General features: G+C 67.8%; 88 protein-coding genes and 3 pseudogenes (1 of these 91 running past the window's edge). 45 read left to right on the forward strand and 46 right to left on the reverse strand.

The annotated features are described in order from the left end of the window. Window positions 1-540 carry the 5' portion of a hypothetical protein gene (locus ACQPZF_RS10810; RefSeq protein ID WP_433270791.1) on the reverse strand. It extends 69 nt beyond the left edge of the window, so the window shows 540 of its 609 coding nt (coding positions 1-540); the start codon lies at window positions 538-540; its stop codon lies beyond the left edge, outside the window. 313 nt (window positions 541-853) lie between these two features. Then, complete coding sequence (locus tag ACQPZF_RS10815; RefSeq protein ID WP_433270793.1) at window positions 854-1240, reverse strand: hypothetical protein; 387 nt, start codon at window positions 1238-1240, stop codon at window positions 854-856. Window positions 1241-1721: 481 nt separating this feature from the next. Here ACQPZF_RS10815 and ACQPZF_RS10820 point away from each other — a divergent pair, with 481 nt between their 5' ends. Further along, window positions 1722-2828 carry a HesA/MoeB/ThiF family protein gene (locus ACQPZF_RS10820; protein ID WP_433270795.1) on the forward strand — a complete coding sequence of 369 codons (1107 nt, stop codon included), beginning with the start codon at window positions 1722-1724 and terminating at the stop codon, window positions 2826-2828. Here ACQPZF_RS10820 and ACQPZF_RS10825 read toward each other — a convergent pair. From ACQPZF_RS10825 to ACQPZF_RS10835, 3 genes are all read right to left on the reverse strand, one after another. Beyond that, window positions 2771-4969, reverse strand: coding sequence for a hypothetical protein (locus tag ACQPZF_RS10825; RefSeq protein ID WP_433270797.1), 2199 nt, complete (start codon window positions 4967-4969; stop codon window positions 2771-2773). The two genes, ACQPZF_RS10820 and ACQPZF_RS10825, sit on opposite strands and share 58 nt — an antisense overlap. Before the next feature lie 445 nt (window positions 4970-5414). Continuing rightward, entirely contained in the window at window positions 5415-6905 is a 1491-nt protein-coding gene (locus ACQPZF_RS10830; protein WP_433270799.1) for a TRAFAC clade GTPase domain-containing protein, read from the reverse strand. Further along, complete coding sequence (locus ACQPZF_RS10835; protein WP_433270801.1) at window positions 6902-7621, reverse strand: hypothetical protein; 720 nt, start codon at window positions 7619-7621, stop codon at window positions 6902-6904. The genes ACQPZF_RS10830 and ACQPZF_RS10835 overlap by 4 nt, the downstream gene beginning before the upstream one ends. On the opposite strand from ACQPZF_RS10835, the gene ACQPZF_RS10840 reads away from it, so the two are divergent. Next, complete coding sequence (locus ACQPZF_RS10840; RefSeq protein ID WP_433270803.1) at window positions 7608-7862, forward strand: hypothetical protein; 255 nt, start codon at window positions 7608-7610, stop codon at window positions 7860-7862. The two genes, ACQPZF_RS10835 and ACQPZF_RS10840, sit on opposite strands and share 14 nt — an antisense overlap. A 67-nt stretch (window positions 7863-7929) precedes the next feature. Here ACQPZF_RS10840 and ACQPZF_RS10845 read toward each other — a convergent pair whose 3' ends face one another. From ACQPZF_RS10845 to ACQPZF_RS10860, 4 genes are read right to left on the reverse strand one after another with little or no spacing between them, the layout of a single operon-like run. Beyond that, window positions 7930-10479, reverse strand: coding sequence for a hypothetical protein (locus ACQPZF_RS10845; protein ID WP_433270804.1), 2550 nt, complete (start codon window positions 10477-10479; stop codon window positions 7930-7932). A gap of 1 nt (window position 10480) precedes the next feature. Next, window positions 10481-12007 (reverse strand): Hsp70 family protein, encoded by a 1527-nt coding sequence (locus ACQPZF_RS10850; protein WP_433270806.1) that lies wholly within the window; start codon window positions 12005-12007, stop codon window positions 10481-10483. Beyond that, a complete protein-coding gene (locus tag ACQPZF_RS10855; RefSeq protein WP_433270808.1) occupies window positions 11991-13808 on the reverse strand; it encodes an SPFH domain-containing protein in 1818 nt (605 codons plus the stop codon). Before ACQPZF_RS10855 ends, ACQPZF_RS10850 begins: the two co-directional genes overlap by 17 nt. Next, complete coding sequence (locus ACQPZF_RS10860; protein ID WP_433270810.1) at window positions 13801-15435, reverse strand: protein kinase domain-containing protein; 1635 nt, start codon at window positions 15433-15435, stop codon at window positions 13801-13803. The genes ACQPZF_RS10855 and ACQPZF_RS10860 overlap by 8 nt, the downstream gene beginning before the upstream one ends. A gap of 488 nt (window positions 15436-15923) precedes the next feature. On the opposite strand from ACQPZF_RS10860, the pseudogene ACQPZF_RS10865 reads away from it, so the two are divergent. Beyond that, window positions 15924-16382 (forward strand): annotated as a pseudogene (locus ACQPZF_RS10865) (hypothetical protein); the annotation flags it as partial. 389 nt (window positions 16383-16771) lie between these two features. Here ACQPZF_RS10865 and ACQPZF_RS10870 read toward each other — a convergent pair. Then, window positions 16772-20383 carry a BTAD domain-containing putative transcriptional regulator gene (locus ACQPZF_RS10870; RefSeq protein WP_433270812.1) on the reverse strand — a complete coding sequence of 1204 codons (3612 nt, stop codon included), beginning with the start codon at window positions 20381-20383 and terminating at the stop codon, window positions 16772-16774. A 931-nt stretch (window positions 20384-21314) separates the two neighbouring features. Between ACQPZF_RS10870 and ACQPZF_RS10875 the strand changes: the two genes are divergently transcribed. After that, window positions 21315-22268, forward strand: coding sequence for an Imm1 family immunity protein (locus ACQPZF_RS10875; protein ID WP_433270814.1), 954 nt, complete (start codon window positions 21315-21317; stop codon window positions 22266-22268). A 202-nt stretch (window positions 22269-22470) separates the two neighbouring features. Here the strand turns inward: ACQPZF_RS10875 and ACQPZF_RS10880 are convergent. Beyond that, window positions 22471-22659, reverse strand: a pseudogene (locus ACQPZF_RS10880) (ATP-dependent nuclease); the annotation flags it as partial. 435 nt (window positions 22660-23094) lie between these two features. Here ACQPZF_RS10880 and ACQPZF_RS10885 point away from each other — a divergent pair. After that, window positions 23095-23997, forward strand: coding sequence for a tyrosine-type recombinase/integrase (locus ACQPZF_RS10885; protein WP_433270816.1), 903 nt, complete (start codon window positions 23095-23097; stop codon window positions 23995-23997). Between the two features lie 542 nt (window positions 23998-24539). On the opposite strand, the gene ACQPZF_RS10890 is transcribed toward ACQPZF_RS10885, so the two are convergent. Next, window positions 24540-24845, reverse strand: a complete 306-nt coding sequence (locus ACQPZF_RS10890; RefSeq protein WP_433270818.1) for a hypothetical protein — start codon at window positions 24843-24845, stop codon at window positions 24540-24542. A gap of 651 nt (window positions 24846-25496) precedes the next feature. On the opposite strand from ACQPZF_RS10890, the gene ACQPZF_RS10895 reads away from it, so the two are divergent. Next, window positions 25497-25700: a hypothetical protein gene (locus ACQPZF_RS10895; RefSeq protein ID WP_433270820.1), complete on the forward strand. Its 204-nt coding sequence runs from the start codon at window positions 25497-25499 to the stop codon at window positions 25698-25700. 665 nt (window positions 25701-26365) lie between these two features. Here the strand turns inward: ACQPZF_RS10895 and ACQPZF_RS10900 are convergent. Next, complete coding sequence (locus ACQPZF_RS10900) at window positions 26366-27562, reverse strand: IS701 family transposase (protein WP_433264275.1); 1197 nt, start codon at window positions 27560-27562, stop codon at window positions 26366-26368. Window positions 27563-28018: 456 nt separating this feature from the next. On the opposite strand from ACQPZF_RS10900, the gene ACQPZF_RS10905 reads away from it, so the two are divergent. The 3 genes from ACQPZF_RS10905 to ACQPZF_RS10915 all read left to right on the forward strand — a co-directional run bounded on the left by ACQPZF_RS10905 (window position 28019) and on the right by ACQPZF_RS10915 (window position 38483). Continuing rightward, window positions 28019-31408 carry a LamG-like jellyroll fold domain-containing protein gene (locus ACQPZF_RS10905; RefSeq protein WP_433270822.1) on the forward strand — a complete coding sequence of 1130 codons (3390 nt, stop codon included), beginning with the start codon at window positions 28019-28021 and terminating at the stop codon, window positions 31406-31408. 851 nt (window positions 31409-32259) lie between these two features. Next, window positions 32260-38235 carry an RHS repeat-associated core domain-containing protein gene (locus ACQPZF_RS10910; RefSeq protein WP_433270824.1) on the forward strand — a complete coding sequence of 1992 codons (5976 nt, stop codon included), beginning with the start codon at window positions 32260-32262 and terminating at the stop codon, window positions 38233-38235. Between the two features lie 2 nt (window positions 38236-38237). After that, window positions 38238-38483 (forward strand): DUF2283 domain-containing protein, encoded by a 246-nt coding sequence (locus ACQPZF_RS10915; RefSeq protein WP_433270827.1) that lies wholly within the window; start codon window positions 38238-38240, stop codon window positions 38481-38483. Between the two features lie 902 nt (window positions 38484-39385). On the opposite strand, the gene ACQPZF_RS10920 is transcribed toward ACQPZF_RS10915, so the two are convergent. Beyond that, window positions 39386-40081, reverse strand: a complete 696-nt coding sequence (locus tag ACQPZF_RS10920) for a nucleotidyltransferase domain-containing protein (protein WP_433270829.1) — start codon at window positions 40079-40081, stop codon at window positions 39386-39388. Between the two features lie 716 nt (window positions 40082-40797). Here ACQPZF_RS10920 and ACQPZF_RS10925 point away from each other — a divergent pair. From ACQPZF_RS10925 to ACQPZF_RS10945, 5 genes are all read left to right on the forward strand, one after another. After that, window positions 40798-41232 carry a hypothetical protein gene (locus ACQPZF_RS10925; protein ID WP_433270831.1) on the forward strand — a complete coding sequence of 145 codons (435 nt, stop codon included), beginning with the start codon at window positions 40798-40800 and terminating at the stop codon, window positions 41230-41232. Continuing rightward, window positions 41174-41947 (forward strand): hypothetical protein, encoded by a 774-nt coding sequence (locus tag ACQPZF_RS10930; RefSeq protein ID WP_433270834.1) that lies wholly within the window; start codon window positions 41174-41176, stop codon window positions 41945-41947. The genes ACQPZF_RS10925 and ACQPZF_RS10930 overlap by 59 nt, the downstream gene beginning before the upstream one ends. Next, window positions 41920-42246 (forward strand): hypothetical protein, encoded by a 327-nt coding sequence (locus ACQPZF_RS10935; RefSeq protein WP_433270836.1) that lies wholly within the window; start codon window positions 41920-41922, stop codon window positions 42244-42246. Before ACQPZF_RS10930 ends, ACQPZF_RS10935 begins: the two co-directional genes overlap by 28 nt. Window positions 42247-42383: 137 nt before the next feature. Then, complete coding sequence (locus ACQPZF_RS10940) at window positions 42384-45689, forward strand: CHAT domain-containing protein (protein ID WP_433270838.1); 3306 nt, start codon at window positions 42384-42386, stop codon at window positions 45687-45689. 562 nt (window positions 45690-46251) lie between these two features. After that, window positions 46252-47241: a hypothetical protein gene (locus ACQPZF_RS10945; RefSeq protein ID WP_433270841.1), complete on the forward strand. Its 990-nt coding sequence runs from the start codon at window positions 46252-46254 to the stop codon at window positions 47239-47241. Between the two features lie 442 nt (window positions 47242-47683). Here the strand turns inward: ACQPZF_RS10945 and ACQPZF_RS10950 are convergent, their stop codons facing one another. The 11 genes and pseudogenes from ACQPZF_RS10950 to ACQPZF_RS11000 all read right to left on the reverse strand — a co-directional run. Next, a complete protein-coding gene (locus ACQPZF_RS10950; RefSeq protein ID WP_433270844.1) occupies window positions 47684-48430 on the reverse strand; it encodes an integrase core domain-containing protein in 747 nt (248 codons plus the stop codon). A gap of 687 nt (window positions 48431-49117) precedes the next feature. Continuing rightward, window positions 49118-49492, reverse strand: a complete 375-nt coding sequence (locus ACQPZF_RS10955; RefSeq protein WP_433270847.1) for an SCO4402 family protein — start codon at window positions 49490-49492, stop codon at window positions 49118-49120. After that, the gene (locus tag ACQPZF_RS10960; RefSeq protein WP_433270850.1) at window positions 49489-49815 is read right to left on the reverse strand and encodes a hypothetical protein; all 327 of its coding nucleotides are present in this window, start codon (window positions 49813-49815) and stop codon (window positions 49489-49491) included. The genes ACQPZF_RS10955 and ACQPZF_RS10960 overlap by 4 nt, the downstream gene beginning before the upstream one ends. Before the next feature lie 667 nt (window positions 49816-50482). Beyond that, window positions 50483-51634 (reverse strand): Wadjet anti-phage system protein JetD domain-containing protein, encoded by a 1152-nt coding sequence (locus ACQPZF_RS10965; RefSeq protein WP_433270852.1) that lies wholly within the window; start codon window positions 51632-51634, stop codon window positions 50483-50485. Continuing rightward, entirely contained in the window at window positions 51631-53451 is a 1821-nt protein-coding gene (locus ACQPZF_RS10970; RefSeq protein WP_433270854.1) for an SbcC/MukB-like Walker B domain-containing protein, read from the reverse strand. The genes ACQPZF_RS10965 and ACQPZF_RS10970 overlap by 4 nt, the downstream gene beginning before the upstream one ends. Continuing rightward, window positions 53442-55037 (reverse strand): ATP-binding protein, encoded by a 1596-nt coding sequence (locus ACQPZF_RS10975; protein ID WP_433270856.1) that lies wholly within the window; start codon window positions 55035-55037, stop codon window positions 53442-53444. Before ACQPZF_RS10975 ends, ACQPZF_RS10970 begins: the two co-directional genes overlap by 10 nt. Then, window positions 55030-55743 (reverse strand): DUF4194 domain-containing protein, encoded by a 714-nt coding sequence (locus tag ACQPZF_RS10980; RefSeq protein WP_433270859.1) that lies wholly within the window; start codon window positions 55741-55743, stop codon window positions 55030-55032. Before ACQPZF_RS10980 ends, ACQPZF_RS10975 begins: the two co-directional genes overlap by 8 nt. Next, window positions 55736-57244 (reverse strand): DUF3375 domain-containing protein, encoded by a 1509-nt coding sequence (locus ACQPZF_RS10985; protein WP_433270861.1) that lies wholly within the window; start codon window positions 57242-57244, stop codon window positions 55736-55738. Before ACQPZF_RS10985 ends, ACQPZF_RS10980 begins: the two co-directional genes overlap by 8 nt. 602 nt (window positions 57245-57846) lie before the next feature. After that, window positions 57847-58842, reverse strand: a complete 996-nt coding sequence (locus ACQPZF_RS10990) for a site-specific integrase (RefSeq protein ID WP_433270863.1) — start codon at window positions 58840-58842, stop codon at window positions 57847-57849. Between the two features lie 506 nt (window positions 58843-59348). Further along, a complete protein-coding gene (locus tag ACQPZF_RS10995) occupies window positions 59349-59846 on the reverse strand; it encodes an integrase core domain-containing protein (RefSeq protein ID WP_433270865.1) in 498 nt (165 codons plus the stop codon). 534 nt (window positions 59847-60380) lie between these two features. Continuing rightward, a pseudogene (locus tag ACQPZF_RS11000) lies at window positions 60381-60605 on the reverse strand (integrase core domain-containing protein); the annotation flags it as partial. Between the two features lie 105 nt (window positions 60606-60710). Between ACQPZF_RS11000 and ACQPZF_RS11005 the strand changes: the two are divergent. The 3 genes from ACQPZF_RS11005 to ACQPZF_RS11015 all read left to right on the forward strand — a co-directional run bounded on the left by ACQPZF_RS11005 (window position 60711) and on the right by ACQPZF_RS11015 (window position 65198). Beyond that, a complete protein-coding gene (locus ACQPZF_RS11005; RefSeq protein ID WP_433270868.1) occupies window positions 60711-61361 on the forward strand; it encodes a restriction endonuclease in 651 nt (216 codons plus the stop codon). Window positions 61362-61511: 150 nt separating this feature from the next. Next, on the forward strand, window positions 61512-61808 hold the full coding sequence (locus tag ACQPZF_RS11010; RefSeq protein WP_433270870.1) for a hypothetical protein: 297 nt from the start codon (window positions 61512-61514) through the stop codon (window positions 61806-61808). A gap of 717 nt (window positions 61809-62525) precedes the next feature. Further along, the gene (locus ACQPZF_RS11015) at window positions 62526-65198 is read left to right on the forward strand and encodes a tetratricopeptide repeat protein (RefSeq protein WP_433270873.1); all 2673 of its coding nucleotides are present in this window, start codon (window positions 62526-62528) and stop codon (window positions 65196-65198) included. Window positions 65199-65214: 16 nt separating this feature from the next. Here the strand turns inward: ACQPZF_RS11015 and ACQPZF_RS11020 are convergent, their stop codons facing one another. Then, window positions 65215-66135, reverse strand: coding sequence for a serine/threonine-protein kinase (locus ACQPZF_RS11020; RefSeq protein WP_433270876.1), 921 nt, complete (start codon window positions 66133-66135; stop codon window positions 65215-65217). 220 nt (window positions 66136-66355) lie between these two features. Between ACQPZF_RS11020 and ACQPZF_RS11025 the strand changes: the two genes are divergently transcribed. From ACQPZF_RS11025 to ACQPZF_RS11040, 4 genes are all read left to right on the forward strand, one after another. Beyond that, on the forward strand, window positions 66356-67813 hold the full coding sequence (locus tag ACQPZF_RS11025; RefSeq protein ID WP_433270878.1) for a PD-(D/E)XK nuclease family protein: 1458 nt from the start codon (window positions 66356-66358) through the stop codon (window positions 67811-67813). After that, entirely contained in the window at window positions 67810-68865 is a 1056-nt protein-coding gene (locus tag ACQPZF_RS11030; RefSeq protein ID WP_433270881.1) for a hypothetical protein, read from the forward strand. The genes ACQPZF_RS11025 and ACQPZF_RS11030 overlap by 4 nt, the downstream gene beginning before the upstream one ends. A gap of 85 nt (window positions 68866-68950) precedes the next feature. Next, window positions 68951-72343 (forward strand): hypothetical protein, encoded by a 3393-nt coding sequence (locus tag ACQPZF_RS11035; RefSeq protein WP_433274528.1) that lies wholly within the window; start codon window positions 68951-68953, stop codon window positions 72341-72343. Beyond that, window positions 72340-75024, forward strand: coding sequence for a pPIWI_RE module domain-containing protein (locus tag ACQPZF_RS11040; protein ID WP_433270883.1), 2685 nt, complete (start codon window positions 72340-72342; stop codon window positions 75022-75024). Before ACQPZF_RS11035 ends, ACQPZF_RS11040 begins: the two co-directional genes overlap by 4 nt. 175 nt (window positions 75025-75199) lie before the next feature. Here the strand turns inward: ACQPZF_RS11040 and ACQPZF_RS11045 are convergent, their stop codons facing one another. The 3 genes from ACQPZF_RS11045 to ACQPZF_RS11055 form a co-directional block, all read right to left on the reverse strand. Next, window positions 75200-75391, reverse strand: a complete 192-nt coding sequence (locus ACQPZF_RS11045; RefSeq protein WP_433270886.1) for a hypothetical protein — start codon at window positions 75389-75391, stop codon at window positions 75200-75202. Continuing rightward, window positions 75388-75765: a hypothetical protein gene (locus ACQPZF_RS11050; RefSeq protein WP_433270888.1), complete on the reverse strand. Its 378-nt coding sequence runs from the start codon at window positions 75763-75765 to the stop codon at window positions 75388-75390. The genes ACQPZF_RS11045 and ACQPZF_RS11050 overlap by 4 nt, the downstream gene beginning before the upstream one ends. A 647-nt stretch (window positions 75766-76412) precedes the next feature. After that, window positions 76413-76955, reverse strand: a complete 543-nt coding sequence (locus tag ACQPZF_RS11055; RefSeq protein WP_433270890.1) for a tyrosine-type recombinase/integrase — start codon at window positions 76953-76955, stop codon at window positions 76413-76415. On the opposite strand from ACQPZF_RS11055, the gene ACQPZF_RS11060 reads away from it, so the two are divergent. The 3 genes from ACQPZF_RS11060 to ACQPZF_RS11070 all read left to right on the forward strand — a co-directional run bounded on the left by ACQPZF_RS11060 (window position 76923) and on the right by ACQPZF_RS11070 (window position 81318). Beyond that, window positions 76923-78503 carry a hypothetical protein gene (locus ACQPZF_RS11060; RefSeq protein WP_433270893.1) on the forward strand — a complete coding sequence of 527 codons (1581 nt, stop codon included), beginning with the start codon at window positions 76923-76925 and terminating at the stop codon, window positions 78501-78503. The genes ACQPZF_RS11055 and ACQPZF_RS11060 overlap by 33 nt on opposite strands. Window positions 78504-79465: 962 nt before the next feature. Then, window positions 79466-80065 (forward strand): TetR/AcrR family transcriptional regulator, encoded by a 600-nt coding sequence (locus ACQPZF_RS11065; protein ID WP_433270895.1) that lies wholly within the window; start codon window positions 79466-79468, stop codon window positions 80063-80065. Then, on the forward strand, window positions 80062-81318 hold the full coding sequence (locus tag ACQPZF_RS11070) for a glycosyltransferase (RefSeq protein WP_433270897.1): 1257 nt from the start codon (window positions 80062-80064) through the stop codon (window positions 81316-81318). Before ACQPZF_RS11065 ends, ACQPZF_RS11070 begins: the two co-directional genes overlap by 4 nt. A gap of 347 nt (window positions 81319-81665) precedes the next feature. Here the strand turns inward: ACQPZF_RS11070 and ACQPZF_RS11075 are convergent, their stop codons facing one another. Next, the gene (locus ACQPZF_RS11075; RefSeq protein ID WP_433270899.1) at window positions 81666-82676 is read right to left on the reverse strand and encodes an NmrA/HSCARG family protein; all 1011 of its coding nucleotides are present in this window, start codon (window positions 82674-82676) and stop codon (window positions 81666-81668) included. Window positions 82677-82738: 62 nt separating this feature from the next. Here ACQPZF_RS11075 and ACQPZF_RS11080 point away from each other — a divergent pair, with 62 nt between their 5' ends. Further along, on the forward strand, window positions 82739-83296 hold the full coding sequence (locus ACQPZF_RS11080) for a TetR/AcrR family transcriptional regulator (protein ID WP_433270901.1): 558 nt from the start codon (window positions 82739-82741) through the stop codon (window positions 83294-83296). Window positions 83297-83392: 96 nt separating this feature from the next. Here the strand turns inward: ACQPZF_RS11080 and ACQPZF_RS11085 are convergent, their stop codons facing one another. From ACQPZF_RS11085 to ACQPZF_RS11095, 3 genes are all read right to left on the reverse strand, one after another. Next, window positions 83393-84499 (reverse strand): winged helix DNA-binding domain-containing protein, encoded by a 1107-nt coding sequence (locus ACQPZF_RS11085; protein ID WP_433270904.1) that lies wholly within the window; start codon window positions 84497-84499, stop codon window positions 83393-83395. Between the two features lie 2 nt (window positions 84500-84501). After that, window positions 84502-85533 (reverse strand): aldo/keto reductase, encoded by a 1032-nt coding sequence (locus tag ACQPZF_RS11090; RefSeq protein WP_433270907.1) that lies wholly within the window; start codon window positions 85531-85533, stop codon window positions 84502-84504. 229 nt (window positions 85534-85762) lie between these two features. Further along, complete coding sequence (locus ACQPZF_RS11095; RefSeq protein ID WP_433270909.1) at window positions 85763-86761, reverse strand: helix-turn-helix transcriptional regulator; 999 nt, start codon at window positions 86759-86761, stop codon at window positions 85763-85765. A 114-nt stretch (window positions 86762-86875) separates the two neighbouring features. On the opposite strand from ACQPZF_RS11095, the gene ACQPZF_RS11100 reads away from it, so the two are divergent. Then, the gene (locus tag ACQPZF_RS11100) at window positions 86876-87343 is read left to right on the forward strand and encodes a VOC family protein (RefSeq protein WP_433270912.1); all 468 of its coding nucleotides are present in this window, start codon (window positions 86876-86878) and stop codon (window positions 87341-87343) included. A gap of 424 nt (window positions 87344-87767) precedes the next feature. On the opposite strand, the gene ACQPZF_RS11105 is transcribed toward ACQPZF_RS11100, so the two are convergent. Both ACQPZF_RS11105 and ACQPZF_RS11110 read right to left on the reverse strand, forming a co-directional pair. Beyond that, window positions 87768-88682, reverse strand: coding sequence for a YwqG family protein (locus ACQPZF_RS11105; protein WP_433270914.1), 915 nt, complete (start codon window positions 88680-88682; stop codon window positions 87768-87770). A gap of 241 nt (window positions 88683-88923) precedes the next feature. Continuing rightward, entirely contained in the window at window positions 88924-89391 is a 468-nt protein-coding gene (locus ACQPZF_RS11110; protein WP_433270916.1) for a MarR family winged helix-turn-helix transcriptional regulator, read from the reverse strand. A 656-nt stretch (window positions 89392-90047) separates the two neighbouring features. Here ACQPZF_RS11110 and ACQPZF_RS11115 point away from each other — a divergent pair. The 4 genes from ACQPZF_RS11115 to ACQPZF_RS11130 all read left to right on the forward strand — a co-directional run bounded on the left by ACQPZF_RS11115 (window position 90048) and on the right by ACQPZF_RS11130 (window position 93783). Then, window positions 90048-90239, forward strand: a complete 192-nt coding sequence (locus tag ACQPZF_RS11115) for an FAD-dependent monooxygenase (protein WP_433270918.1) — start codon at window positions 90048-90050, stop codon at window positions 90237-90239. 470 nt (window positions 90240-90709) lie between these two features. Then, window positions 90710-91789, forward strand: coding sequence for a lipocalin family protein (locus ACQPZF_RS11120; protein WP_433270920.1), 1080 nt, complete (start codon window positions 90710-90712; stop codon window positions 91787-91789). Window positions 91790-92853: 1064 nt separating this feature from the next. After that, on the forward strand, window positions 92854-93366 hold the full coding sequence (locus tag ACQPZF_RS11125) for a type I-E CRISPR-associated protein Cas7/Cse4/CasC (RefSeq protein ID WP_433270922.1): 513 nt from the start codon (window positions 92854-92856) through the stop codon (window positions 93364-93366). A gap of 9 nt (window positions 93367-93375) precedes the next feature. Next, the gene (locus ACQPZF_RS11130) at window positions 93376-93783 is read left to right on the forward strand and encodes a RidA family protein (RefSeq protein WP_433270924.1); all 408 of its coding nucleotides are present in this window, start codon (window positions 93376-93378) and stop codon (window positions 93781-93783) included. Between the two features lie 6 nt (window positions 93784-93789). Here the strand turns inward: ACQPZF_RS11130 and ACQPZF_RS11135 are convergent, their stop codons facing one another. The 3 genes from ACQPZF_RS11135 to ACQPZF_RS11145 form a co-directional block, all read right to left on the reverse strand. Beyond that, entirely contained in the window at window positions 93790-93975 is a 186-nt protein-coding gene (locus ACQPZF_RS11135) for a hypothetical protein (protein ID WP_433270926.1), read from the reverse strand. Window positions 93976-94084: 109 nt separating this feature from the next. Beyond that, the gene (locus tag ACQPZF_RS11140) at window positions 94085-94774 is read right to left on the reverse strand and encodes an RDD family protein (protein ID WP_433270929.1); all 690 of its coding nucleotides are present in this window, start codon (window positions 94772-94774) and stop codon (window positions 94085-94087) included. 300 nt (window positions 94775-95074) lie between these two features. Continuing rightward, window positions 95075-96688 carry an FAD-binding oxidoreductase gene (locus ACQPZF_RS11145; protein ID WP_433270931.1) on the reverse strand — a complete coding sequence of 538 codons (1614 nt, stop codon included), beginning with the start codon at window positions 96686-96688 and terminating at the stop codon, window positions 95075-95077. A gap of 372 nt (window positions 96689-97060) precedes the next feature. Here ACQPZF_RS11145 and ACQPZF_RS11150 point away from each other — a divergent pair, with 372 nt between their 5' ends. The 4 genes from ACQPZF_RS11150 to ACQPZF_RS11165 all read left to right on the forward strand — a co-directional run bounded on the left by ACQPZF_RS11150 (window position 97061) and on the right by ACQPZF_RS11165 (window position 100055). Then, window positions 97061-97750, forward strand: coding sequence for a response regulator transcription factor (locus ACQPZF_RS11150; protein WP_433270933.1), 690 nt, complete (start codon window positions 97061-97063; stop codon window positions 97748-97750). After that, complete coding sequence (locus ACQPZF_RS11155; RefSeq protein ID WP_433270935.1) at window positions 97747-98538, forward strand: sensor histidine kinase; 792 nt, start codon at window positions 97747-97749, stop codon at window positions 98536-98538. Before ACQPZF_RS11150 ends, ACQPZF_RS11155 begins: the two co-directional genes overlap by 4 nt. A 339-nt stretch (window positions 98539-98877) precedes the next feature. Further along, window positions 98878-99252 (forward strand): hypothetical protein, encoded by a 375-nt coding sequence (locus tag ACQPZF_RS11160; RefSeq protein WP_433270938.1) that lies wholly within the window; start codon window positions 98878-98880, stop codon window positions 99250-99252. 398 nt (window positions 99253-99650) lie between these two features. Further along, entirely contained in the window at window positions 99651-100055 is a 405-nt protein-coding gene (locus tag ACQPZF_RS11165; protein WP_433270941.1) for a hypothetical protein, read from the forward strand. A 1330-nt stretch (window positions 100056-101385) separates the two neighbouring features. Here ACQPZF_RS11165 and ACQPZF_RS11170 read toward each other — a convergent pair. Next, on the reverse strand, window positions 101386-102078 hold the full coding sequence (locus tag ACQPZF_RS11170; RefSeq protein ID WP_433270943.1) for a hypothetical protein: 693 nt from the start codon (window positions 102076-102078) through the stop codon (window positions 101386-101388). Between the two features lie 56 nt (window positions 102079-102134). Between ACQPZF_RS11170 and ACQPZF_RS11175 the strand changes: the two genes are divergently transcribed. After that, the gene (locus ACQPZF_RS11175) at window positions 102135-102869 is read left to right on the forward strand and encodes a MerR family transcriptional regulator (protein ID WP_433270945.1); all 735 of its coding nucleotides are present in this window, start codon (window positions 102135-102137) and stop codon (window positions 102867-102869) included. Window positions 102870-103320: 451 nt separating this feature from the next. Here the strand turns inward: ACQPZF_RS11175 and ACQPZF_RS11180 are convergent, their stop codons facing one another. The 4 genes from ACQPZF_RS11180 to ACQPZF_RS11195 all read right to left on the reverse strand — a co-directional run bounded on the left by ACQPZF_RS11180 (window position 103321) and on the right by ACQPZF_RS11195 (window position 105554). After that, window positions 103321-103944 carry a GOLPH3/VPS74 family protein gene (locus ACQPZF_RS11180; protein WP_433270947.1) on the reverse strand — a complete coding sequence of 208 codons (624 nt, stop codon included), beginning with the start codon at window positions 103942-103944 and terminating at the stop codon, window positions 103321-103323. A gap of 1 nt (window position 103945) precedes the next feature. After that, complete coding sequence (locus ACQPZF_RS11185; RefSeq protein WP_433270949.1) at window positions 103946-104341, reverse strand: GntR family transcriptional regulator; 396 nt, start codon at window positions 104339-104341, stop codon at window positions 103946-103948. A 5-nt stretch (window positions 104342-104346) separates the two neighbouring features. Further along, the gene (locus tag ACQPZF_RS11190) at window positions 104347-105171 is read right to left on the reverse strand and encodes a hypothetical protein (protein WP_433270951.1); all 825 of its coding nucleotides are present in this window, start codon (window positions 105169-105171) and stop codon (window positions 104347-104349) included. Between the two features lie 245 nt (window positions 105172-105416). Further along, entirely contained in the window at window positions 105417-105554 is a 138-nt protein-coding gene (locus ACQPZF_RS11195; RefSeq protein ID WP_433270953.1) for a hypothetical protein, read from the reverse strand. A 146-nt stretch (window positions 105555-105700) separates the two neighbouring features. Between ACQPZF_RS11195 and ACQPZF_RS11200 the strand changes: the two genes are divergently transcribed. The 3 genes from ACQPZF_RS11200 (at window position 105701) to ACQPZF_RS11210 (ending at window position 109017) form a co-directional block, all read left to right on the forward strand. After that, window positions 105701-108112 carry a polymorphic toxin-type HINT domain-containing protein gene (locus tag ACQPZF_RS11200; RefSeq protein WP_433270955.1) on the forward strand — a complete coding sequence of 804 codons (2412 nt, stop codon included), beginning with the start codon at window positions 105701-105703 and terminating at the stop codon, window positions 108110-108112. Beyond that, window positions 108109-108417, forward strand: coding sequence for a hypothetical protein (locus ACQPZF_RS11205; RefSeq protein ID WP_433270957.1), 309 nt, complete (start codon window positions 108109-108111; stop codon window positions 108415-108417). The genes ACQPZF_RS11200 and ACQPZF_RS11205 overlap by 4 nt, the downstream gene beginning before the upstream one ends. 93 nt (window positions 108418-108510) lie before the next feature. After that, window positions 108511-109017: a hypothetical protein gene (locus ACQPZF_RS11210; RefSeq protein ID WP_433270959.1), complete on the forward strand. Its 507-nt coding sequence runs from the start codon at window positions 108511-108513 to the stop codon at window positions 109015-109017. Between the two features lie 166 nt (window positions 109018-109183). On the opposite strand, the gene ACQPZF_RS11215 is transcribed toward ACQPZF_RS11210, so the two are convergent. After that, the gene (locus tag ACQPZF_RS11215; RefSeq protein WP_433270962.1) at window positions 109184-109750 is read right to left on the reverse strand and encodes a TetR family transcriptional regulator; all 567 of its coding nucleotides are present in this window, start codon (window positions 109748-109750) and stop codon (window positions 109184-109186) included. A gap of 92 nt (window positions 109751-109842) precedes the next feature. Between ACQPZF_RS11215 and ACQPZF_RS11220 the strand changes: the two genes are divergently transcribed. Next, complete coding sequence (locus tag ACQPZF_RS11220; protein ID WP_433270965.1) at window positions 109843-110259, forward strand: nitroreductase/quinone reductase family protein; 417 nt, start codon at window positions 109843-109845, stop codon at window positions 110257-110259. Between the two features lie 75 nt (window positions 110260-110334). On the opposite strand, the gene ACQPZF_RS11225 is transcribed toward ACQPZF_RS11220, so the two are convergent. Further along, a complete protein-coding gene (locus ACQPZF_RS11225; RefSeq protein WP_433270967.1) occupies window positions 110335-110472 on the reverse strand; it encodes a hypothetical protein in 138 nt (45 codons plus the stop codon). A 95-nt stretch (window positions 110473-110567) separates the two neighbouring features. Here ACQPZF_RS11225 and ACQPZF_RS11230 point away from each other — a divergent pair, with 95 nt between their 5' ends. The 6 genes from ACQPZF_RS11230 to ACQPZF_RS11255 all read left to right on the forward strand — a co-directional run bounded on the left by ACQPZF_RS11230 (window position 110568) and on the right by ACQPZF_RS11255 (window position 114512). Further along, complete coding sequence (locus tag ACQPZF_RS11230) at window positions 110568-110696, forward strand: hypothetical protein (protein ID WP_433270970.1); 129 nt, start codon at window positions 110568-110570, stop codon at window positions 110694-110696. Between the two features lie 39 nt (window positions 110697-110735). Continuing rightward, a complete protein-coding gene (locus ACQPZF_RS11235; protein ID WP_433270972.1) occupies window positions 110736-111128 on the forward strand; it encodes an antibiotic biosynthesis monooxygenase in 393 nt (130 codons plus the stop codon). Between the two features lie 618 nt (window positions 111129-111746). Further along, a complete protein-coding gene (locus tag ACQPZF_RS11240; protein WP_433270975.1) occupies window positions 111747-112724 on the forward strand; it encodes a phosphotransferase enzyme family protein in 978 nt (325 codons plus the stop codon). Window positions 112725-112910: 186 nt separating this feature from the next. Beyond that, window positions 112911-113129, forward strand: a complete 219-nt coding sequence (locus ACQPZF_RS11245) for a hypothetical protein (protein ID WP_433270978.1) — start codon at window positions 112911-112913, stop codon at window positions 113127-113129. Between the two features lie 175 nt (window positions 113130-113304). Continuing rightward, window positions 113305-113640, forward strand: a complete 336-nt coding sequence (locus ACQPZF_RS11250) for a PadR family transcriptional regulator (protein WP_433270980.1) — start codon at window positions 113305-113307, stop codon at window positions 113638-113640. Continuing rightward, window positions 113637-114512 carry a hypothetical protein gene (locus ACQPZF_RS11255; protein WP_433270982.1) on the forward strand — a complete coding sequence of 292 codons (876 nt, stop codon included), beginning with the start codon at window positions 113637-113639 and terminating at the stop codon, window positions 114510-114512. Before ACQPZF_RS11250 ends, ACQPZF_RS11255 begins: the two co-directional genes overlap by 4 nt. A gap of 391 nt (window positions 114513-114903) precedes the next feature. Here ACQPZF_RS11255 and ACQPZF_RS11260 read toward each other — a convergent pair whose 3' ends face one another. Beyond that, window positions 114904-115266 (reverse strand): MerR family transcriptional regulator, encoded by a 363-nt coding sequence (locus ACQPZF_RS11260; RefSeq protein ID WP_433270984.1) that lies wholly within the window; start codon window positions 115264-115266, stop codon window positions 114904-114906. Window positions 115267-115343: the final 77 nt, after the last annotated feature.

A 115343-nucleotide genomic window follows, 5' to 3' on the forward strand; every position in this document is an offset into this window, starting at 1 on the left:
TCGACGACGCGCCCATGCCGAATCGGTGGTCCAAGTCCTCGGCAAATTGGCGGGCCACCCGGCGCAGGGCATCGACGTAACCGTCATCTGGAACGCGGCCTCCACCCAGCAATGGGGTTGCGGACAGCGCTCGAACCCCTCAAGCACCCTGAAAGTTGCGGTGATCTGCCTGATCCGCCTGTTGTCGACCGCCACGAGGGGACGCATCCCATGCAGTTGCACCTCGAACGGTGCCCGGATCAGCAGCGTCCCGGTTGCCCCCAGGCTGCGCGCATGGGCGGATGCGAAAGCCACCGCGTCCACCGTCAAGGAGTCGACCACGCTGAAGTGAATCCCGATGTCTTTGGTGATGTCGTGGTCGGTCCAACCGGCTACACGGGTGGCCAATGCCATGGCCCCATCATGGTGAAGCTCGACGTGCCGGTGGACCGGATGGTCGACGCGGTCCAACTGCCCGGCCGTCGCGATCACGTGCTTCGTGGCCAACGCCCATGTTTCCTGTGCCATCCGTTCGATCAACGCCACGACGGTGTCGTTCATCGATGGTCGTCCGGTGCGGTGAGGGTAGGTCCACTTCTTCGCGACCAGGCGTCGGTGCCATCGCAGGATGGCTCCCGGTGTCACCAATCGGTGCTCACGCAGCCGACGGGGAGTCGCGCACCAACGCGGCGAGTACCGCGCGATCGGCCCGCCCCAGCCGCGGGCGGAATTTGTTCCGGTGCAGCACGGCGACCTCGTGCCGCAGCACCGACAAGTCCACATCCTTTGCGACGGAGGACCGACCGAGCAGAACCAGCCAGTCGCCGAGTCAGGCGAAGATCAGGTACAGCAGTCGTAACGCCACACCTCACATTCATGGCCTGAAGGCCCAGAGAGCCGGATCGCCGTAGTTCAGCCTCCCAGTGTGGGGTTCTGGCACCCCGCAGGGGTTTTTCCGCACCAAGCTCAGCACCAAGAGCCGGATCGAGCGGACGGTTCGGGGACGGCCGCGGTGCTTTTGCCGGGGCTGGGTCGCGTGGCGGCGGGCGAGAAGATCCCGGTGCCAGCGCACGACCGTCTCCGGACGCACCAGTAGTCGCAGTCGACGAAGCGCGTCGATCGGAAGTCGGTGCAGCAGCGCCGCGAGGAACGCCCGGTCGCCGGGGAAGAACCGCAGACGGGCGTTACCCGGTTGCCGTTCCATGACGGTGATTTGGTGCCGTAGCGCCAGGACCTCCACTTCCTTGTCCCGCTCACTCATGGGCAGCAGGCACAACTCCGTAGGGCGCTGTGGATCCCGACCCCGCCCAATAGTCGGATCTCCACTCCGCGTTCTCCCCTTGACAGCACCCTGGCCGGCGTGCGGTACCCGCTGTGCCGGAGCGGTCCGAAGCTCGGCCGATACAAGACCACCCGTTCGGGTGAGTCATTGTCCCGGTCTTGTCCCGCCGGTTGTCCCCGGTTCTGTTCCTGGGTGCGTCGCATCCTCTTCTCAGCCGGCCACCCGCCGGCCACCACAGGAGAGGAGGGACCAGGGATGAGCCCATCTCGATTCCACGTCCCACTGCCGGACGAGTCGCAGCCGCCGCGCCAGTGCTTGCCTTTCCCCGCTCTGTGCCCCTCGACCGGCAGGGAGGGGGTGAATACATGATCATCACTTTCATCGCGGTCACGGTGGATCGGATCCCGTGTGACTCGAAGAAGACGGACGAGTCGTAACATGATGTGACAGGAGAAGTGTGATGCACCGCCCACGTATCAAGTACGAGCACCTGCCCGTCCGCCACGGCGAAGACCTGGTGCAGATTGGTGGTTCCCTGCCGGGAGTCGCCGCCATGATCCCGGACCCGGACGGCACGGTGTGGACGCTGCTCACACTTCTCGACGGGACGCGCATGGTGGACCAGGTGGTCGCCGACCTGGTCCACCGCCATCCCGACAAACCGCCCCACACGGTCTACACCGCGGTCGACACGCTGGCCGCTGCCGGTTATCTGGAGGACGCCGACGAACCGCCGCCGGAGGTGCTCTCCGAGGCCCAACGAGAGCGGTTCGCGCGTAGCCGGGCATTATGGCGGTGGATGGACACCGCTCCGCGCACCACCGGGTGGCACGCTCAGTTGGCGCTGCGGCAGGCGCGGGTCACGGTCGTCGGCGTCGGCGGGGTCGGCAGCACCGCGGCCCTCGCGCTCGTCCAGTCCGGAGTGGGGCGGTTGCACCTGGTCGACCCGGACCTGGTGGAGCTGTCCAACCTCAACCGGCAGATCCTCTACACCGAGAACGACCTCGGCCGCGCCAAGGTCGACGTCGCGGTCGACGTGCTGCGCCGGCACAACGGCGAGGTCGAGGTCACCGGCGAGCAGACCACCGTCGACGGCGTGGGGACGCTGCGGCGGTTGGCCACGTGGTGCGATGTGCTGCTGATGGCCGCCGACACGCCACACGAGATCCGCTCGTGGACCAACCGGGCGTGCCTGGACACCGGCACCGCCTGGGTCCACGGCGGCTATCACGGGCCAAGGGCGGGAGTAGGGCTGTTCGTGCCCGGCAACGGGCCCTGCTACGACTGCGCACGCACCGCCGCCGCACGCGAACAGCTCGCAGCACCGCCGTCGACCCCGTGGCCGGAGATGAGCGGGACGACCGGGACGCACGCGGCCAACGCCGTGTCAGCCGGGATCGCGGGACACCTGGCCGGTCACGCTGTGATGAGTCTGATCACCGGGATTCCCCGGCTGCGGGCGAACCGCCAGATCGGGTACAACCTCATCACGCTGCAGCACAGCACCTTCTACGAATCGCTGGAACCGGAGCCGGACTGCCCCGCCTGCGGACGATCCGACGCCTGACCGGACCCGTCGGCGCATGCCGAGGCCAGATCCTCCGCACGTCGCTGGACCAGTTCGGCGCGCGGGTCGTCCAGGTCCGTCAGGATCGCGGCGGTCCGCCGCAGGTTGTGCACAGCCTGGTCGTCCCGGCCGGTGGCGGACAGCGAGACGGCCATCGCCTCCAGCGCCGTGGCCAGATGCGATTCCGCGCCGCTGTGCCGCGCGTAGACGTCCACAACCTTCTCCCACAACCCGATCGCAGTGTCGTGCTCACCCAGCCCCTGCCGCGTTAGCGCCAGGTCGTCCTCGGCATAGGCGATGATCAACGGATCACCGGTGCCGCTGCGCAGCTCCCACGCCCGTTGCGCGTAGTCCAACGCCTCTTCGAACCGACCCCGCGCCACGTTCACCAGGCACAGGTTTCCCAACGCGATGGCCTCGGCCGCGGTGTCGCCCTCCTGCCTCGTCGCCTCCCACATCGCCAGGTAGTGTTCCACCGCCTCGTCGTGACGTCCCTGTGCCTCGCGCAGGCTCGCCAACCCGGCCAACGCCCGCCGGCGAAGGACCCGATCGCCGGACCGGGCCGCCGCATCCAACACGTTCTGGAAGTCGGCCTCCGCCGCCGCTTGGTCACCCGAACTCCGGTGACTGTGCCCACGCAGAACCCGCAGAAACGCCTCGGCCGCCCAGTCCTCCGACACCCGAGCCGCCTCGACCCCGCGCGACTTCGCCTCCAGCTCCTCCCGCCACCACGCCCGCGGTCCCAACCCGAGGTGACGCGACGACAACGCCAACGCGATCACCACCGGGTACATGCCGTGATCCACGGCCATGCGCTGTGCCGCCGACAACACCGCCCGCTCCGACCGCAACCACCCCAACGCATCCTCCCGATCCCACTTCGGCACCTGCACGACGGGGAGATCCACGGCTAGCCGGGCCGACACCGGGTACACGAGACGATCTGCCAGGTCCCCCACCGCGGCATACCACCCCAGCAAGCGCGCCACCGCCTCCTCCCTCGCCCCACGTGTTTCGTCCAGCTCTGCGCGGTGGGCGGCATAGTCGTGCAACAGGTCATGCATCCGATACCGATGACGGGCCACCTGCTCGACCAGGTGCTGCTCCGCCAACTCGTCCAGGACACGCATCGTGGAACGAAGGTCCAGCGCGGCCAGGGCGGCGACGGCATGCGTCCCGAACTCCGGCACCGGGTGCAACCCCGCCAACCGGAACACCCGCGCGTGCAACGGGTCGAGCAGGGTGTAGGACCACTCGAACACCGGCCGCACCCCACCCAACCCCCGCCATGACCCGTCCACCCCGATCGAGCCCCGCTGCTCCTCTCGGATGTCCTCCACCACATCGGCCACCGACAGGAACGGACGCGACGCCAACCGCGTCGCCGCCACCCGCACCGCCAACGGCAACCGCGCGCACACCCCTACCAGTTCCCCCACCGCGTCGGGCTCCGCGGCGGTCCGGGCCCCACCCACGACCCGCTCCACCAGACGCACGGCGTCCCGGGTGTCGAACACGTCCACCGTGACCCGCCGGACCGCCTCCAGCACAACCAACTCCGACAGCGCGCCCCGACTGGTCACCAACGCCAGTGACCCCGCCGCACCGGGCAACAACGGACGCACCTGCTCAGCGGACCCGGCGTTGTCCAACACCACCAGCACCGGCCGGGCCGTCACCAGCGACCGGAACAACGCACCCTGCGCCTCCACGCCCTCGGGAACCCGCCGCTCCGCGATACCAAGCGCGGTGAGGAAGTCCGTCAGCACAACCAGTGGGGGCAACGGGGCGCTCGGGCCGTAGCCGCGCAGGTTCACGAACAACGTGCCACCCGGGAAACGATCCTGGACGCGGTGCGCCCACCACACCGCCAACGTCGACTTCCCCGCCCCAGCCGAACCGTTCAACGCCACTACCACCGCCGCGCCACCGGTATTCCACTCCGATTCGGCCAATAGAGCGTCGAGAGCGGCGACATGGGCACCACGCCCGCAGAAATCGTGCACCGCAGCCGGTAGCTGTCGCGGCACCACCATGGTTTCCTGGGTAGGCGGCAGCACCACCTGATCAATTCGGCCCGCCTGCAGCAACACCCCTTGGACCGTGCCGTCCATGTCGTTGCTGACACCACCATCGACCATGGGTATATAGTTTGGCCGCAACACCGACAGGAAAGGCGCTCAGACCGCTAAAATCACTCGCTCGATTCGGTTGCACCCCTCTAACGGTGGATAGACCTGTCAGCGAGTGACTTAATCGCTAATTGAGTGAACGATAAAGTAGGAATACCTCAAGCGACGCCCCGGCGGGGCCTCCAGACATACCTGATCGCATCCTGGCTCGTCGACACCTGGAGTCGACCCGGCCGAGCCGTGGCATGAGCAGCTCGGCCGGAGATCGACACTGGCGCTGGTCGTCCATCACGTGATCAGCGGCAGAGCCGCTCGTTGAACAGACCCAGACTCGGGCGGCGGCCTTGTCGTCAGAAGAAGGCCGTGCCGGCGAGGGCCAGCAAGCCGACCGCAGTGAGGGCGGACAGGAGCAGGAGGACGCGGGCCATAGCGCGGCCGCGGTCGGTCGATGAGGTCATGGGGTGGTTCCTGTCAGCAGCCAGTGGATAGGGGCGGCCGGGTCGTCGTGGGGGGTTGGGGAGGTGGTGAGGTAAGTGACCACGAAGTAGTGGACGTGGGGGAAGTGGTGTTCTGCGGAGTGGACGATGTCGACATGGCCGTGGGCGATGAGCCACGCGCGGACTGCGGCGGGGCGGTCTGGTGGGCGAGTGGCGTAGGGATGGGTGGGACCGGAGAGGGTGTCGCCCTTGGTGACAACGACGGCGATGCGGCGGGGCGTGGCGGTGTGGTGCTCGGTGAGGGTCTCGGTGAGCAGGTCGAGGACGGCCTTGGGGTCGGTGCCGGACGTGCGTGAGGCACCGAGGACGTCAGGGTCTGCGCGGGCGCGGACGGCGGGAAGCGCGAGCGGGTCGACGACGAGGACTACGCCGTCGCTGAGGGCGAGGAAGACTGAGTCGGCGATGTGGTCGGCGTTCTGCACGATCTCCCCGGCTGCGTCGTACAGGTGCAGGAGCCGGTTGCGCACCTGCAGGGTGTACGAGACCGGTCGGCTCACCGGCGTGCGCGGCGGGAACAGGCCGTCGGCGAGGAGAGCGCCGGTTTCGGCCAGCCTGTGGTCGGTGAACGGGTCCGCGGGGGCGGCGTCGTGGCCGGACCTCATGTGGGTGACCGCGGTGTGGAGGAACACCGACTTCCCGGCACCGGTGCCGCCGACCACCGGGACGTGACGCGTGGGCATCATCTGGGTGGGGGAGGGCAGGGAGGCGCCGCAGTCGCCGCACTGCGGGGAGAGACCGCGTTTGCCGGTGATCAGCAGTGTGGGCAGGCTTTGGCCGCAGCGGCAGGTGCGGAGGAACACGCCCTGCGCGCCCGGAACGAGCGCGTGGTGCTCGCGTCCGCAGGGGCAGACGAACACCGGGCGGGTGAGTCGGGTGTGGCAGCGGGGGCACTCCGTCGTGATTTGCCTCAGCGCCAGGGAAAACACTTCGAACAGCCACAACGTGCCGGAGAGGAGTCGGAAACCCGTTACTGCGACGGTGAGCAACACCAACTGCACCAACCAGGTGATGGCCAGCAGGACAAGCGCGAGGATGTAGCCGATGGCGAACCCGGCGCGCGCGCTGAACGTGAGGATGGGCACCGCGGGCGAGCGCGTGATGAGCTCGGACTCCCGGATCGGGCGCACCCGGCGCAGCCCGTTTCCCGCGAAGCTCTCATCGAACTGGGCCAATCCGCGCTGATGCAGCGCCACCAAGCAGGCCACACCGAGGCGCCGGTGGTCGCGCAGGGCCGGACCGGACAGGTACCGCCGGTCGGCGGGATCGGGCAACGTGTCCAGCGCCAGGTGCTCCGTGTCCGCCTGGGCGGCGAGGCAGTCGAGCGCTTCCCGGATGATGGCGACCAGCGCCAACGTCAGGCTGAGCGCGACCGCGGCGGCGAGGACCGGCCCGGTGATCACGAGCGCGAGCACGGCCTGCAGCAGGTAGCGGAAGAGTTGGACGATCATGTGGTCGTCCTCTCCACGCCCCGGAAGATCGGTATCGCGCCAAAGCCGGCGAGCAGCCACAGCAGCGGATCCTCTACCCGGTAGGCCATCGGTTCCCGCCTGCCGTCCACGCGGTCACCGAGCGCGGTCGCGGCGAAGCAGCGGTGGCGGCGGAAGGCGGTGCGGACACCTCGGATGAGGTCCGTCCTGTTCCAGCGGCCGAGCCAGGCGGTGGTTTCGTGGTGGACATCCACACCGTCGGACACCGCGTAGCCGCTCGTCCGGGGCACGGGTCGCAGCAGCGGCGACCCGGGGTCGACCATGTCCCACACGGTGTCCAGTTTGGTCAGAACAACGGCCAGGGGAACGCTGATCCGGTTGTGGGGGCGCAGGCCGCGCGCGGCGCGCACGGCTTCGGCGAGTCGGGCGATCCCCGCGTCGCCGGGGACAGCGCCGGGTTCGACGGCTAGGACGAGGCCATCAGCGTGCGCCAGGTTCGTCGCGGTCGCGTCGGCGCTGTCGTAGAACGCGATCACCTCAGGCCGTGCCCGCGGCCGGACGCGCAGGCTGACCAGCAGCGGCTCGGGCCCCGTGTCGCGGTACAGGACGGTTTCGGCGACCAGCACACGATCTCGCTCGTGCCGGAGCCTGCTTCTTTCGCCGAGCACGTCGAGGGACATGCCGGGGAAGCGGTCATCCAGGTGTCCTTTCGCGACCCGCCGGATGACCGACGCCACCCAGGTGCTCTTACCGGACCCCGCCGTCCCGACTACAACGACCACCCTGGGGCGGCCCTCGATGTACTCGCGCGGCACGGCCTGCCCGCACGCCGGGCAGACCCGGCGGGCTTTCGGAGCACGCCCGTGCGGGCACTTGCCCCTGCGCGCGGCGGAGACCGGAAAGTGGGTCGCGGTCTCGCCGCAACTCGAAGCGCACTGCCTCAGATACGCCTTCCCCGGCGTCCAGGTGTGGCAGTAGGGGCAGGCCGGGGTACGCCGGGTCCGGACGCTCCAGGTCGGTGCGGGCACAGCGGTCTCCTCTCAGGTCACGGCACGACCAGGAGGTGGGGGGCGGGGTGGGCGAGCACGACAGTCTCGTCCAGGGAAAATGCGCGGAGGAAAACCGGCCGCCGCAGTTGGCGCGGCACTCGGAGCCGGACGGGCTCGGGCGGGCCGAGGGCCGGCAGCCGCAGGATCTCGACGCCGTCCTCGGGGGTCAGCGGACGCGACCCGGACTTGGCGACAACCGTGATGTCGGGGGCGGGCTCCGGACCGTGCACGGCCACCAGTAGTTCGCCCCGGCGCCACCAGGCCGCGCGCCGGACGCTGTAGCGCACCTCGCGCAGCCGGGTCGAGCACACCGTGACCATCGGCCCGAACCGGCCGGAGTCCACGACCGACACCCCGAACCAGTGCTCGCCGGGCAGGGTCGCGGTGATCCGCGCGCCGCGGCCCGCGTACGCGGACCTGCTGATCTCGACCACGGTGGCCTGCGGATCCAGCGGCCCGGTGGGCGGCCCGTCCACCCGCCAGACCACCCGCACGTCGGTGGCCCACATCGGCCACTGCCACGACAGCACCACCTGCGGGCCGAATCGCCTGGCGTGCAGGCCGATGACCGGTTCCAGTGGCGGCGTCACCCGCGTCGCCGGGCCGATGGCGGCGAGCGGGCCGGACACCGCGACCGGCACGAGCACCCGCTGCCCTGCCAGGTCCGCCAGCGGGACCGATGCGCGGCCCGTGTCGCTCACCGCGACCACCCGGCCCGCGGCCGCCGCGTCGGCGGCACGGAGAACCTGCGGCGCGGGCGCGACCCCGTCGTGTGGGACGCGGATCACCAGCGGAGTGCCGCTCTGCCTGCTCCAGGTCAACTCCACGGTGTCACCCGAGAGTTCGGCCCGCAGGTCGTCGACCTGGCGCGGGTTTCCCGGACACTCGCCGCAGACCACCAAGCCCGCGCTGTCCTCGGGCTTCCCGGCCTGGCCGGGATAGCGGGCGCGCACGAGGTAGCGGTACTGCACACCGGGCACCACAGCGGTGTCGTCGAATCCGGCCCCGTCGGGCGTGGCAACCTCCGCAATTTCGCCCGACGGCGCGATCCTGGTCACCGACGCCCCGACCGCTTCGGGAGGCAACCGCCAGCGGCCGTGCACCGACAGCATCGTCGACTCGACCGCGAGGTCCAGCACCTCGGGCGCCAGCACGACCTCCTCGCTGTGCGCCATCCCGCCGGGGACACCGTTCCGCAGGGTCTGGACCGCGTACGACGTCGGCACACCGGAGGGCGGCACGTCCGACAGCGCCAGGGCGTCGGTGTCGTCGGCGATCACCGTCCCGCCCCGGCTTACCCGGTAGGTCAGGAGGCCTGCGGTCGATGTCGACTCCTTCCACGTGATAACGATGGCGTCGTGGTGCGCACGCGCGGACACCTCGGCGGGTGCCATGGCCGGACAGCGGCGCAGGCCCGACTTGATCGCGGGGTCCGTCAGCTCCCGATCCGCTGCGAGGTAGCGGGCAGCCGCATCCTCCGGCGCGGTGTCCTCCAGTTCGCGGGCGGCTGCGAGATCGGCGGCCACCCGGTCCACGGTCGCGGCCAGCGCGTTTCGGACGCGTTCCCAGTCCCCGGTCAGCCGCCTGCTCGACAGCACCACCAGCGCGGCGTGCAGCCTGCCGTCGGCGACGGCCTGCCTGTAGTCGGACTCCCAATCCGATCGGTGGACGCGTCGGCACCAGAGGGCATAGGAGAGCGTCTCGGGGTCGCGCGGGAGGCCGCTCGCGACGCACCGCTGCGGGTCGGCCGCCGCGAGGAAACTGACCTCCTGATAGCCCAGCAGCACGGCCACCGACAGCTCGGTGAGGAACTCGTGGCGCAGCAGCGAGCTCAGTCCGTCGGGCTCGTCCAACGCTTGCTCGACGATCTTGAGCACCGTCAGCTCGGCCTCGACACCGGCTCCTCGCCGGGTCCGCAGATGCGCGCGCCTGTCCCGAAGCACGTCCGCGTGGACGTCCAAGCCGCCGGAGGACAGTTTTCTGCTCAGGTACTCCCAAAGGCTGGGGACCCCGAGGTCGGCCAGCGCGGTGGTGATCCGGCGCGACCGGGGCGTGTCCGGCGTCATGCCGAGGCTCGCGGGCTCGCGCACGACCGCCCGGTGCTGTTCGAGCGCGGCCACGACGTCCGGCCGGCTCCAGCGGCCCGCGGACTGCCGGACGAGGGCCGCGACGGCGGCGGCGGGCATACCCGGCGCGGACCGCAGGAATTGGTCGACCACCTTGGCGAGGGCGGTGCGTTCCGCCGCCACGGCGGCCCGGTGCACCGAACGCTCGCCGGGATCGCTCAACACCCGCACGGCGACCGGGTGCCCGCGCCGCAGCCGGTCCACGGCCTGGATGTGCTCGCGCAGTTCGGGAATGCCCCACAGCGCCGGAACGGAGGTCAGCGCCGAGTCCACCTCGTCGGCGGTGCAGTCGGAGGGCAGGCGGTACACCCGGAACAGGTTCCGGTGGGGCGACCACCCCGTCTCGACCGGCGTGATGACGTCGTCGAGGTAGGCGCGGACGTCGGCGTCGCGGAGTCCGGGAAGGTCCGTCTCGGCCATGTCACCGCCGCAGGCCGGGTAGCGGTGCGACGACGTCGGTGTCGCGGCCGCGGACCTGGGTCTCGATCCGCAATCGCGCGCCGTTGGCCGCGTGGGCGTCGATCCGCAGCACCCCGTCGGCGCCGAGGGAGAAGTCGAGCTCGACCGGGTCGCCGCGTCTGCTGTCGCGCGGAAGTCCTTCCATGGTGCGCTCGTCGAGCCGGACGTGGTCTGCCTCGTCGTCGGACAGGACATCCGTCATGGACTCGTACACGGCGACCCGCATCGTGGTCTGCCCCTCGTGCACGGTGCACAAGGTGTGCCGTCCGCTGGTGGGCAGCGGGGTGTTCGGGGTGATGATCCAGTGCACCGCGCTGCCGAGGGAGGGGCGACCGGTGTCGCGCGTGATCAGCACGCCGTAGCCCTTGGACGTCACGTCCACCACCTTCCGGGACTCGCCCGCGGCGACCTGGGCAGCGCCCTTGGCCACCACCAGTTCCGCGTCGACCGCGAGCCGCGGCGCGGGCAGGTGCGGGAACGTCTCGTCGAGCCTCCTCGCCACGGCGGGCGTCCGTGACATCCCGCCGACCAGGAGGACGTCGTCGATCGTCGACACCCCGGCGGCGCGGGCCTGCGCGATGAGGTCGCCGGTGAAGTCGAGGGTGCGGTCGAGCAGGTCGGACGTGGCCTTTTCGTAGTCGTTGCGGGAGATGATCATGCGGTGCACGTGGCCCTGCGCGGTCCGCATGGTCAACATCTGCTCGGTGGAGGTCGACAGCGCGACCTTCACCGCCTGAGCCTGCCCGAGCAGACCGGCCATCAGGCGCGGAGACGTCCGAGGATCCTCCTCGTCGGGAAAGTCGCCCATCCGGTCGAGGACGAGGTCGACGAGCACCCGGTCCCAGTCGGCGCCGCCGAGACGGGCGTCCCCGCCGGTCGCCACGACACGGACCTCGTCGAGGAACATGAGCACGACGGTGACGTCGAAAGTGCCGCCGCCGAGGTCGTAGACGAGGACCGCCCGACCGGCCGAGGTGCCGCGCAGGCCGCTGGCCAGTGCCGCCGCGGTCGGTTCGTTGACCAGGTCGAGCACGTCCAGCCCCGCGATCCGGCCCGCCTCGAGGGTGCGCGCCCGCTCCGCCGTGCCGAAGTAGGCCGGAACCGTGACGACGGCACTGGCCAGCGGACCGGCGGCGGGCACCGCGGTGCCGAGCGCCTCGAGCGCGTCCTCGACGGCCTGCCGCAGGATGAGGGCCGAGATCTGCTCGGGTCGCAGGTGACCGCCGGGGACCGCGACGGTGTAGTCGCCGCCGATCTCCCGCTTGATCTCGGTGATCACCCGCCCCGGCTCGTACGCGCGCTGGTCGAGCGCGAGGTCACCCACCACCGCCGTGCCATCCGCACCGAGGTACACCGCCGACGGGGTGGTCGCGCCGCCCTCCCGGTTGGCCAGCACCCTGGCCTCCCCGCTGCCGTCGACCACGCAGACGCACGTGGCGGTCGTGCCGAGATCGATTCCCAGGCGGGGACGGTCATCGCTCGTCGCCATGCTCCTGCTCCTTCCGGTCGTAGGCCTCGGTGAGCTGCGCCGGCTGCGGCTGCACGTCCGCGGTGTCCAGCACCCACCCGGGAACCTGCCCGCCGCGGTGGGCGACGCCACGGACCCGTCTGGGAAGGTCGAGGACCCCGGAGTCGCTCGACGCGACGAAGACCTGCGGAACCTGGCGGCTCGCGTCGATCCTGGCCATTCGCTCCGCGGCGACCTGGTCGCGGCCCAGGATGCGGACGTCCTCCTCGAGCTCCGCCGACCGCTCCAGCTTCTCCTGCTTGATGCTCTCCCTCTTCAAGTCCGTCTCCACCGCCGCGTTGGTCAACTGCTGGCCGAGCTGCCTGCTCTGCTGCCGCAGCTTCGCGATGTGCCGGAACTCCTCGTTCATCTCGTCGGACTGGAATTTGATCGCGCCGATGGTGGTCAGCCGAGGCGAGACGTTCTGCTCCCGCAGCGCTTGTTCGACCAGGGTCTTCAGCTCGGCGCGGACCTGGTTCTGATCGCTGATGAACTCCTCGATGAGGTGGCTGTTGGACACCTCGTTGAAGTAGCCCTTGACGACCACGCCGAGCAGGCGGGTGACCAGCCGCTGTACCGCGGCCGACTTGCGCACACCTGCGGTGCCGTGCTCCTCGTCGTCCTCGCCGAACCGCTTGACCAGGTGCGGCGCGGTCTCCGGCGGGATGACGAAGGTCTGGGTCAGCTCAACCGAGACGTGGAACCCGTCCAGGGTCACCTCGATCAGGTCCAGCTCGGAGTCGTAGCGGTCGGCACTGACTTCCTTGCGGCCCCAGGAGAGGATCAGTTCCCGTGAGGGAATCCGCACCACGCGGGCGAAGAACGGGTTGATCGCGTAGGTGGAGCCGCCCGGGAGCACCTCCGACTGCGGACCGAACTGCCCGCCGTTGGCCAGGAAGATCCAGGGGAACTGGAAACTCTCGTGGCCCTCGATCCTCGGCGCGGGCTCGGCGGCGTCGACCGGGTGCAGCCCTTCGGTGACGATGACGACACCGGTCTCCTCGCTCTCCACCGACACCAGTCGCAGATCCTCCGGCTCCAGGTAGTGGTGGGACAGCGGGACCGTCTCCAGGTCTATCTGGTTCTGGGTGAGGACGTTGAACATGTCGGTGTTGATGGAGTAGTAGCTTCCGCCGGGGAGGAGCGCCTGCTGCGGGCCTTGCTGTCCGCCGTCCTCGAGGAACTTCACCCCGTTCTGGAAGTAGTCGCATTCGACGTGCCGGGCGAGGGTGTGGCCGTACGGCATGATTTCGCCCACCTTGGCCACCACCACGCCGATGGTCCGCAGCGGGACGTAGGTGCGTTTGGCTATCCGCACCTCGAAGACGGTGGGGTGGATGGCGTATTGGCCGCCGCTGTCCAGGATCTCGATCTGCGGTCCCTGCTGCCCACCTTGGTCGAGGAACGTCTCGAAGTCCTGGAAGTGGTCGCACGGGACATGCCGGGCGATGGGTTGCCCGTGCTCCAGCGAGCCACCCATCTTGGCGTGCACGATCCCGATCGAGCCCACCGGAATGCTGATCATGTCCTGGATTCGCACCTCGTAGAGCCGGTGCAGGCGGAAGTAGACGCGACCGCCGATCAGCAGCCTGCTCTGCCGGTTCACCGCCTCGGCGAGCGAACCGGCGAACCGGAACGAGCTGTACTTGCGTGTCACGATGGCGAACTGACCCAACGGAACGTTCACGATGGACTGTCTGATGTGCTGCACGACCAGCACGAGGAAGCCCAACCCGGCCAGGATGGCCAGCCCCGGCAGCACGTACCCTGTGATGTCATCCATCGCGCCACTCTTCACTGATCCGGTCGTGCACCGCGGTGACCGTCATGCTCCAGTTGTCGTACCAGCCGTATGACGGCTTCGGCGAGCGAAGCGTCGGGAAGAACCCTGGAACGTCCACGCGGTCGGACACCCATGTCTCGTAGTCGTCCGATATGGAGCCCTGATCGCTCCACCCGAAGGCGCGGGCCAGGGAGAACATCCTGTTCCGGGTGTTCTCCGGCAGCAGCGCCCGCTGGGCGCGAAAACCGTGCCTGCCACCGGTTTCCTCCTGCCACACCCGGGCGAGTTCGCGCAGGAACGCCGTACCGACGTGGTTGACGTGAGACCGGGTCATCCAGCCCTCGTCCGACCGCCCGGCCGCCGCCAGCAGCATGTCGGTGGTCAGCCGGTCGGCCGTGACGGGATCGCCCGCCCGCAACGCGGTACGGACCGTCGTTACGAGCGCCGCCGTGCGGTCCACCGGGCTGGTGGCGTCGTGCCTGCGCTGCTCTGTGCGCACCAGGGCACGTAGCTGCGCGAGGTGGTCAGGACCAGGCAGTGCGTTGGCGCGCGCGTCGAGGAAGGCGTCCGGCTGCCGCGGACCGGCGATGACGATCCGCCGGACGGGGATGTTGAGCCATTCTGCGGCGAATCGCATGTCGGCGGCCTCCGGAGGGGGCCGGTCGGTGACCAGGATCAGCAGCACGCCCGCGCCGTCGAGAGTGTCCGGAACGGCGGAGATCCGTACGGTAAAACCGTTCTCTACCAACAGCTTTCGCAGCCGGCCCAGGTAACCGCCGTGGGACGCGCCGCAGACCACCACGGACGCGGCCACCGATTCCAGTTCGGCGGCCACCTCCTCGGCGTCCGGCCGGTCCCGTTCCCGCTTCGACAGCGCCAGCCCCACCATCTCGCGCACCTCGCCCGGCACCGCGCGCAGGTCGGGATCCGCGCCGAGGATGGCCGGAATCACCTCGCCCGCCGCGCCATCGCCGAACGGCCCTCGCCCGGTCGCGGCGTAGAAGACCACACAACCCCAAGCGAAGACGTCGGACTTCACCGACGCGATGCCGCCTCCCTTGACCAGTTCCGGAGCCTGGTAGGGCAGGGTTCCCATCACCTTTCCGGTGCTCGTCAGGCGACCGATGTCGGCGACGGTGGTCGCGATGCCGAAATCGATCAGCACGGCGCGGGCCGCGCCGACCATCACGTTGGAGGGCTTGAGATCGCGGTGAACCAGCCCTTCACGATGGATGTCGCGCAACGCCCGCGCGGTGTCGCGGGCGAGCGAGACGACACGTTCGGCCGGTAGCCCCCTTCCCGGTACGGCCAGCCGGTCGAGCGCCTGTCCCCGGACCACCTCCGTGGCCACGTAGAGCGGGTCGCCCACCACCTGCGAGTCGACCACCGCGGCGGTGTACGCCGAGCGCACCGCCCGCGCCGCCGCGATCTCCTGGGTGAACCGCTTGCGGTACACGGGATCCGCTGCGTGCGATGAGTGGATGACCTTCACGGCCACCTGTTCTCCGGACGACTCCGCCAGGTACACCGTCCCCATCCCGCCTGATCCCAGCCTGCCCAGAACCCGGTAAGGCCCTAGCCGTCTTGGATCACCGGGCCTCAGTCCCCCCACCTGTCCAATGACCATCCGTCACCTTTCCGGTACACGAACGCCCCCGATGCCTGCCACGCGCGGGCCTCACTCGCCCTCCGTGCGTCGCGAATACGATTCTAGCCCGCCTTACAACAAGACCGCTTAGTTATCACGCTTTTGCCCTACGGCAGTCGGCTCGTTGTGTTCTCTGGCGAGGGCCCCTCAAGATCGCTTGTCCAGTAAGAGCCCTTCACCTGGAATCAACTGCCTTGCCGTAAATCTGCGGATTTAGAACCCTCAATGGAATGATCTTGGAGTAAGGGCGATCGACTTGGTGTTGACCATGTTGTGAGGAAAGGGTGGCAGCTACCCGGGATCGTCCCGACGAGCTGTGGGCAAGGTCCCGGCCGCTGCTTCCGGCGATACACTCGGCAGCGACCACCCCGTCGCATGCGGCTGGATGACCGCTAGGTGCTCTAGACGAGTAATGCGTAAGTCGAGGTGGTGTCCGGAGGCGAACGAAAGATGTTCAAGATCAGTTTGTGGCGACCGACCTGAACACCCTTCCACCACACCCCACGTCAAGATCGACGATCACCTCGCCGATAGGCGTCAGATGGGCAGATCGCCGAAGCTGACCGACGCCGAGCTGGTCACCCTGGCGGTAGCCCAGGCCCTGTTCGGGTTCACCTCCGAGGCTGGCTGGCTGCGGTTGGGCCAAGTACGGCTACTGCCGATCGCACTCGCGCTGGTTCTGGGGCCTGCGCCTGAACGTGGTCTTCACCCCGGCCGGGCTGCCGGACGCCTGGGCGTTGGCCGACCCGAAGATTGACGAGCGGCAGGTGCTCATGGCGATCTGCGCCCACGAACCCCACCTGCTCGCCGACCGCCCCGGCCTGCTGATCACCGCTGACAAGGGCTACGACTCCCGCGACCTCGACCGCTTCCTCACGCAGCGCGGAGTCCGTCTGATCCGACCGTCCTACCGCATACCCCAACCCTGTTCATGCTCCACACCGATATCCCGCGGAATTTCCTGCCGCGCCGCAGAAGCTGAGGCTCGGCTCCGGCATTGACCGCCTGGCGGCGGCTACGGGACCGACACCAGGCAGGGGTGTGGCAGTGGCTGCCCGAGAACCTGCTCACCGAATTGAAGCCGGGGCGCTCTGGACTGCTGGCGGCCGGTGATCAACGGATCGCACGTGCGGGCACTCAAAGGCAGCCCGGAGGGTGGTCCGAGTCCGGTCGACCGTGCCAGACCGATCTCGAAGCCGCGACGACATTCACGATCCCGAGTCTGGCCCGCGACATCATCTGCCGGCGCCGTCTGCTCAACCTCGCAGAGTCAGGAGTTCTTGGCGCACCACTCTTATCCTCAAGCGGACTTCCGTCACGGCCACCAGCGCCGCGCGTCGTCGATCGCCGCAGCGAGGCTGTCGGGAAACCCTGGACCGGCGAGCTCCGCCAGCCTCGGGGCTGCCCTGTCGAGAAGCGCAAGACAAGTCGTCCGACTGACAGACTGCATCGTGCGGCGAAGCAGGACGACCAGATCCGGGCCTTGCAGGACCGCTGCGGCGCGGGCCACCACCGCGACCAGTAACCCACGGTCCCGGCTCGGTGCCGCCCCTGCAGCCCGTGCGAGGTGAGCGGCGGAGCCGAGGACGGGCACCAGGCCGGTGAGCGCCCGTGTCCGGGCCTCCTCGGAAAGGAGTTCAGCGGCGGAAAGCGCCACATCCACCTCGGCGGCGGCCAAACCGGGTGCGGCCGAGGCCAGCGCACGAGCTCTGCGGAACGGGTCCTCCATCGCCAGGATTTCGGAGAGCGTGCGGGTGGGAGGCGGAGGAGGGCTGTGTCCCACGGCGGTGGTGCGCTCGTCGGGCAACGCGTATCCGGCCAGCACCCCGGCACGGGTCCGGCGGCTGGCCGCTGCGGAGGCATCGTCGTCGGGGGCGGTGGTGATGGTGCGGGCCGCAGTCAGCGCGGCGGCGAGCACCGGCGGCCGTTCGCCGACGGGCAGCCGGGCCGCGACCGCCGTCAGTAGGACGGCCCGGGCGTCGAGGTCGGAGATCCCGGCCGCAGCGGTGAGCACCTCGGCGAGGTCGTCGTCGGAACCGGTCGGGATGAGGGCGACGAGTTCGTCAACCCGTGCGGGTTCGCTGCCGTTCGCTGTGGCGTGCTTCAGCAGAGCGCCGATATGCGGCCGGCGCATCTCGCGCGGCAGGGTGGTTCCGGCTGCGGCGGACACCGCGTCATCGACAAGATCGTCGGGCAGTTCCGGCAGAATCCGCCGGACGGCCTCCGCGCGATCGTGCTCACCGGCGACGGACATCGCCGAGTCCAGCGCGTCCTGCAGCAGGCTCCGCCTCGGCTTCCCGTCCAGGCGTCGCGCGATCGCCGCCTGCGCGGCGGCACGCCACCCGCCGTGCCGTACTCGGGACGCGACCGACACCGCGTCGGCCACATCCGTCAGGTGCGGCGCGATCCGCGTCAGCACGTCGCCGGTGATGTGGGTGACGGGATCACGGGCAGCGGCCAGCGCCCACGCGACCGCCGGAGGACGAAGGCCATCCGGCAGGAGCGGGACCAGCGCTGCGAGCAGCAACGCCCTGGCAGGCGGAGCGTGCAGCCTGCGGGCGTGCGCGACCGCCCGCGCCGGTGTCCACATCCCGGCCTTCACCAAGGCGACCACCAGATCGGCTGGGATGTTCGCGGTGAGGCTGGTGATCGAGGAGATCACGAGCGCGCACCAGGCCTCGCCCACCAGCGTCGGCGCGGACCTGCCCGCGGCCAGCGCCTCATCGGTTCTGCGTGCGAGGTGCGCTCGCAGGGCGGCGATGTCGGCGAGATAGTCGTCGACGGCGTCGGCGTGCTCGTGGGCGGCGAACCACAGGTTGCCAGTCCGGTCCCCGGTGGCGAGAAGCCGACAAAGCTCTTCGATCCGCCCGGCGTCGAGCAGGTGCCCCGCCAGGTGTCGCACCGCGTATCCCGACCCCGCTGTCAGCAGCTCGTGGTCGGCGGCCAGTCGCGGCAGCCCGGCGTCGAGTCCGCCGAACCTGCCGAGATGGTGGTCGACGATCTGGTGACGTGCGGTCGCCGCCGCGGCACCGAGGGTCTCGCTCCAGTGCCAGTCCTCCTCGGAGCCGAGGTCGTCCAGAGGGCGGCCGTTCAGGAACTCCCGCAAGCTGGTGTGGTGGACGGCAAACCTGCGGGCCGTCGACCCCGCGCGCTCCACGGCGAGGAACGGCCGAAGGGTGCCGTGGCACCAGCGTCGGACTGCGGTCTCGTCGGCGTCGGCCGCCAAAGCGAGGTCGGCGGCGTCGAGCGGCTCCCCGATGATGGCGACCACGCCCAAGAGCCGCAGCAGCCCGGCGTCCCAGTCCCGGCTCCGGCTCCAGCGGTCCACGGTGTCGGTGTAGTAGCGGGACAGACCCGATGGCAGAGTGGCGAGGTCCCGCACGTCGTGAACCCCGTTCCGCAGTTCCTCGACGGCGTAGCGCAGGTACACCCAGATGCCCTGGCACCGGTCCGACAGCGCAGCGATGACGTCGTCGCTAGTAAGCTCCGGCGGCAGCACCGCACGTAGGTGCGCCTCGACGTCGAGGCGGTTGCGCGGATCGTCGGCCGCCAGCCTCACCACGGCCGAGTTGCCGCCGGCGCGCGGTGGTGGATGGCCGGTCCGATAGGTGCCCACCACGAACACCCCGTCCGGCAGCACGAACGGCAGTCCCCACGGCTGCCCGTCGATCTCCGCCTCGTCCGCCCCGTCGACAACCAATACCAATGGGCTTCCCGCGACCCGCGCTCGCTCGGCCGCCGCGCGGAGCACCACGTCGAACCCCTCCGGGGTGAACGCCCACTCCGGCACCATCGCGCCCGGTGCGATATCCGCCAGTGTCCACCGTCGCACCAACTGCCCGACGAGGTTCTGTAACCCAACCCGCACCGTCGCGCCCCTGCTCACCCCGGCGAAGTGCCCCACCCATCCCCGCTCCCGCACCAGGAACGCCGCCAACGCCGTCTTCCCCACCCCGGCGTCCCCCGCGATCCAGACGTAGCCACCGGACATCTCGGCTAGCCGTTTGTCGATCTCCGCGAGCACCCACGCCCGCCCGGTGAACCCCTCGCTCAATACTCGGTCCGTCACCTGGCGGTGCTCCCGGACGGCGTTCTCCACCGACACCGCGGCGGGGCCTGCCAGCACGGGGGTGAGCGTGGTGCCCTGAACCGCGACCACGGGACTGCCGTGGACGACGTCGGCCACGGCTTGGCGGCCGGTGAACTCGGACAGATCGGGCAGCAGGTTATTGGGTGCCCGCGGCACGGTGGGCGCGGGTGGTGATAACTCGCGGATTGCGGCGGTCATGTGGCGGGCGTGGGCGAGCGTGCCCGCAGAGGGCTCAGCGCCGTAAATCTGGCGCATCAGGGTAGTAAGGCGGTCGATCCAGGTGCGGACAGCGGTGTGGCGTCCGAGCGCGGACAGGGCGCGCACGCCGAGGAGCAAGAACTCGTCGGTCGGGTGGTGCTCGACGAGGACGTGCAGCTCCTGCAGCACCCGGTCGGCGTGGCCGCTGTCCAGCAAGGCTTGTAGGTGGTGCTCTTTGAGCGTCCGGTGCCGGGTGGCCAGGTCCTCGCGGCGGCGGTCGGCCCAGTCGCCGCCCAGGCCGGCCAGCGGGGCACCCCGCCACAGGGCGAGCGCTTCCTCGAACCGGTCTGGGTCACGGGTCTGTTGGGCAGCGTCGGCCAAGAGCAGGAACCTGTGATAGTCCACCAGCATCGGGTCGATGGCGAGCATGTAGAACCCGGGACGTGACCTGCTGTCCAGCCAGGCGCCATCGCCGCCCGCGTCGGTGAGGGCGCCGCGTATGTGCTTGGCGTAGGACTGGATGGTGGACGCAGGTTTCTTGGCCTGTTTGCGTTCCGGGATGTCGGGCGACCACAGGCAGTCGATCAAGTTTCCGACGCTGACCGGTTTGCGCGGGGACAGGGCCAACACGGCCAGCATGCACTCCTGCGTTCTTGTTTTCAGCTTGTGTTCGCCCTGGTCACTGCGAATCCCGACACCGTCCAACAGCCGAATCTCCACCCGCGCCCTCCCCGAAGGCTCGACCTGTCCGGAGTGTGACAGGCGGTCGGTCGGGGGAATCCGTAGCAGGGCGGGCTTTCACCCGTTGGATGGAGTCTTGTCCCAATGGTTGCCCCTGGTTCTATCCGGGGCGTCCTGCATCCTCCTCTCGGCTGGCACGCACCGGCCGCTGAGCCATTTCATCGTCACGGTGCAGGCTGAGCAGTGGGAGCGGAGTGGGGCAAGGCTCTCGGTAAGACAGCAGTCGATCAAGATCCGATGCCCTAACCGGGGCCTCGCCGTGCTGTCCTACCCTGCCGAGATTCCGCTGGAAGCGGTGAACCTCCTCGCCGCCCTGGCCGCCGACCTTGACGTTGCCGGTGAACGCGCCGTCCGCCTGGGCTACGCGAACCCTGTCCTGATCGACCGCGTGACGAACCAGAGGTGGCCGTGTTGCGCCGAGTACTGGACGGTTTGCCGTTCGCTGAGCTTGCCGAGGCGCTCGACCAGGCGGAATAGGCTAAAACGCATGTCGAACGAGTCTCCCGTGGCACAAGTCAGGACGAGTTGCTACAGGTTGTCGAGTGGTTCGAGAGGGCAACCGAAGGCATCGGAGACGTGCAGGCTCTGCTCACCGCGACCCAGCGGCACATCACCGCCGTCATCGACCGGCTCGAAGGACACACCGCGGGCCCCGACACCACGGCCCCCGTACGGAGTCTGGCCAACGAGACAACTTGCGTACCCAGGGCGCGGGGATCGGCGAGGCCCGCACCGCAGGGAGCGCGTCCTGGGCGGGCTGCCGCGGCGTGATGACCGCAATCAGAAGACGCACGGTGTCTGGATCGACGGGTAGGGCAGGGACACGACATTGGTCGTTGGCGGCCAGGACGAACTGAGCCGGGCGGTCACCGCCGAGCTGCGCCGACTGGGCATCGCACCTCCGCGTGGTTCCCTGATGGCGGCCAACCACGTCGAGATGAAGGTGGCGGTACTGGTCCGCGAGACCGACTACCGGGCGGTCACACTGGCGGTGAACAACGAGCCCTGCGCACGCGGTCCGTTCTCCCCGCGACCGGCTGCTGCCCTGAATACTGCGTCCCGGCCAGACCGTTACGGTGTACTGGCCGGGCGGCGTGAAGACCTACACGGGAGGAACCGGGTAGCCGTGGGACATCACCTCGAAGTGGCCTACCACAACGACCAGGCCGTCACCGAGCTGCACACCGCCGAGGACGTCGACCGGCTCCTGATCGAGTTGGGTTCCTGCGGCCCCGACCACACGGCCGCCACCGTCTACGCCGTCGACCCGGACAAGCATCTCGACTTCCCCGACCACGAACTCACCATTGGAATCGACCCTGCCCGCGGCGTGGCGGCCCTGCGCTACAGCGGCGTGGACGGCACCCTCTATAGCCAGGGCAACGATTCCAACCCCAACGGGGTGAACTACACCTACTTCGGCAACGGACACGACTTCCCCGCCGACGCGGAAGTACCACTCACCGCCGCCCGCGACGCCGTCGCGCAACTACTCGCCACCGGCGGCACACGCCCCGACGGCATGACCTGGCGCGACACCGGCGAGGTGATAGGGCCCTTCGCCATTCGTTCGCCGAGCGACGGGACCGCCGGCAGGCTGGCCTCAGTCCAGTGGGGCGGTCAAGGGCGAGAAGTTGGTCACCGTGACCGTCGAGTCCTCCAGGCGGTGGGGGTTGTCCAGCTCCCACGTCTTGAGCGCATCCTCGACCGCCCCCCTTGGTCGTGGCGGCCGGAAGCGCCAGCTCGGGCTGGTCGGCGCGTAGTTGTGCGTAGAGCTTTTTGAGATCGGTCGCGACGGTCGTCTCACGGAGCTCGGTGAAGCCGGGGAAGCGTCGGGCGTTGTCGCTCATCATCTCCGAGCTGTCGGCGTGCCGGATCTTCCAGATGATGCACCGGTCGGTGTCCACGGTGACGTGCTTGCCCAGCTCGTCGCGGTCGTGCTCGGTGAGTCCGTCGAACTCGGCCTCGACGGACAGTTCGCCCTCCGCTCCGTGGGTGAGGTCGTCCTCGGCGAGGTCGGACGCCTTGGCTCCGTTGAAGAACCAGTCCAGCGCGCGCAGGACGGTCGACTTGCCGACGCCGTTGGGGCCGATCAGGGTGGTCACGTCGTCGAAGCGCACCTCGACGTCTTCCAGGCAACGGAAGTTCCTGATCCGGGTTCTGGAGATCCTCACTGTGCGACGTTCCCACTCTCGTCGTATCGGGTGCCGTCGACCGACGATCAAGTGACGGCTTCGTGTGGATCACATCGCTGTGGGTTGATCTCTGCTACCGGGTCCGGCGGATGATCACTCGAACGAGTGGCGCGACGGGCGGTCGGCCGGTTGTGGGGCTGTGTCGTCGACGTGCGCCGTCTCGATGCGGATTCCGGCTGGTGGGCTTCCAGGTTTTCGTTCGGTCGGCCTTCGTGATCGGCGGGTGTGCGGTTGACACTCGACTTCGCCTCATCCGCGGAAGTGGTGGTGTCGATGGCATCGGGAACGTGGTCGGTTCGACCTGGTCCAGGCTCGCTGCCCGTGCCGGCGCGGTCGCTTCAGTCGTCGGGCCGTGCGCCGTGGGGTGGATTGGAGCGGTTGACCCGGGGGTTGCCGCGGTCCTGGGCGGGGTTCATGCGGGATTGGGATCGGTCGTTGCGGGCGGCGAATCGTCCGGTGACGACGCGGTACAACTATCTGCTGGCGGTGTCGCAGTTGGCCCGGTTCCTCGCGCAGGAGTCCTTGGGCGATGTGGAGTGTGTTGCGGCGGCGGGGGATCCGGTGGAGGTGCGGCGTGGGCATGTGGAGTCGTTCCAGGTGTGGATGATCGAGTCGCGGTCGGCGGCGACGGCGTTGAACAAGCACAAGGGTTTGCAGCAGTTCTTCAAGTGGTTGGTGTGGGACGAGGAGGAGATCGAGCGGTCGCCGATGGAGCGGGTGCGGCAGCCGAAGGTGGCCAAGCGGCTGGTGCCGGTGATCCGGGATGAGGACACCGGTCGGGTGTTGGCCACGTGCAAGGGCAAGGACTTCGTGCACCTGCGGGACGAGGCGATCATCCGGCTGTACTACAACACCGGAGCACGTCTGTCCGAAGTGGGCGATCTCCGCTTGGATGACGTCGATCTGGACCGGGACACGGTGGTGTACCGGGGCAAGGGTGGCAAGGAGCGGCGGGTGCGGTTCGGGCCTCGGACGGGTCGGGCGTTGGGTCGGTACCTGCGGGCACGGGACCGCCACGTCGCTGCGGATCTGCCGAATCTGTGGCTGGCGGAACGCGGCCGTCGGGCGCTGGCGCCGAACGGGATCAAGCTGATGCTCAAGCGGCGTGGTCGCGCCGCCGGTGTGTCGAAGGTGCACGCGCATCGGTGGCGGCACAACTTCGCGCACGAGTGGAAACGGGCCGGAGGCGACACCGGTGACCTGATGTTGTTGCTGGGGTGGGAGTCGGAGGACATGCCGCGCCACTACGGGGCGAGTGCCGCCGCCGAACGCGCCCAAGAGTCCCAGACACGGATGGGGATCGGGGAAAATGTCTGACGAACAGGGACTCGGCGCTGCGGATCGGCGGTTGAGAGCTCGTGCGGCTGCGCACGCGTCGTGGGCCAGGACAACGGACCGCCGGGCACGTACCGCCAAGGCGACCGAAGCATTGCTGCTGAAGTTCGAGCGTGAGGTGGACCCGACAGGGGAGTTTCCGCCGGAGGTGCGTCGGGAGATGGCGGTGCACGCCAGGACGGCGCACATGTTGACGCTGTCGCGTCGCTCGGCGGCGGCCAGGCGGCGAGCACCCCGACGCTACGACAGTTCGTGACACGGACCGCTGGGGTCATCTCCTTCCTCGTCCATGGCGTGACGGTGCTCAGGCCATCGCGCCCCGCAGGCGGGTGGAACGCAGTGGTTCCGGAACTTCGGTAGCTGCGATCGGCGATAGTGCCTTGTGCCTGCATGGCACTGTGTTGCGCAGCGAAGGCACAGTCGCTGGAGCACGTTCTCAAGCGGTTGCCGGCGACAGGTGAATTGTCGAGATCCATACTGTAAGGCCGGATGAGGCGCAGGGTTGAAGATGACGTATGGCCTGTTCAGGCGGCTGTGAGTAGGCGTTCTTCGGGCACGCCGAACATGTCGATCATTACCTTTTTATGGGCATCGTCGCCCGCGCGTCCGCCAGCGGTCTTGGGTCTTCCCCGACTGCGTTCCTGTCGCTCCGGCAGGGCCATCCAGCCCGCTGCGCCCCCGGCGACCAGCGTGTGCAGGATCGTCATGGCCAGCTGCAATGGGGTAGGACGACCGTCGAACCCAGCGATGATCTGAGAGGAACCGGCGATCGCGAACAGCGCTATGACCGTGGCGGGGTGCGGACGGCGGCCTCTCACGTGCGCGATCATGTCACGCTCGCGACTCTCCTGCCACCGAAGTCACGTTCCGTTCGGTCTCGGATTCAGTCGGGGACGGTGTGGTTCAGCACCATGCCGGACTACGTCAGTGAGCGGCTGTCGGGCGCGGCTTCAGCGGGATCGGCGCGCCTTCGCGCGGCTGGGCGGACGCGGTGCTGTTCTTCTGCGGCCTGCGATGGTGACCTGCCAGTCCATGCCGGAGAGTGCGGCATCGCCAACTCGAAGGGCGAGCCATGTGCGGGATGTCGCGCTCAAGCAGCAGTCGTACCGTGTCGCGTAGGGCCGAGACTGTTGTCTGTGGTTCATGAACTGCGCAGACGACTTTCGAGCGGCACAAGGTCCGGATCCGACAACCCATGATCGGGTTCATTCGCGGGGATGTGGGAAACCGGCGAGAAGGTCCCGGATGCCCGCGTCGGCGGGGGTGCCGTTGAACAGGGTCGGTGGGCTCGGTTCTCTGATGAAACATGTATCCGCATCAGTGCGGTTTACAGGCTGCAGTCGTTGGAGTGCACATCGTAATTATCTAAGTACTCTCCGGTGTAGTTGCTCGAAGATCTATGCAAACTGGTAGCCACCTGATAGGAACCGCCTGGGGCCCAAAGGTTCTGCCTCACTTGATCTTAAGTGAGGAGTGTCTGCATGTGGCCTTGGCTCATCGGCCTGTACGCCCTGTTCTCCGCCGCGCTGGCATGGCGCGCGACCGGCGTGGCGATCCACAGCACCGATCCACAGCAACGCAAGGACGCCTGGAAAGTGCTTGCCTTGGTCTGGGGCGGCGGCACCGCGGGGTCGGGCATCGCGGTAGCTGCGGTGCGCCTGTACGAGCTTGGTGTCCTGCCGTGATTCGGCAGTTGAGCCACCATGGCGAGCAACACCCTGCGGGCGTAGCTGGTGGTCCGAGTTCCGCGACCTCGCACCTCGTGGCCAGGCATCGATGACGCCGTAGTGAACATCTGAGTCATCCGCACATGGCGGGTCGTTATCAGGCTGGATCTCGGGCTCCGTGTGGTCGGCGGTGGTTGTAGTGGGCCACGTATGGTCGAGTACTGACCGCAGGTGGCATTCGTTGGTGACGAGCAGTCTCTCGGTGACCTCACGTCATGTCTGGCGATGCCGACCAACCGTTCGGCGTAGCAGTCGGCTTGCGGACACCGTGGTGGGGTCTTCACGACCTCGGTACCGGCGTCGGCGGGGACGGCGTCGAACGACGGGCAACTGGCTGGCCCGGTCGCGGATGGGGAACCGGAAGTGATCGGCACGGTCGCCCAGGTCCATGAGTAGGTTGCGGGGCTTGTTGTGTGTCCAGGGTCCGTCGGGGTTGGTGGTGGCGTCGAGGATGTGGACGTAGCGGGTGGCGACCTCGGTCACGAAGAACACCTAGTACTCCAGCCGCACTTCGTTGTATATGGCGTGTCTTCGCTGGTAGTGGGCTTGTTTGGCGCGGTGTTGGTGGCGTCTGCGCCAGTGGGACCAGTTCCAGGTGTGGGCGCGGTCGGGGATGGTGGTGATCAGGTGTGCCAGGAGACGCCTGACCTCGCCGAGGGTGACCGGGATGAGGCCGCCGCCAGGGCTTTTGGGGCGATGGCGGCGGTGACGGCGAGGTAGGTGTGGGCGAGCATCGCGAGGGTGATGTGGCGGTACCAGGCGTCGTAGCGGCGGACCTGGTACTGGTCCAGGCCGACCTCGGTCTTGGCGGTCTGGAAACAGTCCTCGACAGCCCAGCGGGCTCCGGCCACCCGGATCAGGTCGTCGTCGGTGGTTCCTGTTGGGGCGCAACACAAGTAATAGGCCAGTTCGTGCTCGCCGCGACGGTTGGCCGTGAGTGAGCGGCGGATCAGCAGCCACCGTCGCCACCCGGCAGGTGTGGTGTCGTCGTAGACGGGTAACGAGGCCACCGCCCAGTCGAACAGGCGGGGCCCTTTGGCGCCCTGGCCGCAACTGCGGCGCTTCCACGCTGCTTGCGGGGCGTCGGCGGTCAGGTGGTCGGCGCGGGTGGCGCCCGCAGTGGCGGGAATGGTCTGGCTGCTCGGCACGGCCACCACATAGGCGATGCGCCGATCTTCAAGCCAAGTCCGGAATTTCGAGTCGCCGCCGTAGGCTTCATCCGCAGTCACCCAACGGGCCGGCACGCCGGCGTCCAACGCCCGGGCCAGCATCGCGCGGGCGAGCACGGGCTTGGTCGCGAACTCCACGGTGTCGGGCACCGCCGCCTCCCGACACCGTTCCCGGTCGGCGACCCAGGACTTGGGCAGGTACAGCTCCCGGTCGATCAGCGTGCGACCTTTGCTTGTGGCGTAAGCAAGAAACACGCCCAGTTGGCAGTTCTCGATCCGACCGGCGGTGCCGGAGTACTGCCGCTGCACCCCGGCCGACTTGTCGCCCTTCTTCAGGAAACCGGTCTCGTCCACCACCAGCACGCCATCGCCGTCGGCCAGGTGCTCCACGGCATAGTCACGGGCGTCGTCGCGGACCCCGTCGACGTCCCATGACGCGGCGTTGAGCAACCGCTGCATCCCGTCCGGCGTCGCCTCACCAGCCACTTCGGCCAATGTCCAGCCGTTCTTGCCCGCGATCGGAGCCAACAGACCCCGAACATACGCCCGAGCCCGACGCCGCGGCTCCGCCCGCAGAAACCGTCCCGCCACCCGCCCGAACAACTCGTCCAAGCCGCTCACCCACGCCTGAACGTCCTCATCAACCAACACAAGATCGACAAGCTACCAGAACATGATCACGAAGTGCGGCTGGAGTACTAGACGCGCTTGAGGGTGTCCGCGCAGTCGATGTGGAAGAAGCCGCAGGGCAGCACGCTGGTGGCCTGGGCGCGTAGGAATCGCCTCCATGTGTTCTTCGGCTGCCGTCGAGAGCTTGGAGCCTGCGCCTCTCAGTGGTGGTCTACCGGTGGTCCTGCGTGGCCGTGCGGAGGGCACGCGGCGTTACATGAGACCCGTCACCGTTGGCGTGGGGTTCGTGTGAGTTTGGGGCTTGTGCTGGTGTCGATCGGCGGGTGATGATCCTGTCCGGGTCGGGGCCCACAGTTCAGAGCCGCGTGGCTGGCGCGGTGCCGGGGGGATTCGTTCATGCGTTCGCGCTTCCGTGCGCGGGGTTGTGCCCTGCGCGTATTCGTTGCTGGGTTGGTTTTCGCGGTCGTCGGTGGTGGGGTGGCCGCTGTGTCCGTGCCGGTGGCTGTGGCGGCTGCGGTGGTGCCGGATTCGGCTCCGGATGAGGCGACTGCTGTCCGGTATGCGGCGCAGGGTGACAAGTCGGTGGTGGTGGATTCGGCGACCACGGAGACCGAGGAAGTGCGGGCGAATCCCGATGGCTCGATGACGTTTGTCGAGCATGTGCGGCCGGTGCGGGTGCGGCGTGGTGCTGGTTGGGTTCCGGTCGATCTGACGTTGGAGCGCAAGACGGACGGTTCGTTCGGACCGCGGGCGTCGACGGTGGACGTGGTGTTCTCGGGTGGTGGCACGGGGTCGGCGGGCGAGGCGTTGGCGAAGGTCGTGAAGGGTGAGCACGCGGTCGGGCTGGGGTGGGTCGGTGATCTGCCTGAGCCGGTGGTCGACGGTGCGTCGTTGACGTATCCGAACGTGTTGCCGGACGTGGACCTGAAGGTCGAGGCGCACCACAAGGGTTTCAGCGAGCTGTTGGTGGTGAAGACGGCGCAGGCGGCGCGGAACCCTGCTCTGGATCGGATCACGTTCCCTACGCACGCGGAGAATGTGCGGGTGGTGGACGGGCCCGGGTCGGGTGGTGATCTGGTGGCGGAGGATCCGGGCGGGGCGCCGGTGTTCGTGGGTGACGCGTCGCGGATGTGGGACTCCACCGGTGGTGGTGTGGACGGCGACCTGGACGAAGGTGACCGTCAGGCCGCGATGACGGTGGAGGTGACGTCGGAGGCGGTGGCGATCGTGCCGGACCAGGCGTTCCTGGACAGTCCGGCAACGACCTATCCGGTGTCGCTGGATCCGGAGTACTTCTGCGGCAACTGCGGGAAGACGCATCACGTGGTGGTGCAGGACCTGTGGCCGGAGGCGCGCAATCTCGACGCCACGTCGGCGCCGTTGGACGATCTGAAGGCGGGACGGGTCAACGCGGCGGAGATGAACGCGGACCGGGACGGGGTGTCGCGGTCGTACCTGCAGATGCACACCGGGCCGATCGTGGGCAGGTACATCCACAGCGCGAAGTTGTCCACCACGGTGGTGCACACGTACTCGTGCGCTCCGTCGGCGACGGAGTTGTGGCTCGTCGACTGGATCGACGGGAACACGAGGTGGAACTACCAGCCGCGTTGGCAGTACGTGTTGTCGGAGAACAACCGGGCGAACAACGCACGGAACTGTCCGTCCAACGGCGACGCGGGGTTCGATGCGACGAAGGCGGTGCGGGAAGCCGCGTCGGGTGGGTGGACGTGGACGAACTTCATGCTCAAGGCCAAGGACGAGAACCATCTGGACGGGTCGTGGCGGAAGTTCGACCTGGGCCCGTACCTGGAGGTCCGGTACAACAGCTACCCGAACCCGCCGGTGGACATGGGGATCGAGGGCTGGGGGCCGAACGCGTCGGACGCGTTGGAGTGTCATCTGGGCGCGAGGCGGGCTGTCGTGGGGACTCGGACGCCGCGGCTTCGTGCGCGGCTGTCGGATCCTGACGGCAACGTGATGGACGCGGCCTTCCGGGTGTTCAAGGGCCCGCACGACGGCTACACGTGGAGCGGACAGGAGATCCACGTGGGCGACGTGTGGTCGGGCACGTTCGCCGAGGCCAAGGTGCCGAGTGAGTGGATCGCCAACGACGGTGTGCACACGTGGCATCTGTGGAGCGGCGACCACCAGTTGAGCAGTTGGGCGCCCCTCTGTGAGTTCGAGGTGGACACGGTCAAGCCGAACACGCCGGCGGTGTCGTCCACGGACTACCCCGCGACCGGGGTTCACGGGACGGTGGGGCGGACGGGCACGTTCACGTTCCGTACCAACGGGAACACGGGCATGAACGGTGCGATGGACGTACGTCGGTATCGGTGGTCGTTGAACAACGACACGGCGACCACGTACACGGTTGATGTCCCCGCAGGCGGTGACGGCACGGTGACTGTGCCGATCACGCCGATGAAGGCCGGTACGAACGTCCTGTACGTCTCGGCGTTCGACCGTGCCGGGAACCGTTCGGCGACCAATGCCGTGTACACGTTCCGCGTCGCGGAGCCCGCGGTGCCGCTGGCGTCGTGGCGGTTCGACGAGTCTTCCGGCACCGTGGCCGAGGACAACTCCGGTGGCGGTCGTCCGTTGACGTTGACCGGCGGGGCGTCGTTCGCATCGGGCTATGAGGGCAATGCCTTGTCGCTCGACGGGACCAGCGGGTACGCCGCGTCGGCGTCGCGAGTGCTGGACACGTCGCGGGCGTTCTCGGTGTCGGCGTGGGTGAAGCTGGATCGTCTGGGTGGCCACAACCACACGGTGGTGAGCCAGGACGGCAACCGGCTGAGCGCGCCCTATCTGTTCTATGCCAACGACATCGATCGCTGGGCGATGACGTTGCCGGATGCCGATGTCGACTGGCCGACCTTCGCCAGGATCACGTCGGCCGCACCGCCTGCTCTCGGAGTGTGGACTCATCTGGTCGGCACCTACGAGCCCACCACCCGGACGATGTCGCTTTATGTGGACGGGAAACTCGAAGGGACGGCTACCGGAAACTCGTGGGGTTCGAGCGGGAGCCTGGTCGTCGGTGCGGCCAAGTGGCAGGGCAACCGTGGAGACCACCTCCCTGGCGCGGTCGACCGCGTGAGCGTGTGGGACCGGGTGATCAGCGTCGAGGAGGTGGCGGCGGTGGCGAACTCGACGGTGCCGCGTGCCCGGCTGGCGTTGGACGAGCAGACCGGAACCACCACCTTGGAAGAGGTTTCGGGGCAGCAGGCGACGTTGTCGGACGGTGTGACGTGGGCCGGGACGCCGGTTGATCCGGACGATCCGAACCAGGTGCCGACGAGTGAGGACAAGTGGTTGAACTTCGGTGCTTCCGGTTCTCGTGAGGTCACCGCGTCTCGTCCTGCCCTGCTGCGTACTGATCGGTCGTTCTCGGTGTCGGCGTGGGTGCGGTTGGAGACTGTGGATACCCCGTCGGGTGCCGTGATCAGCTTGGGCGACACGTCGTACACGCCGTTCCAGTTGCAGTACCGGCCGGAGAACAAGCAGTGGGCGTTCCTGCTCAACCGTCACGCGGACCGCAGTTCGTGGCAGGTCGCCTTGTCGGACGGCCAAGTGCAGGCTGGCCAGTGGGTGCACTTGGTGGGCACCTACGACTTCGCTGCCGGGCGGATGTCGTTGTACGTCGACGGGGTTCGGCAGACCGTCAACTTCCTGGGCACCTCCGGTGGCAACGGTGTGTCGAGTTGGAACGGCTCCGGGCCGCTCTGGTTGGGGCGTGGCGTCTGGGGCGGCACCAAGTCCGATCCGTGGCGCGGTGACGTCGATGACACCCGGGTCTATTCGGGTGTGCTGACGCCAGAACAGATCGACAACATTCACTACTCCACAACCCACCGCTGATCCAGCGACCGGATTCGGATATGACACGAGAGGCTCTTGTGGTGAGTCGCGCTGTGCGGAAACTGGTGCGGAAGACCGTCGCGGTCGGGGTCGTGGCGGTGTTGACGACGTCGATGACGCAGGCCGTCGCTCATGCGGTGGACGAGTCGGAGTGGTCGTTGCGGGGGGTGCAGCGGGAGAAGTCGGTTGACACTTCTTCGGTGCCGGTGAGCAGGTTGCCGGGTGATCCGTCGCCGGCTGTGGTGACCGCCCCGGTGAAATCGGATCGACCGGTCGCTGCCCGCGGTGAGGTGGATTTCGGTGGGAAGGGTGGGACGGCGGCGCAGGCTGCGGCGCGTGCCGCCGGGAGGCCGATTCGTGCTGCCGGTACGCCGGTTGGTGTGGGTCTTGCCGCCGAGGGGCAGGCCGCGGCTCGGCGATCAGGTACCGGCAAGGTGCGTGTCGAGGTTCATGACGAGAACGTTTCGCCCGGTGCGGTGGTGTTCAGCCTCACGGATGCGGGTGGGGTGAAGGACAAGCCGCTTGAGGTGACGTTCGACTATGGGTCGTTCGCGGCGGGTCTGGGCGCCGACTATGGGTCGCGGTTGACGCTGGTGTCGTTGCCGGCGTGCGCGGTGACTACACCGGAGAAATCCGAGTGCCGTGTGTCGACTCCGGTTGAGGGGGCGAAGAACCACACCGAGGCGCGCAAGCTGTCTGCTCCGACGACGTTGCGGTCCGGGGAGCCTGCGGTGTTCGCGGCGGCGGCGTCGACCGGAAGTGACGTGGGTTCGTATGCGGCGACGTCGTTGGCACCGGCCGGTTCGTGGTCGGCGGGTGGGTCGTCGGGTGATTTCACCTATGGCTATCCGATGAGGGTTCCGCCGGCGATCGGTGGTGCGGCCCCGTCGGTGTCGTTGGGGTATTCGGCGCAGAGCCTGGATGGTCGGACCTCGGCGACGAACAACCAGGCGTCGTGGGCGGGTGATGGTTGGGACATCTCGCCGGGTGGGTTCATCGAGCGGCAGTACAAACCGTGCGGCCTGGATCTGGGCGGCAACAACGGTCATACCAAGACCGGTGACCAGTGCTGGGCGACGGACAACGCGACGATCAGCCTGGCGGGTGTGTCCGGCAAGCTGGTCAACATCCCGGGTACGAACACCTATCGGGCGCAGAACGACGACGGTGCCCGGGTGGAGCGGCTGACCGGCGCCACGAACGGTGACGACGACGGCGAGCACTGGAAGGTCACCACGACCGACGGCACGCAGTACTTCCTGGGGTTGAACCGTCTGCCGGGCTGGACGTCGGACAAGCCGGAGACGCAGTCGGCGTGGACGGTTCCGGTGTACGGCAACAACTCCGGCGAGCCGTGCAACGCCGCCACGTTCGACGCGTCGTGGTGTCAGCAGGCGTACCGGTGGATGGTGGACTACTCGGTCGACACGCGTGGCCACGTGACGACGTACTACTACAACCGGGAGTTCAACCTCTACGGCCGCAACGCCGACCCCGCCAGGGGCACGTCCTACGTGCGCGGCGGCTGGCTGGACCGGGTCGAGTACGGGCTGCGGGAGAACGCGGTGTTCGCCCATCCGGGCGCCAAGGTCGTCTTCGAGACCGCCGAGCGGTGTGTGCCGGGTGGCGCGGTGACGTGTGACCCGTCGCAGTTGAACGCGTCGACGGCGGGGTCGTGGCCGGATGTGCCGTTCGACCAGATCTGCAACACGGGGGAGCAGTGCACACACCGCTTGACGCCCTCGCACTTCACGCGCAAGAAGCTGACGAAGGTCTCGACGTTCGTGGCGAACGGGGCTTCGTCGTTCCAGGCGGTGGACTCGTGGTCGTTGGCGCACGAGTTCCTGGCGACGGGTGACGGTCTCGCGCCGTCGTTGAACCTCAAGTCGATCATCCACACCGGACTGGTGGGCGGGTCGATCGCGTTGCCCGCTACGGTGTTCGACTACACGGCGAAGGCGAACCGGGTCGACACGAGCATCGACTACCGTGCGTTGACCCGCCATCGGTTGACGAAAATCACGAACGAAGCCGGTGGCCAAACCGGGATCACTTACAGCGAGCCGGATTGCCTTCCAGGGTCGCGGATGCCTGCGGCTCCGGAGTCGAACGTGTTCCGGTGCTTCCCGACCTGGTGGACTCCCGAGGGGGCGCTGGAGCCGCGGTTCGAGTGGTTCCAGAAGTATGTGGTGTTGACGGTGGTCGACACCGACGTGACGGGCGCGTCGACCCGGATCCCGACCACCTACGAGTACCTGGGCGATCCGGCGTGGCACTTCGACCAGGCGGACTTCGCCGACCCGGAACGCCGGACCTGGTCGGAGTGGCGTGGCTACGGCACGGTGCGCACGAAGAAGGGCGACCCGGTGGCGGGTCCGCAGACGGTGACCGAAACCGTCTACGGCCGGGGTATGGACGGCGACAAGCTGCCGTCCGGGACGCGTGAAGCGTGGATCCACACCAGCGAGGGCGAACCGGTCCGGGACATCGACCGGCTGCGCGGGTTCGTGCGGGAGACACGGCAGTACAACAACGGCGCCCTGGTGTCGGCGTCGGTGAACGACCCCTACCTGCCCGACCAGCCCACGGCGGCGGACTCGTTGGGGAACAAGGCTTTCGTGACCGGCAACGCGTCGGTGCGCGGTCGGACGCTGCTGGAGAACGGCACCTGGCGGCGGACGAAGGTGGACAAGCAGTTCAACGCCGAGGGCATCGCCACCCAGGTGGAGGACCACGGCGACCTGGTGGTGACCGGTGACGAGTCGTGCACCCGGTCGACGTTCGCGCGCAACGAAACCGCGTGGATCATCTCGACGGCGTCGCAGGTGGAGACCGTGGTCGGCACCTGTGCGGTGGAGGCGTCGGCGTCGACGATCCAGTCGCTGGCACGGTCGTACTACGACGGTCAGGACCACGGTGTGGCTCCGACGAAGGGGTTGATCACCAAGGCCGAGGTGCTGGACAAGTGGGACGCGTCCGGCCAGACCTGGGTGACGGCGTCGACGTCCACCTACGACGACCACGGCCGCCCGACCGAGGTGGTCGACGCGCGCGGTGAGAAGACGACCACTGCATACATTCCGTCCGCCGGTCCGGTCACGCAGATCACCAGCACCAACCCGCTGGGCCACGTGTCGAAGGAGTTCCTGAACCCGGCGTGGGGTACATCGGTCGCGTCGGTGGATGCGAACAACCGGCGTGCGGACCTGTCCCACGATGCGCTGGGCCGGCTGGTCGCGGCATGGCTTCCCGGGCACGACAAGGCGTCGGTGTCGGCGGACGCGGTGTTCGAGTACCACTACAACACCGACAAGCCGGTCGTGGTGGTGTCCAAGCAGCGTCAGGACAACGGCACCTACCTGGCGGGCTACACCCTGTACGACGGGTTGTTCCGGCCGCGCCAGACCCAGGTCCCCGCGCCGGGTCCGGACGGCGGACGGCAGGTCTCGGACACGTTCTACGACTCACGTGGTCTGCCGTACAAGACCAACGGCGTGTACTGGAACAACAGCGCCGCCAGTGGCGAGTTGGCGGGATCGCTGGACTGGCAGGTGCCGGGCCAGACGATCACCGAGTACGACGGGATGGAACGCCCGACCGCCGCGATCTTCAAGAAGCTCGGTGACGAGCAGTGGCGCACCACCACCGTCTACGGCGGCGACCGGGTGCACACCACGCCGCCTGCCGGTGGCACGGCGACCACGATCGTCAGCGACGCCCAGGGCCGCACGTTGGAGAAGCGCCAGTACACCGACGGTTTGGGCAGCGCGTACGACACCACGAGTTACGCCTACAACCACGCGGGACTGCTCACCTCGGTGACCGATCCGGCCGGGAACGTGTGGCGCTACACCTACGACCAGCGTGGTCGTGTGGTGGCCACCGACGACCCGGACGCCGGGCACACCACCACCGCCTACAACGTCGCCGGCCAGGTCATGTCCACAACGGACTCACAGGGCCGTACGGTCGCCAACGCCTACGACAGGCTCGGGCGCCTGGTCGGCAAGCACAAGGACTCTCTGACCGGCACCAAGCTTGCCGAATGGGAGTACGACACCGCCGCCGGCGGCGGGCTGGGGTTGCTCAGGGCATCGCGTCGATTCGACAACGGCGCCACGTATCTGCGCTACGTCACCGGCTATGACCCGGCCGGGCGTCCGACGGGGGAGAAAGTGATCATCCCGTCGGCGAAGGAAGGCGTGCTCGGCACGACCTACGAACTGAATCAGGACTACACCCACTCCGGCAAGCCGAAGTCGACGACCTACCGCCAGGTCAACTCCGCAGGCAAACCGATCGTCGCGTCGGAAACCGTGGGGTCGCACTACAACGCGACCAACGGCCTGCCCGAATCCACGACCGGCGGACTGGGCACCTACGTCTCGCAGACGTCGTACTCCAGCTTCGGCGAGGTCCTGCAGATCCAGAACGGCAGGGCCGACTACGGCGTGGAGAAGAACGTCGCGGTCACCAACATGTACGAGATCGGTACCCGCCGTCTCGAACGCACCATCGTCGACCGGGAGAGCGGAACGGACGTCGAGCTGTCCGACCGCACCTACACCTACGACGCCGCCGGGAACATCCTCAAGGTCGCCGACACCCCGGAGGCACGCCCGGCGGACATCCAGTGCTTCGCCTACGACCACCTGCGCCGGATGAACGAAGCCTGGACCCCGGCCTCCGGCGACTGCGCCACCGCCAAGTCCGCCACCGCCTTGGGCGGAGCCGCCCCGTACTGGCACTCCTGGACCTTCGACAAGACCGGCAACCGCCTGACCGAAACCCAACACGCCACGGCCGGCGACACCGTCCGCACCACCACCTACCCGTCCGCCGGCACGGCCCAACCGCACACCGCGCAGTCGGTCACCACCACGGGGCCGAACGGCACGGCGCTGGACACGTTCGCCTACGACCCGACCGGCCGCACCACCTCGCGCAAGATCGGTGGCGACGAGCAGAAACTGGAGTACGACGCCGAAGGCCGGGTCTCGAAGATCACCAACCCGGACGGCAAGGAGTCGAAGTACCTCTACGATGCCGACGGCAACCGACTGATCAGTCGTGAGCCGTCCGCGACGACGGTGCACGTGTTCGGCCAGGAGATCCGGCTGGAGACCGGTACCAGCACCCCGTCGTGGACACGGTGGTACTCCCACGGCGGCCAGATGGTGGCCGTGCGCAACAGCATCACCGGGTTGAAGTGGCTGGCCGGTGACCACCAGGGCACCAGTCAACACTCGATCACCCAGCACACCATGGAGGCGGTCCAGCGTCGTCAGACTCCGTACGGCGCGTCGCGCGGCACCGCGCCGGCGTGGCCGGACAAGCTGGGATTCGTCGGCGGACGCAACGACGAATCAGGACTGACCCAGGTCGGGGCACGGTTGTACGACCAGTCCTCGGGCCGGTTCCTGTCCGCCGACCCGATCATCGACAACAACGACCCGCAACAGCTCAACGGCTACGCCTACGCCAACAACAGCCCGGTCACCTACAGCGATCCCACCGGCCTGCTCCGCGACAACTGCGGACCCGACGGCGTCCTCTGCGGTCGCAATCCGGCTTTGCACGCACCGGAAGGCAGCGAGCACGACCGGTACGGCCAGGAACGCGGCTACTACGAGTGGCGAGCACGTAACTGGCAGCAGATCCAGATCGATGCGCAGAAGGAACTCGAAGCGGGGTTGTCGAACGCGGGCATCAGCTGGGACGACTACCAGAAGGCACTCGCCGACGCCCACAAGACCAAGTGGGATGTGATCAAGGAAGTCGCCTGGGAGGTCATCAAGGACATCTCAGGCTGGAACGACATCGTCGACTGCTTCACCAAGGGCGATATCTGGGGCTGCTTCGGAGTCGTGACCAGCCTCGTCCCGGTGGGCAAGGTCGGCAAGATCATCGAAGCGGGCATCAACGCCGTCAAGGCCGTCAGCCGCCTCGCCGGCATCGTGGACAAGGCGAAGGGTGTGCTCCGCCGGGTCCAGTCGATCGCCGACGACGTCCAACGGGTCGCCACCGAGAAGTTCCAGAAACTGACTTCGACGAATGGCTGCAACAGTTTCGTCGGGGGGACGCTGGTGCTGATGGCTGACGGCTCGACCAAACCCATCTCCGAAGTCGAGATCGGCGACAAGGTCAAAGCCACTGACCCCGCCACGAAGGAGACCACCGACCGCGAGGTCGTCGCCACCATTGTCCACGACGACGAAGGCGACATGACCAAGCTGACTGTCGGGGCCGAGGACGGCACCACCGGCACGGTCGACGCCACGTCCTGGCACCCCGTCTGGGTCGACGCAGAGGGTCGCTTCATCGACATCGGCGACCTCAAACCCGGTCAGCGTCTCACCTCCGCCGATGGCACCTCGCCCATCGTGACGGCGAACGCGCGCTACACCCACTACGAACCCGTGTACGACCTCACCGTGGCGGGCGTCCACACGTACTATGTGCTGGCGAGGGCTACGTCGATCCTGATTCACAACTGCGGCGGCTATTTCCCAGGGCACGCTGACTCGTGTACGTGCGAGGGCATCGGTGACATCACGTACGATGACGCTGCCGGGGTCGTCGGCGAGGCCGATGATTTCACGCGTCACGCTATGCAGCGTCTGGAGCAACGTGGGGTTTCGGCCGAGGATGCTCGGGCCGTTCTCGGAAGGGAGTCTTTCTCCTACCGGCACGAAGACCAATGGAAGCTGGGCCACTACGATCCCAGTTCCAAGGTGTTTGTCGCCAAGACGATCGATGGCAACATCAACACCGTGATGACCAATGTGGACAAGTCCTACATCGACCGCCTCCAGAGAGGGCGCTGACCGTGGCGGACGTCAGAGTTACCTACGATCAGAAGGCGGATGCGGCGTACGTCTACCTTGTCGGTACGCAAGTGCGGCCGAAGGTGGCGCGCATGTATCCCTGTGATCCGGTCGAGGTCGGAGGTATGATCAACCTCGACTTCGACGAAGAGGGGCGCCTCGTTGGCATCGAGGTGCTCGCGGCCAGTTCGAAGCTTCCTCGGCACTTGCTCGATGCAGCGGAGCGGCTGGACGTCGATGGTGCGTGAAGGCATTCGTCTTCTCCTTCCGCCTTCGTCCTGACCGATAGGTAACAAGGGGAACGGGAGCATCGAGGACGTTGCAGTCGCACTTGGCGGTCGTGCTCGCCTCGTAAATGGCGCGGGAAGACAATCATGACATCACTGTCCGACCGGATAGTGGGGTGAAGCGCTCGCTCTACATCTGATTCGCGTCATAGAGAGGAGGTTCTGCGAGCTGCCTGTCGGCGGTGCCGTCGCGCTCGTGGACTCCTTTACTCGGCCGGTTACACTGGACCACGACCTGGAAGAACAGGCCCGAGCACGTCGCTCAGTCGTTCTGCGACTGGGGGTCAAGGGGTCGCAGGTTCAAATCCTGTCGTCCCGACGGTCGAGAGGGTCTTCGCAGGTCAGACACTGCGGAGGCCCTCTTTTTGTGATCTTGGTTCGTTCTTCGAGGTCGAGCACGTCGCTCAGCGACACCTTGACTCGTTGTTTCGTGGGCCGATGTTCGGGCGGGTTCCCCTCGCTGAACAGTGCGTTGTTCGGCTTGAGGGCAGTGGTGGGATCCCTTGACTGAGTGTTGGCCTGAGTAAAGTGGTCGGCTGGTTGGTTGAGCTGCGACCGGGTGGGCGGCCGACGAGCCGATCGGAGATCAGGTACAGCAGTCGTAACGCCACGCCTCACGATCATGCCCCTACGGCTCATGGTGCGCGATCACCGCAGCTCAGCGCTTAAGTGCAGCGTTCTGGAACCCCATAGGCTCCGTTGAGTGGGCTACCGCTCGTAGAACGTAGCGAAATGGCCATTCACGCCTGACCACGTGCATGTTGCAGTTGGTTCGACGGTCCGCAGCCGCGCGGTACCGTCGTCACCTCAAACTCAGACGGCCAGTCGTAGCGCGAAACTCCGGCACACCGGTGTGAGCAGCGTCAGGACAGAACCTCGACAATCGCACCGTCGTGAGGCTGCTCGGCGGCCTCGTCCAAGCGGACCTCGTAGACAACGGACCGTCGATCGGTCAGCTTCGCGACATCCTCGCCGGTGATGCTGATCGACGACTTGCGGTCCCTGAGGTAGAGGATGAGTTGGCGCAACGGATATACCAGACGCTGCAAGAATGAGCCGAAGTGGCGTTCGGAGGCGCGGATTATTTCTTCACGTCGTCGGTCGAACTCGTCGTGAGGCACTCGGCGGACGACTTCGATCGCGACGTCCAGGTCGCCGAGGCGGTCCTGGGTCTTGTCGAGGTAGCTGCCGAAGACGGTGACGTGCGTGACGGTGTAGGGCTTGCTGCGATCGGCGTTGTAGGTGCGTACCCGGTCGATCAACCCTTCGAGGTTTTGACGCGCTGTGGCTCTGGTGATCGGCTTCGCGAAACTGGCACTGGCGAGAGCGTTTCCTCGGACGGTGGTGAACCACCAGGTTCCGTCCCGATCGCGTCTGTCGATCTCCAGGTACCCGGCGGTGACGAACCGTTCGAGCAGTTCATGTGCCTCGGTCTCGTCCACGCCGAGAGCCTCGGCGGCCCATCCGGTGAGTCCGGGCGTGTTGCGGAAGACCCGTACGAGCTCGCGGGCCCGGTCAGCAGGGATGCCCTCGATCAGTTGATCTTTCGCCAGGCGCACCGTTCATCTCTAGCACAAGTCGACGAGACATACCCCGACGACTACTGCCGACCAAGGGAGACATCGCACGCTGCCGACACGTGTCGCCGGAGACGGGGCTTGCCTTCGATAACCTCGGTCGGAGTTCCAAGGGGGGAAGGCGGTGGTGCGGCAGTGACGGGTCCTCTGCCGGACTTGCCTGCGCACGGTGTGGTCAACATGGTAGTCGGTGAGGTGTCCGGGTTTCTGATCCAGACGGGACGCATCGAGGGCGGGGTGCACTACCACCACCATGCGGCTGTGCGGCCGAAGGTGGAGCTGCCGTACCGCTCACTCGGATGCCGTGCCCCCGCGGGCGGCGTCGTTCCAGCAGCGTGCCGTGCCGGATCCCGTCGCGATGTCCGCCGAGACTTCTCGGATCACCGTGTTGTCGAGGCTGGGAGGCGTGGGCAAGACGCAGCTGGCGTTGGACCATGCCGAACGCGTGTGGGCTGACGGCGAGGTCGATCTGCTGGTGTGGGTCTCTGCCAGGACGCGGGACGTGGTCGTGTCGGACTACGCCAGGGTCGCCGCCGACGTGACCGGTGTCGAGGACGCCGACCCTGGCGAAGGCGCGCGCCGGTTGCTGGACTGGCTGGGAAGCACCTCGGCACGCTGGCTTGTGATGCTCGACGATGTCCAATCACCGGTTGACCTCGTGCGTGGAGTTGTGGCCCCCGACCGCTGTCACCGGGCGGGTGGTGGTGACGACCCGGCGCCGGGACACCGCACTGCTCGGACACGGCCGCCGGATCGTCGACGTGGGCACCTTCACCGAGGCCGAGGCGGAGGCTTACCTGACCGGCATCGTGGGCCAACGCACCCGCCTGCTTGACGGTGCGGCCGAACTGGCGGCCGCGCTGGGGTGCCTGCCGCTGGCCTTGGCCCAGGCCGCCGCGTACATGCTCGACCGGAACCTGTCGTGCACCGCCTACCTGGAGCGGCTGACCGATCGCCGCCGCCGGTTGGCGGCCGTGCCGCCCGAGAACGCAGCGCTGCCGGACTCCCACAGGGCAGGTGGCCGCGACGTGGTCGATATCCGTCGAGCACGCCAACCGGTTGGAACTGACGGGAATGGCGGGTCCCCTGCTCGAGCTGGCGGCCCTACTCAGCGCCGACGGAATTCCTGTTGAGCTGTTCGACGCCCCGACCGTCGTCAAGTACCTGAGCGACCAGGCCGAACGGAAGATCGACGTCGAAGACGCCCGCGACGGCCTGGGGTGCCTGTACCGCCTGAGCCTGGTCACCCTCGTTGGGCCGGTGGTGCGCGTCCACGCGCTGGTGCAGCGCGTGACCGTGGACGACCTCGCCCCGCAGCGGCTCTCGACCGCGGTGCGCGCTGCGGCCGACGCGCTGGTCCACCTGTGGCCTCAGGTGGAGCGGGATGGTGTGCAGGCGCAGGTGCTTCGTGCGAACACCGATGCCCTGGCGGCGGCTGGCGGCGAGCACTTGTGGCGGGACGGAGGGCACAAAGTGTTGCTCCGTGCCGCGCGGAGCCTCGGTGAAAGCAGTCTGGGCGCCGACGCCGCCGACCGTTTCCGGTACCTCGGCATCGAGGCGGCCCGTCACCTGGGGCCTGACCACGCGGACACCGTGTCCGCACGCGCCAACGCCGCCAACTGGCAAGGAGAGGCCGGGGACGGTGTCGGCGCGGTGGCCACGCTGGAGGAGCTGTTGCCCGATCAGGCGCGTGTTCTCGGTCCGGAGCACACGAATACCCTGATGACCCGTGGCTTGGTCGCGACCTGGCTCGCGGAGATGGGTGATCTCGTCGCCGCGGTCGGGTGGGGTGAGGCGCCCTGCGCGACAGGACGAGGGTGTTGGGTGCCGACGACCCGAACACGTTGATCACGCGCCGGAAGGTCGCCCACTGGCGTCGGGAGGCCGGTGACGAGGCTGGCGCGTTGACCGCGTTGCAGGAACTGCTGCCCCACGAGGTCCGGGTCTTCGGCGCCGACGACCCGGACACGCTGACCACCCGCCTCGTCATTCGCGTACCTGCGCGGGCGCGGAGGCGACGGGCCGGGGCGCTCGCCGCACTGGAGGAGCTGCTGCCAGACCTGGTGCGGGTTCGGGGCGCCGGCCACACTGACAGCGCGACGGCTCGGGATCTCGTCGCCGTGTACCGCCACCACTTGCGGCTGTGACTCGCGTGCTCATCGAGCAACGTGCCTGTTCCTTCGCCGGCAGGTCCGCGACGCACAGCTTGTCGAATTTCGAGGCCGACCGGGTCTGGACTACCGTCATTCGACGACGGACCCCGGTGCCGAACCCGGGAGGTGGATTGGCCGACGAGATCTCGAGGCAGAGCAACGTGATCTCCGGGAGCAGCAGCGACGTCGTGGTGCAGGCCCGTGACATCAAGGGTGACGTCACGGTCGGCGCGTCCGGTGCCTCGTGGCGGGTGCCTCGCCAACTGCCCCTGCCAATCGCGGGCTTCGTCGGACGCGTCCCCGAGCTCGACACCTTGAGTGGCATCTTGGAGGAAGGCAGCGGGGCAGTCGTCATCTCAGCCCTGTCCGGAACGGCGGGGGTCGGCAAGACCGCGTTGGCGGTCCGTTGGGCTCACGACGTGCGCGACCGGTTCCCAGACGGGCAACTGTACGTGGACCTCCGGGGTTACGACGCGCTACCTCCGATGTCGGCGGGCGAGGCGCTAGCCGGGTTCCTGCGCGCGCTCGGGATCACCGCGACCCCGGTGGACGTGGACGAACGAGCCACGCTGTACCGGTCACTGCTGGCCGAACGCCGGGTTCTCGTCCTATTGGACAACGCCCGCAGCGCCGACCAGGTGCTGCCGCTGCTGCCCGCGACGCCGGGCTGCTTCGTCCTCGTGACCAGCCGGGACAGCCTGCCCGAGCTGCGGGTCGGCTACCGGGCCTGCGGCCTCGACCTGGGTGTGCTCACGCTCGAAGAGTCGCTGTCGATGCTGCGCGACCTGGTCGGGTCGCGGGTGCGGCAGCAGCCCGCCGACGCCGTCGAGCTCATCACCCGGTGCGCGAACCTGCCGCTCGCGCTGCGGATGGTCGCCGAGACGGCGGTCGCCCGCCCCAGGAGCACGTTGCGCGAGCTGGCGGAGGAGCTGGCGGGCGAACGCCAAGGCGACGTGGCGGCGGTCATCTCCTGGTCGGTGCGCCAGCTGGACGAGCACTGCGCTGCGGCGTTCCGATTATTGGGCCTGCACTCGGGACGTGACTTCGCCCCGGACGCGCTCGCCGCGCTGGTCGGCGTGACGGTTGAGGAGGCCAACCGCTTGGTGGACGAATTGTTGCGGGCGCACCTGATCGAAGAGGTGCACGACCAGCGCTTCCGCATGCACGACCTCTTGCGTGGCCACGCTCGGCGCCTGGCCGCGGACATGGGTCCCGTCACCGCGCAGATCGCGTTCTCCCGGCTGTTCGACCACTACCTTCACCTCAGCGACCAAGCGGTCGAGGTCTTGACCGGGTCGGGTTCCGGTCGCTGGTCGATCGCCTGGCTGCCGGTGCTGGCCACGAGTCTGCACCGACCTGACGTGGCGCGCACGTGGCTGGAGGACGAGATCGCCAATCTCGCCGCCATCGCCGCCGAAGGGGCCAGGCGCGGCGAGTACGACCTGGCTGTGGGGCGCATGATGCGCAACCTCGGCATCGGATCACGACTCGTCAGCGACCTGCCCGCTGCGCTGCGCTACTTCCAGCACGCGGCCGACCTGCTGCGCAGGCGCCTGCAGGACACGGGGAACGGGATAGTGCTCGAACGTTCCGCGACGCTGCTCGCCGCCGGGTTGACGTCGGAGGCGGAGGCCGTGCTCGCTCTGCATCGACAGGATTTCAGCGTGGTCGAGGCCGCAGAGGCCGACCGCCATCTCGCCATGGCGGCGCTGGTCAAGGGTGATCATCGGAAGGCGCGGGAGCTCGCCACCGAGGCGCGGCGCGTGTTCCAGGCCAACGATCGCGCCGCGGCCGCTGCTGTCAGCGCACTGGTCTGGCTGACCGCCGTGGCCGCCGAGGCAGCGGCCGCGCCGGGACACCGACGCTTCCATGTGGGCGAGGAGCACGCGGTCGCCGTCGAGCTGGAGTCGGGCGGCTTCCACGACGCGGCGGCCTTGGCCCGCTTGCTCGCCGCGCGGCTGCACATCGCGGTGGGCGACCTGCACGCGGCCGCCGAGGCTCTCGACCGGTACGAACAACAGACGGACAGCACACCGGTCGACGTTGTGGTGCTGCACGCGTTGTGCCGGGTCGAGCTCCTGATGGCGGAGGGCGACATGGTGATGGCCCAGACCGAGGCGCAGACCGCCCTGCGGGAAATAGGTGACCGGCGGTCCGGCCCCGTGCTCCACCGGCCCCTGCTCGACGTGCACGACCGACGGCTGAGAACACTCGCCTCGCAGCTCGTGACGAGCACGCTCGACCCCTGGCAAGCGTTCGACGTCGCCGAAAGGGTTCGAGCCGGCGTGTCAAACCACCCGTCGACCCGCGCCGCGCGTCACCCCGCACTCGCGGATCGGCTCACCCAGATCCGCTTCCTGACCCGCGCCATCGGGATGACCTCACGCCACGACCCCGAGTGGGACACCCTGCACCGGCAGTTGGAGCAGATGCGGCGCGAAGCCGCACTTCTGGGATGGGTGGAGCAGACGCACGCACCGACCGATCCGCGGCGCCTCGCCGAGCGTCTCGGTGCGCGAGCGCTGATCGCCTTTACCGAGGCGTGGGACGGCCTGCTCGCCGTGGTCCTCGTGGAACGTAGAGCGTTTGTGACCCGTCTCGGTGATGCCGCACGGTGTTTCGAAGGCGTCCGGCAGTTGCATGCCGACCTCGCCGCCGTCGCACCGGACAACCTGCCTTCACCCCTGGCCGCCGCCATCTCCACCGCGGCGCAACGGCGGGCAGCCTGGTTGGACGAACTGCTGGTGCGACCGCTGGCAGACCGGATTGCCGACCGGGATCTCGTCGTCCTGCCCACCGGAGCCCTCTACCCGCTGCCCTGGACGACACTGCCCTCACTGCGAGGACGGGTCGTGGTGGTGTCGCCGTCCGCGACCGCCTGGGCGGAACGGCACGACGACAACCGGCAGGGGAACGGTCGAGTGGTCATCGTCGCCGGTCCCCACGCGGCCCCGGACGTGGCGGCACTACCGCGCCACCACCAGCACGCCGACCTGTTCGCGGGCCGACGGGCTCGTGCCGACGACGTGCTGTCCGCGATGGATGGCGCGTCGCTGGTGCACCTGGCTGTGCGGGGCGTGCATCAACCCGAGAACACCGCCTTTTCCGCCGTGCGCCTCCACGACCGCGTGATCTATGCACACGAGATCGGCGACCTCAAGCAACCACCGGGCATCGTCCTGCTCGATGGCGAGGACCTCCGCGCCGGTGAGGTTGGAAGCGGTGACGAAGCGTTCGGGTTCGCCGGAGGCTTGATCAAGTCGGGAGCGCGCAGCGTCGTGGTGGCAGCCGCCCGGACAGGCGCGCAGACCGGCGCCGAAGCAGTGCGCGAATTCCACACCGCCATCGCCCGAGGCGAGTCCCCGGCACGGGCGGTGGCCGCGATCAACGCGCGCAACCCGATGCGCAGGACCTTTCTCTGCATTGGCCACGGATGACGTGGCGCCGACTCCGACCCTCGAAGTCCTGCGCTGGTCGCACGCGGTACTGACCATGGCCCGCACAGCCGTGCCACCGGACGTTGCGGTTTGAACCTAGGGCTTTCCGACTCCCGTGGCTGTTTCAATCTGCGACCCGAACGGGCCAGGGAGACCACACCGCGAAGTACGTGCTGATCAGCTTCTTCACGATGTCGATCATCGGGGCGCCCTCGTGGCGAGCGCGCGGGCGACGAGCACGTCGTCCTTATCGTCGCCTTGGGCCAGCCGCCGTGGTTGCCGCGGGCTGCGGCGGCCACCATGGCGAAGAGCCTCGTTGCACGTCGTGGACAAAGTTTCGGTACGCACAGCGTCGACTGGAGCGTTTCGCCTGCAGCATGAGGGCGAACAGTCGTGCTGTACAGTCGATGCACAGCAAGGAGTTCGGGATCGGACCTGAACAACCGCTGACCTTCCTCGAAGCACGGAGCGCGGGATCGAGCCTGCGCCACCGCTTACTCCCACCGCGCTTGCCGAACGCGCCGATAGGTCCAGCCGTGACCTGTCGGTTGAAGGGGTTCCCATGACCATCTACTCACAGCACCCGAGCCGCGGAAAGATGCAGATCCTAGCCACCTACCGCAGTCCCGGGGGAGTGGTGTCGTCGACCGTCACCAGCGTTGACGACGTAGCCCTCGCGGGACCGATCGTCGAGGCGCTCAATCGGATCTCTGTCTGCGCCACGGCACCGGTGAGCGTGCACGACACCCGAAACGGCGGGTTTGACCACTACCCGTACGACCACCTCGACGCGCTCGGCGGTCGGAGTGCCCGCCCGAACCTTCTCGATGGTGCTCACAGTCTGTGGTACGAGTACGTCAAGGCGCTGCTTCACGATGCCCTGGCCTGCCTTGATGAATCCATCGCGCCTGTACCAGCACCCGTCCGCATCGCGGTCGAGGCGGAGGTCGAGGCGGAGGCTCGCGGACTCCGTGATGCGTTGGCCGAGTACAGGGAGGGAATCGAGCCGCCTGAGACGGTCGACCGACGAATCTGGGACTTCGAGGCCCCGTTCGTCAACTATGAGGACATGAACGCACTCGGCGGCAACGCTCGCGATCAGATGGACGACCTGGAACAGGAAATCTCTGACGAGCAGGTCCGGGAGGGGGTAGTCGATCTGCGGCTGCTCATCGAGGCGTACACGAGGAGCTTCAATGACCACGCGAGGCTGGAGGTCGACGCCTTCTGCATCACGGATGACCCTTACGGACTGGAACCTGACCGTTTCTACCTCAGCGTGGAAGCCTCGATGAGTGCGTACCGCCGGGACGGTTGGCGGGTCGAGATCTGCCGGTGGGTTCCCGATGATCCCGACGACGAGTACAGCGGTGCCACGGGCGAGTCTGTGCTCCGGTGCGTCTGCTCGGCGCGCCCCTCCGCCGACGATATCGTGGAACTGTTGAACCGCAGTGGAGGAAGCTCGGAGCAACTCGCTGCTTGGGCGAAGACCCCTGTCGGTGAGGCGCTCGCCGGCACGGCTTTCGTTGTGACGAAGCGGTACGAGGACTGACAGACGCATCTTCAACGCCCAACCGCTGCGATGCCGACGAGTCCGAACGCCCGTGTCGAGTCATGGGCCGAGGACTGCTCGTGGTGCGCGAGCGAAACGCGCCGTTGGACGAACACCGTGGGATTGGTGTTCAACCCCGGTGACATGCGCCGCTGGGCGCGTATCGGGAAGCCGTCGGCGGCGGTGGGCGAGCGTCGAGGAGGGGTGTACCGCAGAAGTCTCGCTGTTCACCCCTCCTCCTTGCTTCCAAGCCGTTGTCGTCATCAGCGCAAGTAGACGCCGAGCTTGTAGTAACCGCCTGGTGGTGCGCTGGGTGGCGTGTAGCCAGACGGACCGACCAGTGGCGGTGATCTTGATGCAGCTGATGGCGCCGTTGCCACCGGCAGTGACTTGCTGGTGTGACTCTGCACGGTGTGCCTGCCGAAAGTGTCGTCCGTGCAGGTCAGGCGGCGTGTTGGTACTCGTTGAGGATGCCGCCCAGTCGTTGCCGTTGGCGGATGTCGAGTCGGGTGAGGGCCGCTTGGTCGGTGACGGCTGGTGGCAGTGTGCGCAGTGGGCGGGCGTTGGCGATGCCTTGGTGGGGCCGGTGGGTGTTGTAGTACTTCTCGTACTCGCGCAGGGCGTGGAGTAGGTGCGGTCGGTTCCAGATGAGGGTGCGGTCGAGAAGTTCGCGGCGGCAGCTGCGGATCCAGCGTTCCATGATCGCGTTCATGCGCGGTATCCGGATGCCGCTGAGGACGACCTGGATACTGGCGTCGGCGAGGACGGCGTCGAACGGAGCTGGGAACTTCCCGTCCCGGTCGCGGATCAGGAATCGCGCGTGTTGGCCCTCGTCTTCGAGGTCCATGACGAGGTTCCTGGCGGCTTGGGCGACCCAGGACGCGGTCGGGTGCGCGGTGGCGCCCAGAACCCTGATTCGGCGGCTGGCGTGCTGGATGACCGCGAGCACGTACAGGCGGGTGCCGCTCAACGTATAGGTCTCGAAGAAGTCGCAGGCCAGTAGGGCATCGGCCTGTGAGCGGAGGCAGGCCGACCAGGTCGTCGTGGTGCGCTGGGGTGCCGGGTCGAATCCGGCGTCTTTGAGGATCTGCCGGACGGTGGAGGCTGCGACCTTGATGCCGAGCACGAGGAGTTCGCCGTGGATCCGGCGGTAGCCCCAGGCGGGATTCTCCCGTGCCAGGCGCAGCACCAGGAGCCGGATCGAGCGGGATGGTCCGTGGACGGCCGGGCCGCTTGGGGCGGGATCTGATCGCGTGGCGGCGTTTGATGAAGTCCTGGTGCCACCGATGCACTGTCTCCGGGCGCACCGGCAGTCGGAGCCGACGAAGCGCATCGACCGGAAGTCGGTGCAGCAGTGCCGTGAGGAACGCTCGGTCGCCGGGGGAGAACCGTGGACGGGCGTTGCCCGGTTGGCGTTCCAAGACGGTGATCTGGTGCCGTAACGGCGGGACTTCCGTGTCCTTGTCCCGGTCGCTCATGGGCAGCAGGCGCAGCAAGGCGAACGCGTTGGTCACACCGAGGTAGGCCAGTCGGAGCAGCACAGCCGGTCATCATGCCGTGCTGGACGACATCACGCGGATGACAACCGTGGCCCGTGAGCGCTTCAGGCACTTGGGCTACGTACGCCTTCTACCTGCATGGATGAGGTTCTCGGCAGGCACAGCGCTCCACTCGGACACCCCCGAAGCAGGAATTGAATCGTGCTGAAGTGCATCCGACTGCACCGCTGGAACATGTCACTTGGTGCGGTGGAGGTTCGCGCCCAGGCGTAGCGGGACAGGCGGGACCTGTCGCACGAGCCCGCTGCCTCATCCGAGAGGATGGCACCTGGTTCTGCGTCGGTCCGGCCTGCCCCGCCCGTGTCCGCGGCCCGTCTTCAGTCCGCGGTGAGTACGCGCAACGCGTCGCGAGCGGATTCGACGACCGCTGTCCACTCCGGCTTCCCGATGTACTCCTCGTCGGTCAACTTCAGGCCGTGCTTGTCGAACAGTGCCTCCAGCGCGTCCTTGAGCGCTCCGAGGGCACGCGCCTCGCCTTCGTCGCGCAGGTAGGCCCCGATTGCGCCCGACAGGTCCGCGAAGACCGTGGTGTCGTCGTAGAGGATGTGGATGTTCAGGTCGAAGTAGTCGTGGTAGTTCGGGTGCGGCATCTCGCGCCGCACCCAGACGCGCCGCTGGTGCTCGGGGTCCGACAGTGAGCGGACGGCCCCGACGATTTCGGCGCGCATCTCGGGGTATTCGACATCGATCATGGCTTGTTCCACTGGCTCCAAGTCACCCACTCATCCAACGGGATGTGAGCAGTTGGGTTCTGCTGCAGACTACCCGTGATCGGCTTGCCATCCCTGCCGAGGATCCTCCCACCGTCCCGCACCACGACGTGTGTCACCTGCTGCGTCGGCTGCCCTCCGGGCACGGCCTTGTCGATGCGTACACCCTGGGAGTTGGGGTTGGGGCCGAACCACCTCAAACCGACCCCCTTCTGGTTGGCGATCGGGAGGCCCCAGGTCTCGGGGATCTTGTTCACCGCCGTGCGCGGCAGCCAGGAATGGGTCATCGGCAGCACGTGCCTCATGGCGGGAGTCCGCGCGGCGTAGCCCGAGATCTTGAGGAGTTGCCGCCACATGACACCGCCACCGCCGAGTTCCGCGTGCAAGAGCGGCAGGTACGGCAGGTTGAGGGTGTGAATCTGCGCGATGAGGTCGGGCCCGCATGCCCTCGGCCCGGCTGGAGCAGTATCTCCTGAGCAGTTGCTGGACGGCGTCCGCACGGCCCTGGAGCACCGACCAGTCGACGATCCCCGCCTCTCCGCTGAGCCAGATGTCGAAGTCGTGCACCAGGCCGACACAGGAACCGGTGCCGAGGTTGGCCGGCAGTTCGACGCCGTTGATGTAGCACACGCCGCCGAGGACCAGCATCTCCGTGCCGTTCTCGAACTGACCGGCGCCACCCGAGGGCCAGTCCGGGTCGGGTGCGCCGCCCCTGGTCCGCTGGGCCAAGTCCTCTTGGCGCTGCTTCTCGACGTAGATCTCGTACGCCTCGGCGGCGGCCTCGGCTGCCAGGGCGGCGTCATTGCTCGCCGCCAGGGCGGACGCGTAGGCGGCGTCGGCGGCTGCCCGCGCGGCTGCCGCGTAGCCACGTGCCTGGGCCGCGGAGTCGGCGGCTTGCGCGGCGGAGCTCAACACGGTGACCCACTCGCGCTCTACCAGCGGCGATGACTTTTCGAGCGTCACAGGATACAGCTAGCGAGATCTCACGGTGATGGCGGCGACGGCGGTGCTCAGTGGGATTCGCTCCTGTTCGATCCGTCGATTTCCTGTCCAGCCGGGATCCAGCAAGCGGTGGTAAACCGCTCGTTCAACAGACGTCAGGTGCGATAGAGGTTTCGGGTTGCCGGGCCGGAGTGCTTGCCCGTTTCGGTCGACATTGGTTCCGAACGGCTCGAATGCGTCGTACGTGTCCAGATCCATGAGGACGCTCTGCACCGGTACACCGTCGCTACGCCAGCCGTTCAGGATTTCGTAGCCGTGCGAGTCGATGTCACCCCAGTAGTAGAGATGCGGGGCTCCAGTGAGCCACGGCAGAGCGGCGGCGGTCTTGCCACCGAACCCTTCGCCTTCGACGGCGATAGCTCCGGGAAGCGGCGGGAAGTGGATCGCGGTGTCCTTGTTCTCGGAGATGATGACCAGTTCGGGCTGGTAAGCGGGGATGAACGAGTCGCCGACGGTGGCGGAGTCGTGCGAGCGCGCCCCCGAGGCCCGGTGCACCGGGTCGAGATAGGTGAAGTGGACTCGAGCAGGGTGTCTCGGCAGCAGACCGAGCGATTCGCGGCCGGAGAGTTCGGCGATCATGGCGTGCCGTGTGTTCAACCACTTGGCGTGCACGCCGGGGACGGGAACCTGACGAGGAGTGAGCCCTGACACATCGTTGGTGCGGAACCACTCGGAGACCTTGAGCACCAGCTCGAAGTCGAGCTCGGAGTAGCTGTTGAGCGCCTTCAGTATCCGGTCCAGCCCACCTACGTACGGGAATCGCTGGGTGAGCAGGAGGAGACGGCCTCGCGCGCGGTCCAGTCGGTGCGGCCAATCGCCGCCGGCAACCTGTGCCGCGGTGCTGAGTGCGGCGACTTCGACGTGGGTCGGGATGTCCTGGACTGTCGTGTGGACGCGCCGGGGTTCGGTGTCCAGGATGACCGGCTGAGCCTTGGCCCAGTCGCGCCATTGTCGTATCAGCGGCTGATAGGTGTTGGTCCAACCCGATTCGAGCTGAGTCTTCGTCGGAGCTCCGATCGCGAACCTGTGGGGCCACGAGGTCGCGGTTCCGGCAACGTCTGCTGGCCACGTCCGGTCCAGCCGCCTGCGGACATCGGCCAGCACGGTGCTCGGTGTCTTCACGCGGATTCCTCGTCCTGCGACGCTTTGGCCGCCGGCGTCGCGGGGGAGAGCAGCTTGACCGATGAGTGGCTCTTGCTGTTCTTGGCCATGTACAGGACGCTGTCGGCGTGCGGCTCGAGCGCGGTGAACTGGCCGTACGGAGCCCCGATGATGAGCTGGAACCCGAGTCCCTTCCACGCGTCGATCGCACGGCCGGCGAACTCGCTGTCCGCTTTGACGAAGCCCTCGTCGAGGAACACCGGCGCGAACCTGGGCCGCTCGTGCACCTCGTCGCCCAGCTGGAAACGAAGCGCGGCACCGACGATGAACGCCACGAGTTCCTGGGTCTCACCACCGGATTTGCCGCCGAGCGCGGCGTAGGTCGACCGCTCGCGTCCCTGGCTGTCGTAGGACACCGCGGTGATCACGATGTGCTTGCGGACGTCGAGGAAGTAGTCGCGGTTGGTGTTCTTCGCCGTGTTGTCCTTGCGGATGATGGCCATGAACTTCTGCAGGCGCGTGAACCAGTTTTGGATCTGTGTGTCGGAGAAGTCGTCTGTGTTAGCTCGGGAGAGGATTTTCAGCTCTCGCTTGAACTTCACGATGTCGTCCCGGTTCAGCTCGCGCAGGTCGATCTTGAGCCGGTGCCGGTGCGCGCCGAACGGCAGACTTGCGAGGATCGCGTTGACCGGGGCCAGCCGGTTGCGGATGTCGTCGATGGCGTGGCTGAACGCGCCAGCGAGCGGTACGAGGTCCTGGCCGGACCAGTCGGTGAGGCGCTTGGCCCATTCCTGGCGGCGTTCGTGCAGGCCGGTGGAGATGATGGAGTCCAGGATCTGCCGGAACGACGGGTAGTTCTCGACTGACTCCGACAGGTTGGGGTCGTGCCACTTGTCGCGGTAGCGCTGGAACGCTGCCTCGAGCTCGCGCTTGAGCCCCTCCGCCTTGCCCAACGCGTTCTTGCTGTTGCCAGCGAGCCGTCCCTTGAGTCGGTCCACGCCCGGACCGAAGTCCCGCAGGTCTCCAGGCGTGGCGACGTCGGCGAATTCGCTGTCGAGGTAGGTCTTCTGGTGGTCGGCGAGGGTGACAGTCTGGGCCTGCTCGATCCGTTGGATCTCGTCCACGACGTGGTCCTTGCGGCGGACGATCTTCTTCTGTTCGTCGACGAGCCGTTCGAGCAGGTCCTCGGCCGCGTAGACGGCCCCGCCCGTTTTCTTGATGTCCGCTTCCAGTGAGTCGAGGCGCTCTCGCAGTTCCCGGAGGGAGTCGTCTGATTTGAGGATGGTCTCCCTTCGTGCGTCGAGCAGTTTGATCTCGGCTCGGATGCCGTCCGGGTCGATGTCCCTCCACTCGACAGCCAGCATGTGTTCGTGAGCGCTCTTGTCTCCCAGCAAGGCTGCCATCGCCTGCCTGTGGCGTTCGAGCTTTTTGTCGATCTGCCCGAGGATCTGGTCCAGCTCCCTGATCCGGTCGGCGATCTCGGTGAGGCGTTCCTCCTTGGAGAAGCCGATCACGTACGGCGCCTTGAGCTCGCCGTGCGCTCCGGACCTGCCTTGCCGGGTCTGACCGTTCACGGTGACGCGAAGTTGTGATCCACCCAGGTGGTCCGCGGAGTCAACGCACATGGCGTCGGTGCCGGCCGCGGTCAGCCGCTCCTGCACCCAGGCCGTGAAGCGGGTGTCCTTGTACGCCAGCTTGCCGGACACATAGACGGGGTTGAGCTGTCGCGGGGTGAACGCACCGGCACTCACTCCTTCGTAGTTGACGCGGCGGGGGAGCTGAAGAGGATCGATGGTGCGTGAGACGCGGTCGAGCTCGCTCGCATCGATCAGCAGCACCCGCGAGACGCCGAACAGAGTCGTCTCGATGGCCTTGCGCCAGTTCTTTTGTTCGGGCAGGACGTCGATGAGTTCTCCGACGAACGGGAGGTCATACGGTGGTCATACGGAGGTATACCGGTGGCCTGAGAGATGAGCAGACGTGTCTCGTGCAGCCCTCGGTCCATGCGGCCTTCGCGGTGTGCGAGCGAATCGCGTTCACCGATCAGCTCGCTCTTCTCCCGGCTGGGTTCGTAGATCGCACGCTGAAGGTCGTTCCCGTGTTCGGTACGGGCGGTGAACGCGGCCTCGAAGTTGTCGGCGAACTGCTGCGAGAGTTGTTGTGCGGTGCTGAAATCGTTCTCGTTCGCGACGGCGAGTCCGAGCCTGGCGGTCTTCTGGTCGAAGATGTCACGCTGCTTGGTCGACTCGTTGAGGGCAGACCGAAGCTGAGTGATCTCCTCATCGATCCTCTGCACGATCTTGTGGGAGTCGTTGTCCCGCAAAGCATCGGCGACCTGATTCCGATGCGTGGTGAGGTGATCGACCTTCTTGTCGGCCTCTTCCTTCGCCTGCTTCGCATCGGCTCGCTGTTGGCGATTGCTGTCCTCGGCGGTCTCCAGGAGCTGGTCCTCGGTCAGTAGCTTCCACAGTGCGAAGGGGCTGTCTCCGGGGCCGTGGTAGCCGAGGCTGTCCAGAAGAGCGGAGTTCTGCAGTGCTTGTGCACGTTCGTCGTGCAGGCGGGGGATATGCTGAAGGACATCGGCTTTCGCCTGTTCGGTCTCCATTGCCTTGTAAGCGTCTTCGAGGTTCTTGAAGTGATCGACCGCGTCGTCGGCTGCCGCATAGGTTCCGGGTAGTTCGATGACCATGGACTTGTAGAGGTCGTCAACGGTGCGCACCTGGTGGCCTGCTTGGATACGAGCCAGCAGGCGAAGCGCCTTGCCGCCGTCGCCGTTCGCCCCGATGCCGAGACGGGTGAAGAAGCTCTGAGAGAACTCGTCGTACGACTTGTGCATCTTGAGGGTGGCGAACCTGCCTTCCACCGCTCGCTTGTCGAACTTGCCCTCGGCGAACGGTTCGACAGCGCGCAGGTCGATCGTTCCGTCCACAGTGCACAGCTTCCGGACGAGATCGCTGTCTTTGGCGGCTGTCCTCGGCACGTAGTAGAGGCGGGCGACGGTGAATCGGCGCTGGTTGTCGTCGACGAAGGTCATAGCCAGCGCACCCCACGTGGCGGAGCTGTGGCCGCGCAACACCTCGTCCGCGAGATCACCCTCGCTGTTGCGGCTGGTGTCCGTCTTGCCGCGCAGGTAGGAGACGAGGCTGCGCTGGTCGGCGCCTCTCGCGCGGCCGATCGTCGCGTCGTTGGACGCTCCGTTGAACGGCACGTTGGAGTCCATCATCAACGCGATGTACGCGTCGAGCAGCGTCGACTTGCCAGTGCCGGAAGCACCGGACAACAACGTGGTCGTCGGGGCGAAGACAACCGTGCTGTGCCCGTGGAACCCTCCCCAGTTGACGAGCTGGAGGTTCTCGGCCTTCCACTGGGTGGTGCCTTCGGTGGCGCCGGCGACGTAGAACAGGGAGGCGTCGGGGTCACTCACTTGCATCCCCGTCCTCCGGAGTGCCGTTCTCGTTCTTCAGCCACTCCCACAGTTCGTGCAGCCGGGGCAGCGGCAACAAGACCGCGATGACGGGGGAGACTCGCAGCCGTGCGGAATCGTTGGTCTTGAGGAGAACCTTCGCCTTGCCGAGGTTCTCAAGAGCCTTGTCGGTGCGCGTCCGATCGCCTGACCTGTCTGTGGCGTGGCTCGGGCGGAACGACGCGATGTGTGCGACCAGATCGTCTCTCTCGATGGTCACGTCCTCGTGCCCCGCCGCACGCTCGCTCTGGAACCGGTGACGCAGGAACACCAATGCGATGGTCTCCTCACGGGTGTACTGGACGTCATGCAGCAACGTCGGAAACTCCCGTGCTCCGCTCTCTGATGCCGCCTGACGCTTGAAGGCCACCTCGTAGGACAGATCCACGTGCAGATCGAGGAACATGTCGTTGAGCCGCGCCTTGATCGGCCCTGGATCCTCACGAACGACCCGCCACTCCGCCGGGTTCAGCGACGAGGAGATGAACCTGTTCTTCAACAGCGCGACCAGCGTGCGCCGTTGCGGAAGCGAGAGACCCCCTGTGTCGCCCTCGAACAACGCCAGCGTGCTGTCATCGGCATCGTCCCCGCCAAGGAAATCGTCGTCGAGTTGCCCGGTGAAAGTGCTCTCCGCGAACAGGAGGTCTTGGTCGAGCGGATCATTCATCGGAGAGCCCCTCCAGGCTGACGCCCTTGAGTGCTGTGACCTCGTTGCTGCTGAAGGAGATCGCGGGTGCCAGGAAGTGGCGCGTGGCGCCATGAGGCCGGATCGCTTCGAAGACCTCTGTCCCGGTGTCATCCCGCAGCGCGTCGACCCGGGAGGCCAGGTGCAGCAGGCCGAGGATCTCGACCGGGCGTCGCAACGGGAGCGGAAGCGCGTTGAACAGATGCCCGAGTGTGCCCGCCCCACCTCTGTTGAACGCTTCCAAGACGGCTTCTCTCAGATCGTCCAGCGAGGGTCCGCCCTGCATGCGCAGGTCTTCGATGGTGGGCAGGATTTCGGTATCGTCCTCCGCCTCCTCCAACGGTGGTGGCGGCGCGGCCGTGGTCGGTTCCCAGAACCGTTCCTTCAGGTGGGCAACCTTCGCTGTCGGGGGGAGTAGCTCAAGCGGCACCGCCGTACGTGGTCCTGCGGACTCCATCCACGTGACGAGCTCGCGTTCGATTCCACGCAATACCCGGTCGAGTTCGCGTTCCTGCAGCACGTCGTGGTTGACGATGTGTTCCTTCAACGTCGCGGTCAGCCGGCGGCGTTGCGTCAGCACGTCCTTCATGCCTTGCCGGATCACGCTCACAGCCCCGCGAATCTCCTGGACATCCCGGTTGTCGAGGACCGCGGACGCCGGGTGATCGAGCAGAACTTGAACGTTCTTTCGCAGGTCCTGCAGCAGTGCGTCGTCGCGTAGCAGCACGAACGCCCCGTCGAACGCCCGCCCCTCCGGAGTGCCCTTGACCAGCTCGTCCTGCTTGGCGAGGTACTCATCCAGCACTTCGACCACCGGTCGTTCCTCCTCCCGGAAGTCGCGCAGGATGCGCCGGTGCATCTCGAGCACCGACTCCTCGACACGTTTGAAGTCGGACGGGAGCTGCCCGATCAGGTCGATGAGGTTGGTGTAGCCGTCGAGCATGCGCTCGTCGGACGCCGCGGCGACGGCACCGCCCTCGGCGAGACGATTGCGTTCTACCTCAAGCTCCTTGATCTGGGCGTTCAGCCGGTCGATGCGCGCCTGCGCGTCGGGTGACGCCTCCAGAGCCCATCGCCGCACGGTGTCGAGGATCGTCGTCAGCCTGGACTCGGAGACGAGCACGCGGTCACGCGACAGGCTTTGCACCAGATCCAGCGCTTCCAGCGCCGACGAGGTGAGGGAGTACACGATGTTGTTTTCCGCGTCGTGGTCCCGGAACAGCCACTGGTCGTTGACCCACTGGTTGCACAACGCCCGCCCGTTCGCGTTCGGGGGAACCTCCGCCCCCTCGCTCTGGAACTCGGTGAGGAAGGTGTCGACCTGCACGTGCAGCCGACCTGCCTGGATCGATCTGCGGTCGCGGGTGAAGGTGCAGCGGAAGACGGCGATCCGGAATGCCGCCCACTTTCCGTCCAAAAGGCGGAGGGTAGGCCGCAGAAGGGCCTCTTGAGCTCGTGTCAGTTCACCTACGACTTCGCTCAACGCACCCCCAGGCAGCCGTCCCGATCAGACCTGCGAGCGGCCGGTGTGCCTGTCTTGCGGCAGCGCGAACGCCCGTAGTCAGGAGATCGGCCGGGGAACCGTTGTCGTTACCAGGATTCCTCGTCGGGGGACGTTGTGGTACTGGGCTGATCGTTGTACGGGCCTTGAGTCAGCTGAGCCGAGCACGATGGTGCCACGGCGATTGGCGCCTTCTGGATTCGGTATCACGCGGAAACATGCGACAGCCGTGGGCCAGGTTGCGTGGCAGGTACACCACGCCGCCTTCGTTCAGTTCGTACTCCTTGTCGTTGTGCCAGGCGAGTGCAGTTCCCTTCAGGATCATGAGGTGCCGTGCGCCTCCCAGAAGCTTGGGGGACGTGTGATCAACTGGGGCTGACGGGTCACCGGCAGCCCGGAAATCCAAGACTCCTTTACTCGGCCGGTTACACTTGGGGATGACCTGGAAGAACAGGCCGGAGCACGCCGCTCAGTCGTACTGCGACTGGGGGTCAAGGGGTCGCAGGTTCAAATCCTGTCGTCCCGACGGTCGATGACCAGCGGGTTCACCTTCATGGTGAACCCGCTGGTTTCGTTTTGGGGGTCTATGTGGTCGCGGTGTGGTCGCATGCTGCCGGTGCGGCGACTTGGTCCGCTTCGTGGAGTGCGTTGGCGATGACGTCGACGGCGTCGTGGGCGACGTGTCGTAGCAGGTGTCCATAGACCTCGGTGGTGGTCGAGAGGTTCGAATGGCGCATCGCGCGTGAGATCACCGCTAGTGGGACGCGTGAGTTGAGCATCGTGGTTGCGGCGAAGTGGCGGAGGTCGTGGACGCGGATGCGGGGGAGTCCTGCTGCTGCGGTGAGGCTGTGGAAGCGGTGCAGGACGTGTTCGTGGCGGAGTGGGTGCCCGTCGCGTCGGGTGAATACGAGGTCGCGGCCGGGTTGGCGGATCGATTGGTTGCGTAGGGCGGTGACGACTCGGTCGGACAGGCCGATCCAGGTGCGGCTGGTCTTGGTCTTGGGTGTGGTGAAGACCGGGGTGGTGTTGTTGACGTTGGACAGGGTGTAGCGGACGAACAGCACGTGGTTGTCGAGGTTGATGTCGTTCCAGTGCAGGGCGAGTGCTTCGCCTTTGCGGAGTCCGGTGCCGATGAGGACTTCGAAGAGGTCGGCGAGTGGGTCATTGTGGTCGTGGCACCAGCGGAGGAAGCGGGCTGCTTCACCGGGTGTCCAGCAGGCTGGTTCGTACTTGGGTGGCCGCGGCACGAGGGCGTAGCGGGCGGGGTTGTGGGGCAGTCGTCGTTGTCGGACGGCGTCGGTGAGGGCGCTGGAGAGCGTGGCGACGCACCGCCGTAGCGTGACCGGGCCACGTCCGGCGGTGAGCTGGTCGCTGATGAAGACCGTGACGTGGTGGTGGCTGAGCGCGTCGAGTCGGATCGTGCCGAGGGCCGGGATCAGGTCTTTGGCGACATAGTCGTGGTAGCGGGCGATGGTGGTCGGCTTGAGCGCCGAGGCTTTGTCGTGCAGCCACTCGGCCAGGTAGTCGGCGACGGTCTGCCTGTCATTGGTGACGATGCCGGTGCGCTCGTACTCGAGCACTTTCCCAAGCGCTGCCTGAGCGGCTGCTCTGGTGCTGAACCCGCCGCGCCGCTTGGTCCGGCGTCGTCCGTCCAGTGAGGGCATGTCGACGGCGAAGGTCCACCGTCCGTGCCGGGCGCCGGCTAGCTGGGGGCACCGCGCGCCGAGTTGCTTGCCGGTTGCGTCGCGGCAGCCGCAGCGTCGGTAGACGCGTCCGCGTTGAGGGTTGCTCATCGTGACCTTCTCTCGTGTTCTGGGTCCGAAGTCGGACGCAGAACACGAGCGTCTGCCGCATGCGACCACACCGCGACCACGGGCCACATAGCCGCTGGTCGGCCCGTCGGCACTTGTCGTCACGACGCCAGCGGACTTGCGCCTCGGTGCAGCGGGCATGGCTGGGGTCTAGGTCAGCGGGACAACCATGTCAAGCTCAACCCGTCACAGCGTGTCGCTTTCGCAGCACCGTCGGAGCCACATTGCGGCGGTCACCCGAACGGTGTGCTTGCCGAAAATGTCGTCTGTGCAGGTCAGGCTGCGTGGTGGTACTCGTTGAGGATGCCGCCCAGTCGTTGCCGACGGCGGATGTCGAGGTGGGTGAGGGTCGCCTGATCGGTGACTGGCTGTGGCAGTTGTTGTAGTGGTCGGGCGTTGTCGATGCCCTGGGGAGGCCGGTGGGTGTTGTAAAACCGCTCGTACTCGTGCAGCGCGTGGAGCAGGTGCTGCTGATTCCAGATCAGCGTTCGGTCGAGAGGTTCACGGCGGAAGCTGCGGATCCAGCGCTCCATGATCGCGTTCGTCCGCGGTATCCGGACTCCGTTGAGGACGACCTGGATGCCAGTGTGGTCGAGGACAGCGTCGAACAGTGCCGGGTACTTCCCGTCCCGGTCGCGGATCAGGAGTCGCGCGTGTCTGCCCGCGTCTTCGGTGTCTATGGCGAGGTTCCTGGCGGCTTGGGTGACCCAGGATGCAGTTGGGTGCGCGGTGGCGCCGAGGACTCGGATCCGGCGGCTGGCGTGCTCGATCACCGCGAGTACGTGTAGTCGGGTGCCGCTCAAGGTGCTGGTCTCGAAGAAGTCGCAGGCCAGGAGTGCGTCGGCTTGGGAGCGTAGGAAGGTTGACCAGGTCGTCCGGGTGCGTGCGGGCGCCGGGTCGATTCCGGCGTCCTTGAGGACCTGCCAGACAGTGGGTGCGGCGACCTTGATGCCGAGGACGAGGAGTTCGCCGTGGATGCGGCGGTAGCCCCAGGTGCAATTCTCCCGCGCCAGGCGCAGCGCCAGGAGGCGGATCGAGCGGGTGGTCCGTGGTCGGCCGGGACTTTCCGGGCGGGATCTGGCTGCGTGGCGGTGGGCGAGGAGGTCGCGGTGCCATCGCGGGACTGTCTCCGGGCGTACCAGTAGTCGGCGTCGACGAAGCTCTTGCGCCGGGAGTCGGTGCATAGCAGGGCCGCGAGGAATGTCCGGTCGGCGGTGGAGAACCGTGGGCGGGCGTCTCCGAGTTGGCGTTCCAGGATCATGATCACAGATGACCGAGAGCAAGTCAGCCATTCCGCGGTTGGTGTGTTAGGTGTATTGCCCCGTGAGGTTGGGGACGCGGCTGGCGGGTAGTAGGCCCTTGAGTGCGGTGTGGCTGCGGTGGTGATTGTAGGTGTGCAGCCACTGCGGCAATGCCTCCCGGCGCTCGCTCTCGGATCGGTAGGGGCGGGCGTAGGCCCATTCGTCGAGCAGGGTGCGGTTGAAGCGTTCCACCTTGCCGTTGGTCTGCGGCCGGTAGGGGCGGGTGCGTTTGGTGCGTTGTCGTGAGGAATCGAGGGCCTCCCGGGTCGTCGGTGCAGATGTCGCAATCCACACCGAACCCGGAGACCCTCCCTCATACCAAGATCATCCGATCACGTGTCGCCCTGTTCGCAACCTATCCGGGCAGTACAACTAGGCGAGCCCAGGCTGGTGGTGCAGGTCAAGTCCGAGGCCGGACAGGTCGGCTTGCCCGTGGTGCGGCAACTCCAGGGCGCGATGGCCGCCCACGGTGTGGTCGGCTTGCTCGTCGCGTGGGGCGGCATCACCAGGCAGGCATGCCAGTACCTGTCCACACAGCGCTTCGCCATCAAGGTCTGGAATTCTGACAACCTCCTGGCCCATGTCTTCGAGCACTACGCCGCGCTGCCCGCAGACCTGCTTGAGCGGACCTTCCGCTCAAGCAGGTGTGGACCCTGGTGGAAGAGACCGCCTGACCACCCCGGAGGGGTCACGCGCGTGGCAGATCCAGGAAAGGACACCCGCATGAGCACCCACCACTCGGATGACATGGTGATCGCCGGAACCATCCGCCTGGACGACCTCGTGACCGGTCTCGCACGCGCCGGCGCGGTCTTCCACAGCGAGCCGACCTCCAGCACGCCTTGGCCTGGCAGACACACCTGCTCGATCCCCACGTGCAAGTCCGCCTCGAGGTCCGACCCGACCCGGCCTTGCGTGAGCAGTTGGACCTGCTGCTGCACCGGCCAGACCTCGGCCGGTCGACGGTCATCGAGGTCAAGTACTTGAAGAAGCGCTGGACTGGGACCGCTGCGGGTGAGCGGTTCGACCTGCCCAACCAAGGTGCTCACGACATCCGCCGCGACGACTTCCTCAAGGACATCTCCCGCGTCGAGCGCTTCGTAGCCGCCCGACCCGGCTGCAACGGCCTGGTGTGCTGTGGAGCAACGACGACCTGGACTGGCGCCCACCGGTCACCTTCCGCGCCACCGCCGCCGACGCCTTCCGATCCACGAAGGCGCGACCCTCGGCGGCGAGCGGGCGTGGTCGGCACAGGCCGGTGTCGGAACGACGAAGGGACGAGAAAAACCCATCTCCCTTACCGGCCATTACCGGATGGCCTGGCGCGATTTCTCCACACTCGACCACACCGTCGGCGGCCGAATGCGACTGATCGTGGTGAAGGCCGAAAAGACCGCACAGGACATCGCGGAACGGCCCGCTGACTTGTCTTGACGACGCGTGGTGGTAACTGCCGTGCAGAGAGCATCACTCGCAACGCACTTCGAACGAAACGGCGGAAGGTGCCGGATCAGGTGTCGAAGCGGTACCACCGATTGGGCCACTTCTCGACCTTGACGGTGCTCACGTCGGCGAGGCGACGTCGAAGCACGGTACGTGTGCGAAGAGGTCGATCAAGACCGGTGAGTAAGTGCAAGCCGTCTACCTGGGCGGATGAAATTTTCGGCAAGGCGCAGGGTTCCAAAGGCTCGGGTTCGACGAGCCGGGCGGCCGAGCAATCTCGACCGCCCGGCCCTTGGGCTAGCGCCGGCCCGTCACCCGGCCGCGGTTCCGCGTGTAGCGCCAGCACGCCTCACGGAGAGCCAACGATGGTCAGGAGGCCGACGTCCGGACCGGCCTCACCGGGCGGGAGCCCCGCTTGCGGCGGGGCGGCCACGACACCGTCTTCATGCCCGCACGGACCGCGCGGGTGCCGCCAGCCATTTCCCCGAACCTGTTCATCTCGTTTCTCCATTTCTCGTCAGTGCCGCCGATTCGACTCCGCAACGGGTCGTGCGGGTCTATGTCGGCGGGCGAGTCGAAGTTTGGCACATCCGGAGGCTGGGATTCATCCGGAAAGCGTAAGCGAGCCGTTAGCGACGGATTGGACACCGCCGGGATGCTTGTGGCGAGGAGCAGCAACGAGTTGGTCGGCCAGTCGACAGGCGGGAAATGAACGAGATTCATGTTCTTCAGTACTTCGCGGTCTTCGATGAGCAGGGGCGGCGCAAACGCATCGAGTCCGGGCAGGTTAGAGCGTTGCTCACAATGCTCGTGCTCAAACCGGGGCACCGGGTCACACACGAAGAGGTCGCGCGCCTCCTGTGGCCCGGCGAGGAGGTCGGTGCGTCTCGTATCCGAGTGCTGTGCAACCTCTTTCGCGAGAAGCTGCCGGACCTCTTGGTGTGCCCCAACCCGCCACGGGCGATCGAACTCGACATTGACCAGCTCGATCGCTCCAAAGTGGACTACTTGCGTTTCCGAGACCATTGGTCCCAGGCGATGCAGGCGTCTGACCAGGACCGGGTCGACCTGCTCAAGCTCGCGCTCGACGAATGGTCGGACGACGTGCCGCTGGGAGGACCGGAACTGCCCTACCTCGACGACAAGGAACGACAACGCCTCGACGACGAACACCGCACCGTGCTGACCTCGTATGCCCGCGCGCTCCACGGCTTGGGCAAGTGGGAAGACTTCTCGTTCCAACTACAACGCGCGCTTCGCAGGTGGCCTGACGACGAGGTCCTGCTCGAACTCGAATCCGACAGCGGTCGCGAAGGCAGCCGCAGGAACCGGTCGCACAGGAAGGCTTCGGCCCGGGACGTGCCGCAAGACCCCTCATCCGGCCAGCGCACCGGCCGGCCCGTCCTCCAGCAGTTGCCCCTGGGCGGTCGGGATGTAGTCGGCCGCACCCACGAGATCGCCGAGCTGGAACGGTTGCTCGGTCCGGCCGAGGGCACTCCCTTGGGGATTGTCGTCGTCGTCGGCATGCCGGGCGTCGGCAAGACCGAGCTCGTCCGGTACTGGGCTCGCTCCAAAGGGCGCCAGTTCACCGAAAAGGTCCTGTACGCGGACTTGAACGGCTTCGGCCCCGGGGAACCCGCGGACACCACCGCGGTCCTCGCAAGGATGCTCGAGGATGTGGGCGTCGAGCCGATCCCCTCGACCCTGGAGGGAATGATCACCGCGTTCCGGTCATCGACGGCTGACCAGGGGATGCTGGTCGTGCTCGACAACGTCCGCGACGCCAACCACGCCCGGCCACTGCTGCCCGGCCACGGGTCGTCGGCCGTGATCACCAGCCGGGACCGGCTGGACGGCCTCCGTTACCGGGACGGGGCGAGCACGATCGTGCTCGCGCCACTGGATGAGGCTGCGGGTGTCGAACTCCTCGCGACGGACCTGGACGCCGGCGTGTTGCGCGACTTCCGGACTCGTCTGGCTGAGATCGCCAAGCTGGTCGGCGGGCTGCCGCTGGCGCTGATGATCGTGGCCGCCCACGTCCGCAAGCACGCAAGGGGGGCGATTCGGGAGATCCTCGCACTACTGCGGGAGCAGCAGACGCGACTGGACGCGCTCGAGCACACCGACTCGAGCCTGAACCTGCGGGTTGCGCTCTCCTACTCGACGGACAGCCTGTCCCCAGGAGCGAATCGGGTCCTTCGCGTTCTCGCCCTGCCTCCCGCACCGACGATCAGCAGGGGTGCCCTGATCCACATGATGGGCTTTGTGCCCGTCGCGGAGTTGCAGGAACTCGTCGAGGCCCACCTGCTGGAAGACCCCGAGCACCACCGCTACGGGTTTCACGACCTCGTGAGGGACTACGCGCTCGAACTGAGCGAGTCCGACCCCGTCGAGGAGCGTCGCGGACACATCGAGCGTTTCCTCGAATTCCTGCTCCACAACGCGTGGGCGTGTGACCAGATCCTGGTCCCCGACCGCCGGTTGCCGATCGAGACCCCGGCCTCGTTCGAGGTCGTAGCACCGGCCTCCCAAGCAGAGGCCATGAGCTGGCTCGACGGAGAAGAGTTGTCGATCACGGCGGCTATCCGTTACGCGGCAAGCAATGATTTCGACAGGTACTCGTGGCTGTTGACCATGGTCATGGTCACGTACTGGTGGCGACGCGGCCTGTACTCCCACGCAGGGGAGATGCTGAGGCAGTACGCGCTCCCCCCACTGGAGCGGGCCGACAGCAAGTCCACCCTGGCAATGGCGTATCGCATGTTGGCCGGGACGTACCGAAACCTGGAGAAGCTCCCCCAGGCACTGACCTATCAGAGGGTGGCAGTCCGGCTGAGTGAGGAGTCCGGAGACCGGAGAGGAGAGGCGTACGGACGGTTCGGCCTGGCCAACCTGCATTTGGCCGTGAGCGACACCGAGGCCGCGGAGGAGTCGTACCTGGCCGCGTTGGGCCTGTTCCGCGACCTGGAGGACCAGCTAGGCGAGGCCGACGTGCTCAACGGTCTCGCCGAGGTCAACCACGACCTGAAGCGCTATGCCGCGGCGCTCGGCTACAGCACACGGGCGGCCGAGCTGTTCGACCAGGAGGGCGACGTCAACGACTTCGCCAGCGCCCAGGTGATGCTGGGTCGCATCCACTTGGCGCTCGGGCAGAACGGGCAGGCAGCCGCCCACCTCGACGTTGCGGTGACCAGGTACCGGGAGATCGTGCGCCGGGACAGGGAGAGACAAGCCCTGTTCCACCTCGTCGACTGTCTGGTGGCGGACGGGCGCATGACCGAGGCGCGTGCCGCCCTCCGTCGCGCAGGCGACCTCTGCGGGGAGTTGGAGGACGAGGACGGGGAAGCCGAGGTGGTGCGGCGGCTCGCCGGGATCACCTGAGTCCACCGGTCCCTGATCACGGGAGGGAGCCGCGGAGGGACGCCGTCTCGTCCGGTTCATTGGCCCACAGCCAACGGACGGGATCCGGCGGACGTCGTCGAGGAGGCTGCGGAGCGTCCTCGCCGGGAAGGAGGCTCCGCAGCACAGCCAGCACCTCGGGCATCTGGCGTGGCCGGTTGTCCGGATCCCAGGCGATCATCCCGAGACCGAGCTGTCGCAGCGTCGGATCCATCCGGTCCAGGTCGTGCGGCGAAAACGGGTCGGTCTCCACCGGCGCATACCCGGAGAAGTGCGGGTACGGCAGCTTCATGACCGCCATCTCGAAAAGCACGCAACCCACCGAGAAGATGTCCGAGCGTTCATCGAAATGTTGACCCGAACTCAGCTCCGGTGCCACGTATCCCACCGTACCCGTCGGGGAGAAGTCATCGGCATTGCTCAACTTCTCGGCGAACCCGAGGTCGAGGAGTCGAACGCGGCCATTCCACTCCACCGAGATGTTCTCGCTCTTCACATCTCTATGTGCATATCCGCGCTCATGCACGTGGGCGAGTGTCCTGCACACCTGCACCAGGACGGCCGCGATGCTCTGGGTGTCCACCGGGGCCCGGTCCTCGATGAACTTGGCCAGCAAAGGCCCCTCGATCTTCTCCATGACAAAGAAGCGACGTCCCATGAAATCACCGCCCTCCTCCGCCACCACAAGACCCGGAACACCGGCGAGGTCCGCCCCGAACTCTTCCTCGTCCTCCAGTGCGGCACCGTACTCCGAGTAGGTTTGAGTTTTCATGAAAGGCACTCTGGGTGCCTGGATCTTCATCGCGAGGTCCCTGCCCGACCGGATGTCGCGCACGGCGTAGACCTCTCCCCCTCCCCCTCCACCCAGCCTGCGGCCAACTCGAAATCGTCCTGACAGCAAGGTGTTTTCGACAACCACGACCGCACTCCCATCGCAACCGGCATCTGTTCCGACGACAGAGGCGTCGGAACACTACTACAGGAGGTCGATTCCAGTGTCGACACGGCTCCAGCACGAAGGCGTCATCGGAGATCCGGCTCTGGTCCGGGTTTCGGTCGGAATGCTCGGACCACCGCAATACCGGTGCCCGGTGCGCGATTCGTTGGCCGCTCGCCCCGGCTACCGTCCGGTCACTGCGGTGAAACGCAGTTCGGAAATCCTCGAACACTTCACCAACGGCCCGTTCATGGACGTCCTGGACCTGGTGGAGCACACCGGCCTGACGATCGCGGACGCGACGGCCAGGGTCGAGGCGCGCAGGCAGACACGAGGCGTCCTGCACGACGGCCTCCGGCGGTGGACCGAGCATGCTGTCACCGGTTATTTGGCCGCGTTCTCCGAAGACCTCGACATGCGGCCGGTGCGCCGCCGGTGGATGTACGACGTCCCGCTGGCGACCCCGGACGGCAGAGGCGCGAAGCGGTACCAGATCACGGTGTGGGGTCGTTGCTACACCTCTGCCGACGGCCGCCTGCGCGAATTGCGCCTGGTGGTCAACCGGGTGCGCGCCCGCGCCCGGACCGAGGCGGAGATCGCCGTCGCCGCACTCGTCCTAGCATCAGCTGGTGCCGACGTGCTGCCGGAATACGTCCGGATCCGGCAGTTCGGCATTCTGGAGGGCGAGTTCGACACGCTGTTCGACGGGTCCAGGCAAGCCGCGCTCGACCTGTACCGGGTGGCCGGGCGAGCCGCGTTGGCCGAGATCGTGGACGGCAAGCGGGGTGGGCCGGATCACGTGCCCTACCGCCCGGGTACTGCGTGCGTGGATTGCCCCTTTTCCGCGGTGTGCCCGGCGCTTGTGCGGGTGCCGGGTTTGCTCGGCGTCGACTCACCGGACAGACCGAGGCGGAGTTGGTCTCCGACGACTGCACGGAGCTACTCGACGTGCCCTGCCCGCCAGCACATGCGAACCCACCGGCTTCCTGTCGACGGGGCACTCGAACACAGCCCGGCAGCCGAACGCGGCAGGGCGGTGCACAGCTACCTGGAGGCGAAACACTCTGGGCTCAACGCTTCTCCCTGTAGCCCGCACGTGCCCCGGGACTGGGTTCCGGACGGCTACGACCTCTCCGAGGCGGATCGCGAACTAGGTGCGCAACTCGTCAGACAGCACTCCGAGGTCTGCGCTCTCTCCATTGCGAGCGGAAAGGGAGCGGTTCGTGTCGAGCCCGATCTGGTCTACGAGGACGCGAGCGCGAACGTCGTCGTGCTGGTCAAGCCCGACCTTCTCTACCGGGAAGGACAGGAGTGGATCTGGCGGGAGGTGAAGACCTCAGCGTGGGAACGTCGACAGGCACCGGATTGGTTCACGACCTACCCGCAGCTGGCACTGGCGGTCGTGCTCGCGGCACGCGGAGAACTGGGCGCGCGCGGGCGGGTCGAACTCGAAGTGCTTCGCCCCAAGGGGGTAGAGCTGGTCACCTTCGACCCGTACACACCGCAGGTCCGAGGCGCCGCGGAACAGGCAGTTCACGAGCACGTCCGCTTGTGGCGCGCGGACGACCTGTTCGCGGCCGAACCCGGCAAGCACTGCGGCACGTGCGAGGTGTCCCGATGGTGCTCCTTCCGTGACGAGTCCGCCGTGGAGGAACGATGAGCGAGGCCGCCAACGCCGCGACAGAGGGAAGCGCGCTCTTCCGGAGTCTGGCCACCGGAGTGTGGGCACTGTCTCTTCAGGAGCGCGTCGCGTCGATCAACCTCCCCTACCCTGCAACGGCACAGCTCGCGCTCGATCGGCTGGTGCTCCACTGCGCTGGGCGGCAAGAGCAGTACCCGTCATCGGTTCCCGAGCTCGTCTCCTGGTGCGCCGAACGCCCTGCATCGAAATGGCCATTCCCCGTTCCGTCGAACCTGGCACTTCCCACGGCTCGCTTGGTCGACCGAATCACCAAGATGCGTACCCGTACTTGCGCCGAGCTCGCCGTGGACGACGGCGTTCCGATCCTCGATACACAAGCCGACGCGGTCATGAACGACCTGGGCACCGAGCCGGTCGGTGTGGGTAAGCGGGAGTTCCTGATCGACCACGTCGTGATCGACCGCAGCGGACACCGCCAAATGCTCGCTACCAAGCCGTTGTCCGCGCAGAGGTTCAAAAGGTTGAAGTACTTGTACGGTCCGCCGCCGGATGCATGGGTGGTGGAAGGACGGGTGTACCAGTGCTCGACATGCGGCTTGCTCGCGCTGCCCACCAAGGACAAGCAGCCCAGGACAGCCTGGTGCGAAGCAGAAACCTGTCCTCGGGACGGTCTCTTGACCGCTTCGTACGACGCTTCGGACGTGCATGTTCTGCGGACCCCGCTACGCCTCCTCGTCGCGCTGCCGGGAAAGGCCGAGCGCATCGCCCTGGCAAGGCTGCGGGCAGCAGGGCTCGCCGTGGATCCGGTTGGTCCGGTGCTCGGCACGTACCAGCTCGGGAACGGCGGAAAGCCTGGTCGACGTATGCGCGTGTACGACCGGATGCAACCTGGCCCACTCGCGGAACGTGCGCTGGCGGACAAGGTCTCGTTCGTCGTCGTACCGGAGCAGCTGCTCGCAATGCAGGTCGGTTTTCGTGAGGGGTTCGCCGCCGCCTTGCCGGCTGGGGCGGACATTCGCCTCGTCTCGACCTCGGAAGTCGCCACCGCCGCACAGGCCACTGAAACCTGAAGGACGACGAATGCGCTCGTGGGCCCCAGTGCTCGAACCGATCACCAAGCAACTCGCCGATGCCGGGAACCTCGGTGCTGCGCAGATGGAAGAGTTCTGCGAGGTCGAATTCGGCCTGTACCTGCACAGTAAACTGATGCCGTCCGCCCCCGCCATCGCCGCGTGGGCTTTGTTCAGCGGCTACCCGTTCGCCGTGGCGCGCGGCTTGGTCCCCGATGCGGAGACCGCGCGGATGTTGCGCTCCGCTCGGTACGTCCTGTGGACACTCCGCCGGCGAAACGCCTGGGCCGAAGCACTCGCGAACTACCAGTCGATGGACCCGTTACTGCGGTGGTACGACGTCTCGAACGTGGACGACGCACCCAAGCCGGGGCACTCGGTGATCGCCAGGGACCGTGAACAGCACTACGAGAGGTTGCTTCGGCAAGGCCCGCCGCTGACCGGCTCGCCGCTGGCCACCGCAACGTCCGGCGTACACCGCTTCGCGGTGGGTCGAAGCACGGCGAGCGTTCGGATACCTGATACGAAGGCCCTTCCTCGCCCGAAGAGCTACGCACTCGGTGCCCCGGCCCGAAACGGTGGAAAGCCGATCGAGGTCGACTGGGACGCACTCTTGCAGACCGCCAGGGACATGGACGAGGCGAAGTTCGCCGACTGGGAACGCCGCCTCCTTCGAATCGATCTATCGGTCGCCTCTGCGGCAGAGTTCGAAACAGAGACGCGGTTCACCATCAACCGCATCCAGCACCTGCTCGGCATCGTCAACGCGGGCAAGAGCACGTTGCGCGATGTCCTGGCAGTTCACCTCGCGGCGATGAAGAACCTACGGGTCACCGTGGTGATCACCGATGTCGCGGAGACGTTGAAGTCGGTGCACAGGTACAACACCTACGTTCCCGCGGTGCGGGAGAAGTACCGGACGTCCGGCGTCGCACCGGTCCTGACGGCCGCCGCAGCCCCCATCCTCGGCGCTTCCGGGAAACAGCGACACGCGCAGCGCCTCCACCGAAGGCTCGCTGGAAGAGGCGAGCGCAACTTGCTCGCTCACAACGACTCGGGGTTCACGTACCTCAGCACTTCATGCGCGCTCAACGCGCTCCGCGCCGACACCGAGGACATCCTCGCGTTCAACGAGGCGCCGTGCACTCGGCTCGCACCTCGCCGCCCACCCCAACCCACCGAGGACGGATCGTCACCGTGGCGCAAGAAGCTGGTGGGCTGTCCGTACTGGGGGGCATGTCCGCGTCACAACAGCGCCCGGCTCTTGGTCGACGCGGACATCTGGGTGGGCACGCCGGCCGCACTCGTGGACTCGGCGGTCCCGTGGCACCAGAGCGCAGAACGAGTCCGGTACATCGAGCTGGCTTGTCGGCGCAGCGATCTGGTCATCGTCGACGAGGCCGACCACGTCCAGATGAACCTCGACCGGATGTTCGCCCCCGCCGTCCCCCTGGTCGGTGGCGGGGACGGCAGGTCACTGCTGGACGAGGTGACCGAGCACAAAGGGCGCGAGCTGTCCGAGGGCGTCCGTCGGCAGCTCTCCGATCGCGATGTCGAGGACTGGTCGGCCGCGGTGAACACGGTCGTGTCGGCGACCGATCGCCTGTACGCGAGGCTTGTCCGCGACCCGAAGCTACGCGACTGGGTGAAGATCGGCTACTTCAGCGCCTGGACCCTACAGCTGAGGCTGGTTGAAGAACGCTATCCCGACCCGGACGCGCCCGCCGACGAGCTGCGAGCGCGGCACGCGTTGACCGCCGAACTGGACAGGTTCCGGGACAACCCGTTCGGCGACCGTCGCCGACCGGTGGCGCCACGACTCACCGGCGTGGTCAATGAAGTGCTCACCACCGGCCACCAGGCTGCCACCCGACAGAAGGTCAAGGAAGCGCTCATCGACCTCTTCGACCTCCAGCCGGTGCTGCGGAAGAAGGCGGAGGAGCATGCCGAGGCGCTCACCAGCCCGCCCGCCAAGAAGTCCCGGAAGGCGAAGAAGCCGGTGCCCACACCTGAAGACTGGCTGGAAGACTTGGTCCGGCGCTTCGAGTTCACTCTCGTGCTCTCCGCCCTCGAACCCAAGCTCGCGCTGATGAACGCGATGTGGCCTCGGGTCGAGTCCGTGCTGAACCTCGGATTCAACGAGATGTACCAGCGACCACCCGACTACGGGCCGATCGTTCCTGAGGCACCGATGGGCAACGTCCTCGGGTTCCAGTTCATCGTCGACGGCCCCGCCGAGGGCAACGTGCAGAGCGGTGAACTGCGCTACTTCCGGTGCAGCGGCGTCGGACGGGAACTCCTCCGCTCCTTGAGCGACCTACCGGAGATCGACGGCCTGCCGAGCACGAACGTCCTTCTCATGTCGGGCAGCAGTTGGGCCGGGAAATCGAGCCGCTACCACATCCAGGTGCCGGTCGGTGTCATCATCGAACCGAAGAACGAGGAAGTCCGACGGATCGCAGACGAGAGCACGATGCGATTCGAGTTCGTTCCGGGTCCGAAAGGTGCGGTCCAGGTTTCCGGTGCCGGTCTGGAGGAACGTCCGGACGTCTTGCGGCGTGTCGCCGAGTGGCTCGGCGATCTCGACGGCGAGCAGCCCAGTCCCTTGCAGCGTGAGTTGCTCGAACTGCGCGAGTCGCGACGGCGGATCCTGCTGCTGGTCGGCAGCTACGTCGAAGCCGCGCTGGTTGCCGACACCTTGCACAACCTGCGGGACCGGTGGAAAGGAAAGGTGTTGCGACTCGTCTCGGACGACGACGAAGTCGAGTTCGCCACGTCGTTGATCGAGGACGGACAGCACGCCGGCGTCCTGCGTCGTGGGGATGTTGAGAGCCTGCACGAAACCGATGCCGAGATCCTGGTGGCACCACTGCTGGCGGTCGAACGGGGCCACAACATCCTCAACGAGGAGGGGGAGGCCGCCATCGGCTCGGTGTACTTCCTCGCACGCCCCAACCCCCGCCCCGACGACCTGGGATTGGCGGTGCACACGGTCAACGACTGGATCACCCGCGCTGTCTGCTCAGGCGACTTCGACAAGTGGGTGCGAGATGCCGCGAGCCTGGAGGAGGGCGCGCGCGACGTGCGCAAACGCGCGCGATCGGAGTGGTATCGGGCGTTGGCCAGGAGCCTGGCGTGGAGCAGGCTCGGTGACGATCGGGAAGCGGTGACCTGGGACCTGCTGGTCCTCGTCTGGCAGGTGATCGGCAGGCTGGTGCGCGGCGGCGTGTCCGCACGGGTCGTGTTCGTCGACGCGGCGTTCGCTCCCAACACGGCCGCCCGATCCGACGATGCAGAGGACCAGGTCGACGATTCACCCGTAACCAGCCTGCTGCACAGCATCGTCGAGGTGCTACGGCCCTACTTCGGCGCCGCAGCGGGTGTCACGGCGCACGACCGCAAGATCGTGACGGCGCTCTACCTCCCGCTCTGGAAATCCCTGACCGCATGTCTCGGCTTCGACGACGAAGGAGCATGACCGTGTACGACTCGCTCAGGGTCTGTGCGTACGAACCGGATCCCGACCACGGCCCGTGGATCGAGGACTTGCAGGTCATGACGTTCGCCGAGCGGTGGAAGAGCGAACTGATGAATCTTTACGCGCTGGGCTGGCGCAGCCGCGAGCCGATCACCGGGTTGCCGGTGCGCAAGCTGAATTCACTGCTGAGGGCAGCCGCACCCGGTGTGATCGCCACCGGTCGCGGTGCCGCCTCCGATCCGACGGTGCCGTGGATCTACGCACACGACAGGCCCCCTGCCGATCTGGTGCACCCCCTGTTCCTGTCCTGGGTGATGAGCCTGCGCCCGGAACCCGAGCACGAAGCGGCGCTGGCGCGCGTGCTCGACTCGATCGGCGCCACCACCCCGCTCTGGACAGCCGAGCCTGTCGACTTGACCGCGACCACCGTCTCCCGCGGGGGGACCGGGCAGCCACACCGCGGGCTTTACGGGCTCCTGCCGGAACTCCTCGCCACCCGACTGGCGGCCCGTTCCTACCGCCCCGCGGACGTGGGCGCCGATACCGCGTTCCGCGTGGTGAGCACCGAGCAGGGGGCCGAACTCGTGTCCTGGCCGCCGTACCAGTACACCCGTGCCCGACGACCCGCCCACTACTCGGCGGTCATCAAGATCACGCTGCACACCACGGCGTTCGTGCCGAACTTCCGGGTGCACATCTCGTACGGGATCCGACGTTGGGCGACCACGACACCGGTTCGCATACCCGACAGACGTGCGGCGACCGTGCTCTTCGACGTCCCGGTGCCGTGGGACGAAGAAGGGATGCGCACGACACGCCTGATCGGCAACTCCACCAGGTTCGAGCCGCGGCTCGGCCGACAGGTGTGGCGTCGGCACAGCGTGGTCGACCTGCTGCCCGACGTCGACATCATCCGCACCTACCCGAAACCCGAGGACATCCTCTTCGCCCCGGAGAACTGGTTGCGCGGCCAGTCGGGGATCGCCGCCGGAGTCGTGCACAGCACGGCCATGGGATCGCACAAGATCGGCACCGGGTTGTCCCCCGTGGAACGGGAGCAGTTGGACACCTGGATCGCCGACGGGTTGAGGCCGATGTTCCGGAGGGTGCCCGACTCCCGACGGACTTCTGAGGTCTCCAAACCCAGCCTGCTTCCCAAGGTGTCGCGGGACAAGCCGCACGAGCGCGCAGCCGTGGAACGGCGGGCGGTCGAGGCGCGTCGACATGCCCTGCTCGCGGCGCTCGGGGGCGAACCGCTGCGCATCGACATCGTGTGGCAGCTACCCGAGACCAGGACGAGGTTGCTCGACGAGCTCGCGGCCCTGTTGGGCCTTCCGGACGCACAGGTGGCCGAGGAACCGGTACAGGAGTGGGAGGTGGGTTCATTGCGGGTGCTCATCCACACGACGCAAGTCCACGACCTCGGAAGTCCGCTCGACGTCAAGGGCAAGGACCTCCGCGCGGTGAGCGAGGCGGTTCGGGCCCGCCGCGTGGCGGTGGCGGCTCGGTTCGACCGCCTGCCGGGGAAACCTGCCCTGGCGCTCGTCGAGATCCTGGGTGAAAGCCGGTTCGGCAAGGCGAACACCGACCCCAAGTTCGCGTTGCGACTGGGTTTTGCCGACGTCGGAAGAGTCAGCCAGTTCATCCAGGCGCAGGAGGACGGTGCCGCGGACCTGGACGCGCGGGCCAAGTGGATCTGGCTCGACGGTTTTCGCCAGCTCGGTGCGGTGCCGGTGCCGCCGGGGCTCTCACCTGGTAAGCCGAGCGTGGACGTCCAGTATGTGGCGCTGTGGGTCGTGCGGCGCAAGGAACGCGGTGCCGTGCGTCGCGTTCGGCAGCACCTCGTCGCGGTCCGGATCAGACCCGGCGACACCACACATCCCGTCTGTGGTTGGGATGACTCCCGCAAGGCGTGGGTGCCGTACGCGGAGCTGCTGATCGCCCTGAGCCGGGACGTGGACGTCGCTTCCGACGACACCGGACGGTGGTACACGCCCGAAGCCACGTACTCGGAGCATCGGGACGACGTGCAGCGCCGGGTCAGGTCGATCCTCTACCAGGTGCGCGATCGGCCGACGTTGTTGCTGGCGAACTCCGCCAACATCAGGGATTCCTGGCCGGAGATGGGCAACGGAGCCCTGGTGAAGGACATGATCGCCTTCTCTGGCGAGCCGGCGCAACGAGTTGTCGCCTACGGCAACGACCTGCGGATCGTGCTGGTCCGGGACCGGAACAGCAGAGAAGAGGTCCCGCAGTGGTACGCCGTGGACCCCGACAGGGGCAAGACGGGCTTCGCACTCGGCCTGTGGGAACAGGGGCGGGCGGAGGCGGACAACAGGGTGTTCGCGAGTACTGCGGACATGCCTCGGAACACCCCCAAGGTTCCGCGCGGGTTGGCGAAGCTGGGACCGAACCCGAACTGGCCTCTTGGTCCGACGAAGAGCATGTGGAATCCGCAGTACCTCGAACTCGTGGTGCTCGGCTGCCTGTCCGCCGAGGCATTGGAGCTCGCCGGCCGTTCGGACGTTGCCCCCGACGATCCGCGCACTTGGGCGGGCATCGCTCACCGATTGCGGTTCCACGACGACTACGACCCGCTGGCACGTCCTCTGCCCATGCACTTGGCGAAGCTCGCGGAGGAGTACATCCTGCCACGTGAGGACTCGGGGGCCGAGGACTAGCGGGAGTCCGGGTAGAGGGCGTGCGGCACCCCATTTGAGCTGCGGGCGGAGGAGAATTCATTGTTCCGCAATGGGATCGCCCGGGAATGCGAGCTTGGCAGGCTCAGCCTGATCGCCGTCACGGCACAGCTCGACGGCGGTGCCAGCGACACCGGCACCGCCGTCGAGGTGAGAGTCAGCTCCCGGACTGGATCGCGTTGGTAAGGAGGGTGCACGGGTGGGGTTCGCCCTCGATGCCGCTGTTGACCACCAGGGAGGCCTCGACGTTGTTGGGAAACCTGCCGTGGCACGTCACCACGCGGCCGGCGCCGTTGTTGTAGTCGCCGTCGTGGGCGCGGGTGCCGGACTGCATGAAGCTCCCGCTCATGCCGGGGGGTGCCGTCCACGATCGTGTCCATCCGGAGGCGCACGTTGGCCGAGACGACCGTGCCGTGCCGCAGGTGTGCCTGCCAGCGGACCATGTCCATCGCCGACATGCGCAGGGAGCACCTGCTGGAAGACGTGCGTGAGGTAGACGGTGGCCGCCAGGTCGGCGCCGTGGGTGAAGCCAGCGAGGAGCCGAGCGGCCTCCGCCGCGCCGCCGGGGAGCCCGGTCCCGGGTCCGCCTTCGGTGAGCGCCGCCGGCAGTGCGGCGAGCAGCGCGGACGCACTCGTGCCGGACCCGGGCCGGCCCTCGGCCAGCGCGCGGACGGCCTCCAGGTCGTCGGGGTCGGGGAACCGGTCGGCGTACAGGCCGGGCACTGGACCAGCCAGCCGTCCACCGGGCGGTCGACGGTGTCGCCCTGCGTGTGCAGCCAGCCGAGCAGGCCGCCGGCGGCGACGTCGGCGAACGACTCCGCCTTGTACGCGCGGATGACGCCTTCGGTCAGGAACAACAGCCGCTGGGTCAGCGGTCCGATGCGGCCGGGCGCGTCGTGGGCGGCGACGAGGCGGGCTCGCGGTGGGAGGATGTGTGGGAGGAAATGGGAGAATCCATTGAACCGCAACGGAACCGAGCTGCATCGAAGCGCACTCAACGGTACCGCCGTCACGTGCTGATTCGGTGTTTTCGCAGGTCGGTTCATGATCGGGGCACCCCTGGGGGTCAAGGGGTCGCAGGTTCAAATCCTGTCGTCCCGACGGTCGCTGAGAGGCTGTTTCATCAGGGTAAAGGCCCAGGTGAGGCAGCCTCTTTGCCGTTCCGGTGGTGATCATGGTCAAGATCGTTCCCTTCCGCTCTTGGGGACCAGTTGGGGACCACATCTCACGATCTTTCACACGGCCCGGAGGTTGGGCCGTCGTGGGGACCGGAGGTGCTTGGACAGCAGGTCGCCGGCGTCGGTGACCGATCGTTTGTCCGGGTGCAGGTACCGCTGGGTGGTGGTCAGCGAGCCGTGTCCGGCGATGCGCTAGAGGTGGTGGACGGGTACGCCGGCGTCGGCCATCCGGGTGAGTCCGGTGTGTCGGAGGCTGTGCCGCCGTAGGTGTTCGTATCCCAGTGCGTTGACCACCTCGTCCCAGTGTGTGGCGTCGCGCAGAACGGCGGTGGAGATGCGTCCACCGCGTGGGCCGGTGAACAATCGGGCGTCGGGTTTGCGGTTCACGCGTTCGATGCCCGCCTGTACCAGTGGCCGGATTTCTTCGATCAGTGGCACGGTGCGGGCGCGTTTGCCCTTGGTTCCCTTGTCGACCAGGCCGCCGGGGGAGGTGGTGGTTTGCCGGCGGATGCGCCAGGTCCAGTCAACGGTGTTGATGTCGCCGACTCGGCATCCGGAGACTTCGCCGATGCCGGTCGTCGGGATCCACCGCGAGTTCGTGCGCCGGCTCGATGCGACCACGCGGGAGGAGGCGGTCTGGTGAACGGCTGCACCGCGTGTAAACCGCTGGCCGCGCGGCCCGGTCCTCCGGACAATTGTGCCGTGGGCGAGACGGGGCAGGACTGGGCGGCGCAACTGGACAAGTCCTTGCGGTCGCGGAACCGGGATTCGGCGACGGCCGCGCTGGTCGAGGAGGCGGGCACCGCGCTGGCATCGATACTGCGCGACCGGTACCGGGTCGATCCGCGTTCCCGTGAGCAGTTGCGGCGCGTGCTGCTCACGGCCGCCACCGGGTGGGCCGATGACGTAGTGGGCGACCTGCTGTCCGACGCCGTCGGCGCGGAGGCGTCCGGGCTGCTGCAACTGGCGGCCCGCCGCCGGTCGGGTATCGCGCCGCACGTCCTGGCGCGGCTGTTGGACGACCCGAGGGCCTGCCAGGAGGCTGTGGTCGCGGCGGGCTCGTCCGGTCACCGTGAACTGGTGCCGGCCGTGGCCGGGCATCTGGGTTCCGAGCACGGCGGGCTCGCTGCCGCAGCCGCGTATGCGCTGGCCGGGTTGCGCGCGACCGAGTGGACCGCCGCGATCCTGGACCGGGCGGCCCGGGCCCGGCATCCGGCGAAGTTCCTGTCGGCGCTGGTGCTCATGGACGACCCGGCCTCGGTCGGACCGCTGCTGAAGTGGTTGCCCCGGGTGCGCGAGGCCGACGTGCGGGATGTGCACGAGGCGCTGTCCCGGCTCACCGGGCACGAACCGGCGATCCCGGAGAACGGGCAGGAGCGGGCCGCCGCGATCCGTCGCGCGTGGGCCGGGTTCGACCCCGCCGCGCCGCCCTCGCCCCGGGTCGACGGCCCGGTGCCTCTTCCGGACGGCACGGCGCGGGCCACTGTGGACTTCGGCGTGGGCCTGGTGCGCATCGACCACGACCCGCCGGAGCCCGGCGAGGATTGGGTGCGGTGGAACCTGTCGCTGTTCGTGGGCCGTCGGCGGGTGTACGGGATCGGGTCGGGCTGTGGCACCTGCGAGGCGTACCTGAACTTCGTCGGCTGGCCCGTCGACCGCGCCGCCACGCTGGCCGACGACGTCCGCACGCACCTACGGGACGTGTCGGGCCTGACCGACAGGCTGTTGGCGGCTGTCCGTCCGGTGTTGGCGGGCCTGCGCTCCGGGGAGTACCGGCTGCTGCTCGCCGACCTGCCGCTGGAACGGGTCGAGCCCGGACCGGACACCTGGTTCACCCGACGGCACGCCCTGCGCGAGTGGCACGACGCGGACCTGCGGGGCCCGCTGGACGAGTCGGACCTCGGACTGCCCGGCACCGCGCACTTCCAGGTGCCCCGACAGATCCCGGGCCACGACCGCGCGTTCGGCGTGGTGGTGCCGACCCAGCCGCTGGACGCCCTGGCCCAGGACGTGGTGGCGTGCCACGGCGAGGCGATCGCCACCGGCGTCCGCCCGACGGCGATCCTGTACGCCTGGGCCGACGACCGGGAGGTGGCCTGCGAGCACCCCGAACGGTTCCTGCACGCGGTGATCCTGGACGGCCACCACCGGCTCACCGCCTACGCTCGCGCCGGAGTGCCCGCACGCGTGCTGGTGGTGAGCCGGACGGCGGACAACTGGGGCCCACCGGAAGACCGCTCTCGCGTACTGCTGGAACTGCTGGCACCGTTCCGGATCACCTGACGAACGGCGCGCCGCGCGGACCACGTGCCCAGCCGGCTGCGCGTCGGTGAGCGCGGCCACGAACACGACACCCGCCATCACCGTCTCCGGCGTGGTGAGATGCCGCCCACCCCGCCCGCGCCGAGTTCTTCGGCGAACCGGTCGCGCGCGGTCTCGAACAGCTCCCGCCGCTGGTCCGGGCCGGTGCCGAGCGGGGTACCGGGATCGCGCGGCCGGCGTCCAGCCCCACCTCCGCCAGTTGCTGGACCAGCGTGCCCCACCAGTGGCCGGCCGGGCGCGCCACGAACAGGAAGCGGGTGCGGGGCGCCACGGCGGCGTCCACCACCAGGCGGAGCAGGTCGTTCACCGGCCACCGTTAGGCGTAGTCGACCACGACCAGCGTGCCCGCCTGATCCACCCGCGGCTCCTCGACCACGGTCACGCGCTTGCCCACGCACCACCGGGCGGCCAGCACCTCTCAGCCCAGCCGGGCGCTGCGCTGCGCGAACTCGGCGGCGAGCTGGGTCTTGCCCTGCCCGCCGGGACCGTGCAGGAGCAGGCTGTGCGCTTCCGTCCCGCTGTCCCGCCAGACGGCCGGCTCGGCAAGTTGCCCTGCGCGCCCGGTGAACGTGACCGATCCGGTGCGGCTGCGGGGCCAGCGCGCTCAACACCGTGGACAGCCGAAGGTCCGTCCCTGGGCGCGGGCATCCCCAATCCCCGCTCTCGTCGCGGCACCTGATCCGACAGATCCATCATCCGGCCGTCGGCGGCGACCGTTACCCCGAACGCGACCTGATCACTCGACCAGAGCAACGCCGCCATGCCGACTGCACCCTCGACGCGGTGTGGGTGTGAGTGTGCCGACCAGACTTCCCGGCGCTCCGGGGGCAGGCCCGCCCGATTCGGCCGGTGGGCGCAAAGAAATCGTCAAAGTGGGTTCGATCGCCTGGACCGAGGCTGAACAAGCGTTCAGTATGGTGAACATGCGTTCAGACCTGACTTCTCGAGCTCGGATCCGTGACGCGGCGTTGGCGCGTTTCGGCGCTGACGGTGTCGCGGGGGCCTCGGTGCGCGCGGTGGCGGCTGATGCGGGTGTGTCGCCTGCGTTGGTGGTGCACCACTTCGGTTCCAAGGAAGGGCTTCGGCGGGCGTGTGACGAGTTCGTGCTCGACGCGATCAGGGCCGGTGGTTCGGCCGATGCCGGGGAGCTCGCCGACGTGTTGCACGCCGCCACCCCGGTGCGGCGTTACCTGGCGCGTGCCCTGCTGGACGGGACGGACGCGGCGACGGCGCTGTTCGGCGAGATCGTGGTGCGCACCGAGCGGTGGCTGGCCGAGGGTGAGGCCGAGGGGTGGGTGCGGCCGTCCGCCGACGCGCGGGCGCGGGCCGTGACGTATGTGTCGTGGCAGTTGGCGCCGCTGGTGCTCGGTGACCAGGTGGGCCGGTTGCTCGGTGGTGATCCGGCTGGGACGGGTGTCGCGGTCCGGGGTGCGCGGGCAGGCTTGGAGATGCTCACCGGCGGGCTGTTCACCGACGACCGGTGGTTGGCCGCGTTCACGGCGGTCGCGGAGGAGACGCGATGAAGGCGCTGCTGGTCACCCACGGCACCCGCGGTGACGTCCAGCCGATGCTCGCCCTGGCGGTGGCGCTGCGTGAGGCGGGGCACCACGCCGTGCTCGCGGCGCCGGGATCGTTCGTGCCGGCGGCCGAACGGAGTGAGGTGGAGTTCGCCGCGCTGGACGAGGGCCCGAACCGGTTGATGGACGACCCCGTGGTCAAGCAGGCCGTCGACGGCGGGTATCGGGGGCTGCGCGGCAAGGTCACCGCGCTGCGCACGGTCCGCCGTATCAGGCCCTTGATGGCCGACGTGCTGCGCGACGTCGGGCGCGTGGCCAGGGGCTCGGAGGCCGATGTCGTGGTGCACACGCCGGGTGTTCCGGCGCAGCACGCGGCGGAGATGCTCGGCGTGCCCGCTGTGCTCGCCGCGTTCCAACCCGGCTGGGTGCCCACCTCGGCATTCCCGTGCCCCATGGTGCCGCTGCCGAAGCTGCCCCGGTCGCTCAACCGCGCCACCTACCTGACCGTGTCCGCGACGCTGCGCTCGTTCGCCGGGATCGCCGACGACTGGCGCGTCCGCGACCTGGGACTGGCCCGCCGGCGACGAGGGCACGATCTGCTGCGCGACGCGGACGGCCGCGACCGGCTGGTGTTGCAGGCGTTCAGCCCGCTCGTGACGCCGGTCACACAGGACTGGCCGGAGTCGGTGCGCACCACCGGGTTCTGGTATTTGCCGGCGGGATCGTGGACGCCGCCCGCCCGACTGACGGAGTTCCTGGGCGCCGGGCCGGCACCGGTCTACATCGGGTTCGGCAGCATGGCCGGCCGCGACGCCGAACGCACCGGGCGCACCGTGGTCGACGCGGTGCGCGCGGCCGGCGTCCGAGCCGTGCTCGCCACGGGGTGGGGCGGGATCGAGGCGATCGCGTCCGCCGACGTGCTGGTGATCGACCAGGCCCCGCACGACTGGCTGTTCCCCCGCACCGCCGCCGTCGTGCACCACGGCGGCGGCGGCACGACGGCCGCGGCGCTGGCCGCCGGCGTGCCCCAGGTGGTGTGCCCGTTCGTCGCGGACCAGCCCCACTGGGCACGGCGCATGCACGCCATCGGCGTCGCCCCCACACCCGTGCGGCAACACCTACTCGACGCGGACACCCTCACCGCCGCCATAACCGCCACCCACGGCCTGCGCTCTCGCGCAGAGGAAGTCGGGCACGAGATCCGCAGTGAGAACGGCGTCACCGAAGCCGTGCGGGCACTGGAAGAGCTAGTCGGATAGAAGACCGTCCACAATGGAGGCGAGCGGTCCTGGTCCGCGTTGCGCCACCACAATGCCGCGCCGAACGCGCCAGCCGCACCGACCAGACCGACCAACGCGAAGCCGAGCACGCCGGGCACGGCGTGGTCGGCTCCGGCGACACCGCTGAACAGCGCGGGTACCGACCACGGGAAGTGGTGGCCGTGGCCGAGCGCGGCGACGATCTGGGCGAAGAAGACGGTGGCGATCACCGACCCGACACCGGGCAGGTAACCGCGGCCGGCACTGGCGGCCAGAGCGGGATCTCCAGCAGGCGCAGTCCCAGCGCCCGCGCCGCATCGGCGAGCGGTGATGGGGATCGAAGTCGGTCACCAACCACTCTGCGGCGGCGGTGCAGGCGCGGACAGGCGGCGGCTGTTGGCGGCTGAGCCGGACGACCGGTTGCCCAGGGTATTCCTCGCCCAGTCGGTGAAGGTCGTTGTTGGTACACCCAAGTGTGCGGCGGACCTCGGACGCGCCGGCGCGGGATGGGCACTCATGTGCTGCTGCGCTTGGAAGAGCGCGGTGAGGAGGCCCTCCGCGCGAGCGGGTTCCGGGCTGGGGGCCAGTTCGATGGCGGTCCCGAGTTCCCGGGACAGGATCTGTGCGGCGTCGCGGAAGCTCAGGACGTCTCCGGCCAGTTCCAGTTCGACGCCGTGGAAGCGCTCTGGCTCCGCGAGCGCCGCGGCGGCGGCTGTTCCGATGTCGTCCACCGCGACGAAAGGGTGTTCGACGTCGGGGTCGACGGCGACGACGAGTCGGTTCGAGGTCATGTCGGCGAAGTAGGGCGACGGTCGGACGAAGTTCTCCATGAACGTGGCCGGCCTGAGGATCGTCCACTGTGGAAAGCCCGCGGTGCGCACGAAGTTCTCGACCGCGGCCTTGCTGCGGTAGTAGTGCCGTGTGAAGGAACCCCAGCGCTGCTCGTCGAAGTGCTCGACGTCGATCGTGCCGACGCCCGAGACCGAGGTGTGCACCACGTGCCCTACCCGCGCCCGTCGGGCGGCCTTGATCAGGTTGTGGCCGTGGCGGACTTCGGAGTCGCCCAGCAGGTCGCTGATGTCGGGCGTCTGCACCGAGAACACCGCGTGAGCGTTGTCGAGGGCCGCTTCCAACGACGGGGCGTCGTCCAGGTCGCCTCGCACGAGAACGGCTCCGAGTTCACGCAGGGCGGCTGCGCGCTCGGTGTCGGTGTCTCGCACCAGAGCGTGAACCGGGAGGTGGGAGGCGAGGAGCGCGCGAACGACGGCGCCCCCCTGTTTGCCGGTCGCTCCGGTGACCAGCAGGAACGACGATGATGTGGGCACGGCTGCCCCTCCGATCGGTAAGTGGGGTACCACCCCGTTTTCTGCGGGCTACGATATGGGGTGGCACCCTGTTTGTCTAGCGAGAGGTCGTCCCGATGGCGAGCAGTGGGTCCAGGTCGCAGCGGGCGGACTGGCAGCGCAACCACGAGAGACTCCTGGCGGCGGCCCGGCCCCTCGTCGCCCGGTACGGGGCGCAGGTTTCCTTCGAGGAGGTCGCCCGCGAGGCCGGCGTGGGTTCGGCCACCCTGCACCGGCACTTCTCGTCCCGGCGCGCGTTGCTCGACGAGGTCTTCCGCGAGGCCGTCGAGCGCTTGCGTCGGAGAGGTGACGAATTGGTCCGCGGTGACCCCGGCACGGGGCTGCTTGCGTGGCTGGAGGAGCTGACCGTGACCGCTGTGGAGACCCGTGGCCTGCCCGCGTCGTTGGAGGGTGACGCGGACGGGGGGCCGTCCTCGGCCGACGGCTGCCACGGCGTGGTGCGGGAGGCGACCGTGAACCTGGTGGACGGAGCGCTCGCGGTGGGTGCCGTGCGACCGGGAACCTCACCGGACGACCTGCTCGCCCTTGTGACGGCCATTTCCCTGGCCAACGAAGGTAATCCGGCAGCGGCACGCCGGCTGCTCCGCCTCGCCTGCGACGGCATCCGGCCCTGAGCGGCCACTGGGTGCGGCCCGAACGTCGTCCAGGGCGTTCTGACCGACGAGCTGTCGCACGCCTGGAGCCGCTGATCCCGAGTCGGCCGGGGGTGCTCAATACGGCGCTGTTGCCACCAGGACGCCGCAAGCGCTGTTGTCGTTGCCCGAGATGAATGAAGCGAGTTCCCGGCCTTGCTCGGCGACGGCGATGTGCTCGGCCCTGGTGAACGGGCGCAGCGGCGTGACAGTCACGGTTCCTTTCGTCGCCGTCCACGTGCCGGCGACGCGACCGTCGACCAGGACGAAGCGTGCGCCGGTGACCGACAGGCCGCGGTGGGCGTCGTCGATGATCCGGCCGCGGTCGTGGTAGCCGAGCACCGCGTTGTCGAAGGCGGGGAGGAACCGGACAGGAGCGGGCGTGTCCGGGTCCGGCCGCGGCGCGTCGGGAAGGTCGAGCAGTTGCCTACCCCGTTCGTCGCGGAAGGTCACCAGCTTCTCGCGGATCGCCGCGACCGCGCTGGGTAGTCCGGCGAGCCCGCACCAGGCGCGCAGATCGGCCGCGGTGGCAGGTCCGAAAGCGGCCAGGTAGCGCATGATCAGTGTTTCGCCGACCGGATCAACGCCGTCCGGCGCAGGCGGGTCGATCTCCCGGCCCAGCCAGGAGGCGAGCGACGCCGTACGTGCGCCCGCCTTCGTCCGCCAGAGTCCGCGCGGTGGCAACTGGACAGTCGGGACGAGGGCGACGACCGCCATCTCGCCCAGCGCCCGCGCTCCGGCGGCAGGCCAGCGCGCGGCGAGTATCCGGCCGACTTCGGGCATCGTGCGAGGTTCGTCCTCGGCGAACACCACCCGGGCCGCCGCCGCGAGTTCTTCGAGGTTCACCCCGTCGAACTCGCGGCGGTAGACGCCGAGTACCCGTTGGCGCAGCATGAGGTCGTGGCGGGCGCGCCACTCCACGGCGTCCCGGGCAGTGACCAGGTGAACGGTGCGGCGCATGAGGTGGGTCCGCACTGCACGACGCCCGGTCAACAGATCATCCAGTGCCGCCGGGTCGAATGCGCGCAGCCGTGACCACAGCCCCACGAACGGTTCCTGAGGTTCCTGCGCTTGCACACCGCACAGGTGCGCCACGGCGTCGAGCACCGGCAGTTCGGCACGATCGAGCAGTAGCTGCCGAGCGAGCGTCGTCCGGTTGAGCGCCCGGATGCTCAGCACTGTCATCGTCAGGCCGCTGCCCGTTCAGCGGCGTGGCGACGGCGCAACGCCGGGTCTTCGAGAGCCGGTGGTGTGTAGGAGATGTCGAGCGGGCCGAGGTCGGTGCCCGGCGGCACGATCCGGTCGATCCGATCGAGCACCTCGTCGTCCAGGGTGGTGGTGGCGCCGGCCAGCAGGTCCTCGAGCTGCTCCACGGTCCGCGGGCCGATGATCGCGGAGGTGACGCCGGGGTGGGTCACGGCGAAGGCCATCGCCAGGTGGGTCAGCGAGAGGCCGGCGTCCCGGGCCAGCGGAAGTAGTTCCTCCACCGCGTCGCGCTTGCGCTCGTCGGTCATGTGCCGGGGCACCCAGTGCATCTTCCGCGGGTCCTGCACCGGGTCGCCCTTGCGGTAGCGGCCGGTGAGCAGCCCCATCCCCAGCGGGCTCCACACCAGCACACCCATGCCGAAGCGCGAGCAGATGGGCAGGATCTCGCGCTCGATGCCGCGGTTGAGGATGGAGTACGTCGGCTGCTCGGTGCGGAAGCGCTGCAGCCCGCGGCGGTCTGCGACCCACTGCGCCTCGACGATCTCCGAGACCGGCAGGTTGGACGAACCGATGGCGCGGACCTTGCCGCTGCGGACCAGGTCGGTCAGCGCGGACAGCGTTTCTTCGAGATCGGTCCGCGGGTCGGGGTGGTGGACCTGGTAGAGGTCGATGCGGTCGGTTCGCAGGCGCCGCAGCGAGTGCTCGACCTCGCTGATGATCCAGCGCCGCGAGCTGCCGCGGCGGTTGGGGTCGTCTCCCATCGGGCCGTTGACCTTCGTGGCCAGCACCACGTCATCGCGACGCCCCCGAAGCGCGGCGCCCACGATCTCCTCGGAGACCCCGTGGGGGCCGTAGACGTCGGCGGTGTCGATGAAGTTGATTCCCGCGTCCAACGCCCGGTGGATGATCCGGGCGCAGTCGTCACGGTCGGGGTTGCCGATGCCGAAGTTCATGGTGCCGAGGCAGTAGGGGCTGACCTGGATCCCCGTGCGGCCGAGTGGGCGCGTCCTCATTGCGGTGGTGTCCTATCACGTGTGGGCGGTGACCGTGGCCCGGGAAGACCACGCGCGGCGAGGGCGAACGCCGCTCCATACGCCCACTGTCTCAGCGGAAGAGGTCGGTTTACGTCCTCTACCCCGACGCGTGGGCAACACACGGGAAGGTCAGGCGCTCCTGGCGCGAACATCGCCGCCGGGAACAGATGGGAACTTGAAGCCCAGGCGCGATCCCGGCCGTGCCGGATCACGTGGTCCCCCCGGCGCGTGCGGCGCGGCGAGCCAGCTCGGCGAATGCCTCCCGCAGAGGCGGCGGACCGACCACCTCGATCTCGGCGTCGAAGCGCGCCAACCGCGCCGCGAGCGAGGCCCAGGACCAGGAACCGGTCCTCAGCCTGCTCCTTGCGGGACCGGCCTCTTCGACGACTCCGTCGCCGGCGAACGGAGCCACCTCGGTGACGGGGAGCCCGAGGATCACCTCACCCTGGCACGGCCACGCGTTGCTGCCGTCGGAACCCTTGAACCGCGCGGAAAGAAAGGTGACGACATCCCCACCGGGCACCTGCCGCGGGGTGAAACGCGGCCCGTTGGGAACGCGCAGCGTCATCCGGTCCACGCGGTGGATGCGCCAGTCCTCGCGTTCGGCGCTCCACCCGACGAGGTACCAGCGCCCGGCCCGGACCACCAGGTGGTGCGGCTGCGTCCGGCGGGGCCGCTGCGGCCCGCCGTCTTCGAGGCCGCCCGGTGAGCGGTAGTCGAACCGCAACTCCTCGCAGGCCCGGATGGCGTCACTGACCGCCAGCAGCAGGTCGGTGGCCACCTGCCGGTCACCTCCGCGCCCGCCCGTTTCGACGGCGGTGATCTCAAGGGCGTCGACGCGATGGCGCAGCCGGGACGGCAAGACCTGCCGCACGGTCGAGAGAGCCCTCACGGCGGCTTCCTCGATGCCCGCGCCCGTTCCCACTGCGATCCGCAGTGCCACGGCGAGCGCGATCGCCTGCTCTTCGTCGAACAGCAGCGGCGGCACCTGACTGCCCGCGTCCAACTGGTAACCGCCGTCCGGGCCTTTCACCGAACGGATGAGATAACCGAGCTCGCGCAGCCGGTCGACGTCGCGGCGCACGGTACGTTCGCTGACACCCAGCCGCTGGGCGAGCAGTGGTCCGGGCCAGTCGCGGCGTACCTGCAACATCGACAGCAACGCGAGCAACCGGCCGGACGTGGTCGTCGACGAGGAGATCGGCATGTTTCCCATCGTGGCACCACTAGCGGACATTCCCTGTCCGCTACCTCCATCACGATGATGCCGCCCGCCGGGAACCACCGACGGCGAACACCACTTCTCGAAGGACCACACACCATGTCGATCAACGCTGTCGCGCACCTGAACTTCCACGGCCAGGCCGGGGAAGCCTTGGAGTTCTACCGGTCGGTGTTCGACGGGAAAGCCACCATCGCCACCTACGGCGACTTCGGCATGCCCGCCGGGCTGCCCGACACCGGGAAGGTGGTGTTCGGCGAGGTCGTCGCCGACAACGGCTTCCGGGTCATGGCCTACGACGTGCCGGGAGGCAACGTCCCCGTCGCCCGGGGCGCGTCCACCACCCGCCGGGAGAACGGCACCACGATCACCGAGGAGCCCTTCTTCCTCTCCGTCCGTGGTGAGACGGTCGACGAGGTCACCGAGTACTGGAACCGTCTTGCCGACGGCGCGACGGTCATCGAGGCTTTCGGTCCCGCACCGTGGGCACCCGGCTTCGGCATGCTGACCGACCGCTTCGGCGTCACCTGGATCCTCGACGTGGCGGCCGGACACGGCCAGTCCTGAGGCTGCGTCGCAGAGGGGCGGGCGGCAGGTCCGCCCCTCTGCGACGCTGGGCACGGCTCGGCACGCGATGTGGCTCGGTCCGGGGGCGTTCTTGTGCAGCCGCACGGAGTGGCCGCTGTCGGAGAAGAAGGCTTTGAAGCGATGCATCAACTTGGTGTGTCGCCCCAAATCGGGGTCGGGGTGTCGTTGGATCCGGTGCCGCTCGATCGAGGTGGGACCACAGCGGACGGCACGCCGGCCGGCTGGGGTCCGGTGTGGACTGGCGTGCGTCGGGTTGCCGGGAAACCAGATGGGCGTGCTGCGGGCCCTTGCTGGTCGTGCCGCCGGGGTTGCCGCCCGGCGCTGACGATCGTGCCGATGAGGAAGCTGATCGAAGGCTCGTAGCGTCAGCGCCGAGCGCTGGGGTGGTGTCCGCGCTTCCCGCCTACTCGGTGAACATGGTGAACGACAGCGTTCGGTCAAAGCGCTTGTCGGCGAGATCATCGCGACTGACCAGGAAGCACCCGTAGTGGTGCTGGCTCCCCGTGTGGAACTGGGCGAGCGGCACCCATTCACGGGTCAGCCGGTACTTCTCCACCTCGCCCGGTTGGAACCGTTCCGAGTCCGGGAAGTCCGAGTCGTCAAGCTGGCTCGTGATGCCGATGTGTGCCATCTGCGTCCACGGGTCGTCCTGGCCGCCGATCTGCGAGCAGTACCCGCCGATGTTGATCACAGAGGACCGGTCGGGATCCGGCCAGAGCTCATCGACCAGCTCGCACAGTTCGTCTACGTGCTCCAGCTCGCCGAGCAGGTGCTCCTCGATCGCCGCGTCCAACTCGTCGAAGTCGTAGTCGTCCTCTTCGATCCACTCCGGCAGCTCCGGCTGGACCCACGCGGAAAGCGGGCATTCGGGGGCGAGGAACGGGATGTCCTCGTGGAAGGGCATCGCGCTGTCGTGGCCGGGCGGCGGTGACGCCACCGCCGTCTCCGTACCCGCCGGGACGTATACGACGCGAGCGAACTCCGGCACGTCCGTGCCGAGAGGAGCCGGCAGGTCGCCCTCGTGGTGCAGGAAGAAGAGCAGCGAGCCGTCCTCGGGCAGGGGAAGCCCTCCGACCCGCGGAAGGACCGCGCAGTCGACGGAAGCGATGAACGGCAACGGGTTTCCCCTTCCACTGCTCGGCCACTCCGCGCCCACCGGCAACCGGGGAAGCCCTCCCGTCTGACCGACGACCTGCTCGTCGTGGCCGGCGGAACCCAAGCAGATCGCGAATCGGAGCTGATCCGTGAACTTGTCGATCTCGTCGTTCGAGATGCCCCGATCGATCGCCGCACGGCGGAACTGTTCGTAGTGATCCATGGTGCGGCATGATCGCAGATGGTTCGGACCACTCGGCCCGGCCCACACAAGGTTGGTGCTCAAGGACTACCGCTAGACCGACAAGCTGATCAACACTCTGAAGCCGACCGACGTTCAGGGCATCCGATGCTTGCCACCAACCACTTCACGAGCAGAACCCGTTCAGCCACATACACGTGCAGGCGTGACTGCAGCGGCGAGACCATCTCGCACCACGCGCCGGAGGCGCCGCCGAAGGGCTCTACGCGCCGTGGACGGGCAAGGTGCCGGTGGTGCCCCTCGTGGCCTGGTTCGCTGTTGCCGCATCGGAAACGGAGCCGAGCAGGCGGGTGAGCAGATGGCGGTCGTCCGCGTGCAGCCGGTCGGTGAAGGGCGCGAGGGCCGTGCGGACCTCTTCTTGCACCCGTTCCGCGAGTTCGCGCCCCGCGGGTGTGATGAAGACATCGACCGCACGGCGATCTTCCGGCGACCTACCCCGTGCGATGAGGCCCCGCCGCTCGGCCCGTTCGACGAGACCGGACATCGTGGACTTGTCCAGACCCAGAAACGCCGCCAGTTCGGTCATCCGCGGCCGGCGGTCACGCAGGAGACCGAGCACCCGCAACTGCGTGAGGGACAGGTCGTGATCGGAGCCGATGCGGGTGAGCACGGCCATCACCCGGAACGACGCCCGGACCAGAGCGTCGGCGAGCGCATCGTCAGAACTCATGCCGCGATCCTACTTGACATAGTTGGTATTACCAACCAAACTCGGGGTAGTGCGTAATGCAAACCAAACCCGAGGGGGTGTCGTGCACGCCGCTGTCGTCACCAGCTTCGACTCCTCGCCGCGGTACAGCGGACACCCCGCCCCCGGCGTCGCGGCCGGGCACGAGATGGCAGCACCGGAGGAATGGCGGTGCTGATCGCCAGGAAGTTCGGTGCCACGCACGTGATCGCCGCCGGGCGCGACGCCTCCAGGCTCGACGCGCTGCGCGATCCGGGTGTGCAGCCCGTCCCGTGCCTCCGGCCCAGGTGACCGAGACATGGAGCGAGAAGACAGGTGACCGCATCGTCCGTGTCTCGCAGGACACCGGCCCACCAGTTCCCGACCCGTCCCAAGGAGAACCGTGCCCGTCCACAGTCATAAGCGTTGTCTCGTCGTCGGTCTCGGCATCAGCGGTCTCGCCACCGCGATCCGCCTGCGCCAGATCGGCTGGGAACCGGTGATCGTGGAGCGAGCACCTACGCCATCCCCGATCGGTCGGTGCGTGGCGGCAGGACCTACGTCGTCAACCGGGCCGGCCACCGCAAGCCCGGCCTGGGATTCGGAGACCTTCCCGGCGACCGGCGCATGATGCTGCGTTCGACGCACTCCCCAACGACGTGGAGATCCGCTTCGCGACCCAACCCACGAAGGTCGAGCAGGACGAGTCCGGTGTGGACGTGACCCTCGACCACAACGGCGCGATCACCACGGAACGGTTCGACCTCGTCGTGGGCGCCGACGGTCTGCGCTCCACCGTCCGGAAGCTCGGCTACGCCCCTACCTCACCGGCTATCAGCAGGCAGGCGTGAGCGGGCGGTCCTTCTTCACGCCCGACAACCGACGACAGATCGCACTTCGGCCGATCATCGCGCGCAGCGTCCGGCTTCCGCTGATCGGCGACGCCCTGCGACTCTCCAGGCCAACGGCAGGATCAACCGAGAAAGGGGTCTCGACATCGCTCGCGATTCCGTTGTGCCGTCTGGACGTACGAACCACCGGTAGAAAGCCCGCTTGTCCGCGTGAAGGCCCGGGAGATGCCGGACAGTGGAATTCGGGTCGTTCTTGACGGCCGCCGGCTCTGAACCGGCATGAGCGACGTGGTCGCCGGTCGGAGCGTTCGGATGGGACGCCCTCCATTACGTCGTCGGATTTCTTGTCGAGATGCGCTTGAGCTTGTGTGTAGTACCAACATAGTGTTGTTTGTGTTGCAAACTAGTGCCCGCCCTGTCGGCGGCGCCGTGCGACGGTAATTGTTCACTCAGATGCAAGGGGAGTATTCATGTCCACAATCAAGACCAGGCGCCGAGCGGTGGCCCTGGCCGCCGCGGCGGCGACTGTGGCGATCGGTGTGCCGATCAGCCCTTCCGTTCAGGCCGCTCCGTCCGCGGCATCCGCCGTCAGTCCGACCACGTCGGGAATCCCGGCCCTCGTCCACCCCGAGACCGACCTGGGTCGACACGCGCCCGGGCCCCAGCCGACCTGGTTCGACTCGATCTACTTCACCAGTTCGGTGCGGGCGAACGGCCAGGAATTCGGTCTGCAGGTCCACACGCGCATTCTCCCGAACAGGGGCGAAGCCGCGTACCGCTGGACGTTCTCGGTGATCAACAAGACCACCGGGTGGTACAAGGACCACGCCGCGATGGTCGAGCCGGGGGACTATCGGTGGAGCCAGGGCAAGCTCGACATCACAGCGCCGGGGCTGAGCTGGTCGGGTGACGCCGTTCGCCAATCGGTGCAGGTCGAGACGCCCTGGGGATCGCTCGACGTCCAACTGTCGCCGACCGGTCCTGTCATGAACTACGCGTCGACCGGTGTTTTCGCCCTGGCCGACGGCGTGCCGAACTACGAGTTCGCCCTCCCGGCGATGCGGACGTCCGGAACGCTCGTCGTCGACGGTGAGAAGCACCAGGTGAAGGGCTCCTCCTGGCTGGACAGGCAGTGGGGTGAGATGCCCACGTCGCTCGTCCGATGGACGTGGATGAATCTCAGCATGCCCAACGGCGACAAGGTCGCCATCTGGGACACGATCGGCACCGGGACCAAGCATAGCTGGGCGACAGTTCTGCATCCGGACGGCACCTACGACGTGGTCGACGTCGAGCCGCTCGCCTCGGGCGTTTCCCGCCGGTGGACGAGTCCGGCCACTGGCCAGACGTACCCCACTCGCTGGCGTATCCGGATTCCCGCCCTGCGGTCCGAGCTTGACGTGCAGGTCACCGGACACCCGGACCAGGAGATCGAAACTCCCGACGGGAGCGGCTACCTGGAAGCCACGGCGGCGTTCACCGGTAGGTACGACGGCAAGAACGTCCGTGGCGAGAACTACGTCGAGATGACCGGCGAGTGGAAGTCCTGACCACCGCCGGATCCTTCCTCACCTGACGTGTCGAAGGAATTGCTGAACCCGGCGTGGGGTACATCGGTCGCGTCGGTGGATGCGAACAACCGGTGTGCGGACCTGTCCCACGACGGGCTGGGCCGGCTGGTCGCGGCATGGCTTCCCGGGCACGACAAGGCGTCGGTGTCGGCGGACGCGGTGTTCGAGTACCACTACAACACCGACGAGCCGATTGTGGTGGTGTCCAAGCAGCGTCAGGACAACGGCACCTACCTGGCGGGGGCGGATTCGACGGGTCGTCGCAACACACTGATCAACTGGCTTCGGCCAGGAGCTTGGCGAGACGCTCGGCGTACGCCCTCTGCCTGCGTGGATGAGGTCATCGGCAGGCACAAGGTCGTGCCGCGCCCGGCCGGGTCGGGCCGGGCGTGTTCCGAAAACGCGTTGACCGGTTGTCGGCGGGGTGAACATCATGGGCGGCATGCAGCAGTGACCGGTGACGCCCAGAGGTCGACGGCGGGTTCGAGCAACTCCCCGCCGCCCTCCGCCGTGCCGCTCGAAGCCCGCACCGCGCGATCGGCGCGGGCCGCACGCCACCGGTTCCGAGGCGGTGCACCGCACCACGCCTCCTGCACGAGCACTGGAGTCCAGCAGCCATGAGCGACCTCCGCCGTACCGTCCTGCCCGCCGAACGTGTCGGGTCCGGCGTCGACCGCACAGCGCTCCGAATGGTCGACACCCTCGGCCTGCCCGCCGTCCGTGCTCCAAGGGCGCCTGTTCGCGAACGCATCCACGTCCCACTGCCCGGACGCGATCGGCGGCGGATGTTCGAGAGCGGGGAACACCTTCACGGTCCGTCGTCCGACCGCGGACGCCACGCCACCCGGCAAAGCCGCGTACGGGCCCGACGAGAGCGACACCTGGGCACCGGGACCCGGCACGCCGTGCTCCGCGCCCGCCTACGCGGCCGAGGTCGCCGCCGGCTGTGAACGGCTGCCGCCAAGGCACCTCGCCGACCAATCCCGTCAGGTCCGACAGTCGGAGGCCGTCACCCAGGACCAAGCTACCAACGGGAGTTCGTCATGCCCGCATGTCGTTACCTGGACATTCACGTGCTCCAGACCGTTCCCCCGTCGAACATCAATCGAGATGACGCTGGGAGCCCGAAGAAGGCACTCAACGGCGGTGCCCGCCGCGCCGGGTCTCCTCGCAGGCGTGGAAACTCCCCACCCGGATCGCCTTCGCCGAGCGGCTGCCCAAGGCGGACCTGGGCACCCGCACCAAGCAGATCTCGAACCTGCTTTTTGTGGTGGGCCGGGGGCGTGGGTCGGGTGTGGCCGGGTGGGTCGGTCGTGCCGGGCTTGCACGGGATCGGTTCGTCGGGGCCTACTACGACACCAGGAGAGCCGGCGGGAAGACCTCGACGGAGGCGATGCGCGTACTCGCACGCTGCCTGCGCAACGCCGTACTCGCCGACCGCCGGTCGGCGAGGTGCACAACAAGCAGTGCCCGCTCCTTCTCGCGGGCCCTTCGACGGTCGTGCGATCGGGCAGGGAGGCGACGACGTAGGGTTCCGCCCAGCCCGACCTAGTTGAGGAGAACTCGTGATCCGGCGTTGGAATCCCGAGACCGTGGCCGCACCCGCCGGGCCGTACAGCCATCTGGCGCACGTGTCCGCCGACCACGACGTGGTGGTGCTCGCCGGCCAGATCGGCACGCTGCCCGACGGCAGCCTGGCGGGCGAGGACTCGCTGTCCCAGGCGCGGGCCGTGTTCGCCAACATCGAGCGCCTGCTGGATGCGGCCGGCGTGGGGCCGGCGCACCTGGTGAAGCTGTTCAGCATGGTGTCGGGCACCGAGCACCTGCCCGGCTTCCGCACCGCGATGACGGAGACGTTCGCCCGCTGGTTCCCCGGCGGCGACTACCCGCCACAGACCCTGATCGTCGTCGCCGCCCTGGCCGCCCCGGCGTTGACCGTCGAGGTCGAGGCACTGGTCGCGATGCCCCGCTGACTCCGCTCAGAGTGTGTTCGAGGCGATCGTGATCAGCACCAACGGTGCCGCCGTCCGGTCGGGCTCGGCTTGGAGAGAGCGGGGATTGCTCTGGCGCGGTACGGCGACCTCGTGCCGCAGCACCAGCAATTCGACGTCCTTGGCCGCGGAGGACCGGCCGAGGAGCACCGGCCAATCGCCCTGGAGGCCCATGGGGCAGGATCGCCGCAGCTCAGCGTCCCAGTGCAGAGTTCCGGCACCTCACAAGCCTTGCCGACAGGCGTGCACGTTCGACGTGTGGTGGATACGAAGTACGGTGCGGTTACGTCGGAGGACATGGCGGCTTTTCCCCGTTGCCGTGCTCGGCCGTACCAACAGCCTCAGAACTGCTCTCCCGCACACGGACAAAGGTGGTGGTTTCTCGCGCACTCGCATTGACGTGGCTCACCAGCGACCAACCCTTGCCGGCCTCCACGGAGATCGACACCACTTGGGTACCTGTTATGCGATCGTGCCAGCCCGTGACGCTCTCCATGGCAGAGATGGCGACGAGCGCGACGCCCGACATCATGGCCAGTGAACTCATGCCCGCCACACCACCGGCGACGAGGCTCCAGCCAACTCCAGGTAGCAACGTTGTCAATCCTGCGCGCATGACTGCCTGGCGAACCGATGGTCGACGTCTCCCGCCGGTCCGATCGATTACCCTCAGCGAGACCAATGCTTTGCCGATTGTTCTACCCGCCCACACGTGCTGGCCCACGTCGACGCCGGCCGCAATGAATACCTGTGTCAACAGAGTCCCGGCCACCCACAGCGCGGCGTGAGCCGTGCCTTCTTGCATGTAGAACCGGACGGTCAACACCCACAGGGGACCGGTCAAGATGAGAATCAAGCTCCAGTCCATCGTGCGGGCCACCCAGCGGCGTGCAAAGAACGAAGACGGTCGGCGCTCCTGTGGGAATGGGCCGCTTGCCGGCGACGCGTCGTCGAATGTCTGGTCATTCTGCACGACCCCTGGGGGAGGCGTTGGCTCGCCGGAAGCGCCGACAGCGCTGCTGGTTTCCGCTCCGGCGCCTGATCGCCGCTGTGGCAGTCGGACCCCAAGGAGCCCAGCGAGCACCCGGCGGGTCGTGGAGTAGCCGTTAGCCGGAGGTGCTTGAGCCTTGGTAACGTGTTTGACGATCTGAGCTGAGGCGGGTGAGAGATCGTCGCTGTTGCTACTGGTTGAGCAGGATTCGCTTGCGTGGCAGGGCCAAGCTGGCTCGATCGTGAACGTTCCCCTCCACCAGCGCGATCAACAGGGTCGTCTCTAGTGCGGCAGTGTGATCGACATGGCGTGGCGGAACACGTCGCGCGGATCCCATCGCAGCTTGACCTGCTGTAGCTTCCGGTAGTTGTCCTTGTAGTACAAGGTGTGCCACGGAACTCCGGACTTGTTCCACTTCGGATCGATGGTGTCGATGTCCGGATAGTTGATGTAGGAGCCGTCGTTCACGCGGTTCGGGACCGGCACGCCTCCGGTGTCCCGGTACATCGCGCTGTACCAGCGTCGGATCCAGTCCAGGTTCGCTTGCTCGCTGTTCGGATCGGTCCAGGTGACGGTGTAGACCACTTTCATGATGCTGTCCCGCTGGGACATGGCGGTCGCGTCCGGCGCCACGGTGTTGACCTTGCCGCCGTAGGACAGCAACAGCAGCAGCGCGCGCTCGTTGTTGTGATCCGTGCTCGTCAGGTGGGCGTAGGCGGTCCTGATCTGCTCGTCGGTGAATCGTCTCCGCAGGTAGGCCGCTTTCGCTTTGAACGTCCCGGATTCATCGGACTGGCTCAGCGACCCGGCCTTCACCGCCGCCAGCCACGGCAGCCGATGGGGCGGCCGTACTGTGATCGTGCCCGGGACGCCCTCGGTGATCTCCGCGAGGTAGTCGCGCAGCAGCCGGTCGGCGCCGGGCAGGCTCCCGTCCAACATGGCCACCATGGCGAACCCTCCGGGGTCGGCGCCCGTGTTGCGCCGGCTGATCAGCATCGGGCTGAAGAGGCTGGCGTAGCGGGAGTCGGGCGCACTGTTCCGCTCGTGCCATTCGCCGTAGTTGCGCAGCAGCCGGTGGAAAGACTGCTCGGTGACCTCTCGCCAACTCCACCCGATCGTTGCGCCCAGGGTCGTGGCGGGCGGCTTCGGCAACAGGCGGGTGGGGTCGTTGCCGGTGGTGCCGGGCGAACGCATCCAATACCGGGTGACCACGCCGAAGTTCCCACCCCCGCCGCCGGTGTGCGCCCACCACAGGTCCCGGTTGTCGTCGCCGGGCTCGTGGGTCGCGACCACCGCCCGCGCCCGTCCCGAGCGGTCCACCACGACGACTTCCACGGCGTACAGGTGGTCCACCACCGAGCCGAACTGTCGGGACAGCGGACCATAACCGCCACCTTGGATGTGGCCGCCTGCGGCCACGCCCCCGCACTGCCCGCCGGGGATCGTGACACCCCAACCGAGGTAGAGCCGCTCGAACACCGACCACAGGCCGGCGCCAGGCTCGATCATGAACGCGGTGCGGTGCCGGTCGAACGTGACCTGCCGCATCGCGGACATGTCGATGATCACCTCCGCGCCGTCGCCCACGAAGTTCTCGTAACAGTGCCCACCGCTGCGGACGGTGATCCGCTTCCCCTGCCGTACGGCCTCGTCCACTGCGCGCACGACCTGCTCGGTCGTGGTGGGCAACCGGAAACACGCGGGCCGGGGGAAGAACCGCTCGCTCGTCCGGCGCAGCACGAGGTCTTCGTAGCGAGCGTCGCTCGGCGCGATCACGGCCGCGTCGCGCACGCCTTGCTCCATCGTCACGGCCGCGTCGGCCGGACTTCCGACCAGCGCGGCACTGCCCAGGGCCGCGGTGCCGGCGATGAACCCACGACGGGTGGTACCAGACATCGTTTTCCCATCTCTGTGTTGGTGTGCCGGGGAAAACGCTAGGAGCAGCCGGCCGGGGACACCATCGGCGTGGGTCGACCGTCAGGCAACCGGCAGGGAACCGTCAGGTTCGGATGTGCCGGGCCGCCCCGCGCGGACGGTGCGACGCGGGGCTGTTCGGACCACGATGGCGGGGCGGCACCGGCGATCGCCTTCCGGGCCAGGGCACGAGTGGCCGTCACGCGCCGGCGCAGGCCGTGATCTTCGCGGCCTCGGTGCCGAAGGGTGACGTCGCGCTGGGGCCCGTCACCATTGCGTCGGTGGTGGGTGCGCGGCTCACCGGAACTGCGGCGGGGCATCGTCCCGCCTCCGTCAGGATGGTGTGATGGGGACGTGGACCTCATTCTGGTGGTGGATGACGACCCGGGCCTGCGAGAGCTGTTGCTGTCCGCATTGCGTTTCACGGGGTTCGAGGTCGAGGCGGTCGGCGACGTGCCGGCCGCGCTGGCCGCGATCGAGGCGCGCACGCCCGACGCGATCGTGCTGGACGTGATGCTGCCCGGCACGAACGGCTTCGACCTGCTGCACCTGCTGCGCATGCGGGGCATCCACGTGCCGGTGATGTTCCTGACTGCCCGCGATGAGTTGGACGACCGTGTGCGCGGGCTGCGCCTTGGCGGCGACGACTACCTCACCAAGCCGTTCCACGTGGTGGAGGTCGCCGCACGGCTGGAGGCACTGCTGCGGCGTTCCCGCCGCGTGGCGCCGGCGATACCGGAGGGCATGTGGCGCTGCGGCGACCTGGTGATGGACGAGGCCCGGCGCGAGGTGACCCGGGACGGGCGTCCGGTCGAGCTCTCTCCCACCGAGTTCCGGCTGCTGCGCTACCTGTTGGCCAACTCCGGGCGGGTGGTGTCCAAGGCCCAGATCCTGGACCACGTCTGGCAGTACGACTTCGGCGGCGACACAGGCGTGGTCGAGCGGTTCATCTCGAACCTGCGCCGCAAAATCGACTCCGGTGGGCCTTCGCTGATCCACACCGTGCGGGGATTCGGCTACAACCTGCGGGCGGTGGGGGAGTGAACCGGCCCTCCCGGTGGCGGCTCGCCCTCGTCCTGCTGCTCGCCGGACCGGAAGCCGCCATCGCCACCGCGGTCAAGGGGGCTTTCGACGCCCAGCGGCGGGCCCAGGACCGGCTGCGCAGTTTCGTCGCCGACGCCGGCCACGAGCTGCGCACGCCGCTGGCGACCATGCAGGGCTGGATCGACCTGTACGTCCAAGGAGCCCTGCACGATCCCGACCAGCTCGACCACGCCATGGAACGGATGCAGGCCGAGGTGGGCCGGATGCGGCTGCTCGTCGACGAACTGGCGTTGCTGGCCCACCTCGACGCGGCCCGTCCGCTCAACCGCGAGCCGGTGGACGTGGTCGCGCTGGCCGGCGAGGTCGTCGACGACGCCCGGGTCGTCAGCACCGACCGGGCCATCAGACTGCAAGCCGAGGCGGAAGCGGTCATTGACGGGGACGGCCCACGCATCCAGCAGGTCTTGCGCAACCTCGTCGGAAACGCGGTCCAGCACACCAGACCCGGCACGCCGGTCACGGTCATCGTCACCCGCCGGGACGCGGAAGTGACGATCGCGGTACGCGACGACGGCGACGGGATCGAACCCGAGCACCTGCCGCACGTCTTCGAGCGCTTCTACCGCGCCGACCCCAGCCGCCGCCGCGACAACGGTGGCTCATCAGGTTTGGGCCTGGCCATAGTAGAAGCGATCGCGACCGCACACGGCGGCACGGTCGGCGTCACCTCGACACCCGGCCAGGGCACCACAGTCCGAGTCACCCTTCCCGTCGACAACACTCCCTGACCCGCCGTGACCGACCGCATCAAGGCGGACCCTGCACTCTCCAGCTTCGCCGACCCGACGCCACGTGTCCTCCGGCGGGCAGCCCGACCGGCATCCGACGCTTGACGAACAGAGGCGTCCCAGCCGACGCCTCGACGCACACCGGGCCTTCGTGGCAGTCACATTGAGCATGTTCGGGTGACGCATGGTTGACACTGTGCGGATGGTCCGGTGTCGGCGGCCGACTGGGGCCTCACCATGTGGGGCGTGGACAGTGGTGAGGTGTACGTGCAAATTCCTGGCGGAACGCCAAGTCAGGACTCCATCGGCAACCTGTGTGACTGACTACCGGAGTAGACGATGACTGATGCCCCTTGGTCGAGGGCGGCGCTGCGGGTTTGGGCTGATGGATCGTCAGTCGGTGAGATCGCCCGGAGGATCGGTATCCCGTCCGCCGACGACTCGACGAAGTTCTGGTACGTCGAGCCGGGTGGCGATGGTCCGCGACACCTCGACGACAGGTTGAAGCTGGTGAAGGGTTTCATGGCCGGCAATCGGGAGGTGCTGAAGTCGTTGGCCGCTACGGCACCCATCGATCTCATGGTGTCGTGGAGCCCGAAGGATGGCCAGGACGGGCTTGTGCTGGAGGCGGAATTGGTCGCTCTCCTGGCAGAGTGCGGGGCGTACGTCGCGATGGACACTTACGTGGAGTCGGACAGTGCCGAAGGGCTCTGACGCACACCTGGGACGGTCCCGTCGGCGCCGTTCGGCTCGTGGGACGGCGGAGACGGCGGAAGTCGACGAAGGGCTTGATGCCCTGAACGGCAGGCGCAAGGCAGCGCCTCCTCCGGACATTCAAATCGAACCGGGCAATGGGGCTATATGTTCCGCAGGGCTAAGCCGCACTCCCACAGCACGCCCCGGTCCGATTAAAACCCGCGAGAATTGGCACGGATCGGCGTCCACGATACGCCGGCGGGTCGACAGTTGATCGCCGACCACTTGCGGCACGCAGTGAAGGCCAGTAGTGACATCACTGGGTCTTGGGTCAACGAGCATGGTGCCTTCCAGGCGCGGGAATCACTGATAAGCGGGCCTGGGGCTTTCTACTGGTGGAGTCCTCCTGGGGAATCATGGCTGACGGTACACTGCGGCTGACTACCATAATCCCGAAAGGCTGGTTGACGCGTATGTCTGATATCGGTGTTCCGGCCGAGGGTGATTTCATGGAAGCTTTCGGTGCTACGCCGGTGCTGCTGGCTGGAGGTGAAGCGACTTATCTGGTCGAAGTGGCTTCGGGCGGCCGTGAGCTTCTACTCAGTTACGACGTGGTCGAGCGGTCGGTTCGAGTGAAGATACGCGATGGCGCGATGGACTCGGTTGATCTGTACTACGAGGGTCTCGATACGATTTCACTAACCGGCGGAGGATCTACTGCGGGCTTGACTGTCACGCTGTCAGGCACCGGATATCTGGTGCGAGTCCACGTAGCTGTTTTTCCGATACTCGGTATCCGTTCGGAGGTGCTGGCTGGCTGAGTCGATTGGAAGTGCGAGTCGCTATGCGACGATCCGGGCATCCGCTGCTCACTGGCGTCGTTCTTACGCCTGGAGTCAGCACTGGACCCTGCAGTACGACGCCGCAGGTAACAGCCGGGGGGTTCGCCAACGACTACAGCGGCCTGTTCTTGTCGTTCGCCAAGTCTGACAGCACGTGCTCCGCGATCGCCACGCACAGTGACGATGACAACCGCGCAGTCCCCTGGGAATAACCGAAGCGAGACACAGGGTTCGTCCTGGCAGTGGTACTTGTCGGACCGACTTCGCGCCTGTCGCGTTCAGCGTTGCCGGTGGGTGGCCCGACCTGATCGGCCACTACGGCTCAGCAGCGACTCGGACAGGTTCGGCGAGTCCCGGGCCCTCGTCCACGACCAATCGACCGGCAAGGAGATCACCCTGCCCGAACCACGACCGGGCACCGCGTTCGTCATCTCACCCGTCATCAGCCGCGACGCCGGGCCGGCCGTGGTGGAGGAACGCTGTCCGTGGGGGGCGGACTGCGGCCCGATCGGCATCTACGCGATCTCCCTCCGGGCCTGCTGCCCGAACGCGGCTGATCGCGAACCGGGTGATCACGGCACTCCCGCCGGGTGTGCTAAGGGGACGGCGCCCGTTGCGCAAAGCGCTGCGACGGCGCCGTTCCCGCAGTCGCGGGCTGAAGTCCCCGCGAGGGGTCTCGCTCTCGCGTGGCCGCTCCGGGTGGTGCGGGTGATCATGGGTGAGGACATCGAGTAGGAGGAGCGGTCTGCACCTCGACCTCACCGGCGGGACGGCTCTGGTCACGGGCTCCACGCGGGGCATCGGCGAGGCCATCGCCGCGGATCTGGCCTTATGTGGGCCCCGGACGGCACCGCGCTGCTATGGGATACGGCCACAGCGCCCGATCGACGACTTCAGCCGCGGCGAGAAGAACGGCAAGGTGTTCAGCGTGGCGCTGAGCCCGGGGCGGGCGCACACTCGTGGCCGGTGCGGCGACAGCGAGACACGACTGTGGGACATCACCGAGGACCGGCGACCGAGCCGTCGAAGACCGGTGTCTACGAACCTTCCAGCCATTCCCGGACAACTCGACCCACCGGAGAAAGGGCCGGACTCGTACTCGGGCCCCGACCGGGCGAGGTAGGCCGTTGGGCGGGACGGCAGAAGCCGGTCCCTCTCCCGACGACCCCCTCCCCAACCGGATCTGACGGTTTCCCGATCATCCGGGTTTCCAGTGACTTATGTGTGGTTGTTGTGGTTTGGCCGCGCGTGGAGGTGTCGTGGCCAGGACGGCGTATCGGTGCTTTTCTTCCGTACGCACGGTGATCGATCAGCTCGACGCCACGTCCGGTTCGCGGGATTGCGACCCCACGCGCAGCTCGCGCCAACCCAGTACGCCGTACCAGATCATGATCGGCAGGTGTAGGGCGTAGCCGAGTTGTTCCTGTGTCGCAGAGGGGCCGTTGATCCCGGTTGTCCAGGGCAGCACGACGGCTGCGAGGCCGGACAGCGCGGCGACCGCTCCGATACGGCGCAGGCCGGCCGTGAGGGGGAGGTAGCGGACAGCAGTCGCGGTGGCTGCGACCCAGAGCAGGCCGGTCAGGTTGACTGCCCACTTGGCGGTGAGCAGGACCGCTGTGGCGACCGTGACCGTCGTGGCGTCGCCGGCATCGGCGGCCAGTTGGGTCAGTGCGAGGTTGCCGGCGTCGTGGAGCATTCCGGTCAGCCCGGCGCCGAAGAGCAGTCCGGCCGGTAGCAGTGCGAGGCGGGGCCCGGTTCTGGCGGCCATCGCGAGTGCGCTGCCGGTCAGGGCGACCCAGCCGACGACATCAAGGCCCAGTTCGATCAGGTGCAGGCCGGGGCGGGCTGCGACTGCGGCCAGCGCGGCGGCGGGTTCGGCCGGATTCAGGGTCAACCCTGATGGCACGACTATGGCCGCACTCGCGATCATTGCCGTCAACGAGGTCAACAACAGGACGCCCGTGAGTCGGGTCGCCGCAGTGTGGTCGTGGGTGGAGTCCATGTCGGCGACCGTAGGAACCTGACGCACGGGCAAGGTCAACCCCGAGGAGGAGCACGATGTGGCGCATCGGGAAGCTGGCGCGGATGGCCGGGGTCTCCGACCGGACCCTGCGCCACTACGACAAGATCGGTCTGCTGAACCCGGCCGCGGTGGACCGTGCCACCGGCTACCGCTGGTACGGCGTGGCAGAGCTGACCCGGCTGGAACGCATCCGCGGACTTCAACGTCTCGGCTTGTCGCTGCGCCAGATCGCCGAACTCGTGGATGCGCCTGATCCGCAACTTCGGCAGGCGCTGGCCGGCGCACTGGACGTTCTCCGCCGTGACATCGCGACCATGTCCGCAGCCGTGTCCGCAGCCGAGGACCACCTCGCAGTACAGACCTCGATCCTGCCCCAGCAGACCACGGTGGGTGTGCGTCGTCTGCGCGTTCACTACACGCGGGTCGGCCACCCGTCCGAGCTGGGCGTACGGTGCCCGGCTCCGGCCACGCTGCTGACTTGGCTGAGCGGACTGCCCGCAGACGGCTTCGCCGCGGCCTGGACGACCGGGCACGGGGGCGAGAGCCTCACGCTGCCCGCACGCGATGTGGTGCGCGCGGTGGTCCCGCCCACGAGCGACGTGGTGCGCACCGGCCGGGAGTTGTTCGACTGGCTGCGCCGCCAGGACCTCGCCATCACGGGACCAACCCTGGAGGAGCACTTGGTCGACGCCGAAGGTGTCGGTGCCACAGTGCTGGAAATCCCGGTACAGCACCAGGTACAGCGATCCTCGAACGTCGGACCGGCATGACGTCCACTCCCTGGTCGCGAATGTGTTGCACGGCGTGAGGGTCGGCTTCGACGCCGGTGAACAGCAGGTCCACCGACTCGGGGGCGGCGATGGGAGCCAACGGGTTCAGGTGCTCGTACTGGTCAACGCGGACCTCCCGCCCTCGGCCTCACAGGCCGGGTGAGCGGGTACGCACACAAGACCGTCTCCGGCCCGGTCGTAGGGCGAGGCTCCCAACGGTTCGACGAACAGCCCCTGCTCGCGAGGTCGACGCGACCGCCCGCTCACACGGATCCACGCTCCCGACGTACATGTACTGGTCGAATCCGATGTGGACGAAGAACCGGTCCTCGACTTAGTGGCGGCAACACGTACCGTTGTCGCGCAGCATGGCGCACACCGGTTCCCGCCCTCTCCGGGGTGACCCGCGCACCGTCGTGGAACCCGGACAGGTCGGGTGGGAACAACCCGACTAAACCTCACCGACCGCAGCGGCCTGGATCGACTTGTGCAGGGCGGGGCCGATCGGTTCGCTGAGCTCGGTGAGTTCCTGGATGCGCTGTTTGTTGGCGCGCCTGGTCTTACGGTCGAGGACGAGCCTGAGGTCGCCGGCGGCAATGATGGCCACGAGTGCGGCGTCGGCGGGGTCGATGCTGCTGATGGGTTCATGCAGGGCGGTGTCGACCCGGCCGAGGAGTTCCTTGCGGACGCGGAGGTCGCGGATGGTCACCTTGGTGGTGTGGAACAGCCCGAGGGTTTTGTGGGGTTGGAGGTGGACCCAGCCGTCATCGTCGAGCTGTTGGCGTACCGCTCGGACGGCGGCGCGCTGCCGGTGGCCGATCCAGGACTGCCAGGTGTGTGGCTTGGAGCCGGCGATCTCTTCGAGGAGCGCGTCGAGGACGGGATCGTGGCAGGGGCGCCGGACGTCGATGGCGGCGTGGCCGCGTTCGTCGGTGAGGTGGCCGCCCCGGTAGAGGTCGGCGAGGGCCGCGGCGCGGAGCATGGCTCCCAGGTTGGCGCCTGGGCCGACCCTGCCCTTGTCCGGGTTGTAGGCCAGCAGGAAGATGCGCTGGGGGAGGCTGTGGGGTACGGCCATGTCACGCTTCTTTCGGGCCGCGTGTGGCGGGCGATACTGCGATGCCCATGGTCAGCGCTGCTTGCACGATGCGGATGGCCTCGTTGGTGTCGATGCCGAGGCTGGCGATGACGGCGGCGTAGTCGGCGGCGGCGCGGCTTGCCCGTTCGCGTCCCTTCTCGCCGGCCGTGGACACGAACGAGCCGGCCGATCCACGGGTCTCGATCAACCCTGCCTCCTCCAGCTCCCGGTAGGCCCGGCCGACGGTGTTGACGGCCAAGCCGAGGTCCGCGGCCAGACGGCGGATGGTCGGCAGTCGGGTGCCCACGGCGAGCGTGTGGTCCTGGATCTGCCGGGCGAGCTGGGCACGGAGCTGCTCGAACGGCGGGACGGGCGAGGCCGCGTCGATGACGATCATTCGGTTCACGGTGCGCTCATGACGTGCCGCGCCACCGTGGCGCTCCGGGCGGTCCGCGCCTCGATCAGGGCCAGCGCGATGACGCTCAGGACGATGAAGGCGAGCCAGGCGGCGTTCCACCAACCGACGGTGGTGCTGAACACCGACACGACCGGCAGCGACCACACCGACCACACCGCGGTCGGCGCGGCGCCGACTCGGGCGTCCTCGACCCGCATGATGACGTCGGCGGTCAGCGAGACCTCGTCGTCCGCCACGACCGGGTGCGTCAGAATATGGCGTAGCTGGACGACAATGCCGACGGCAAGCCCGCCCAGCCCGATGAGCAGGATGACCGCCGCGTACCTCGCGGTGGAGTCGTGCAGTGTAAGGGTGCCGATTGCCAGTGCCGTCGCGCCCGCGAACGTGGTGGCCGCGAACGCGGCACGCGGCCAGCCGAGCACGGTCCGCCAGCCGAGCCGGACCGGGTGGGCCGCCCGTCGCGGCAACGTCGCACCGCCGCGCCGGTCGACCCGCCGCACCCACCCGTCCAGCAACGACTGGGCCAGCACCAACCCGACCACCAGCGCCGTCAACACCAGCAGCGACCAGCGCCGGTGCCCGGACCCGTCGACCATGCCGCCGGTGTAGGCGAGGGCAACCGCGATGATGAACGCGGCCAGCAGGACGGAAGCGGCCAGCCGGGCACGTCGCCGGACCGCCAGACGCGCCGCCAGCAACGGTGTCGGCCGGATGTCGACCAGGTCGTGCCCGGCCAACCACACGCCGGCCCGCTCGAGGTCCGCCGGACGCACCGGTGGGTCGACGTTCGGCAAGGTTCCGTTCGGCATGACGCCTCCAATGTCGCAACTCTTGCCTCAATATGGTGCGTCAAGATTTGCGACAAGTCAATCCGGATACGGAGCACCGGCGCCTGGTGTTGCCGCGCGGCGGTAGGTGCACGGTGCTCACTGGCCAGTGCACGCGATCAGGTGGTGGAAAGCGCTCTCAGAGCGAGTCCGGCCTTCCGTTATCGCTAGTGGGCAGAAGCACTACGGCCCGCGCCCTCGGTGTAGGCGTAGCTCCCGAGCGAAACCTACTCACCGGGTTGCTGCGACTGGTCGACGGTCTTCACAGCGGTGCCGCCGTCGTGTTCGACGGTGTAGCCGGCATCCGTCGCGGTGGCCGCGTTCGTGTACCTGACCAGCACTTCGTACGTGCCGTTGCGCGGCACGTCGATGTTCCAGGTGACGTGGTCACCACCCGTACCCGCCGAGTGGAGCCGAGACGACCGCCTACACCTACGACGCCAACGGCAACCCGTTGACCCGCACACACGACACACAGAGCGCTGTCTACGAGTACAGCGACCCACGCGACTTGCTGACGAAGGTCACCAACACCGACGTCGGCCGCGAGCCGCAGGTCACGACCTACGGATACGACCGGCGGCGGCTCCGGTCGCTGGAGACCAAAGCCAACGGCAACACCGTGTCCTACGACGAGTACTACCTCGACGGTCGCGCTCGGCACGAACTCGAGAAGAAGCCGGACGGCACGGTGGTCGCCGAGCACCGGTTGGAGTACAACGCGAACGGCCAGCAGATCAAGGACACCTCGCGAAAGATGAACGCCGACGACAACTCGGCGTACCTGGACGAGGTGCACAACTACACGTTCGACCCGCGCGACCGGATCAGGAAGGTCGAGAAGTCGGCGGGTGGAACCGAGACCTACGCACACGACGCGAACAACAACGTCGTGGAGCAGTCGGTGGACGGCCGGACGACGACGTTCACCTACGACCGGAACCGGCTCGTCTCCTCCAATGCCGGTGACGTCACCGCCGCCCACACCTACGACCCGTACGGACGGCTGGACAAGGTGAAAGCCGGCGGTGAACTCGTCGAGAAGTACCGGTACGACGGGTTCGACCGGGTCGTCGAGCACCAGAAGCCCAGGCCGGGCAACGAAGACGAACGGGTCACGGTCCACAACACCTACGATCCGCTGGATCGCACCACCACGCGGACCGAGGGCGGCCGACGCACGGACTTCACCTACCTCGGCCTGTCCAACGACCTGATCGGTGAGGCTGTCGACGGGAAGGCGCACAAGTCCTACCAGTACAGCGCTACCGGCGAGCGCCTGTCGCAGGCCAAGCACAGCGACGATGGCACCGTGGAGAACGGGTTCTACGGCTACAACGCCCACACCGACGTCGAGCAGTTGACCGACAGCCTCGGCAACGCCAAGGCGACCTACGGCTACTCCGCCTATGGCGGCGACGACAAGACCGCGTTCACAGGTGTGGATAAACCCGACCCGCAGGAACCCACCAAGGATGTCTACAACGCGTACCGCTTCAACGCGAAGCGGTACGACCCCGCGACCGGCAACTACGACATGGGATTCCGCGACTACAGCCCCGGTCGCAACACGTTCCTGTCCCGGGACAGCTACCAGGGCGCACTGGGTGACCTCCAGCTCGCGACCGACCCGTGGAGCGGCAACCGCTACGCGTTCGGTGGCGGCAACCCGATCAGCCGGATCGAGCTGGACGGCCACCGCAACTGCGGTATCGACGGTGTGGACTGCGGGATGGACAAGGAGATCCACGCTTTCCTCGACACGGCGCCGGTGCCGGTGGACAAGCGCCACAACCCGGACCACCACACACTGCCCGGTGGAACCACGTTCGACATCGACGAGCCGGACAAGGTCTACATCAACAGCCAGCTACTGCCACCGGTCTCGGAGTTCGGCGGGCCTGATCACCGGGATCTCGCCGGGAAGGTGGATGACCGGATCAGCAACAACAAGCTGTACCGGGACATGATGCAGAGCAACCCGCGCTGGGCGACCTTCCGGGCCCTCGGCGAGATCTGCGCGGAGGACCCCGGATACTGCGGCAGGAGCTTCCAGCTCGCCGTCACGGCGAACATGGTGCTCGAAGGCGAGCTGGAGAACCCGTTCAGCGGTGCCGGCCGAGGGAAGGTGAAGTCGCCGCGCGGCGTCAACCACAGCGCCGGGGTCCGCCAGGGCAAGGGCGGCTGCCCGCTGTCGAACAGCTTCACCGGTGACACCGAGGTGTTGATGGCCGACGGGTCGCGGAAGCCCATCAGCCGGATCGAGGAAGGCGACGAGGTCCTCTCCACCGATCCGGAGAGCGGGCGGACCGAAAGCCGGATCGTCGTGCGGCTGATCGTCGGGGAGGGCAACAAGGACCTCGTGCGCGTGACCGTCGACGGCGACGATGCCGGCTTCGTGACCGCGACCGCGGGCCACCCGTTCTGGGCCGACGACCAAGGCCGGTGGATCGACGCGGGCGACCTGGTGCCGGGCGACGACGTGCTGACCTCGGCCAGCACACGACGGCAGGTCGCGGGCACCCGGAGGTACGCCGCGATCCAGCGGGTGCACAACCTGTCCGTCGAAGGCATCCACACCTATTACGTCTTCGCCGGCGAGACACCCGTGCTCGTGCACAACACCGGACCGTGCGGCGACGACGTCGACGGCATCGACCACGCGAAGAGGCGCCATCTCAAAGACGGACCTGAGTGGGACAAGAAGGCGGGCTACTTCGACCCGGGAACCGACTTCGGCGACCTCGCACGCGGGTCGGCGGGCAGGATCGGTGTGTACCAGCCTACAGAGGGCACCCTCAAGTACGTGATCGACGCGGGCAAGGTCGTCGGGCACCACAATAGGAAACCCACTACGATCTACACCGTGATCCGTGATCTGGGCAGTGGAGAACTGGTCACCATGTTCCCTGGAGTGGGGTGAACGAGGTGGCCATCTCCGTGGTGCTGAAAGACGGTGCCGGCACGGTGCTCATCCGGATGGACCGTCCGTATCTCCCGCTCGTGGGCCGGACCGATCGGGACCAGTACCCGATGCTGGGTCACGTCGACCCGTACGGGAACACCATCTTCAACCGCGGCCAGATGGCGACCCTGGTCGCGGAACTGGAACGGGTGTCGAAGGCGGGCCCGCAGGGGGAGCGATCGGCCGTCGCCAAGGAACTGGTGGCGATCTGCGTCGAAGGACAACGCAAACCACACCGCTTCCTGTGGTTCATAGGCGACTGACGAACCGACGCCGGCCGGGCCCCCAACGAGGTACCAGGGCCCGGCCGGCGCGTCCGCACGTGGGTGCCCGGCAGTCGGTAGCGGCCACATGCGGTGAGGCACCTGAGGAGCGGCAGACGGGAGTTCCGAGTCGACGGCATCCGCCTCGTCGATCTGTCAGAGGGTGGATGCGGCGACCTCAATGCCGAGTACGAGCACTTTCTCGACCACCAGACTCTACTGCCGGCCAACCCGTCGGACGCGGTCCGCGCCGGCCGGATCGTGCGCGTCCCGGTGCTGTCGGGCGGCAACCACGAGGAGGCCCGCGCGTTCATGGCCGGCGCGGCCAAGGCGATGCCGGACGCGATCACCGCGCAGACCTACCCGCAGCTTGTCCGCACGGCGTTCGGCGACCGGGCCGCGGACGTCCTCGCGCAGTACCTGTTGGCGCGCTTCGGAACTCGGGTGGAGGCATGGTCCACAGTTGTCACCGACGCGGCGTGGAGCTGCCCGACCCAGGCCGGCAACCAGGCGCTGACCCGCGCGATGACCGTGTCATGCGAGGACTCGCCGTCCGGTAGAACACCAGGGCAGCGTTCGCACGCGCGGGAGAGAGCATGATCGGTCAGCGCGCACATCGATGAGCTGATCAATACGGGGCAGCGCTGCGCTGGACGAACTGAAGGCGAATAACGTCGCCTGCCGCAAGCAGAGTTCCTGGTGGTGGCGTTTCCGCCTAGGTGAGATCCGCAGGACTGTTTGGTGTGGACGGTCGGTCTTGGACGGTTCAGTCGGCGGAGCGGACGAAACGTGTGACCGCAGTGACAATCGAGGCGCGGTGGTCAGCGATTCGCTGGGGGTCGGTGGGGTCCGAGCCGTCCGCGCGCAGCAGTCCGGTCGGCGTGAGATACCACGCCTGGGCGATGGCGTAGATGAAGACCAGTAGATCGACTGCTGTCAGTGGGGCGCTGTCGACGCCTGACACCGTCGTGGTCTTGGAGGCGTAGCTCTCCATCGGCTCGGCGGCGGCTTCCGGGCGTTCGAGGTGGGCCCACATGGTGATGCGTAGGGCCGAGGGCTCCCGACGGTGGTAGTCGAACACCTCACCCGCCCATGCGGGCAGGTCGTCGGCCCTCGGGGGGACCGCAGCCGCCATCGAGTGGATCGCGCTGGTGACAGCGGTGTCGAAGAGGCCGTCCTTGCTGCTGAAGTAGGCGTAGATCATCCGCACGTTGGTCTCCGCCTCGCGCGCGATCCGATCAACGCGTCCACCCGCGTAGCCGTGCTCGGCGAACTCGGCCGTGGCGGCTCGCAGGATGCGCGCCTTGGTGGCGTGGGCGTCGCGCGGGGACATGCGGCCTCCTGGCGGTACGGGGGTCCTTTGACAAGAGCTTGAACCCGTCCTAGTCTAAAATAAATCAGTACTTACTTACTTGGAGGTCCGCGATGAACGCGGAGATCCGAAAGGCGTTGGCGATCACGCCGGCGTCACGGTCACGGGACCGCACGATCGACATCACGACGATCGGGGCTCGGACCGGGCAGCCCAGGCGGATCGAGATCTGGTTCTACCGGGTCGACGGGCAGATCTACCTCAGCACCTCACCTGCGAGGCGTAGCTGGTACGCCAACATCCTGCGCACCCCACGGTTCATCTTCCACCTCAAGAACGGAGTGCGCGCGGACCTCCCGGCGATCGGGACGCCGGTGCACGACCCGCAGCTCCGCGAGCACGTGTTCAGCGCGATCATCACCGACCTGAACCAGCCCTGGAACCCAGCGGCCATCCCGCAGCCGGTCGAACCGCTCGAACAGTGGATGGCCAGCAGTCCGCTCGTCCGGGTCGACTTCGCCGACGACTGACCGCGCCGCGCTATCCACGTCACCAAACATCACAACGGACACCTGAGATGCGTTTTCACAGCAAGGTCGTCCTGATCACTGGAGCAGCCGGGGGATGGGGGCGTCGCACGCGCGCGGCTCCCACGCGGAAGGTGCGTCCGTGGTGGTCACCGACATCATCGAGCTGGCCAGGGACAACATCCCGATGAACTCCATCGATCCCGGTGTGGTCAACACCCCGCTCATCACCGAGCCGCTGCGGTCGGGCCTGGCCGCTCGCGCAGGGGGAGCACATCGTCCCGATCCCCGGCAGCCGCAACCCGAAACGGGTGACCGAGAACGCCCTCGCGGCCGACCTACAGCCGGAACCCGACGACCTGGACCGCATCGCCGCGATCCTGCCCACCGGCGGGTACGGCGCTCGCTACATCGATGAACACATGCCGACCTGGCAGTGACACAGCACCACTACGGTCGAACTAGGAAGGAAAGACACGATGCCCAATTCGTCCCAGGTCGACCTGATCTTCGCCTACCGGGTCGTCGCCGGCAGAGAAGCGCTCTTCGAGCAGTACCTGAAAACCGTGCTACCGCTGACGGAGGCCGAGGAGCCCTACGTCCTGGAGTACCACCTCTTCCGCCGGGAAGACGGCATTATCCTCCAGCATGAGCGCTACGCCGACGAGCAGGCCATCCGCGACCACTTGCGCGTCACGGCTGCGGGGCAAAAGCTCTGGGGAGACGCGACCGAACTGCTCGACATCCGGGTGGTCGGCCCGGTCAGTGACGCCTTTCTCACCGAGTTCACAATCCCGGCCTCGGCGCATTTCGCGCGCTTCCGCTCGATTTCCCGACCGCAACACCACGTCCCCGGAACCGTTGCCGGGTAGCGCATCGGCACGGAATCAACTCGCCGTCCCGGTTGCCCTGCATCGCCAGGCTCATGCCGCACCCCTGCGGAGAGCAGCATTGCCACCGCACCGGCCGCCACCAGCGGGCCGATGGCGTGGGCCAAGAGCTGCATCGCGTCGAACCGTGTCCACGGCACCGACATCCGCGGCAGAGCTTCTGGACGATTTCCTCGGAACCTGCCGCCGACCTGACTGGCCGGTGGCGGCGGCAACGTCGCGTCGGTCGCGTTCAGCCCGGACGGCCACACCCTGGCCGCCACCACCGACAACGGCGTCGTCAGCAGCGCGGTCCACGACGTGCCGCCGAGCACGGTCCGCACAGAGCAAGCGGTCATCACGCCGGTCGCGGCATGAGCGCGCGTCGCGCGCTTCGCAGGTCGCCCGACCCACGGCAGAAGAGAACGTTCTATGAATCGGCCGTCCGTCCGTATCGTCGGGCCCTGCGGCCTGATCGCGCGCCTTTAGGCGGCCCGTTCGGTGCCAAGGCGGCGGGCCACCCGTACGGTCCATACTGGGTGGCGTGACGCTCATCGCTCAGATCTTCGCGCTCTTCGCCCGCCGGCCGCCGGTCGTCCTGCTGTCTCCGGTGGTCTGACTGTGGTCGACGAGTTGGTGGCGCACGTGCGGGAGGCGTTCGGGTGGGATGAGGACGTCGTGGTGTCGGCGGGGCCGCGGGGTGCACTGGGACAGATCTGGCGGCTGGACGTCGGCCCGGAACGGTATGCGCTCAAGGAGGGCTTCGCCGAGCCGCCGTCGGAGGCGGTGATCGAGGCGGAACTGGCGTTCGCGCGGCGGGCGGCCGAGGTGGGGGTGCGGCTGCCGGAGAGCCACCCCGACCGCAACGGGCGCCACCTGCTCGCGGCGCCCGACGGGAAGTGGCTGCGGCTCTATGACTGGGTCGACGTGCGGCCGGTCGAGCTGACCGCGCTCGCCACGCCGGGAGAGCTCGGGACGCTGCTGGCGCGTCTGCACCGGTGCGCCCCGGCTGCGGCGGTCGAGCCGGGCGGCGGACCGCCTGATCCCTGGTATGACCACATCCCCGCCGCGCACGAGTGGGCGGCGGCGTCCGCGTCGGGCGCGGTGTGGGCCGCCCGACTGACCGACCGGCTCACCACGGTGACCGACCTGTGCGCGGCGGTCGCACCGGCCGATCCCGCCGGGCTGATCCTCTGTCATCGCGACCTGCACCCGCAGAACGTCCTCGCCGACCCCGCCGGCGCGCTGGTGGTCCTCGACTGGGACAACCTCGGGCCGGCCGCGCCCGGTCGGGAGCTGGCCTGGGCGCTGTTCGCCTGGTTCGGCGACGGCCCGGCCGCCGACCTCGACGCCATGCGCCGCGTGTACGAGGCCTACCTGGACGAGGGCGGCCCAGGCCGCATCACCGCGCCGGCAGACTTCACGATGTACCTGGCGTCCCGGCTGAACTTCCTCCTGGCCCAGACGAACATCGCCCTCGACCCACATGCCGAGCAGCGGCACCGTGACTGGGCCGAACGCGAGATCGACGAGGCACTGACCATCCTGCCAACCCCACGGCAACTGACTGCCGTACTGGAACTGACACGCGCCCGCTAACGCGTTCACCACACCCGCTGCCTGTGTCAGATGGTTGACAACCTCGTTTCCGCGCAACGTGATCAGCCGGGAAGCGGCCGGTGTCCGCACTACTTGGTCGCAAGCTGTCTGGCGGCTCTGCAAGCAGCCTGAGCGTATGTTGGCGTCACGTGCGGGGAGGCGCGTGGGCACCTCGGACCGGACACCGTGGAGACCACCGACCCGCTGATCGGGCGCAAGAAGCTCAGCTCCGCAGGTAGCGGCGGTCGCCCCGAAACCGCCGCCATGTTGAAGTTCTGCGCCCGGCACGACGTCACCGCCGACATCGAATTCGTGCACTCGGCGCGCGTGAACGAAGCCCTCGACCGCTTGGAGCGCAACGACGTCCGCTACCGCTTCGTGCTCGACATGTCCGACCTGTCGTAGACCGCACTTGCAGTTCTGGAGACTTCGACTGCAACACGGCCATCCGGCGCGGCGCTCGATTACGAGATGAACACCGGCCTTGGTGCCTCGCTTGGCGACGGTTCAAGGTGGTGCTCGCGCGTCGGGGTGGTTCGGTGGCTTGCGCATAGGCCGATGATCGGTATATACCGTTCCTGTGACCGACGCTTTGCGGGAACCCACGTTCCTGATACTCACCGCGCTTGCCGAAGAGCCCCGGCATGGCTACGGGATCCTGCGTGATGTCGAGCAGATCTCCGGGGGGCGGGTGCGGCTGCGGGCGGGCACCCTCTACACCGCGCTCGACCGGCTGACCTCGGACGAGTGGGTGGCCGTCGATCGGGAAGAGGTGGTCGACGGCAGGCTCAGGCGGTACTACCGCCTGACCGACCCGGGGGCGGCCAGGCTGGCGGAGGAGATCGCACGGGTGCGGGCCACTACCCGTGTCGCGGAAACACGTCTGCGTGCACGGCTCATCGGAGGGACGGCGTGAGCGAACTCGAGAAGCGGTACCGGCGGCTGCTGGGCCTCTACCCGCGGGACCACCGCGAACAGCACGGCGACGAGATGCTCGGCGTGCTGATCGCCGACGCGGGTGACCGGACGACCCCGGGCCCGCGGGACACCGCCGACCTGCTGTGGGGCGCGTTCCGGTTGCACGTGCGGCGTCTGCTCGCGGCCGACGTGCTGGCGATCGTCAGCCTGCTCGGCCCGATCGCGGTCCTGGCGGGTGCGGCCACGAGCCTGCACGAGCTGGCCTGGTGGGTCCAGGCGGGCTCGGCGCCGCCGTTCGAGCAGCTCCCCGACGCGCCGGTGTGGTTCGTCTGGCTCGGGGTCGCGATCCTTGCCATGGCAGGGAAACGCAGGGCGGCGGCGATCGGCGCCTGGGTGGCCACCGCCGGGCTGGTCGTGGTCCTCCGGCTGCCGTTCGCGGGCTGGCAGTGGTTCACGGACAAGGCGGGCTGGGTGCTGCTCAGCGCGGTCACGGCCTTCGCGCTGTCCATGTCGGACGGTCGCAAGGCCCGGGGCCGGCCCGCGATCGTCACCATGGCCGCGACGGTCCTGGTGATCGTGGGGCTCGGGGTGTTCGGCCACGGGGACGAGATCGCCGGGTACGCGGCGCTCGCGGTCCTGTTCGCCGGCGCGGTGCTGGCCGCCGGCATCAGGTCCGCCACCGGATGGCGGGCCGCGCTGGTGCTCTCGGCGCCGGTCGCGACCGCGTTGCTCGCGCGGCTCGTGCACGCCGTGCACCACGGGCCGATCAACGACACGGTCTCCACGCTGATCTTCTTCGGCGCACCGCTGGTGTTCCTGGTCGCCATCGGCGGGCTGGTGCGCCTGCCCCGGCGCACGAGCGTCGGCTAGCGCCCGCGCCGATGCCCGTCACCGAGCGGACCTTCGGCTCGTCGGACCGCTCGGTGTCGGCGCGGTCGCGGCTGAGCACCGTGCCGAGGTAGCCCGGCAGGAACGACGGCGGGATCGACACCAGGCTCGGGTTGCCCAGCGGGAACGGGTGGAAGTCCACGCTCTTGATGATGTGACCGTAAACTGCGCCAAGGCAACAGATTCGCCACATCACTAGACCGAACCGACTCCACTGCCACCTCCCTGACTTCCGGGACTTCAACTGCAACACAGACAGTGGTAGTTGAGCACGGCCGGTGCGCGCGCTTTCCGGAGTAGTTGCGCATTGGCCTTGGTTCCCACGAACGGACATCACCGCTGAGTTCAGCCGCTACCGCGGCTCACATGTCCGTCACGACGGCGCGGCACCGGTCGTCATCGCAAGGCAGCCATCCGGCTCGGCGCTGTCGTGCGACGGCGTGGCCGCGATGACGGTGTCCAACACGGCGCGTGCGGCCATGAGATCGGCTACGGCGCGGTCGATCCGTTCGCGTTCCCGGTACAGGTCGGGAAGCATGTCGGGGCAACCCGGCGCCAGTCCCTGGCCTTCGTCGACCATGCAGGGCAGCAACTCTGCGATCGTGTGGGTATTGAGGCCTGCGGCCAGCAGAGTGCGGATGTTCTGGACGGTGCGCGCATCCTCTTCGGCGTACTCGCGATACCCGCTGGGCCGACGGCGTGGCGTCAACAGGCCCTGCTCCTCGTAGTAGCGCAACAGTCGGACGCTGACCCCGGTCCGCTGGGACAAAGTTCCGATACGCACGTGCCGATCACCACACCGATTCGAGTTGA

Origin of the sequence: Actinosynnema sp. CS-041913, assembly GCF_050942485.1 — a bacterium.
Lineage (GTDB): Bacteria > Actinomycetota > Actinomycetes > Mycobacteriales > Pseudonocardiaceae > Actinosynnema.

Bases quoted from the DNA above. Each gene is read 5' to 3' on its own strand.
- ACQPZF_RS11185 (WP_433270949.1), bottom strand. From the start codon at position 104,341: ATGATCGTCATCGACGCGGCCTCGCCCGTCCCGCCGTTCGAGCAGCTC.
- ACQPZF_RS10840 (WP_433270803.1), top strand. From the start codon at position 7,608: ATGACCGACGCCACCCAGGTGCTCTTACCGGACCCCGCCGTCCCGACT.
- ACQPZF_RS11215 (WP_433270962.1), bottom strand. From the start codon at position 109,750: ATGTCCCCGCGCGACGCCCACGCCACCAAGGCGCGCATCCTGCGAGCC.
- ACQPZF_RS11090 (WP_433270907.1), bottom strand. From the start codon at position 85,533: ATGAGGACGCGCCCACTCGGCCGCACGGGGATCCAGGTCAGCCCCTAC.
- ACQPZF_RS11040 (WP_433270883.1), top strand. From the start codon at position 72,340: ATGACCGTGTACGACTCGCTCAGGGTCTGTGCGTACGAACCGGATCCC.
- ACQPZF_RS10815 (WP_433270793.1), bottom strand. From the start codon at position 1,240: ATGAGTGAGCGGGACAAGGAAGTGGAGGTCCTGGCGCTACGGCACCAA.
- ACQPZF_RS10945 (WP_433270841.1), top strand. From the start codon at position 46,252: ATGACCATCTACTCACAGCACCCGAGCCGCGGAAAGATGCAGATCCTA.
- ACQPZF_RS11080 (WP_433270901.1), top strand. From the start codon at position 82,739: ATGGCGAGCAGTGGGTCCAGGTCGCAGCGGGCGGACTGGCAGCGCAAC.
- ACQPZF_RS11160 (WP_433270938.1), top strand. From the start codon at position 98,878: ATGACTGATGCCCCTTGGTCGAGGGCGGCGCTGCGGGTTTGGGCTGAT.
- ACQPZF_RS11120 (WP_433270920.1), top strand. From the start codon at position 90,710: ATGTCCACAATCAAGACCAGGCGCCGAGCGGTGGCCCTGGCCGCCGCG.
- ACQPZF_RS10910 (WP_433270824.1), top strand. From the start codon at position 32,260: ATGAGGGTTCCGCCGGCGATCGGTGGTGCGGCCCCGTCGGTGTCGTTG.
- ACQPZF_RS11165 (WP_433270941.1), top strand. From the start codon at position 99,651: ATGGCTGACGGTACACTGCGGCTGACTACCATAATCCCGAAAGGCTGG.
- ACQPZF_RS10820 (WP_433270795.1), top strand. From the start codon at position 1,722: ATGCACCGCCCACGTATCAAGTACGAGCACCTGCCCGTCCGCCACGGC.
- ACQPZF_RS11180 (WP_433270947.1), bottom strand. From the start codon at position 103,944: ATGGCCGTACCCCACAGCCTCCCCCAGCGCATCTTCCTGCTGGCCTAC.
- ACQPZF_RS10955 (WP_433270847.1), bottom strand. From the start codon at position 49,492: ATGATCGATGTCGAATACCCCGAGATGCGCGCCGAAATCGTCGGGGCC.
- ACQPZF_RS10895 (WP_433270820.1), top strand. From the start codon at position 25,497: ATGTGGCCTTGGCTCATCGGCCTGTACGCCCTGTTCTCCGCCGCGCTG.
- ACQPZF_RS11035 (WP_433274528.1), top strand. From the start codon at position 68,951: ATGGAAGAGTTCTGCGAGGTCGAATTCGGCCTGTACCTGCACAGTAAA.
- ACQPZF_RS11030 (WP_433270881.1), top strand. From the start codon at position 67,810: ATGAGCGAGGCCGCCAACGCCGCGACAGAGGGAAGCGCGCTCTTCCGG.
- ACQPZF_RS10980 (WP_433270859.1), bottom strand. From the start codon at position 55,743: ATGAATGATCCGCTCGACCAAGACCTCCTGTTCGCGGAGAGCACTTTC.
- ACQPZF_RS11135 (WP_433270926.1), bottom strand. From the start codon at position 93,975: ATGGGCCTCCAGGGCGATTGGCCGGTGCTCCTCGGCCGGTCCTCCGCG.
- ACQPZF_RS11125 (WP_433270922.1), top strand. From the start codon at position 92,854: ATGCCCGCATGTCGTTACCTGGACATTCACGTGCTCCAGACCGTTCCC.
- ACQPZF_RS11170 (WP_433270943.1), bottom strand. From the start codon at position 102,078: ATGGACTCCACCCACGACCACACTGCGGCGACCCGACTCACGGGCGTC.
- ACQPZF_RS11235 (WP_433270972.1), top strand. From the start codon at position 110,736: ATGCCCAATTCGTCCCAGGTCGACCTGATCTTCGCCTACCGGGTCGTC.
- ACQPZF_RS11085 (WP_433270904.1), bottom strand. From the start codon at position 84,499: ATGACAGTGCTGAGCATCCGGGCGCTCAACCGGACGACGCTCGCTCGG.
- ACQPZF_RS11175 (WP_433270945.1), top strand. From the start codon at position 102,135: ATGTGGCGCATCGGGAAGCTGGCGCGGATGGCCGGGGTCTCCGACCGG.
- ACQPZF_RS11015 (WP_433270873.1), top strand. From the start codon at position 62,526: ATGAACGAGATTCATGTTCTTCAGTACTTCGCGGTCTTCGATGAGCAG.
- ACQPZF_RS10855 (WP_433270808.1), bottom strand. From the start codon at position 13,808: ATGGATGACATCACAGGGTACGTGCTGCCGGGGCTGGCCATCCTGGCC.
- ACQPZF_RS11045 (WP_433270886.1), bottom strand. From the start codon at position 75,391: ATGAGCGGGAGCTTCATGCAGTCCGGCACCCGCGCCCACGACGGCGAC.
- ACQPZF_RS10860 (WP_433270810.1), bottom strand. From the start codon at position 15,435: ATGGTCATTGGACAGGTGGGGGGACTGAGGCCCGGTGATCCAAGACGG.
- ACQPZF_RS11105 (WP_433270914.1), bottom strand. From the start codon at position 88,682: ATGGATCACTACGAACAGTTCCGCCGTGCGGCGATCGATCGGGGCATC.
- ACQPZF_RS10930 (WP_433270834.1), top strand. From the start codon at position 41,174: ATGGCGGGTCCCCTGCTCGAGCTGGCGGCCCTACTCAGCGCCGACGGA.
- ACQPZF_RS10850 (WP_433270806.1), bottom strand. From the start codon at position 12,007: ATGGCGACGAGCGATGACCGTCCCCGCCTGGGAATCGATCTCGGCACG.
- ACQPZF_RS11145 (WP_433270931.1), bottom strand. From the start codon at position 96,688: ATGTCTGGTACCACCCGTCGTGGGTTCATCGCCGGCACCGCGGCCCTG.
- ACQPZF_RS11220 (WP_433270965.1), top strand. From the start codon at position 109,843: ATGAACGCGGAGATCCGAAAGGCGTTGGCGATCACGCCGGCGTCACGG.
- ACQPZF_RS10845 (WP_433270804.1), bottom strand. From the start codon at position 10,479: ATGGCCGAGACGGACCTTCCCGGACTCCGCGACGCCGACGTCCGCGCC.
- ACQPZF_RS11110 (WP_433270916.1), bottom strand. From the start codon at position 89,391: ATGAGTTCTGACGATGCGCTCGCCGACGCTCTGGTCCGGGCGTCGTTC.
- ACQPZF_RS10885 (WP_433270816.1), top strand. From the start codon at position 23,095: ATGCGGGATTGGGATCGGTCGTTGCGGGCGGCGAATCGTCCGGTGACG.
- ACQPZF_RS11065 (WP_433270895.1), top strand. From the start codon at position 79,466: ATGCGTTCAGACCTGACTTCTCGAGCTCGGATCCGTGACGCGGCGTTG.
- ACQPZF_RS10825 (WP_433270797.1), bottom strand. From the start codon at position 4,969: ATGGTCGATGGTGGTGTCAGCAACGACATGGACGGCACGGTCCAAGGG.
- ACQPZF_RS11095 (WP_433270909.1), bottom strand. From the start codon at position 86,761: ATGCCGATCTCCTCGTCGACGACCACGTCCGGCCGGTTGCTCGCGTTG.
- ACQPZF_RS10870 (WP_433270812.1), bottom strand. From the start codon at position 20,383: ATGCTGGCCGTGTTGGCCCTGTCCCCGCGCAAACCGGTCAGCGTCGGA.
- ACQPZF_RS11070 (WP_433270897.1), top strand. From the start codon at position 80,062: ATGAAGGCGCTGCTGGTCACCCACGGCACCCGCGGTGACGTCCAGCCG.
- ACQPZF_RS11190 (WP_433270951.1), bottom strand. From the start codon at position 105,171: ATGCCGAACGGAACCTTGCCGAACGTCGACCCACCGGTGCGTCCGGCG.
- ACQPZF_RS10890 (WP_433270818.1), bottom strand. From the start codon at position 24,845: ATGATCGCGCACGTGAGAGGCCGCCGTCCGCACCCCGCCACGGTCATA.
- ACQPZF_RS10830 (WP_433270799.1), bottom strand. From the start codon at position 6,905: ATGATCGTCCAACTCTTCCGCTACCTGCTGCAGGCCGTGCTCGCGCTC.
- ACQPZF_RS11100 (WP_433270912.1), top strand. From the start codon at position 86,876: ATGTCGATCAACGCTGTCGCGCACCTGAACTTCCACGGCCAGGCCGGG.
- ACQPZF_RS10960 (WP_433270850.1), bottom strand. From the start codon at position 49,815: ATGAGGCACGTGCTGCCGATGACCCATTCCTGGCTGCCGCGCACGGCG.